Source organism: Jeotgalibacillus sp. 10bf12 (genome assembly GCF_055597105.1).
Genome location: NZ_CP200276.1, coordinates 1,228,567 through 1,343,554 on the forward strand (window position 1 = coordinate 1,228,567; position 114,988 = coordinate 1,343,554).

At 43.6% G+C, this 114,988-nt stretch carries 122 protein-coding genes (2 of these 122 running past the window's edge); 86 read left to right on the forward strand and 36 right to left on the reverse strand.

The features are described 5' to 3' along the window. Both DH10bf12_RS06420 and DH10bf12_RS06425 read left to right on the forward strand, forming a co-directional pair. Positions 1-863, forward strand: partial view of a phosphatidate cytidylyltransferase gene (locus DH10bf12_RS06420; RefSeq protein ID WP_471737692.1) — the 3' portion only. 91 nt of this gene lie to the left of the window's left edge; only the last 863 of its 954 coding nucleotides appear in the window; the start codon falls outside the window, past its left edge; it ends in the stop codon at positions 861-863. A gap of 141 nt (positions 864-1,004) precedes the next feature. Further along, entirely contained in the window at positions 1,005-1,430 is a 426-nt protein-coding gene (locus DH10bf12_RS06425) for a DUF5392 family protein (RefSeq protein WP_471737693.1), read from the forward strand. Between the two features lie 152 nt (positions 1,431-1,582). Here the strand turns inward: DH10bf12_RS06425 and DH10bf12_RS06430 are convergent, their stop codons facing one another. Both DH10bf12_RS06430 and DH10bf12_RS06435 read right to left on the reverse strand, forming a co-directional pair. Then, the gene (locus tag DH10bf12_RS06430) at positions 1,583-2,716 is read right to left on the reverse strand and encodes a M14 family metallopeptidase (RefSeq protein WP_471737694.1); all 1,134 of its coding nucleotides are present in this window, start codon (positions 2,714-2,716) and stop codon (positions 1,583-1,585) included. Positions 2,717-2,798: 82 nt separating this feature from the next. Beyond that, the gene (locus tag DH10bf12_RS06435) at positions 2,799-3,080 is read right to left on the reverse strand and encodes a hypothetical protein (RefSeq protein ID WP_471737695.1); all 282 of its coding nucleotides are present in this window, start codon (positions 3,078-3,080) and stop codon (positions 2,799-2,801) included. 125 nt (positions 3,081-3,205) lie between these two features. Here DH10bf12_RS06435 and DH10bf12_RS06440 point away from each other — a divergent pair, with 125 nt between their 5' ends. Then, positions 3,206-3,415, forward strand: a complete 210-nt coding sequence (locus DH10bf12_RS06440) for a hypothetical protein (RefSeq protein WP_471737696.1) — start codon at positions 3,206-3,208, stop codon at positions 3,413-3,415. Further along, positions 3,412-4,032 carry a pyridoxamine 5'-phosphate oxidase family protein gene (locus DH10bf12_RS06445; RefSeq protein WP_471737697.1) on the forward strand — a complete coding sequence of 207 codons (621 nt, stop codon included), beginning with the start codon at positions 3,412-3,414 and terminating at the stop codon, positions 4,030-4,032. The genes DH10bf12_RS06440 and DH10bf12_RS06445 overlap by 4 nt, the downstream gene beginning before the upstream one ends. 428 nt (positions 4,033-4,460) lie before the next feature. Here the strand turns inward: DH10bf12_RS06445 and DH10bf12_RS06450 are convergent, their stop codons facing one another. Then, positions 4,461-5,321 (reverse strand): LysR family transcriptional regulator, encoded by an 861-nt coding sequence (locus tag DH10bf12_RS06450; protein ID WP_471737698.1) that lies wholly within the window; start codon positions 5,319-5,321, stop codon positions 4,461-4,463. A gap of 101 nt (positions 5,322-5,422) precedes the next feature. Here DH10bf12_RS06450 and DH10bf12_RS06455 point away from each other — a divergent pair, with 101 nt between their 5' ends. The 4 genes from DH10bf12_RS06455 (at position 5,423) to DH10bf12_RS06470 (ending at position 9,392) form a co-directional block, all read left to right on the forward strand. After that, positions 5,423-6,415, forward strand: a complete 993-nt coding sequence (locus tag DH10bf12_RS06455) for a YeiH family protein (RefSeq protein WP_471737699.1) — start codon at positions 5,423-5,425, stop codon at positions 6,413-6,415. 87 nt (positions 6,416-6,502) lie between these two features. After that, positions 6,503-7,288 (forward strand): nucleotidyltransferase domain-containing protein, encoded by a 786-nt coding sequence (locus DH10bf12_RS06460; RefSeq protein ID WP_471737700.1) that lies wholly within the window; start codon positions 6,503-6,505, stop codon positions 7,286-7,288. Beyond that, complete coding sequence (locus tag DH10bf12_RS06465; protein ID WP_471737701.1) at positions 7,285-7,755, forward strand: GNAT family N-acetyltransferase; 471 nt, start codon at positions 7,285-7,287, stop codon at positions 7,753-7,755. Before DH10bf12_RS06460 ends, DH10bf12_RS06465 begins: the two co-directional genes overlap by 4 nt. 89 nt (positions 7,756-7,844) lie before the next feature. Then, positions 7,845-9,392 carry a flotillin family protein gene (locus DH10bf12_RS06470; protein WP_471737702.1) on the forward strand — a complete coding sequence of 516 codons (1,548 nt, stop codon included), beginning with the start codon at positions 7,845-7,847 and terminating at the stop codon, positions 9,390-9,392. Between the two features lie 46 nt (positions 9,393-9,438). Here DH10bf12_RS06470 and DH10bf12_RS06475 read toward each other — a convergent pair whose 3' ends face one another. The 3 genes from DH10bf12_RS06475 to DH10bf12_RS06485 form a co-directional block, all read right to left on the reverse strand. Continuing rightward, positions 9,439-9,726, reverse strand: coding sequence for a hypothetical protein (locus DH10bf12_RS06475; protein WP_471737703.1), 288 nt, complete (start codon positions 9,724-9,726; stop codon positions 9,439-9,441). 105 nt (positions 9,727-9,831) lie between these two features. Next, positions 9,832-10,431, reverse strand: coding sequence for a hypothetical protein (locus DH10bf12_RS06480; protein WP_471737704.1), 600 nt, complete (start codon positions 10,429-10,431; stop codon positions 9,832-9,834). A 105-nt stretch (positions 10,432-10,536) separates the two neighbouring features. Next, positions 10,537-11,277: a glucose 1-dehydrogenase gene (locus DH10bf12_RS06485; protein WP_471737705.1), complete on the reverse strand. Its 741-nt coding sequence runs from the start codon at positions 11,275-11,277 to the stop codon at positions 10,537-10,539. 166 nt (positions 11,278-11,443) lie between these two features. On the opposite strand from DH10bf12_RS06485, the gene DH10bf12_RS06490 reads away from it, so the two are divergent. The 6 genes from DH10bf12_RS06490 (at position 11,444) to DH10bf12_RS06515 (ending at position 17,483) form a co-directional block, all read left to right on the forward strand. After that, complete coding sequence (locus DH10bf12_RS06490) at positions 11,444-12,097, forward strand: TetR/AcrR family transcriptional regulator (RefSeq protein ID WP_471737706.1); 654 nt, start codon at positions 11,444-11,446, stop codon at positions 12,095-12,097. A 148-nt stretch (positions 12,098-12,245) separates the two neighbouring features. Further along, a complete protein-coding gene (locus tag DH10bf12_RS06495) occupies positions 12,246-13,916 on the forward strand; it encodes an SLC13 family permease (RefSeq protein ID WP_471737707.1) in 1,671 nt (556 codons plus the stop codon). Positions 13,917-13,993: 77 nt separating this feature from the next. After that, positions 13,994-14,533: a GNAT family N-acetyltransferase gene (locus DH10bf12_RS06500; protein WP_471737708.1), complete on the forward strand. Its 540-nt coding sequence runs from the start codon at positions 13,994-13,996 to the stop codon at positions 14,531-14,533. A 437-nt stretch (positions 14,534-14,970) separates the two neighbouring features. Beyond that, positions 14,971-15,237 (forward strand): hypothetical protein, encoded by a 267-nt coding sequence (locus DH10bf12_RS06505; protein ID WP_471737709.1) that lies wholly within the window; start codon positions 14,971-14,973, stop codon positions 15,235-15,237. A gap of 3 nt (positions 15,238-15,240) precedes the next feature. Further along, on the forward strand, positions 15,241-16,890 hold the full coding sequence (locus tag DH10bf12_RS06510) for a solute symporter family protein (RefSeq protein ID WP_471737710.1): 1,650 nt from the start codon (positions 15,241-15,243) through the stop codon (positions 16,888-16,890). 56 nt (positions 16,891-16,946) lie between these two features. Beyond that, positions 16,947-17,483, forward strand: coding sequence for a YIP1 family protein (locus DH10bf12_RS06515; protein ID WP_471737711.1), 537 nt, complete (start codon positions 16,947-16,949; stop codon positions 17,481-17,483). 373 nt (positions 17,484-17,856) lie between these two features. Here the strand turns inward: DH10bf12_RS06515 and DH10bf12_RS06520 are convergent, their stop codons facing one another. After that, the gene (locus DH10bf12_RS06520) at positions 17,857-18,615 is read right to left on the reverse strand and encodes an STAS domain-containing protein (RefSeq protein WP_471737712.1); all 759 of its coding nucleotides are present in this window, start codon (positions 18,613-18,615) and stop codon (positions 17,857-17,859) included. 286 nt (positions 18,616-18,901) lie between these two features. On the opposite strand from DH10bf12_RS06520, the gene DH10bf12_RS06525 reads away from it, so the two are divergent. The 4 genes from DH10bf12_RS06525 to DH10bf12_RS06540 all read left to right on the forward strand — a co-directional run bounded on the left by DH10bf12_RS06525 (position 18,902) and on the right by DH10bf12_RS06540 (position 24,153). After that, the gene (locus DH10bf12_RS06525; RefSeq protein WP_471737713.1) at positions 18,902-20,359 is read left to right on the forward strand and encodes a PTS mannitol transporter subunit IIBC; all 1,458 of its coding nucleotides are present in this window, start codon (positions 18,902-18,904) and stop codon (positions 20,357-20,359) included. A gap of 133 nt (positions 20,360-20,492) precedes the next feature. Then, the gene (locus DH10bf12_RS06530; protein ID WP_471738200.1) at positions 20,493-22,586 is read left to right on the forward strand and encodes a BglG family transcription antiterminator; all 2,094 of its coding nucleotides are present in this window, start codon (positions 20,493-20,495) and stop codon (positions 22,584-22,586) included. Beyond that, positions 22,583-23,014: a PTS mannitol transporter subunit IIA gene (locus DH10bf12_RS06535; RefSeq protein WP_471737714.1), complete on the forward strand. Its 432-nt coding sequence runs from the start codon at positions 22,583-22,585 to the stop codon at positions 23,012-23,014. Before DH10bf12_RS06530 ends, DH10bf12_RS06535 begins: the two co-directional genes overlap by 4 nt. Next, on the forward strand, positions 23,014-24,153 hold the full coding sequence (locus tag DH10bf12_RS06540; RefSeq protein ID WP_471737715.1) for a mannitol-1-phosphate 5-dehydrogenase: 1,140 nt from the start codon (positions 23,014-23,016) through the stop codon (positions 24,151-24,153). The genes DH10bf12_RS06535 and DH10bf12_RS06540 overlap by 1 nt, the downstream gene beginning before the upstream one ends. A gap of 252 nt (positions 24,154-24,405) precedes the next feature. Here DH10bf12_RS06540 and DH10bf12_RS06545 read toward each other — a convergent pair whose 3' ends face one another. Further along, positions 24,406-25,056, reverse strand: coding sequence for an SDR family oxidoreductase (locus DH10bf12_RS06545; protein WP_471737716.1), 651 nt, complete (start codon positions 25,054-25,056; stop codon positions 24,406-24,408). 286 nt (positions 25,057-25,342) lie between these two features. Between DH10bf12_RS06545 and DH10bf12_RS06550 the strand changes: the two genes are divergently transcribed. After that, positions 25,343-25,699, forward strand: coding sequence for a DUF4870 domain-containing protein (locus DH10bf12_RS06550; RefSeq protein ID WP_374097726.1), 357 nt, complete (start codon positions 25,343-25,345; stop codon positions 25,697-25,699). Positions 25,700-25,900: 201 nt separating this feature from the next. Next, a complete protein-coding gene (locus DH10bf12_RS06555) occupies positions 25,901-26,947 on the forward strand; it encodes a M14 family zinc carboxypeptidase (protein WP_471737717.1) in 1,047 nt (348 codons plus the stop codon). 73 nt (positions 26,948-27,020) lie between these two features. Here the strand turns inward: DH10bf12_RS06555 and DH10bf12_RS06560 are convergent, their stop codons facing one another. After that, a complete protein-coding gene (locus DH10bf12_RS06560; RefSeq protein WP_471737718.1) occupies positions 27,021-28,424 on the reverse strand; it encodes an LVIVD repeat-containing protein in 1,404 nt (467 codons plus the stop codon). Positions 28,425-28,683: 259 nt separating this feature from the next. Between DH10bf12_RS06560 and DH10bf12_RS06565 the strand changes: the two genes are divergently transcribed. From DH10bf12_RS06565 to DH10bf12_RS06580, 4 genes are all read left to right on the forward strand, one after another. Further along, entirely contained in the window at positions 28,684-29,493 is an 810-nt protein-coding gene (locus tag DH10bf12_RS06565; RefSeq protein ID WP_471737719.1) for an alpha/beta fold hydrolase, read from the forward strand. A 16-nt stretch (positions 29,494-29,509) separates the two neighbouring features. Next, the gene (locus DH10bf12_RS06570) at positions 29,510-30,463 is read left to right on the forward strand and encodes a GGDEF domain-containing protein (RefSeq protein ID WP_471737720.1); all 954 of its coding nucleotides are present in this window, start codon (positions 29,510-29,512) and stop codon (positions 30,461-30,463) included. A 96-nt stretch (positions 30,464-30,559) separates the two neighbouring features. Further along, positions 30,560-31,393, forward strand: coding sequence for a VOC family protein (locus DH10bf12_RS06575; RefSeq protein ID WP_471737721.1), 834 nt, complete (start codon positions 30,560-30,562; stop codon positions 31,391-31,393). 64 nt (positions 31,394-31,457) lie between these two features. Continuing rightward, a complete protein-coding gene (locus DH10bf12_RS06580; RefSeq protein ID WP_471737722.1) occupies positions 31,458-31,970 on the forward strand; it encodes a methylated-DNA--[protein]-cysteine S-methyltransferase in 513 nt (170 codons plus the stop codon). Between the two features lie 27 nt (positions 31,971-31,997). On the opposite strand, the gene DH10bf12_RS06585 is transcribed toward DH10bf12_RS06580, so the two are convergent. Further along, positions 31,998-32,258: a GlsB/YeaQ/YmgE family stress response membrane protein gene (locus DH10bf12_RS06585; protein WP_471737723.1), complete on the reverse strand. Its 261-nt coding sequence runs from the start codon at positions 32,256-32,258 to the stop codon at positions 31,998-32,000. Between the two features lie 188 nt (positions 32,259-32,446). Here DH10bf12_RS06585 and DH10bf12_RS06590 point away from each other — a divergent pair, with 188 nt between their 5' ends. Further along, on the forward strand, positions 32,447-33,292 hold the full coding sequence (locus DH10bf12_RS06590; RefSeq protein ID WP_471737724.1) for a GNAT family N-acetyltransferase: 846 nt from the start codon (positions 32,447-32,449) through the stop codon (positions 33,290-33,292). Positions 33,293-33,334: 42 nt separating this feature from the next. Here the strand turns inward: DH10bf12_RS06590 and DH10bf12_RS06595 are convergent, their stop codons facing one another. Beyond that, a complete protein-coding gene (locus DH10bf12_RS06595; RefSeq protein WP_471737725.1) occupies positions 33,335-33,568 on the reverse strand; it encodes a hypothetical protein in 234 nt (77 codons plus the stop codon). Between the two features lie 109 nt (positions 33,569-33,677). After that, positions 33,678-33,938 (reverse strand): hypothetical protein, encoded by a 261-nt coding sequence (locus DH10bf12_RS06600; RefSeq protein ID WP_471737726.1) that lies wholly within the window; start codon positions 33,936-33,938, stop codon positions 33,678-33,680. 264 nt (positions 33,939-34,202) lie between these two features. Here DH10bf12_RS06600 and DH10bf12_RS06605 point away from each other — a divergent pair, with 264 nt between their 5' ends. Further along, positions 34,203-35,444 (forward strand): Bcr/CflA family multidrug efflux MFS transporter, encoded by a 1,242-nt coding sequence (locus DH10bf12_RS06605; RefSeq protein WP_471737727.1) that lies wholly within the window; start codon positions 34,203-34,205, stop codon positions 35,442-35,444. 14 nt (positions 35,445-35,458) lie between these two features. On the opposite strand, the gene DH10bf12_RS06610 is transcribed toward DH10bf12_RS06605, so the two are convergent. Further along, complete coding sequence (locus tag DH10bf12_RS06610; protein WP_039806938.1) at positions 35,459-35,644, reverse strand: hypothetical protein; 186 nt, start codon at positions 35,642-35,644, stop codon at positions 35,459-35,461. Between the two features lie 155 nt (positions 35,645-35,799). Here DH10bf12_RS06610 and DH10bf12_RS06615 point away from each other — a divergent pair, with 155 nt between their 5' ends. Both DH10bf12_RS06615 and DH10bf12_RS06620 read left to right on the forward strand, forming a co-directional pair. Next, the gene (locus DH10bf12_RS06615) at positions 35,800-36,342 is read left to right on the forward strand and encodes a cysteine hydrolase family protein (protein WP_471737728.1); all 543 of its coding nucleotides are present in this window, start codon (positions 35,800-35,802) and stop codon (positions 36,340-36,342) included. 5 nt (positions 36,343-36,347) lie between these two features. Beyond that, positions 36,348-36,518: a hypothetical protein gene (locus DH10bf12_RS06620; RefSeq protein ID WP_471737729.1), complete on the forward strand. Its 171-nt coding sequence runs from the start codon at positions 36,348-36,350 to the stop codon at positions 36,516-36,518. Positions 36,519-36,566: 48 nt separating this feature from the next. Here the strand turns inward: DH10bf12_RS06620 and DH10bf12_RS06625 are convergent, their stop codons facing one another. Then, positions 36,567-37,226 (reverse strand): haloacid dehalogenase type II, encoded by a 660-nt coding sequence (locus DH10bf12_RS06625; protein WP_471737730.1) that lies wholly within the window; start codon positions 37,224-37,226, stop codon positions 36,567-36,569. 122 nt (positions 37,227-37,348) lie between these two features. Between DH10bf12_RS06625 and DH10bf12_RS06630 the strand changes: the two genes are divergently transcribed. Both DH10bf12_RS06630 and DH10bf12_RS06635 read left to right on the forward strand, forming a co-directional pair. After that, on the forward strand, positions 37,349-37,747 hold the full coding sequence (locus DH10bf12_RS06630; RefSeq protein ID WP_471737731.1) for a hypothetical protein: 399 nt from the start codon (positions 37,349-37,351) through the stop codon (positions 37,745-37,747). Positions 37,748-37,758: 11 nt separating this feature from the next. Next, positions 37,759-38,043, forward strand: a complete 285-nt coding sequence (locus DH10bf12_RS06635; RefSeq protein ID WP_471737732.1) for a hypothetical protein — start codon at positions 37,759-37,761, stop codon at positions 38,041-38,043. Positions 38,044-38,161: 118 nt separating this feature from the next. Here the strand turns inward: DH10bf12_RS06635 and DH10bf12_RS06640 are convergent, their stop codons facing one another. After that, positions 38,162-38,353: a hypothetical protein gene (locus tag DH10bf12_RS06640; protein WP_039806950.1), complete on the reverse strand. Its 192-nt coding sequence runs from the start codon at positions 38,351-38,353 to the stop codon at positions 38,162-38,164. A gap of 304 nt (positions 38,354-38,657) precedes the next feature. Between DH10bf12_RS06640 and DH10bf12_RS06645 the strand changes: the two genes are divergently transcribed. The 16 genes from DH10bf12_RS06645 (at position 38,658) to DH10bf12_RS06720 (ending at position 52,633) form a co-directional block, all read left to right on the forward strand. Next, positions 38,658-39,680: a phosphotransferase enzyme family protein gene (locus DH10bf12_RS06645; RefSeq protein WP_471737733.1), complete on the forward strand. Its 1,023-nt coding sequence runs from the start codon at positions 38,658-38,660 to the stop codon at positions 39,678-39,680. A 78-nt stretch (positions 39,681-39,758) separates the two neighbouring features. Further along, positions 39,759-40,271: a divergent PAP2 family protein gene (locus tag DH10bf12_RS06650; RefSeq protein WP_471737734.1), complete on the forward strand. Its 513-nt coding sequence runs from the start codon at positions 39,759-39,761 to the stop codon at positions 40,269-40,271. A gap of 30 nt (positions 40,272-40,301) precedes the next feature. Continuing rightward, positions 40,302-40,859, forward strand: coding sequence for a MarR family winged helix-turn-helix transcriptional regulator (locus DH10bf12_RS06655; RefSeq protein WP_471737735.1), 558 nt, complete (start codon positions 40,302-40,304; stop codon positions 40,857-40,859). Between the two features lie 153 nt (positions 40,860-41,012). Continuing rightward, positions 41,013-41,966 carry an ABC transporter permease gene (locus tag DH10bf12_RS06660; protein WP_471737736.1) on the forward strand — a complete coding sequence of 318 codons (954 nt, stop codon included), beginning with the start codon at positions 41,013-41,015 and terminating at the stop codon, positions 41,964-41,966. A gap of 1 nt (position 41,967) precedes the next feature. Next, on the forward strand, positions 41,968-42,900 hold the full coding sequence (locus tag DH10bf12_RS06665) for an iron chelate uptake ABC transporter family permease subunit (RefSeq protein ID WP_471738201.1): 933 nt from the start codon (positions 41,968-41,970) through the stop codon (positions 42,898-42,900). Further along, positions 42,901-43,659: an iron ABC transporter ATP-binding protein gene (locus DH10bf12_RS06670; protein WP_471737737.1), complete on the forward strand. Its 759-nt coding sequence runs from the start codon at positions 42,901-42,903 to the stop codon at positions 43,657-43,659. It abuts the gene before it with no gap. Positions 43,660-43,674: 15 nt separating this feature from the next. Further along, positions 43,675-44,616, forward strand: a complete 942-nt coding sequence (locus DH10bf12_RS06675; RefSeq protein WP_471737738.1) for a siderophore ABC transporter substrate-binding protein — start codon at positions 43,675-43,677, stop codon at positions 44,614-44,616. A gap of 114 nt (positions 44,617-44,730) precedes the next feature. Continuing rightward, a complete protein-coding gene (locus DH10bf12_RS06680) occupies positions 44,731-45,564 on the forward strand; it encodes an SDR family oxidoreductase (RefSeq protein ID WP_471737739.1) in 834 nt (277 codons plus the stop codon). 327 nt (positions 45,565-45,891) lie between these two features. After that, positions 45,892-46,743 carry a MurR/RpiR family transcriptional regulator gene (locus DH10bf12_RS06685; protein WP_471737740.1) on the forward strand — a complete coding sequence of 284 codons (852 nt, stop codon included), beginning with the start codon at positions 45,892-45,894 and terminating at the stop codon, positions 46,741-46,743. A 46-nt stretch (positions 46,744-46,789) separates the two neighbouring features. After that, the gene (locus tag DH10bf12_RS06690) at positions 46,790-47,632 is read left to right on the forward strand and encodes a transporter substrate-binding domain-containing protein (RefSeq protein ID WP_471737741.1); all 843 of its coding nucleotides are present in this window, start codon (positions 46,790-46,792) and stop codon (positions 47,630-47,632) included. Positions 47,633-47,658: 26 nt separating this feature from the next. Beyond that, positions 47,659-48,327, forward strand: coding sequence for an amino acid ABC transporter permease (locus tag DH10bf12_RS06695; protein WP_471737742.1), 669 nt, complete (start codon positions 47,659-47,661; stop codon positions 48,325-48,327). 12 nt (positions 48,328-48,339) lie between these two features. Then, the gene (locus DH10bf12_RS06700) at positions 48,340-49,062 is read left to right on the forward strand and encodes an amino acid ABC transporter ATP-binding protein (RefSeq protein ID WP_471737743.1); all 723 of its coding nucleotides are present in this window, start codon (positions 48,340-48,342) and stop codon (positions 49,060-49,062) included. 318 nt (positions 49,063-49,380) lie between these two features. Beyond that, positions 49,381-50,058, forward strand: coding sequence for a response regulator transcription factor (locus tag DH10bf12_RS06705; RefSeq protein ID WP_471737744.1), 678 nt, complete (start codon positions 49,381-49,383; stop codon positions 50,056-50,058). Continuing rightward, a complete protein-coding gene (locus tag DH10bf12_RS06710; RefSeq protein WP_471737745.1) occupies positions 50,055-51,431 on the forward strand; it encodes a sensor histidine kinase in 1,377 nt (458 codons plus the stop codon). Before DH10bf12_RS06705 ends, DH10bf12_RS06710 begins: the two co-directional genes overlap by 4 nt. Further along, the gene (locus DH10bf12_RS06715) at positions 51,428-51,982 is read left to right on the forward strand and encodes an SCO family protein (RefSeq protein ID WP_471737746.1); all 555 of its coding nucleotides are present in this window, start codon (positions 51,428-51,430) and stop codon (positions 51,980-51,982) included. Before DH10bf12_RS06710 ends, DH10bf12_RS06715 begins: the two co-directional genes overlap by 4 nt. Before the next feature lie 96 nt (positions 51,983-52,078). Next, positions 52,079-52,633: a FixH family protein gene (locus tag DH10bf12_RS06720; protein WP_471737747.1), complete on the forward strand. Its 555-nt coding sequence runs from the start codon at positions 52,079-52,081 to the stop codon at positions 52,631-52,633. Positions 52,634-52,678: 45 nt separating this feature from the next. Here the strand turns inward: DH10bf12_RS06720 and mbcS are convergent, their stop codons facing one another. After that, the gene (gene mbcS, locus DH10bf12_RS06725; RefSeq protein ID WP_471737748.1) at positions 52,679-54,262 is read right to left on the reverse strand and encodes an acyl-CoA synthetase MbcS; all 1,584 of its coding nucleotides are present in this window, start codon (positions 54,260-54,262) and stop codon (positions 52,679-52,681) included. Between the two features lie 378 nt (positions 54,263-54,640). Here mbcS and DH10bf12_RS06730 point away from each other — a divergent pair, with 378 nt between their 5' ends. The 5 genes from DH10bf12_RS06730 (at position 54,641) to ftsW (ending at position 60,677) form a co-directional block, all read left to right on the forward strand. Next, on the forward strand, positions 54,641-55,183 hold the full coding sequence (locus DH10bf12_RS06730) for a sigma-70 family RNA polymerase sigma factor (RefSeq protein ID WP_471737749.1): 543 nt from the start codon (positions 54,641-54,643) through the stop codon (positions 55,181-55,183). Continuing rightward, the gene (locus DH10bf12_RS06735; protein WP_471737750.1) at positions 55,176-56,288 is read left to right on the forward strand and encodes a hypothetical protein; all 1,113 of its coding nucleotides are present in this window, start codon (positions 55,176-55,178) and stop codon (positions 56,286-56,288) included. Before DH10bf12_RS06730 ends, DH10bf12_RS06735 begins: the two co-directional genes overlap by 8 nt. Positions 56,289-56,358: 70 nt before the next feature. Next, positions 56,359-56,988 carry a YczE/YyaS/YitT family protein gene (locus DH10bf12_RS06740; protein ID WP_471737751.1) on the forward strand — a complete coding sequence of 210 codons (630 nt, stop codon included), beginning with the start codon at positions 56,359-56,361 and terminating at the stop codon, positions 56,986-56,988. 148 nt (positions 56,989-57,136) lie between these two features. After that, positions 57,137-59,437: a bifunctional diguanylate cyclase/phosphodiesterase gene (locus DH10bf12_RS06745; protein ID WP_471737752.1), complete on the forward strand. Its 2,301-nt coding sequence runs from the start codon at positions 57,137-57,139 to the stop codon at positions 59,435-59,437. Between the two features lie 106 nt (positions 59,438-59,543). Further along, positions 59,544-60,677 carry a putative lipid II flippase FtsW gene (gene ftsW, locus DH10bf12_RS06750; protein WP_471737753.1) on the forward strand — a complete coding sequence of 378 codons (1,134 nt, stop codon included), beginning with the start codon at positions 59,544-59,546 and terminating at the stop codon, positions 60,675-60,677. Between the two features lie 54 nt (positions 60,678-60,731). On the opposite strand, the gene DH10bf12_RS06755 is transcribed toward ftsW, so the two are convergent. The 6 genes from DH10bf12_RS06755 to DH10bf12_RS06780 all read right to left on the reverse strand — a co-directional run bounded on the left by DH10bf12_RS06755 (position 60,732) and on the right by DH10bf12_RS06780 (position 67,334). Continuing rightward, on the reverse strand, positions 60,732-62,066 hold the full coding sequence (locus tag DH10bf12_RS06755) for an ABC transporter permease (protein ID WP_471737754.1): 1,335 nt from the start codon (positions 62,064-62,066) through the stop codon (positions 60,732-60,734). Further along, positions 62,063-62,755, reverse strand: a complete 693-nt coding sequence (locus DH10bf12_RS06760) for an ABC transporter ATP-binding protein (RefSeq protein WP_471737755.1) — start codon at positions 62,753-62,755, stop codon at positions 62,063-62,065. Before DH10bf12_RS06760 ends, DH10bf12_RS06755 begins: the two co-directional genes overlap by 4 nt. Positions 62,756-62,826: 71 nt before the next feature. After that, a complete protein-coding gene (locus tag DH10bf12_RS06765) occupies positions 62,827-64,812 on the reverse strand; it encodes a DUF6449 domain-containing protein (RefSeq protein ID WP_471737756.1) in 1,986 nt (661 codons plus the stop codon). After that, the gene (locus DH10bf12_RS06770; RefSeq protein WP_471737757.1) at positions 64,784-65,689 is read right to left on the reverse strand and encodes an ABC transporter ATP-binding protein; all 906 of its coding nucleotides are present in this window, start codon (positions 65,687-65,689) and stop codon (positions 64,784-64,786) included. Before DH10bf12_RS06770 ends, DH10bf12_RS06765 begins: the two co-directional genes overlap by 29 nt. Then, entirely contained in the window at positions 65,686-66,069 is a 384-nt protein-coding gene (locus tag DH10bf12_RS06775) for a GntR family transcriptional regulator (protein WP_471737758.1), read from the reverse strand. The genes DH10bf12_RS06770 and DH10bf12_RS06775 overlap by 4 nt, the downstream gene beginning before the upstream one ends. Positions 66,070-66,353: 284 nt before the next feature. Continuing rightward, positions 66,354-67,334, reverse strand: a complete 981-nt coding sequence (locus DH10bf12_RS06780) for a nuclease-related domain-containing protein (protein ID WP_471737759.1) — start codon at positions 67,332-67,334, stop codon at positions 66,354-66,356. Between the two features lie 313 nt (positions 67,335-67,647). On the opposite strand from DH10bf12_RS06780, the gene DH10bf12_RS06785 reads away from it, so the two are divergent. The 6 genes from DH10bf12_RS06785 to DH10bf12_RS06810 all read left to right on the forward strand — a co-directional run bounded on the left by DH10bf12_RS06785 (position 67,648) and on the right by DH10bf12_RS06810 (position 73,325). After that, positions 67,648-69,126, forward strand: a complete 1,479-nt coding sequence (locus DH10bf12_RS06785; protein WP_471737760.1) for a glycoside hydrolase family 32 protein — start codon at positions 67,648-67,650, stop codon at positions 69,124-69,126. Next, complete coding sequence (locus DH10bf12_RS06790) at positions 69,127-69,738, forward strand: flavin reductase family protein (protein WP_471737761.1); 612 nt, start codon at positions 69,127-69,129, stop codon at positions 69,736-69,738. It abuts the gene before it with no gap. A 261-nt stretch (positions 69,739-69,999) separates the two neighbouring features. Continuing rightward, positions 70,000-70,200, forward strand: coding sequence for a helix-turn-helix transcriptional regulator (locus DH10bf12_RS06795; protein WP_471738202.1), 201 nt, complete (start codon positions 70,000-70,002; stop codon positions 70,198-70,200). Continuing rightward, a complete protein-coding gene (locus tag DH10bf12_RS06800) occupies positions 70,197-70,793 on the forward strand; it encodes a hypothetical protein (RefSeq protein WP_471737762.1) in 597 nt (198 codons plus the stop codon). The genes DH10bf12_RS06795 and DH10bf12_RS06800 overlap by 4 nt, the downstream gene beginning before the upstream one ends. 88 nt (positions 70,794-70,881) lie before the next feature. Beyond that, positions 70,882-71,850 carry a phosphotransferase enzyme family protein gene (locus DH10bf12_RS06805; RefSeq protein WP_471737763.1) on the forward strand — a complete coding sequence of 323 codons (969 nt, stop codon included), beginning with the start codon at positions 70,882-70,884 and terminating at the stop codon, positions 71,848-71,850. Between the two features lie 431 nt (positions 71,851-72,281). After that, the gene (locus tag DH10bf12_RS06810; RefSeq protein ID WP_471738203.1) at positions 72,282-73,325 is read left to right on the forward strand and encodes an NAD(P)/FAD-dependent oxidoreductase; all 1,044 of its coding nucleotides are present in this window, start codon (positions 72,282-72,284) and stop codon (positions 73,323-73,325) included. Positions 73,326-73,766: 441 nt separating this feature from the next. On the opposite strand, the gene DH10bf12_RS06815 is transcribed toward DH10bf12_RS06810, so the two are convergent. Continuing rightward, positions 73,767-73,958, reverse strand: a complete 192-nt coding sequence (locus tag DH10bf12_RS06815) for a hypothetical protein (protein ID WP_471737764.1) — start codon at positions 73,956-73,958, stop codon at positions 73,767-73,769. A gap of 136 nt (positions 73,959-74,094) precedes the next feature. Between DH10bf12_RS06815 and DH10bf12_RS06820 the strand changes: the two genes are divergently transcribed. The 3 genes from DH10bf12_RS06820 to DH10bf12_RS06830 all read left to right on the forward strand — a co-directional run bounded on the left by DH10bf12_RS06820 (position 74,095) and on the right by DH10bf12_RS06830 (position 75,415). Further along, complete coding sequence (locus DH10bf12_RS06820; protein ID WP_471737765.1) at positions 74,095-74,937, forward strand: putative RNA methyltransferase; 843 nt, start codon at positions 74,095-74,097, stop codon at positions 74,935-74,937. Between the two features lie 104 nt (positions 74,938-75,041). Then, positions 75,042-75,230, forward strand: a complete 189-nt coding sequence (locus DH10bf12_RS06825; RefSeq protein ID WP_471737766.1) for a hypothetical protein — start codon at positions 75,042-75,044, stop codon at positions 75,228-75,230. Next, positions 75,227-75,415 carry a hypothetical protein gene (locus tag DH10bf12_RS06830; protein WP_471737767.1) on the forward strand — a complete coding sequence of 63 codons (189 nt, stop codon included), beginning with the start codon at positions 75,227-75,229 and terminating at the stop codon, positions 75,413-75,415. The genes DH10bf12_RS06825 and DH10bf12_RS06830 overlap by 4 nt, the downstream gene beginning before the upstream one ends. 31 nt (positions 75,416-75,446) lie before the next feature. Here the strand turns inward: DH10bf12_RS06830 and DH10bf12_RS06835 are convergent, their stop codons facing one another. The 4 genes from DH10bf12_RS06835 to hmpA all read right to left on the reverse strand — a co-directional run bounded on the left by DH10bf12_RS06835 (position 75,447) and on the right by hmpA (position 77,522). Next, a complete protein-coding gene (locus tag DH10bf12_RS06835) occupies positions 75,447-75,584 on the reverse strand; it encodes a YvrJ family protein (protein WP_374097783.1) in 138 nt (45 codons plus the stop codon). A 63-nt stretch (positions 75,585-75,647) separates the two neighbouring features. Then, entirely contained in the window at positions 75,648-75,869 is a 222-nt protein-coding gene (locus tag DH10bf12_RS06840) for a DUF2922 domain-containing protein (protein ID WP_471737768.1), read from the reverse strand. 32 nt (positions 75,870-75,901) lie between these two features. Next, entirely contained in the window at positions 75,902-76,120 is a 219-nt protein-coding gene (locus DH10bf12_RS06845; protein ID WP_039807028.1) for a DUF1659 domain-containing protein, read from the reverse strand. Between the two features lie 196 nt (positions 76,121-76,316). After that, positions 76,317-77,522, reverse strand: a complete 1,206-nt coding sequence (hmpA, locus tag DH10bf12_RS06850) for an NO-inducible flavohemoprotein (protein ID WP_471737769.1) — start codon at positions 77,520-77,522, stop codon at positions 76,317-76,319. 178 nt (positions 77,523-77,700) lie between these two features. On the opposite strand from hmpA, the gene DH10bf12_RS06855 reads away from it, so the two are divergent. The 4 genes from DH10bf12_RS06855 (at position 77,701) to DH10bf12_RS06870 (ending at position 81,476) form a co-directional block, all read left to right on the forward strand. Continuing rightward, entirely contained in the window at positions 77,701-78,138 is a 438-nt protein-coding gene (locus tag DH10bf12_RS06855; protein ID WP_039807032.1) for an RrF2 family transcriptional regulator, read from the forward strand. A 221-nt stretch (positions 78,139-78,359) separates the two neighbouring features. Then, positions 78,360-79,655, forward strand: a complete 1,296-nt coding sequence (locus tag DH10bf12_RS06860; RefSeq protein ID WP_471737770.1) for a protoglobin domain-containing protein — start codon at positions 78,360-78,362, stop codon at positions 79,653-79,655. Positions 79,656-79,824: 169 nt separating this feature from the next. Next, positions 79,825-81,267, forward strand: coding sequence for an NAD(P)H-binding protein (locus tag DH10bf12_RS06865; protein WP_471737771.1), 1,443 nt, complete (start codon positions 79,825-79,827; stop codon positions 81,265-81,267). An 11-nt stretch (positions 81,268-81,278) separates the two neighbouring features. Beyond that, a complete protein-coding gene (locus DH10bf12_RS06870; protein ID WP_471737772.1) occupies positions 81,279-81,476 on the forward strand; it encodes a hypothetical protein in 198 nt (65 codons plus the stop codon). On the opposite strand, the gene DH10bf12_RS06875 is transcribed toward DH10bf12_RS06870, so the two are convergent. The 6 genes from DH10bf12_RS06875 to DH10bf12_RS06900 form a co-directional block, all read right to left on the reverse strand. Then, a complete protein-coding gene (locus tag DH10bf12_RS06875; RefSeq protein WP_471737773.1) occupies positions 81,473-82,633 on the reverse strand; it encodes an FAD/NAD(P)-binding protein in 1,161 nt (386 codons plus the stop codon). The genes DH10bf12_RS06870 and DH10bf12_RS06875 overlap by 4 nt on opposite strands. 10 nt (positions 82,634-82,643) lie before the next feature. After that, positions 82,644-82,991 (reverse strand): hypothetical protein, encoded by a 348-nt coding sequence (locus DH10bf12_RS06880; RefSeq protein WP_471737774.1) that lies wholly within the window; start codon positions 82,989-82,991, stop codon positions 82,644-82,646. A gap of 12 nt (positions 82,992-83,003) precedes the next feature. Then, positions 83,004-83,273 carry a 30S ribosomal protein S14 gene (gene rpsN / locus DH10bf12_RS06885; RefSeq protein WP_471737775.1) on the reverse strand — a complete coding sequence of 90 codons (270 nt, stop codon included), beginning with the start codon at positions 83,271-83,273 and terminating at the stop codon, positions 83,004-83,006. Between the two features lie 115 nt (positions 83,274-83,388). After that, positions 83,389-83,754 carry a YidH family protein gene (locus DH10bf12_RS06890; protein ID WP_471737776.1) on the reverse strand — a complete coding sequence of 122 codons (366 nt, stop codon included), beginning with the start codon at positions 83,752-83,754 and terminating at the stop codon, positions 83,389-83,391. Between the two features lie 112 nt (positions 83,755-83,866). After that, positions 83,867-84,997, reverse strand: a complete 1,131-nt coding sequence (locus DH10bf12_RS06895; protein WP_471737777.1) for an NADH-dependent flavin oxidoreductase — start codon at positions 84,995-84,997, stop codon at positions 83,867-83,869. A gap of 98 nt (positions 84,998-85,095) precedes the next feature. Then, positions 85,096-86,040, reverse strand: a complete 945-nt coding sequence (locus DH10bf12_RS06900) for a M23 family metallopeptidase (RefSeq protein ID WP_471737778.1) — start codon at positions 86,038-86,040, stop codon at positions 85,096-85,098. Positions 86,041-86,838: 798 nt separating this feature from the next. On the opposite strand from DH10bf12_RS06900, the gene desA reads away from it, so the two are divergent. The 9 genes from desA to DH10bf12_RS06945 all read left to right on the forward strand — a co-directional run bounded on the left by desA (position 86,839) and on the right by DH10bf12_RS06945 (position 97,007). Beyond that, a complete protein-coding gene (gene desA, locus DH10bf12_RS06905; protein WP_471737779.1) occupies positions 86,839-87,882 on the forward strand; it encodes a Delta(5) desaturase DesA in 1,044 nt (347 codons plus the stop codon). Between the two features lie 121 nt (positions 87,883-88,003). Continuing rightward, the gene (locus DH10bf12_RS06910) at positions 88,004-89,137 is read left to right on the forward strand and encodes a sensor histidine kinase (RefSeq protein ID WP_471737780.1); all 1,134 of its coding nucleotides are present in this window, start codon (positions 88,004-88,006) and stop codon (positions 89,135-89,137) included. After that, a complete protein-coding gene (locus DH10bf12_RS06915; RefSeq protein ID WP_471737781.1) occupies positions 89,134-89,733 on the forward strand; it encodes a response regulator in 600 nt (199 codons plus the stop codon). The genes DH10bf12_RS06910 and DH10bf12_RS06915 overlap by 4 nt, the downstream gene beginning before the upstream one ends. A gap of 381 nt (positions 89,734-90,114) precedes the next feature. Then, positions 90,115-91,842, forward strand: a complete 1,728-nt coding sequence (gene cydD, locus DH10bf12_RS06920) for a thiol reductant ABC exporter subunit CydD (RefSeq protein WP_471737782.1) — start codon at positions 90,115-90,117, stop codon at positions 91,840-91,842. Further along, a complete protein-coding gene (gene cydC, locus DH10bf12_RS06925; RefSeq protein WP_471737783.1) occupies positions 91,829-93,541 on the forward strand; it encodes a thiol reductant ABC exporter subunit CydC in 1,713 nt (570 codons plus the stop codon). The genes cydD and cydC overlap by 14 nt, the downstream gene beginning before the upstream one ends. 272 nt (positions 93,542-93,813) lie before the next feature. After that, positions 93,814-95,967, forward strand: coding sequence for an ATP-dependent helicase (locus DH10bf12_RS06930; protein WP_471737784.1), 2,154 nt, complete (start codon positions 93,814-93,816; stop codon positions 95,965-95,967). Between the two features lie 86 nt (positions 95,968-96,053). After that, a complete protein-coding gene (locus tag DH10bf12_RS06935) occupies positions 96,054-96,191 on the forward strand; it encodes a hypothetical protein (RefSeq protein WP_471737785.1) in 138 nt (45 codons plus the stop codon). Then, a complete protein-coding gene (locus DH10bf12_RS06940) occupies positions 96,175-96,870 on the forward strand; it encodes a hypothetical protein (RefSeq protein WP_471737786.1) in 696 nt (231 codons plus the stop codon). The genes DH10bf12_RS06935 and DH10bf12_RS06940 overlap by 17 nt, the downstream gene beginning before the upstream one ends. After that, a complete protein-coding gene (locus DH10bf12_RS06945; protein ID WP_471737787.1) occupies positions 96,855-97,007 on the forward strand; it encodes an N-acetyltransferase in 153 nt (50 codons plus the stop codon). Before DH10bf12_RS06940 ends, DH10bf12_RS06945 begins: the two co-directional genes overlap by 16 nt. 62 nt (positions 97,008-97,069) lie before the next feature. Here the strand turns inward: DH10bf12_RS06945 and DH10bf12_RS06950 are convergent, their stop codons facing one another. Further along, positions 97,070-98,494 carry an NAD-dependent succinate-semialdehyde dehydrogenase gene (locus DH10bf12_RS06950; RefSeq protein ID WP_471737788.1) on the reverse strand — a complete coding sequence of 475 codons (1,425 nt, stop codon included), beginning with the start codon at positions 98,492-98,494 and terminating at the stop codon, positions 97,070-97,072. Positions 98,495-98,603: 109 nt separating this feature from the next. Between DH10bf12_RS06950 and DH10bf12_RS06955 the strand changes: the two genes are divergently transcribed. From DH10bf12_RS06955 to DH10bf12_RS06975, 5 genes are all read left to right on the forward strand, one after another. After that, complete coding sequence (locus DH10bf12_RS06955) at positions 98,604-99,245, forward strand: MOSC domain-containing protein (RefSeq protein ID WP_471737789.1); 642 nt, start codon at positions 98,604-98,606, stop codon at positions 99,243-99,245. A gap of 18 nt (positions 99,246-99,263) precedes the next feature. Beyond that, complete coding sequence (locus DH10bf12_RS06960; protein ID WP_471737790.1) at positions 99,264-100,172, forward strand: DMT family transporter; 909 nt, start codon at positions 99,264-99,266, stop codon at positions 100,170-100,172. 160 nt (positions 100,173-100,332) lie between these two features. Then, positions 100,333-102,195 carry an LTA synthase family protein gene (locus DH10bf12_RS06965; protein WP_471737791.1) on the forward strand — a complete coding sequence of 621 codons (1,863 nt, stop codon included), beginning with the start codon at positions 100,333-100,335 and terminating at the stop codon, positions 102,193-102,195. 15 nt (positions 102,196-102,210) lie between these two features. Continuing rightward, entirely contained in the window at positions 102,211-103,053 is an 843-nt protein-coding gene (locus DH10bf12_RS06970) for a DUF1206 domain-containing protein (protein WP_471737792.1), read from the forward strand. 362 nt (positions 103,054-103,415) lie between these two features. Then, positions 103,416-104,795, forward strand: coding sequence for a Glu/Leu/Phe/Val family dehydrogenase (locus DH10bf12_RS06975; protein ID WP_471737793.1), 1,380 nt, complete (start codon positions 103,416-103,418; stop codon positions 104,793-104,795). Positions 104,796-104,949: 154 nt separating this feature from the next. Here DH10bf12_RS06975 and DH10bf12_RS06980 read toward each other — a convergent pair whose 3' ends face one another. Then, on the reverse strand, positions 104,950-106,215 hold the full coding sequence (locus DH10bf12_RS06980) for a S8 family peptidase (protein WP_471737794.1): 1,266 nt from the start codon (positions 106,213-106,215) through the stop codon (positions 104,950-104,952). A 386-nt stretch (positions 106,216-106,601) separates the two neighbouring features. Between DH10bf12_RS06980 and DH10bf12_RS06985 the strand changes: the two genes are divergently transcribed. Further along, positions 106,602-107,117 (forward strand): DUF1648 domain-containing protein, encoded by a 516-nt coding sequence (locus DH10bf12_RS06985; protein ID WP_471737795.1) that lies wholly within the window; start codon positions 106,602-106,604, stop codon positions 107,115-107,117. Positions 107,118-107,517: 400 nt separating this feature from the next. Here DH10bf12_RS06985 and DH10bf12_RS06990 read toward each other — a convergent pair whose 3' ends face one another. Continuing rightward, complete coding sequence (locus tag DH10bf12_RS06990; protein ID WP_471737796.1) at positions 107,518-107,952, reverse strand: peptidylprolyl isomerase; 435 nt, start codon at positions 107,950-107,952, stop codon at positions 107,518-107,520. 139 nt (positions 107,953-108,091) lie between these two features. On the opposite strand from DH10bf12_RS06990, the gene DH10bf12_RS06995 reads away from it, so the two are divergent. From DH10bf12_RS06995 to DH10bf12_RS07025, 7 genes are all read left to right on the forward strand, one after another. Beyond that, a complete protein-coding gene (locus DH10bf12_RS06995; protein ID WP_471737797.1) occupies positions 108,092-109,015 on the forward strand; it encodes a proline dehydrogenase family protein in 924 nt (307 codons plus the stop codon). A 55-nt stretch (positions 109,016-109,070) separates the two neighbouring features. After that, positions 109,071-109,619 carry a superoxide dismutase family protein gene (locus tag DH10bf12_RS07000; RefSeq protein WP_471737798.1) on the forward strand — a complete coding sequence of 183 codons (549 nt, stop codon included), beginning with the start codon at positions 109,071-109,073 and terminating at the stop codon, positions 109,617-109,619. A gap of 365 nt (positions 109,620-109,984) precedes the next feature. Next, positions 109,985-110,971, forward strand: coding sequence for a LacI family DNA-binding transcriptional regulator (locus DH10bf12_RS07005; RefSeq protein WP_471737799.1), 987 nt, complete (start codon positions 109,985-109,987; stop codon positions 110,969-110,971). Positions 110,972-111,123: 152 nt separating this feature from the next. Further along, complete coding sequence (locus tag DH10bf12_RS07010; protein ID WP_471737800.1) at positions 111,124-112,557, forward strand: PTS transporter subunit EIIC; 1,434 nt, start codon at positions 111,124-111,126, stop codon at positions 112,555-112,557. Between the two features lie 13 nt (positions 112,558-112,570). Then, on the forward strand, positions 112,571-114,037 hold the full coding sequence (locus DH10bf12_RS07015; protein ID WP_471737801.1) for a glycoside hydrolase family 32 protein: 1,467 nt from the start codon (positions 112,571-112,573) through the stop codon (positions 114,035-114,037). A gap of 235 nt (positions 114,038-114,272) precedes the next feature. Beyond that, complete coding sequence (locus DH10bf12_RS07020; protein ID WP_471737802.1) at positions 114,273-114,719, forward strand: DUF4385 domain-containing protein; 447 nt, start codon at positions 114,273-114,275, stop codon at positions 114,717-114,719. A 122-nt stretch (positions 114,720-114,841) separates the two neighbouring features. Next, positions 114,842-114,988, forward strand: the 5' portion of a protein-coding gene (locus DH10bf12_RS07025; protein WP_471737803.1) for an EAL domain-containing protein. It continues 735 nt past the right edge of the window; 147 of the gene's 882 nt are visible here — the first part of the coding sequence; the start codon lies at positions 114,842-114,844; its stop codon lies off the right edge, out of view.

Genomic DNA, 114,988 nt, shown 5'->3' on the forward strand with positions numbered 1-114,988 from the left:
GGAAAAATAAGGGCAGCGATAAATATGATGAATTAATGATCAGAACAAAGCTCTGGTGGGGCATGGCGATTATCTTTGTGCTCTCTATGGCTTTCCACCCGACAGTCTCGCTGATCTCCCTGATGATCTTATGCTTCCTGGCACTACGTGAGTATTTTTCAATGCTTGAAACGAGGAAGCAGGATAGAAGAATATTCATCTGGGCTTACCTTGCAATTCCATTAAACTTTTTCTGGATCTATATCGGCTGGTACGGCATGTTTATTGTCTTTATTCCAATCTATGTATTCCTGTTCCTGCCACTCGTAAGGATTTTCAGAAATGGCAGCGCCGGCTTTTTAAAGTCTGTCAGCATGACGCAGTGGGGGCTGATGCTGCTGGTGTTTGGGATCAGTCACCTTGCGCTTTTTGCGACGATGCCTGAGATCACAAGACATGACGTGAGGATTGCTGAGCAGTACGGGGCATTAATGGTACTGTATTTAGTTCCGCTGACGCAGGCAAATGACGTCATTCATTTACTCGTATCGAAAAAGTTCGGTAAAAGGAAAGTATTGCCCTCTGCCAATCCTGATCTGACGTGGGAAGGGTTCATCGCAGGGATAGCGGGAACTGTACTGCTATCTGTCGTCATCGCACCTTATATCACACCAATGTCACTCAGCTTCAGTATTTTTTCAGGCCTCCTCATTGGTGTGACAGGCTTTTTTGGAACAGTTGTGATGTCTGTGCTGAAACGTAATTTCTTTTTGAAGGAAACGGTGAATGGACGCGTGATTGAAAGTAAGACAATTAATAAGGTTGATAGTCTGACTTATACAGCACCTGTATTTTTCCATATGGTTTATTTTTATATTTTTTAAAGTAGAGAGAGTATCTTGCTGATTGCAGTAGGATGCTTTTTGCAAATGTATAGCAGTTTTCGCAAGACAGCTGTTTTGACGTAAAACGATGGAAAAAAGTATAATTATATTATGATGTTAGACAAGACAGGAGGGGTAAGCATGATGGATAAAAAGCTTGAGCAATACCCGCCGTATATTCAGCAGGAATTATCCAAGCTGAATGACAAAATCGAGCCGATCACAAAACAGTTTTTAAAATACAGACTTTGGGGCACACCGCTTGTTGTCGTATCTGTACTGAATCTGTTTCTAATCATTCTGCCGTTTGGCGTGTCAAGTGAGATTATACCGGCAGTTCTCCTGTTTGCGGTACTAGGAGCGATTGGAATGTCATTATCAAAAGAGGCGAAATTAAAACGCACAGAAGTCGTTACCCAGACCCAGGATTTTATGCTGAAAAGAATCGCGGAGAGCGATAGTGACTATAAGGATGAATACTTAAAGCGTGTGAGAAATAATGCGCTGCAGGGGGTCGATTTGTTTATTGAGTTTTTACAGAAAGAGCGTAGAGGGAACTGGGGATAGAGATGACTCTTTGACGGGATTGATCATCATGAGACTGGCTGCGACAGGCGACCTGCGTTTCGCTGGATCCGGCGAACCCAATACCTCACACTAGAAATCAACCTCAGACTAAAAAAGGGTTTCCCGGGAAAACACGGGAAACCCTTTTCACATCAGCCTCTAATCGTGAACAGTCCTTCATTCTGAAGCAGGCTCTTCATCGCTTTGCGCCCTTCAGTCAAAACAGCAAGGCGCCATTCCGGATCTTCCGGATAAAACATGGCTTTAAACTCATCCAGAATTGCCTGTCTGTCTTTTTCCTCCACTGCACCGTCATGGTGAAGCCTGTTCTCCAAAATGATCGTCATAAATTCACGCAGCGAAGCGCTCATACTCGTTCCGAATGTACCAAACTCAAATAATGCTGAGAACAGGTACGTATCCGGATAATGGCGGTTTTTCAGCGCATGAAAATGATACGTTGAATCACCTTTTGTCACTTCAGGCGTGAACTGATTAATGTTTTTCATGCCATACGTTTTCTTCAGCTCTTTCAGCGTCCGGCCGTCATCTTCACTCATTACCATCGTCACTTCATTTGTCGGTCCCAGCGCTGTATGCCAGTCCAAGTGTATGACACGCGGATATTCATATAGCAGCTTTTCCTGAATGGCCTGGAGAAACTGGGCGTTTTCCTCTTTTTCCTTACCTCCATAATAGACGCCTGTCGGAAATTCGTATTGACCCATTCCTTTTGCTGTCGTAAGCCCGTTGTAGCCTTCAGACACGAGCCCCTTTGCAAGTTTCGTCTGCAGGTCAATCCTTGCGAGACGGTAATTATCGATAATTCCGTTTGGCAGGAACACTTTCATCGCGTTTTCATAATGTTTATTTACATCCTGCGGCACCTGTTCAGGATCGACAAGGTAGTTGCGGTTCAGGTCAATATTATTCTCAGTCACGCGGCGGAAGTTCCGCATGCCCCATGGGTTCACAGCATGAATCAGGCAGATGCCTGTGCGCTTTGGATCGATCTGATATGCCATTTCCTGTATAAACACATCAAGCATCACAGCGCCGGCATAACCTTCAATTCCGTGCTCGCCGGCAGTCATCATCAATACTCTTTCATTCGTCTCTGTGCCCGGCGAATAAATCATATCAATTGTATTATCCTCTTGCTGACCGATCGGACGCGATGTCAGCTCTGCATCAGGCCAATACAACCTGATTTTATCAAGATTCTTTCGGAAGGTTTCCCTCGATTGTACATATGTATCCGGAAAATACTCATCAATGGTTTTCATGGTCTGCATCCTCTCCTGTAAAAGCTTATTATTTCCTGCTTTCCACTTTTCAGGATTTATAAACCACAGTGTTGATGCAGGCTCAGAAAGTCAGCGCCGGAATGACGAGGAAGTAAATGATCACTAATACATAAAATATAGAAGGTAATACAGTTAAAATCATCCCAATTACTTTCGTTTTATCAGAAAACATCAGCATGGCACCGATCAGCCAGATCACAATCAGCGTCAGAAATCCCGGGACTGGAAATATCTCATTTTCAACATTTTCACCAATGGCACCCGAAGCTAAAAATAAAGTCACCGGAATCGTGATCACACCGGTTAATACAATATGAATCCACTTAAACATTGAATAACTCATAGCCCGCTCCTTTTAAAAGTTTTCTTCTATTATTCATCTGATACCTGTTATTGTAAATGCAGAGGCCTTGCGTTTGATGAAACTTAAGTCTTTCTTGTTCGTAAAATAGCAAAGGGGTGATAAGCGTGAAAAAATATTTACTCTTCATTGGCAGTTTAATCTTTTTGCTTGCTGCTTATCAAATCGGAACAGGCTTTTGGCTAACCTTTACATATGAACCTGGTTCAGGAACCCAGTCAATTGCTGAAAATATGCCTTTTGTGAATAGTCTTATTGTACTCGTTTCAGCCAGTATTGCATTTTTGCTTTCACAAAAAGTTGGGAGAACAGCATGATCGGAGATATTCAAACAGAGGAACAATTGAGAGCATACTTAGGTGAGCCCAGCCAGCTCGTGCAAAACAAAGTCATTGATCATCTTGATGAGCATTGTCGCGCATTTATCAGCAGGTCGCCGTTTCTGACCATTTCTACAGCTGATGAAACTGGCTATTGTGATGCTTCCCCTAGAGGAGACGCACCTGGTTTTGTGGTCGTTGAGGATGAACAGCACCTGCTGATTCCGGAGCGGCCGGGAAATAAGCGTGCGGATTCGCTGTCTAATCTGCTGAAAAACCCACGCATTGGCTTGTTGTTCATGATTCCAGGCCTTGGAGAAACGCTCAGGATCAATGGTGAAGCGGTACTTGTAACAGATCCGGCTGTGCTTGAGAAGATGGCTGTAAATGGAAATAATCCCCTTCTCGCCATTCGGGTACGGGCAGATGAATGTTTTATTCACTGCGCAAAAGCCTTCATCAGATCAGGTCTTTGGAAGCCGGAATCCTGGCTTGAAAAGGACGAACTTCCGAAGCCTGCTAAAATGATTCAGGCGCACGCTAAGCTGCCTGATCTGACTGAAAAAAGTGTGGAAGAGAAACTGAAAAACAGTTATGAGAATAAGCTGTACTAAGAGGTGGGCAGGTGGATACCTGCTTTTTTATGGTGGTGGAGAATAAGCTGGATTTGGAGTCATGGAGGCAAGGGCCAGTCCGGTTATTGCGTCACCTTTTGCGATAAATCTATGGGCTGTTGCGTTTTTTCAATCACCTTTTGCAGTCATTCTGCCTGCGGTTCTGTCAGCATACTGGATTCCTTCATCAATTCAATTAATTCAATCAGCTCCGGACATGATTGCGTCACCTTTTCATTTTTTCAAACCTCACCTATGCCAGCTATAAAAGCACCCATCCACTTCATGCCCTTGGGAAATCAAAAGATTTAAAGCTTATGACCTAAGGACATACAGTGCGGGTGAAACATCTGGACATAGGAAAGATTGATGTTAGATGGCATAGTATTTGTCAGTCCGAGATTTCATTTGCAATGCCAAGTCCCAACCTAATCCCGCTTATACAGTAATCGTAAAAACTCCTGCAGTGCCTTCGTCTGAAAAGCAGAAATACTGACAGTGGAAAACGTGCGCTTATGTGGAAGTCCTTCAACCTCAATCACCTTGAGTGTCCTGTACTCGATTTCTTTTTGAATCGCAAGCTTTGATAATATTGTCAGCCCCAGCCCGGACTCTACTGCCTGCTTGATTGCCTGGGTGCTGCTGAATGTCAGCATGCGGTCCGGCATGATGCCAAGCTGCCTGAAGACGACCTCAGCTGCTTCGCGTGTTCCGGATCCGGGTTCTCTGCAAACCCATAGTTGTTCAGCCAGATCTGTGAAATCAGTCTGACTGTCAGCCGCTCCAACAACCACCATTTCATCCTCAGCAAATGCTTCAATTGTAAGGGCCCTGCTTTCTTTTACATGTCCTTCTACAATCCCGATATCAAGCTGATTGTTTTTCACGAGCTCAACAATATGTGCTGTATTTCCGATTGTGACTTCGGGTTCAATCTCAGGATAAAGCTGATGGAGCCTGGCGATGAGCGGAGGCAGGGCGTATTCGCCAAATGTGTAACTTGCTCCGATCTTAAGCGGACCTGCTGCATGGTTCGTCAGATCATCAACGATCCGCTGCATCCGGCCATATAGATTCGTGATTTCAAGTGCGTGCTGATAGACGACTTCACCAGCCTGATTAAGGCGCACATATTTATTTGTCCGCTCAAGCAGTGTGGCGCCAATGTCTTTTTCAAATGATTTGATATGCTGACTGACTGCTGATTGTGTCATATGAAGCTGTTTTGCTGCCTGTGAAAAGCTCTGGTGCTCTGCAACAGCAATAAATACGGCAAGCTGCTGGTCCATTTCGGCCACATCCTTTTATCAGTAATACTTATAGTTATCATTATTATAATTAATTTTTCTAATCATACAACCAGGCGTATAGTATAGGCTGGGGTGAGATAATGAATGAATTTTCAAAAACAGCCTGGCTAACAGGTGTATTATTTACATTTTTGATTGCAGGTCTCGGATATTTTCTGGCGATGGTGCCAGGGTTTGACCGTGCAGGACAGCTCGCTGCAGCCATTGTCCTCGCAGTATTTTACAGACAGATCTTCGGGTATCCCGATAAATTAAGGAGAGGAATTACCTTTTCTACTAAAAGGCTGCTCCGTGCAGCAATTGTTTTATATGGATTGAAGTTAAATATAGAAATTGTACTGCAGGATGGATTTGGATTGCTGCTAAGGGATGCGGCGGTTATCGTCTTTGCGATTGCAGCAACGGTCTGGCTTGCGAAAGTATTTAAAGCGGATAAAGCGATCTCGATGCTTGTTGCTGTAGGAACCGGCGTATGCGGAGCGGCAGCGATTGCGGCAGTAGCACCGATTTTAAAAGTGAAAGAAAAAGATACGGCGATGAGTGTGGGCATCATTGCACTGCTTGGAACGATATTTGCAATTATTTATACGTTATTACGTCCAATATTACCGCTAACGGATATTGAATATGGTATGTGGGCAGGACTCAGTCTGCATGAGGTCGCACACGTAGCACTTGCAGGAGAGCCGGCAGGGGAAGATGGTCTTGCCATGGCGCTTCTCGCAAAGCTTGGAAGAGTATTCTTACTGATTCCGCTATGTTTTATCCTGATGTACTGGATGAACAGGAAGTCAGCAGAGTCTGCTGAAGCAAAAGTCAGCTTTCCATGGTTTTTGATCGGATTTTTATTGATGAGCATTGCAGGAACTTATGTGATTGGTCCGGTCATTCCGGTTTCAACTGAAGTGCTCGAATTTGTGTCTGGCCTCACAACATGGCTGCTGACAGCGGCAATGGTCGGGCTTGGACTGAATGTAAGCCTGCAGGATATCCGCAGCCGTGCGATGAAGCCATTCCTCATTATTTTGGCTGTCTCTGCTGTCTTGTCAGTGTGGACATTTTTTGTGGTATAAAACTTAAAAAAGGTAGTAGTTGGAAACCCTGTTCGTTACAATATACTGAACAGGGTTTTTTATATTGTTCGAAAGGCAGTGGGGGAAATGAATGTTCAGATGGAAGCAGTTGAAAAAATAACTGAATCTTTAAAAAAGGATCCTTTAGTAAAAGCAGTCGTGCTGAAAGGGTCACTTGGAAGGGATGAAGGGGATGAGTTTTCAGACCTTGATCTATATTGCTTTGTAGATCCGGCGCATGAGGATGAATTTCTATTAAAAAGAGTTGAACACCTGGCTGCTTACAGACCAATGCTTTTCCACGAAAGTCTCTTTATCATTGCGCCGCAGATCATCACGGTTTATGACAACCTTCTACATGTTGATCTTTTTACCGTTACTGAAGAAACGTTTAAAACAACTGATTATTTTACCGTTTTATATGATTCGGAAAATATACTTGAACAGTTTAAAAGTATGCAGCATCTCACTTTATCTGCTGAAGAGGCAGAGTTTCAAGCGTTTGATATTGGCTGGTTCTTATTTCAATACCGTAAAGCCTGGAATAGAGGAAATGACATCTGGGCAGTAGAGGCACTTCATTTAATGACGAAGTCTCTGACACGTGTACTGCTGCACCGGTATGCGCCGAACCGTGCGCAGCTTGGTATGAAAGATGCCATGAGGTCGCTGCCGGCAGAGCCGTTGCACGCACTGATTGACATACTTGAAAACATCACACCGGACAAACATGAGCAGGCAATGAGAAAAACGATTGAGCTTATGAAGGCTGAATCTCTTTGGCTTGAAAAAGCGCTTGGTGAAGAGTCTGAGGCATATCCGTTTATCAGGAAAATGATCGAAGTACTTGATGGGGAGCGTGTCAGCAGTTGACCAGGGTTGCGCTGGAACATTATTCAGACAAGTATCAGGAGGATCTGACAAACTTTCTTTTGCCAAAAGATCAGGAGCAATTTACAACGCACCCCGCAGATCAGCTGGCTCGCCTTACAGTAGACCAGACGCCTGTTGTCATCACGGCAGATCAGAAAACAGTCGGCTTTTTCGTGATGGAGCAGTCAGAGCGATTGAAGCATTATACGGACAATGAATCTGCTTATTTGCTTGCATCATTATCCATTACTAAAAGTCATCAGGGAAAAGGTTATGCAAAGCAGGCGATGGAACTGCTTCCTGAGTGGGTTGGAAAAGAGTTTCCTGCGTGCAATGAAATTGTACTCTCAGTTAATCTGAAGAATCATGCTGCATTCAGGCTTTATGAACGAACAGGGTTTGAAGACACCGGCAGGAGAATGAATGGACCTGTAGGAGAGCAGCGGGTGATGAGTTTGAAAATATAATATGATAAATTCCGCTAAAAATGGAACCTTTCTTCTATTTGCCCGTACATATAGTTAGAACATTCAAATTTTATCAAGGGGGCTACATAATGGAATTATTTGCAGCGTTATCGATCATTATCCCGATTCTGGTTGTGCTTGCGATTGCGGGAGCAGTGGTATTTATTTATTACAAAATCCGCTACCGTACAGCACGTTCAAATCAGGCATTAATTATTACGGGACCTAAGCTTGGGGACGCGGAGAAAGAAACGAACATATTCACAGATAACGAAGGACGTTCGATGAAAATCATCCGTGGTGGCGGACACCTGCTGCGTATGCATCAGACCGCTACACCGGTTGAGTTGACGTCATTCCAGCTGAAGCTGACAACACCACGCGTATATACAAATGGTGGGGTACCGATTGTCGCTGATGCTGTAGCGATGGTAAAGGTCGCTGATACGTTAAAAGGAATTGCAAACTATGCGGAGCAGTTCCTCGGAAAAAAATCTGAAGAGCTTGAAGATGAAATTGCAGAAGTACTCAGTGCCAATCTTCGTGCGATCCTGTCAAAAATGACAGTTGAGCAGATCAATGAAGACCGTGAATCATTTAACAAACAGGTAACTGAGGTTGCACAGAAACAACTTGATGATATGGGATTCCGTATCACATCACTCGGGCTGACTGACCTGCGTGATGCTGACAGTGAGAATGGCTACTTAGAAAACCTTGGACGTCCGCGTATCGCAGAAGTCCGAAAGCTTGCTGAAATTGCTGAAGCCAACTCTGAAAAGGAAACGCGTATTCAGCGTGCCAATTCAGATAAAGAAGCGAAAGAACAGGAGTATATGCGTCAGACTGAGATTGCTGCAGCGCAGAAGAATAAAGACCTGAAAGATGCAGCGATCAAAGAAGAAACAGAACGTGCACGTGCGAAATCAGAGCAATCTTATACGCTTGAAAAAGCAAAGCTTGATAAGGAAGTTCAACAGGAAGAATTAATGCTGATTGCCAAGCGTAAGGAAGAAGAGCTGCGCATCCAGCAGGTTGAACGTTCACGTCAGGTAGATATTGAAGAAGAGGAAAATAAGATCCGTAAAGCAAAAGCGGATGCCGACTACTATTCTGTTACGCGTCAGGCAGAAGCAGATGCAAGAAAAGCGGAAATCGATGGGGAAGCAAAGGCACGCATTCAGCGTGAAGCTGGTCTTGCTGAAGCACAGGTTATTCTTGAACGCGGTAAGGCAGAGGCAGAGTCGAGACGACTGCTGACTGAAGCGATTGCTGAACATGGTGAAGTCATCCTTGCAGAGAAGCTGATTGAAATGCTGCCAATCTTTGCAGAGAAGGTTGCAAAACCGATGGAAAATATCGATTCTGTTAAGATCCTTGATACAGGCGGCGGGAACGGCGTTTCCTCTTACGGCAAGAGTGTGACGCAGACGATGGTTGAGATTCAGGAGCCATTAAAAGAGCTGACTGGTATTGACGTTTCCAAGCTGTTATCTGATATGGTCAACCGCGGAAATACACATACAGTGGTGACCAATCAGGGTGAAAAACAGGTAGCTTCCGAGTCTGCACCGGCTAAAGAAACAAATCGGACAACTGAAAAGTCGTACACAGAAGATTCTTCATCTGAAGAATAAGTATGTTAAGGGCAGTCTCATTACGGGGCTGCTCTTTTTCATGCCTTTAAAGAGGCTCTCCCCTAACCTTTTTAAGATAAGTCATTACCGTAGTTTTCAAAGAAGCGTATGAACCAACTGCTGCATATCCATAAAACCACCCCATAAAAATACCTGCCAGAAGACTCTCCCTATGACTGATAAAAATAGAGATTACCAGTCCGAAAATTAATGCAATATAGGGCACTGCAGGCTTTGAGAGTCTGAATAATCGTTTTGCCAGCTGTGTCAAAATCATAATAACCGGCACTGCAATGACGGCGTCCCAAAGGTTTGTGTGGATCTCAGGAAACATGTACTCACGGCCTTTTTTAGGATTAGTATGGAGTACTTTTATCTAATCTAAACATAAAAAATGCCGCGCTGAATCAGGCAGTCAGGCGGCAAATACCCATACAAACTAATGATCACCCTTCATAAAAAACAACACAAGCACCGGCCCTGCAATCGGAATCCACGCCAGACCTTTATTCTTTGCATCAGGGTAAAACCTGTGAATCGCATATACAGATAACCACCATAAAATAAACCAGTCTACTGTCATCACTGATACCAGACTGGATTCCATAAAGGCTTCACTGTACCCGGTGAGAGACACCCCCTGTAAAAGCGTAAGCAGATTCCCAACAAAGAAAATCAGTAATAGGGTCAGCCAGATTTTTGACCGCAGTATGCGCAGGATCCAGCCCGGCGTTCTTAAACCCCGTTTTTTCGGCCGGTCACCGAATGCGAACCAGGGGAGCAGCGCAAAAGCACCACCGGCAAATGAAGCAAGTGAAAACGGCCACGCAGGCCACTTCTGCCGGTCATTGCGTAATAAAATTGTAAGAAAAACCAGTGGGAAAATACCTAATGAATTAAACACCGTCAGCACAAGCGGATCAATGGCATCCAGGTTTCCTGAGAATACCTGCTCCATCACAGGGTCCGAGCCTTCAGAGCCGGGAGCCAGGAAAACCGCATATGCAAGGAGCAACAACCAGATCACGATAAACTTCATCTCATCACCTCTTTTAATATCATACTTGAAAGAAGTGGAAACAGGCGAACAATAGCCGGTTAATCAGAAAGAAAAATCCGCCCGCAAAAGCGAACGGATTTTTGATCAACCGGCAATCATCCCGCCGTCAATGATGAATTCAGATCCGGAAGAGTAGCTGGATTCATCTGAAGCGAGGTATAGGCACAGGTTTGATACTTCTTCAGGCTCTGCAGTGCGTCCGAGCGGAATACCCTGAAGCATCTGCTCAATGACAGCTTCTAATTCCGGTGTCTGTGTCATTGGCGTCTTAATAATACCTGGGTGAATGGAGTTCACTCTGATCCCGAGCGGTCCAAGCTCAACTGCAGCTGATTTGGTCATCCCGCGCACTGCAAACTTTGAAGCGTTATAAGCAAGCGTCATGGGTTGTCCAACCATTCCTGAAATTGAAGAGATATTTACAATTGAGCATTTTTCTGTTTTCTTCATGGACGGAATGACTGATTTCATTCCTAAAAAGACACCAACCTGGTTGATATCGATCACTTTTTTATAGTTTTCAAGACTCAGACTTTCAAGCGGCTCCTGAATCACAATCCCGGCATTGTTCACGAGAATATTGATTGGTCCGAAGTGTTCCTCAGTTTTACTGACTACATGCTTCCATTCATCTTCGCTTGTGACATCATGCTTGAAAAATACGCAGTGTTCACCAAGCGCTTCTGCCGTTTTTTCACCGTCCTCAGTCAGCACGTCCGTAATCACAACCTTAGCACCTTCTTTGATAAAAAGCTTAGCATGTGAAGCACCCATACCGCGGGCGCCACCTGTGATCAGAGCAACTTTTCCCTCAAGACGACCCAATCGTATCCCTCCCGTATTTTTTTGTGGCAGCCTATCTGCCAAAAGCGTGCAGAGCCGCTGCTTACTTATAGTATAATAAGGGTGTAATGGTGGTTTCCACAGGTCTTGTTATTGTTATTCTACAGTCGCACTGATTATGTCGAATAATTTTTAAGGAGGCTTATCAATGTCAATCATCTACCCTGATCAGCGGGTGATCCGCACCAGATCCAGGTTAAAGTGTTCTTTATTGGAAACGATCTGCGATCCAATGACTGAAAATCTAACAGTTGCCCATGTTTGTAAACTCGCAGGGGTTAACCGGACAACATTCTACCATCACTTTAACAGCATTGAGGACCTGATCAATCAGCTGTTGGAGGAGGTTGTTACTGAAATTATTACAGCGTACAGAAAGCCTTACACTGAAAAGACATCTTTTCATTTGCAGGACCTTCATTTCACAGAAATCACTTTGTTTCATTCCATCATCCATAATCGGGAAACATTAACGAAGATTGTCTGTTCTCCGATCCTTCCGCAATTCCAGCAACGATTAACCGAGTCGATTAAAAATATTATGTTTTCTGACCTGTCGCAGTCAGGGAATGTTGATCATGAATTATTCGTTGTCTATCATTCCACTGCCATAACCGCATTAATCATATATTGGATAGAAAGTGGTTATACCCGCACGCCTGATGAAATGTCTGAGCAGTTACTGAGCATTGTACGTCTGCAGACGGATCAGCGTCTACATGTAAAAACCATTCTAAGTCCCATGCTGATTGAACTGAATCGGAAAGCCACTGCTGAGTCAAACCTCGCAGTAAAAAACTGAAAATGGATGAAAGACAAGTTGTATGTCAGGTTAAAACATACTAGTTAAAAAGTCTATTTTTAGGATTAACAGGCATATTCCCTTTAATCTCCTAAGAACATGCTATAATGCATGGAATGAAAGCGTTTTAATTTTAGGGGTGATAAGGGTGGAAAATGTAAAACGATTGTGGCAGCGGTCATGGCAGAGTCATGACCGGATAAAAGAATTAATGCTTTTTAAGCCTGATACGGGACAGGGTGGTCCGGCAAGTGATGATCCTGACAGAATGTCAAAGGCTTCAGGAAAATTAACAGGTACGTATAGACAGCCGTCACCGGAGAAAAGGGATTTTTCTGCAAAACAGAAGATCGGTCTGTTTCTTGGACCGCTGCTGTTTATCATGCTGATGGTGTTTTTTAATCCGGAGGGTCTCTCGCCTGAAGCAAAAGGGGTGCTTGCAGGTACGGTCTGGATTGCAACCTGGTGGATTACAGAAGCGATTCCGATTCCGGCGACTTCTTTGCTGCCAATTATTCTGTTCCCGCTTGCTGCAGGAGTGGGAGTGGGAGAAGTCACGCCGAATTATGGGGATCCACTTGTATTTTTATTTCTTGGCGGATTTATCATTTCACTGGCACTGGAGAGGTGGAATCTTCATAAAAGGATTGCGCTTGGTATTATTTCCTTCGTTGGTACGAGTACAAGCGGCATCATGCTAGGCTTTATGGCAGCGACCGGCTTTCTTTCTATGTGGATATCAAATACAGCAACGGCCATGATGATGGTACCAATTGGAACAGCGATTATTTTTCAGATGTCATCTTTAATTAAAGAAGGCTCTGTGAAAAATGCTAAAGATGAAAAGAATAAGTTCTCCAAAGGATTAATGATTGCAATTGCTTTTTCAGCATCGCTTGGCGGGATCGCAACGATTATCGGAACGCCGCCTAATACGATTCTTGCCGCTCAGCTGAGAGCCATATACGGGATCGATCTGTCATTTGCACAGTGGATGCTGTTTGGTGTGCCATTTGCGATTGTCATGATTTTGGTTGCATGGGTGTACCTGATTAAATTTGCTTTTCCAATGGAACTTAAAAAGATTCCTGGAGGCAAAGAAGTGATTAAGAATGAACGTGCTGCCCTTGGAAAAATGAGTGCAGATGAAAAGATGGTGGCCGTCATTTTTGGGGCGACTGCACTGGCATGGATTTTACGCTCGTTCGTTTTACAGGAATATGTGAGTCCGGCCATTGATGATACAATGATTGCGATTACCGGCGCACTTGTTTTATTCCTGATTCCGTCTTTTCAGTATCAGGGTGTAAAGCTGATGAACTGGGAAACAGCAAAGAATGTGCCGTGGGGTATTCTGCTGCTTTTTGGAGGAGGTCTTGCGATCGCAGGAGGCTTCGGGGCGACCGGTCTTGATGTATGGATTGGTGAACAGCTCACAGTACTGCAGGGTGTTCAGTTTATCGTCATTATTGCTGTCGTATCACTTGTAGTCGTGTTCCTGACTGAAATTACATCTAATACAGCATCAGCTACTATGCTGATGCCGGTCATGGCGGCATTGTCGGCTGCAGTGGATGTTCATCCGTTTGCTGTCATGGTTCCGGCTGCTGTGGCTGCTTCATGTGCATTCATGCTGCCGGTTGCAACACCGCCAAATGCTGTTGTATTCGGATCAGGATACTTAAAAATGATTGATATGGTTCGTGCCGGTATATGGATGAACATTGCAGCGACAATTGCACTTGTTGCATTTGTCATTCTGTTGCTGCCACTTGTTTTTGGTATTGACCTGACTTCATTCCCGGCTGCGCTGAGATAAAAGTAAAAGCTGTCCTGAGCCACTCTCAGGCAGCTTTTTTGTATAATAGTATTAACATAAAAAAGCAGGGTGAGAAAATGAATATCAGACCACTACAGGAAAACGATCTTCCGTCACTTGATGAGATGATCTTAAAATGTCAGACAGCGTTGATTACAAACGAGAATGTCACAGATAAAGAATGGCTGATTGAAAAAGAAACGGAGCGTTTATGTAAAGTTGCAAGAAGGATTCTTATATCTGACAAAGAAACCATGTTTGTAGCAGTAAAAGATAATCGGGTGATTGGCACAATCGCTTGTATGATTCCGGGAGAGTTAATCACGTGTGGACTGGAACCTGAAGATGGCGTATTTGAAGTTGGCAGTATATACATACATCCCGATTATCAGCGCAAAGGAATCGGCCATGCATTGCTGCAGCACACGCAGGGATGGCTGCTTGTAGGGGGTCATTCGAAATTTTATCTGGATGCCGGATTTGTCAGCTCTCAGACCTATTGGAAAAAGCGGCTTGGTAAACCTGATATTTTGCTTAAGGATTACTGGGGTGGCGGTTTTGATCACATGATCTGGATCGGAAAATTAAAAAAATCTGTCACTCGTATAGACAAATGATTGCAAAATTTTCAGAAACATTATAGAATCATAGAAATGGCTGTTGCTCTGTTATGGAGCAGTGGTCATTTTTTTATTTTCCTCTAAAAATCCCCTCATATTAAAGATTTCTAAGATAACAGTTAGGTTATCAATTATAGGACAATGACTTTTTAAAATCGTTGGTCCAGTGATCTTTTCTGGTAGCTGAAAAGCAGTGCTTGTATACATTCAAACTCCCTTTGTTTTAGCAATATAACATCCAAAATTAAGTTTTCTAAAAATTAAAAATAATGATTGACGGTGTTATATGACAGCGCTTACAATCAACTTGTTACAAAAATATGAAGGGGGTATCTGATTTTAAAAGTGAGCGAACGCTCAGTCGCGTGAAATGAACGAACGCTCAATCGGATCAAAAGAACAAAGTGGGAGACATTTTAAAACGGAGGGATGACATGAAAGCTTACAAAAAAGAAGTCCGGTTTACGATTTGGATGACTGCTGCATTTGTACTCGCGGGGAATGTAGGACTAATCTTTTCGATTTTTCCTACAGAGGCAATGATGTTTGGTTTTCCAGTGAAGTATATCGTACCGATCCTGATGGGGTGGTTCGGTGTATTCTTCCTGACAATTGTTGCAGGAAAGATCGGCAATAGCATTGATGAGGAAATTGAGCGTGAAAACGAGGCAACATCATCTGAAGAAGCAAAGGGGGCGTAACAGATGAACGGAGAGGGATGGCAGATATCCAACCCTATTATGGGGATAGCTATGGTTGGAGTAACGTTTTTACTATTTTATGTAGTCGGTTATGTTTCTAATCGCAGAAGTGCATCCGCACAGGAATTATACGTTGGAAAGTCAAACGTTGGTCCGATTACAAACGGGCTTGCAATGGCTTCTACCTATATGAGTCTTGCAACTTTTCTTGGAATTACAGCACTTATACTTAATTTACAGGCACCATTTATTCTTTTATGGATTCAGCTGATTCTGGCAATTCCCTTGATTACAATTATTTATGGAACGAGCCTTAGACGGATGGGTGCTTTTTCACCAACCCACTTTATCCGAAACCGCTATGGTGTGAAAGCTTCAATTATTGCTGCTTTATTTATGATTCTTGTTTCAATTATGTATGCACTCGGCCAAATGATCGGGATCGCCGTTACATTTGAAACGCTACTTGGGATTCCTTATATGACGGGTCTGATTGTTGGCGGTCTGATCATTGTAGGATATGTGACCATTGGTGGTATGGCTGGCGCAACGAATAATGCTGCGATTCAGATGGTGATTATCGCACTGATGTTTATCGTGCCACTGGCAGCAATCATGAAGGCTGTAGGGGGCAGCGGGTGGTACTTCCCACCACTGTTTTATGCTGATATGGTTCCTGCGATGATGGAAGCTGTACCAACATTCTTTGACTATCAATTTTCACCCAAATGGTATTTTGCAATTATTCCGGCTCTGACAATTGGAGCACTTGGACTGCCTCACCTGGCCATGCGTGTGTATACAGCATCAAGCTTAAAGAGTGCGCGTTCAGCGATGGTATGGTTCGCCTTTATCCTTGGGCTGGTTTTCTCAGCTACTTATGCAATGGGCTTTGTTGGGGTTTTCGCAACAGCAACACAGGGACTTGAGATCTCAGCTGCTGATGCAGATAAGCTTACGATTATTTTAAATCTTGTTTATAATCCTGAATGGGTGACTGCACTTGTTATCGCGGGTGCAATCTCTGCTGGTCTTTCAACATTGAGTGGAAACCTGCTGGCGATTGGTGCCTTGTTATCACAGGATATCGTCGCAACGCTAAAGCCGAACATTTCGCAAAAAGCAAGTCTGCGTTTAGGCTATGGTGCGATCTTTATCGGTGGGGTAATCAGTATCCTGCTTGCAATCGAACCACCTGCTTTTCTCGTTGTAAGTATCCTGTGGGCATTTGGACTTGCAGGCGTAACCAATGCACCGCTGATCATTGTAGGTGTCTGGTGGAAGGAAGCAAATAAATACGGCGCCATGGCAGCAGCTGTCGTAGGAGGAGCGATCTATATTATCGTTTCACCATTTGTCTTCCCAAATATCGTACTCACAGGCCATGCAGTAACAGACGGTATGGGAATCTCAGGTGCACTTCTTGCTGTACCAATCAGTTTTGCTTTACTAATTGTCGTATCTTATATCACAAATCGTATTCCTTCATTGGATAATCGTCTGACGAAGAAAGAGGATAGCGAGCTGATTGAACAGATTCATGGCTGGAAGGATGTGCAGCCGTATCGTTATAACAGTACAATCGGAGCTGCAATTACAGTTGTGATTTCAGTAGCCGTGGCAATCTGGGCATTGATGCCTTGGGGAATGTAAAAAAAGAAAAGCTGAGTGCGATGCGCTCAGCTGATCGTTTTATTGGAGTGGGTTAAATGGTCGGAAGAATGATGATGTTAGATGGGGCTGCATTTCATGATTATCTGCAGTCTCCAAAAATAGATAAAATCAGCCGTCTTCTGCTGATCGCTGTTGGGGTCCTGTACGGTGTAATCTCAATGATGTCAAATTGGGCTTATGTCTCAAGCTTTGAATCACAGGTGCTGAAATTTTTTGTTGTGCCTGCTATTTTTATCATATTCGGGCTGTTGACTGCGCTCATCACCAGGCTCGGATTATCTCTTTTACTGTGGGCATCGTCCAAAGGATTTGGCGGGAAAGGGATGCTGAGTCAGGTAAATAAGGCAGCTTCTGTTTCGTTAGTGCCTGGTATTTTAAGTGTGCCATTTCTGGCCGGAAATATAAACGCAGCTGTAATTGCACTACTTGCAGCAGGCCTGATCTGGATGTATCTGATCAGCGTGCAGATTGTAAAAGTAACGCAGGGATTTGATGCGAAAAAAGCTTATCTTGCAAGTCTGCTATCTTTTGTATTTCTGGCAAGTATCTACTATATTATCGTTCCGGCTTAAATGTGAAGCATCTCATTGTGAGGTGCTTTTTACTTATTTCCGAAAGCGGTTTTCCTCTTCAATCGTGATGAAGGCAAAGGCTAACGGTGAGGGATCGCTGTGTATGTCACAGACGCATGATGGGTTGAAACGCTGACCCTTGCAGCGGCTGCAGTGATGATGGGTGTCAGTTATGGACTCATACGTCAGTAAATGATATCAGGCTTTCTTGCGGTTGCTGTGATACCTGCCAGACTGTTGGGCTGAGCGTATGATTCATTGGTATGGCCGTCGTATTTGTTTTATTGCTGATTGTGCATAGAAGATCACGACGAAAATGAACATGTAAAAAAGCTGTCAAAGCAATCGTAATTGCGCTGGCAGCTTATCTTAATTAACGGTCTTTAGAGATAATATATTTCAGTCCGTCATATACGTTTTTATAAATTTTAACGTTTCGCCCAAGTTGCGTCATTTGCACTGCAAGTGACGGGGGAACTCCTACAATCATACATTCTGTTCCGATCAGCCGCAGGCAGTCAATCAGCTTTTGAAACTGGAATCCAGTAGAGTTTTTTTCATCAAAATGAATTTTGTTCACATTGATCAATGCATAATCAATCTGCTGGTGCGAGCATTCATTCAGCACCTCACTGACCAGGGTATCAAAGCGTTCCTGATCAAATGTTCCGATTAAAGGAAGTGCAATCGCATTATGCCAGACTTTCATAATCGGAGTTGATAAGTCTTTGATCAGTTTCTCTTTGCTTGCGTCTTCTTCGGCTTTGGTTGTGACGTCCATTAACATAATGACATAGCCTTGTAGAGTATCATTAAGACGAAGTGGGGTAATAACGATATCTGTTACAACGATTCCTTTAATCGTAATTCTTGCACGGTGAGTGCTTGCGATTTTCGGGATGATCCGCTGCTGATATCCAGGCTGTGTATGAAAAAGGTCCATGTTTTTCCCAATCATCTCATGACTTCCTGAAAGTCCGTATAGCCTGGCAATATCATCTAATAAATGAGCAGCTTTTTGATTCATCCATTGTATGTAATAATCAGGATCAGCCAGCAGAATGGTTTCGCCGATACTGTCCAGTGCATGTATTGGTGATATGTTTTCCGGTATCGTACCATATACATTCATCTTCATCTCTCCATCCTTTTCATATCGGACTTATTATACGCTATCACGCTGAAATCTCCTAGACTAATCATATAAGCGCGCAGGTTAAAAATGCTGATTATACTACATAAATATTCCACAAGACGTTAAAAACTCCTTTATTATTTTGAAATGAGTGTTAATTAAAAAATGTCCACTTCACTTATGACAAAGTTGAATTTTCTATTCATTGTTTTGTATAAGTAAGCGCTTTATTATTAAATTAACAACATTACTCAAGCCGAAAAATAATTGAGGGGGAAAGAAAATGGCGGAAAATAAGTCAGGTGTAAAAGCAAAGATTCAGAAATTCGGGTCCTATTTAAGTGGCATGATTATGCCGAATATCGGTGCCTTCATCGCGTGGGGGTTAATTACGGCATTATTTATTCCGACTGGATGGGCGCCAAATGAAGATCTGGCAACTGTCGTTGGTCCGATGATTACTTATCTGCTTCCATTACTAATCGGTTTTACCGGTGGTCACATGGTCTATGGAATGCGGGGCGGGGTGCTTGGTGCAACAGCAACAATCGGTGCGATCGTCGGAACAGATATTCCAATGTTCCTTGGCGCAATGATTCTTGGACCACTGGGTGGTTACTTAATCAAACAGGTGGATAAATTGTTTGAAGGAAAAGTGAGACAAGGCTTTGAAATGCTGATTAACAACTTCACAGCAGGAATTCTTGGAGGAGCATTGACACTTGTTGCTTACACGGGAATCGGGCCTGTTGTGCAGGGGCTGAACCAGGTCATGGCTGCCGGTGTTCAGGCAATCGTGAATGCAAATCTGCTGCCGCTTGCGAGTGTATTCGTAGAGCCGGCAAAGGTTTTATTCCTGAACAATGCAATTAACCACGGAATTCTTGGACCGCTTGCGCTTGACCAGGCAGCGGAAGCGGGTAAATCAATCCTGTTTATGGTTGAATCAAACCCTGGACCAGGTCTTGGTATTCTTCTTGCTTATATGATTTTCGGTAAGGGGATGGCGAAATTATCTGCATCAGGTGCAAGTGTGATCCACTTCCTTGGAGGTATTCACGAAATTTACTTCCCGTATATTTTGATGAAGCCAATCCTGATCATTGCAGCAATCCTTGGTGGTGCAACGGGTATCATGACATTCTCACTATTTGATGTAGGTCTTGTCGCTACACCATCACCAGGCAGTATCTTTGCTTACCTGGCAATGACGCCTCGTGGTGACTATCTTGGCATGTTAGCTGGTGTATTCGCTTCTACAGCCGTATCGTTTGCATCAGCAGGGTTCCTGTTGAAATTCACGAAGTCCAGTGAAGAAGACGATGCACTGACAGAAGCAACTGAACGCATGCAGGATATGAAAGGTAAGAAGAGCCAGGCTGCTTCTCACTTAACAGGTGGAGAAAAGCAGAAGCCTGTTGCTGCTGATACAGCTTCTCTTGCAGGCCTTGGTCAGGTACAGAAAGTCATTTTCGCCTGTGATGCCGGAATGGGCTCAAGTGCAATGGGCGCATCATTGCTTAGAAACAAATTCAAAAAAGCGGAGATTGATATTCCTGTATCAAATACAGCAATTAATCAGATCCCGGATGACGCAGATATCATTATTACACACAGAGATTTAACAGAACGTGCAATGGCAAAACGTCCTGATGCAAGACACATTTCAGTAGATAATTTTCTTGGCAGTCCAAAGTACGATGAACTGGTAAACGAACTGAAGAAGAATGAATCAGCTTAATTAATAAATTGTCTTAAAAGTGCTGTAGTTCTTCCTGCACAGCTGATGATTGTAGCGTAAAGTGTCCCACTGAAGCGGATATTAGCAGCCGATTTAAGAAAGCCTATTGAAAAGGAGGTGCCTGGGCGTGTACATGACAGGAAGAGAACGCAAAATGCTTCATATACTGCTGACCGCTCAGCACCAGTATACGACGCTTGCAGAGCTGGCTGATCATCTTCAGGTGAGTCAGCGGACTATTCAGCGCGAGCTGCAGAAGCTTGAAGATATTTGTACGCAATTCAACCTGATAATAGATAAACAGGCGGGAAGAGGAATGAGGCTCACTGGTGACAGCGCAGATTTCGAGAAACTGGAATCTGCGCTGCTCCAGGTTCCTTCATCAGAGCTTGACCCCGGAGAAAGAAAAATTCTGCTGCTTCATTATTTAATGAAAGAAAACTCAGTCGTCAAGCAGTCTGGTCTTGCAGGTGAATTCCAGATGACAAATGCTGCTCTCAGCCAGCTGCTTGATGAACTGGAAGAGTTTTTGAATCCCTACGGAGTGACAATTATCCGGAGAAGAGGCTATGGCATTGAGCTGTCGGGGGACGAAAAGGCGAAGCGGCGATCACTTGCAAATTTAATGATGGAGGAGCTTGAAAGCTCGTCCATTTATTCAATTCATGAAGGGCAGCTGTTCAACCAGCGGACGCTTGATCACAGGGTGTTTTCTATTGTATCGAGAGAAGAGTTTGATCAGGTGGACAGACTGATTAAATCAGAGATCAGTGGACTCCCGTATCCTTTAACCGACAGTGCCTATGTATCATTACTTCTGCATATCTGTTTATCACTTGAAAGGATTCGTGCTGGTGCGACAGTTGAACATCATGAAAAGCTGCTGGATGAGTTGAAGCAGCTGCAGGAATATGCGATTGCAAAAAGAATTACACATGTGATTTCAGACGCATTCAGCCTTGAAATAGAAGAACAGGAAGTCGGCTATATCACCATTCACCTGAAAACGGCCAAACGGCGCTTTCAGGAACAGTTCGTTGATCAGCTGACAGACCCGGAGCTCGCCGTGACTGTCCATCAGCTCGTCCGTGCAATTTCTGACCGGATGAATGTGAATCTGATTGATGATCCCGACCTGATAGAAGGGTTGATCGCCCATATTGAACCAGGCATTCAGCGAGCGAAGGAAAAGAATTATACTTACAATCCTCTTACAAAAAGAATCAAGAAAGAATATCCCGAGCTATTTGAAGCAGTGAGAGCAGGACTGACAGAGGTGCTGCCTGCCTATGAATTCCCGGATGGTGAAATTGCCTTTCTGGCACTTCATTTCGGCTCAGCGCTTGAAGGCGTCACAGGACCTGATTCACTAAATGTACTGGTCGTCTGCGCAAGTGGAATCGGCACATCCAAGATGATTGGCAGCAGGCTGAATAAAGAGTTTGATGAGTTCAAGTCTATTACGCTCTCAAGTATCAGTGAAGTAGAAAAACATCTTGAAGACGCGCATTACGATCTGATTGTCTCAACGGTTGGTCTGAGTGGTCTTGCTGAAGATTACCTGCTCGTTAATCCACTGCTTCCCCAGCAGGATGCAGACCGGATCAGGACAGCGATCCAGACGATTAAGCCAATGAAAAAACCTTCAGCCATGAAACAAAAGCCGGATGATCCCGTCCCGTTTTTGCACAGGCTGAAGCTGATGAATCAATACGCAACCTCTGTCGAGCAGATTCTTAGACAGTTCAGGATTGAAACAGTTGATCATCATAAAAAATTCGAAAAAGTATTAAGTAAAATAGATGCCTCTCTTTATGAGGAGGAACTGATTCTTAAAAAGGGTGCAGTCTCCAAAAGTCTCACTGAGCGGGAATCACTCGGAGGAATGGCAATACCTGATACAGGCCTTGCCCTTTACCATGCCAAAGACGAGTCAGTACGCCAGCCGGTGTTCAGGCTGTATGACCTGTCATCCCCTTATCTGTTAAAAGGGATGGACGGCGAACCAACTGAAGTCAGCAGATTGATTCTGATGATCTCTCCGGCTGATTCTGACCATAAAGGCGCTGAAGTATTGAGCTCAATCTCAGGAAGCCTCGTGGAAGAGGAATATACGATGCACCTGATCAGAAACGGCAACCAGCAGGAAGTTTTTCAATTCCTGCAAAAGACACTGAACCAATTTTACACAACAAAATCACAACAACTAATGGAGGGGTCATCATGAGTGAGATTTTTAAAAAGGAAAACATTTATCTAAATGAACGTGCATCATCTAAAACGGAAGCGATTGAAAAAGCGGGTAACGTTCTCGCTGAAAAAGGCTATGTGGATGCTGATTATATCGCAAGTATGCTTGAGCGCGAACAGATCTCAACTACGTATATCGGTAATAAAATCGCCATTCCACACGGTACTGAAGACTCTAAGAAGCTTGTAAAGCAATCCGGTATTTCTGTGCTTCAGCTTCCTGAAGGTGTGATGTTTGCTGATAATGAAGTGAATATCGTGGTAGGCATTGCAGGTAAAGACGGCGAGCACCTTGAGATTCTCTCTAAAATCGCAATTACGTGTTCTGAAGAAGAAAACGTGGAACGTCTGATCAATGCTAAATCAGAAGAGGAGATCATCGCCATATTCGAGGAGGCTGAATAATGAAGGCTGTACATTTTGGAGCGGGTAATATCGGCCGCGGCTTCATTGGCGCTATTCTTCAGCAATCCGGCTATGAAGTTACATTTATCGATGTAAATGCTGAACTCATTGACCGTCTGAATCAGGATAACGCTTATGACGTGGTGCTTGCAGACGAGACGAAGGAATCATTTACTGTTATCGGCGTAAGCGGTATTAATAGCAAAGAACACCCGGAGAAGGCGGCAGCTGCAGTAGCTGAAGCAGACCTTGTCACAGCCTCAGTCGGACCGCACGTACTCCCGTTTATCGCGCCTGTCATCGCAAAAGGGCTAAGCGCGAGGGAACCAGGATCTGAAGTAAATGTGATTGCATGCGAAAACATGATTTGCGGAAGCGACCAGTTGAAAAGTGAAGTGGAAAAGCATCTCTCAGAAGATGAAGCAGTAAGAGTATTCGCTGCATCCGGTTTTCCGAATTCAGCAGTTGACCGGATCGTGCCAATTCAGCAGCATGATAATCCATTAACAATTGAAGTAGAACGTTATTTTGAATGGGTCATTGAAACAGCTAACCTGAAAGGCAGTCAGCCGGACTTAATAGGCGCTCTTTTTGTAGAAGACCTTGTGCCTTTTATTGAAAGAAAGCTGCTGACAGTGAATACAGGTCACGCTTCAATTGCTTATAATGGCTTACTAAAAGATTATAAAACAGTGAAAGAAGCGATGGATGACCAGGAGATTATAGATGTGCTTGAAGGTGTACTTAGTGAAACAAGTACCTTTCTAACTAGTAAATTCGAGCTCAATAAAGAACAGCATCAGGTGTACGTCAGAAAAATCATCGAACGCTACAAAAACCCATATATTTCAGACGGTCTTGACCGTGTAGGACGTGCTCCTTTGAGAAAGCTTTCAGCAGGAGACCGCCTTACCTATCCGGCAGTCGGACTCGATCAGGAGCATATTGAGCCTGTACATCTTGAAAAAACAATTGCAGCAGCGCTCACATTTAATATTGAAGAAGACCCTGAAGCCGTTCAGCTGCAGGAGTGGATCTCACAGGATGGTCCGGCAGCAGCGCTTGAAAAAGCCTCTGGGATTAAGGCAGGCAGCAGCATGAGTGAACGCATTATTCAATATTATGAGCAGGTGAAATAAGTGAGAAGACAGCATTGAAGTGGTGCAGTCGTTTATTGTCCAGCTCCAGCACATCCAAATTCGATCAAGCCAAAATCATGTGCGGACGTGACTGGAGACAATGACACATTATAAGCAGAGCGGGATTATGCAGTCGATCAGCAAAGACTGCATGGGAATGATGCGGTACAGATATTGCAGCATAGTTAAAAAACTGATTGTATAGATATAGAAAAGCCGGCCACTGGGCCGGCTTTTCTTCTACTAACAAGTCTATTCTCTGTCAAATGTCCATTCACCCTGATCCCGTTTTTGCGTCATTTCAACCAGCTTTTCAGCAATATTGTCAGGTGAAAAATGCGTACCTTCTTTAACAAATCCATTAATAGTTAAAGTGCCGGCATAGATGTTCTTTCCTTTCAATTCCTGATGAATTGATAGCGCCAGTGCTCTGAGTGCGGCTTTACCAACTGACACGGAAGTGAATTTTTTCATTGGTTTTACGCCTAGGCCGCCACCTGTGAAAAGAATAGAACTTCCTTCGTTTAAAAAAGGTAGAACTGATTTATAAGCAGCCAGTGCACCTATCACATCTACCTGCAGGTCGCTGGCAAATTCAATTGGATCCATTTCTGAAGGGAGTTCATTTCTAAAAGTAAAGGCGTTATAAAGTAGTGCATCGATGCGGCCGAATGTATCATAGGTGAACTGAATTGCTCTTCTGATGCTTTCATTTGCAAGGACATTTCCCTGAACAGCGATGGCTTCAATGCCTTCCTGACTCAGTTCTTCAGTAAAAATGTTAAGCTTTTCTTCATTGCGCGCGATCAACGCGACTGCATATCCATTTTGACCGAATTTCCTTGCTGCACTCAGACCGATACCGGGACCGGCACCAATGATACAAATAACTTTATCCGCCATGGTGTTCATCTCCTTCAGGTGTCAAAAAAAAACAAATATTTCCTCTTAATCTGACTTTAGCATCCGCAGGGTAGGAGGGCAATTTTGGGTGTGTCGTCAAGGGTATAATCCAGGTAAGAAATACTCAGCGGACTAAGAATAAAGTCATTCAATGATTTATACATTCGACACGGTTTGATCGGGTTCGCATTGACGAACGATACAACCTGTTTTATAATTAAAGACAGAATATTTAGTTAATTATTGCGACGCTCATTCTAAGCCCAAATCGAAAGGAGAGGGAATTGTGGTACAGGGCACGCCGGGCATGAAAAAATCATCAACTGGCCTTCAGGAAAATGTGGGTGGCTTACTGGCCTATCTGGTAGGATTTATCAGTGGAATTGTGTTGCTGTTAGTGGAAAAAGAAAATGAAACAATCAGGTTTCATGCGATGCAGTCAATCATCGTGTTTGGTGCAATTTTCATTTTAAGCATCGTACTCAATTTTATTCCGGTGATCGGATTCATTATCAGTCTGCTGATTGGACCTGTAGCGCTGGTGTTATGGCTTTTACTGATGTTCAAAGCGTATCAGGGTGAGCGTTATCATTTGCCAATGGCAGGGAAGATGGCAGAGGATCAGTTACGTAAAATGCATTAAAATTTCCCATTTATAGTACCTTCTGAGGAAGGTACTATTTTTTGTCCGTATTTTTAAAAAAAGGATCTTCATATTCATCTATATCCATTATATACCATAAACGAAGGCTTATATTTAACTGATATCCTTCCTTTGTTTGATGGAAGCGCTCTCTAATATTTTGATACACTAAATATGATCAAAATATTAGGAGGGTATAAGATGAAAAAACAAGTCATTGCATTATCAGTAGCAGGAGCTCTTACTTTCAGCGGAGCATCATTTGCACTGCCTTCAGCCCAGGCGGTCGGGGAAGGTCCGGGCTATGGTGGAACTGAAACAATCAATACCTCGATTTTGACTACTTATTCTGAAATGGCCCAGTTCCTTGAAGAACAGGATGCCAAACAACAGCACCTTGAAGTTGAAAAGATCGGCGAATCCGTAAAAGGCAGAGATCTTTTTGTTGCTAAGTACATACAAAACCCTGATAACCCAACAATTTTATTCCTGACGCAGCAGCACGGAAACGAGCAATTAACGACTGAAGGTGCACTTGAATTTATCAAACATATGGGCACTGGAAAGATGAAAGGCGTCCTTGACGGCGTCAACATCTTAATCGTACCAATGCTGAATCCGGACGGGGCAATGGGAGATGTTGATTTCTCACTTGATGACTATATTGCAGATGGCGACCGTAACCTGACGCGCTATAATGCACTTGAAGTCGATTTGAACCGTGACCATATCGATAAGATTCAGCCTGAAACAAAAGCGCTTCATGAAAATGTGATGCAGAAATATGACATTGACTATATGATTGACCTTCATCATCAGGGTGCTCAGAGCGAACGGGATGGTAAGCTTGTCTCTGGATCTATCCTATATCCGACTACACCAAACGCTGATCCTGCAGTTGTAGAAAAATCGAAGCAGCTCGGTGCTGTTGTCTTTAATGCGGTTGATTCCACAGGGTGGGGACACCTCGGGAAGTATAATGGCGGCTCAGCAGAAACAATCAGCCGTAACGGAATCGCTGTAGAATATAGGATCTCTACACTGCTATTTGAAATGCGCGGAATGTCTGATCATTTCTATGAGTCTTATGTACTCGGTCAAAAGAGCAATGGATACCTGATCAAGCAGACGGTTACCACACTTGATGCAGCCGTGCGTGCGATTTCAGACGGATCAATCAATCATACAGATATTTCTTTCTGGGATACACTCGCAACGCAGCAGACACGTCCTTATGAAAGTGAATAAGTGAAAAAGAAAAAGAGTAGGCGCCTTTCAATGGCGTCTACTCTTTTTAAAATATTGATTAATTGTTATTCAATTAATTCGATTTTGAAGGTGCTTTACCATTTCCGCGTGTTAATACTTTCAGTCCCTGTCCCATATCTGAAGCAAGCACATAGTTACGGTCTACAAAAACGCCCCATACATCAGCCTGATCAGAACGGTACTGACCAATCTGTTCAGGAGAAGCAGGATCAGAGATATCAACCATATAAATGCCGCCAGCATAATGGCTCAGATATAAAGTGTTGCCATGAACTTTTGGATCGTGAACTGTATTTGCGAATGTTACACCATCTTCAACCTGTTCAGTCAAATCTGTTTTGAACTCACTGAGCAGCTTTGGATTCGTCTTATCTTTAATGTCAAAAATTCGGGTATAACCATAAGATTCTTCGTACCCAGGCTTAACAGGATTATATACTTCGCGTGTTTCAATCAGGATATTACCGCCTTTTGCAAGTGTCGCAGAGTGGGCTGAACCCTGCTGATCAGATGCGAAATCAGTGCGTCCAAGGTATACAGGATTTGCAGGATCTTTTACATCAAAAATGACTGTTCCAAGATCCCACATTGATACGTATGCATAGTCTCCTTTATCGTCTGTAATCACACTGTGATTGAAGACAGGACGAGTTTTACCATCAGGTGCATTCCAGTTGTAGCCATCAAAATCTTCATCCACTTCTTCTAGCATACGCGGATCAAACTGCCAGATTGTCTCCGGATTTCTCGGGTTCGTTACATCAACAATCTGGAAATCACGCTGTTCACCGTGACTGTAATAGTCAGCATATGGATTTGCAGTATAGACATAGGCTTTTCCATTTTTCGTTGAAAGGAACAATTCATGTGTCCCGCTTGTACGATCATACACTTCCCAATATCCAAGCTTTTCAGGGTTTTCAGGATTCGTTACATCATATAAAAGGAATCCGCCTGAAGTATCTTCACGATTGCGATTCCGCTGTTGCACACTGACTACGGCAAGGTCGCCTTTAAAGTCAGGTGTGTTAACACTTTTCACAATCACTTTTTCCTGCCACGAACCAGGCACATCTTCATTAGCGAAGACGGCTACTTCCTCAGGGTTTGATGGGTCCTGAAGGTCGAACACTCTGACCCCGCCATTCCCGCCGTTTGCTGTGTGCGTGCCAAGGTAAGCGTATCCCTTATGTGCATATACGTCGGCTGTGTTATTTTGTACACCATTGACTTCCTTGATCTGCTGTGCTGCTGCTTCGGTGAGACTTGATACTTTTCCGGATGTCTCCAGATAAGAATCACTCAGATTCTGGATTTCTTCCATTGTCATAGCACCGCGTTCCCCTTTGTGCGCGCTACTGCCATCTAGTGAGTCGTGTCCGAGAACAGGTGAGACTGCACTGAAAACAAGTGCACCTGTAATCGTTGTTGTAAATAAAGCTTTTTTGAACTTCATCTAATCCCTCCAGAAATATGTAATAACAAATCTCTTATATGATCTGTCATTATAAGTTTCGGCAAGCGAAAAAGTTATATGGGGGTTAATTAGTATTTTTTTCTATTCATTCAAAATTGAGAGATAAATCAGGAAATTTATTGATGAAATCAGTCAGGAATAATGGTTTACATATATTTAAAATTAAGCGGGTATAGTAAAATAGTATTAAAGAATACTGAGCTTTATATCAGATTAGCGATAAAAGGAGTGGTTCGTGATGAATAAGGATATTTTGAATAGAAATCATGTCACTGTAACCGGAAAAGGCGCACAGCCCATCATGTTTGCCCATGGATTTGGCAGCAGCCAGTCGGCATGGGATCAGGTAATACAGTCATTTAAAGAAGACTATAAGGTCATTTTATTTGATTATGTCGGCTCAGGAAATGCTGATAAAAATGCCTATTCATCTGAACGGTATCGCTCACTCCATGGCTATGCGGAAGATATGGTTGAGGTTTGCAAGGCACTTGATCTGAGAGACGTGATTCTCGTTGGTCATTCAGTCAGCGGGATGATCAGTATGCTGGCAGCCCAGAAGGAGCCGGGTCTGTTCAAACAATTAATGATGCTCGCAGCCTCACCTAGATACCTGAATGATGAGGGGTATTACGGGGGTTTTGATCAGGAAAATATTAATGGAATGCTGGATATGATGGAGAAAAACTTTAATGAATGGGCTAAATATCTTGCGCCTGTTGCGTCAAAAAATGAAGAACGCCCGGAACTTGCAGCAGGTTTTGAAAAACAGCTCTTATCAAATGACCAGAAGATCGCAAGAGAGTTTGCGGAAGCTACATTCCTGGTGGACCTGCGTAAGGAGCTGAGACGAACAGAGGTGCCGGTTGTCGTGATGCAGCCAAGTGACGATACAATTGTGCCGCACGAAGCTGCTCTTTATCTTGCGGAGGAGTTTCCTGAAAGCGAACTGATTATACTAAAAGCAACCGGACATAACCCTCATATCAGTCATCCTGAAGAAGTGGTAAAATATATTAAGAAATATATGGCAGTAGAGACGGTATAGCGCAGGAGGGATGAGCATGGATATGCATCTTTATTACGCACCATGCGGTTACATCATAACAGAGCTCGATGGCAGAATCCTCGAAGCGAATGAAATGTTTAGTAATCTTGTTAAAGAAAGCAGCAGAGATTTGAAGCAGCGTCATGTCACATCTTTATTTACGTTGCCTTCAAGAATGTACTTTCAGACTTATTTTTCACCAATCATGTCAACACATAAAAAAGTGGAAGAAATGTACCTGACACTTCAAACAGCTGACGGACAGGTGCCTGTTCTGATGAATGCGCAGGAAAGAGACGATCAGTTTGAATACGTCTTTATGAAAATGCAGACGCGGGACGATTTCGAAAATGAATTAATCTCGGCAAAAAGACAGGTAGAAAAAATTCTGGAAGACACAGATTATGCAAATGGAGAGTTACAAAAACTCCTTGCTGAGCTTGAATGCAAAAGAGAAGAAATTACTGAAGCAAATTCAAGACTTAAAAATCTTGCGATGGTTGATCCGCTCACAAGTCTTAAAAACAGACGTTATTACGAAGACGTACTGACAGAATTCTTAATCAGATCTAAAAGTGACGATTTCACATTTTCATATTTAATTTTAGACATTGATCACTTTAAAAGCGTGAATGATCAGTATGGACATGCTGCAGGGGATCAGGTACTTCAGGAGCTTGCCATGAGACTTGAGCAGGAAACTAGAATAGAAGATGTGCTTGTCCGATTTGGTGGAGAGGAATTTGTCATTCTGCTTACGGATATCGATGAAAGGCTTGCATTGAAAATTGCAGACAGAATCCGTGTCAATATTGAGAATAGCGAGTGGCCGCACTGTCAGATCACGGTTTCAATTGGTGTATCAGGTGTAAAATCGTCAGATACGAAGGATACAATTTTTAAGCGTGCAGATGAAGCGCTCTACTTTTCAAAGAAAAATGGACGGAATCGTGCCACATTAAGTGAATGATGTTATGTAGAAGAAAGCGGGATAATCATCTTGCTTTCTTTTAGTTTCTAAAATATAATTAGTTACATAAAGTAACTGATAGGGAGGAGCATAATCATGACATTTCATTCACCACCGGCAACCTTCGTGGAAGAGGTAGCAATTAATGTAACGGACCTTGGACGATCAGTTCAATTTTATACAGGTGTGATCGGGTTTAGGGTGCTGTCAAAGAAGCAATATGAAGTCCAACTGACAGCAGATGGCCATACGTCTCTTGTGAAGCTGATCCAGCCTGAAGGCGCACGCTCAAAAGAACCCCGGACAACAGGGCTGTATCATTTTGCGATTCTCTTACCGACACGTGGTGATCTTGCAGCAATCATTGAACATTTAACTGCTCATCACATTCAGCTTGGTGCATCAGATCATCTTGTCAGTGAGGCACTGTATTTATCAGATCCTGATGGCAATGGGATTGAAATATACAGGGACCGCAGGGAGGAAGAATGGGAGTGGAGTCAGGATGAAGTCAAAATGACTGTGGATCCACTTGATTTTGAAGCGGTACTTGCATCAGAACACGGCCGCTTCCACCAGCTTCCTGAAGACACGAAAATGGGACATATCCACCTTCACGTTGCGTCTTTAGCTGAAGCGGAAGCATTTTACCGTCAGCTTGGATTTGAACCGGTATGCCGCTATGGTCAGCAGGCACTGTTTATTTCAACGGAAAAGTACCATCACCATATCGGCTTAAATATCTGGAACGGGGCAGGAGCACCGCCGCCATCTGAACATTCTGCAGGGCTGGTGCACTATACACTGGTCTATCCGGATGAAACATCCCTAAAAGCGGCAATAGAAAATACTGGCGCAAAGCGAGTGGATGAAGGGTGGTTCGTACAGGATCCTTCAAAGAATGGTATCCTGCTAAAAACACCTTCTTAATGAGGCTGTTTTTTCATTTGGCACGACAATGTATAATGATATAAAAAGCGCAGGTGAATAGATCATGAAGATGATTTACTGGTCAGAGTTTAACAGGGGGAAAGATACTTATCAGCTTGCAGCGGCTGAAGGGAAAGTCTGTTATATCGGAGGACCTGAAGAAGGTTATGCAGCTCTTGAGAAGTGGGTATCAAAACAGTACAAGGGTGCAGTGTTAATTGAAAACCCTGAAGAGATGCAGCCTTTTATTCAGGAATTTGAAGCTTATTTTACAGGAGAAAAAAGAGCGTTTGAGATGCCGATCGAACCTAAGGGAACCCCTTTTCAGCAGGAGGTCTGGGAAGCACTGCTTGAAATCCCTTATGGGGAAACGAGAACTTATGCGGATATTGCGGCACGTGTAGGCAGACCAAAGGCTTTTCGTGCAGTCGGTACCGCAATTGGAGCAAATCCACTGTTAGTCGTTGTGCCATGTCACCGCGTGATTGCAAAAAATGGCGGGATCGGCGGGTTTAGTGCAGGTCTTGATGTGAAAAGAGTGCTTCATCAGGTGGAAGGCATTCAGATCAATGCATAATAAAAAAGCTGGCCGCAGCCAGCTTTTTTATTTTTTCTTTGAAGCTTTTAAAATCAGGCTTAGTAAGAATACAAAAATAATTGCGCCAATCAATGCCGGAATAATATGAATGCCTGCAAGCTCCGGTCCAAAATTACTGAATCCGCCAAGCAGTTCGCCTGCGATCCATGAACCGATAATACCTGCAATAATATTACCAATGCAGCCCATTGGTACATCCTTACCAAGAATCAGCCCGGCCAGCCAGCCGATTAATCCACCTACGATTAAGTAAAGTATAAATCCCATTGTCATTCTCCTTCCCTGCACATCATCTTTTTTATACATACCCATTTAAAGAAATGAATATGTATAAGGGGGAGAAAAAATGGTCGATTTTATTTCTCTGCAAGCGGATGAAAAGTGTCTGCATATACGTTTTGAAATCGTCTATGTTAGGATAGATGCAATCATATCTTTAAAAGAGGAGTATTAGGATGAAAGAATTAACTGCTGATCAGTTTTATATAGTTGAGCCTCTTTTGTCAGATGAAGGTTCTGTTGAAGTCAGAGCGGTGATAGAAGGTGTGAACGAAGGAAGAGTGTTTGTGGATCAGGTACAGGAACCGGCTTCTGCTGTTGTGTGGCTTGGAAATCTGGATGGCATTTTTGTGCTAGGTGAAGAAAGAAATCCGCTCTTCATCTCAAAGCTCAGAGAATGCATTGATCTGGTGATTGGCCCTGCTTCAATCGCTGCCGGTGTGCATGAGGCTGAAGTATTGTCCTATCATCCAAACTGGGATTTAGTACTTGATGATGTCTTTGGTGACCGGACGAATGAAAAGTGGGAGCAGTTTATTTACCGGTATCCTGCAAAAACCTGTAAAGCGCCTGAATGTCCGGAAGGCTTCCGGGTCGTTCCGATTGAAAAAGCGCTGACACAGGCAAGCAGCTTCAGCCAGTCATTAATTCAGGAGAAGATTCTTACTTTCTGGTCTTCAGAAGAAGACTTCTATAAAAATGGTCTTGGGGTTTGTGTGATGAAAGGCCGTGAACTTGCCTCAATCTGTTTGACAGGATTTCGCGCCGGGAGTGTGCATGCGATTGACATTGAGACGTACAAGGCTTTTAAGAAAAGAGGGCTTGGTACGATCGCCGCCAAAGCTTTTGTAAAAGAGTGCCTGGCGCATGATGCAGTACCTTATTGGGACTGCGCAGCTGATAACGTCCCATCAGTCAGAACAGCTGAAAAAGCAGGCTTTCTGCTGCAGGGTATCTACAGAGGAATTGCATTTGAATTCGATCCTAAGCGGGTATTTCAAGTCAATACAAGACAACAGTAAAAAGAACTGCTTTTGAGAAGCAGTTCTTTTTTATGAATTAAATCACCACTGCTGATAATAGAATGGGTACCCTCCATAATAGCCGCCATACTGTGGAAAGAGTGTGCTTGCGAGCAGGCCGCCGGCTAAGCCGCCGAGAAATGGTGCACCCCAGTAAGGTCGTGGACGCGGCCGGTAGTAATTCGGTCTTCCATACGGACGGGGTCTGCCATAGTAATTTCTTTCCTCATGAGCCATACGTTCAAAATCTGCAGGATGAATAAAATGCGGGTTCATGATCTTCCTCCTTAAGTCGAATTCTCTATATCATACGCGGAGGAAAGCAGGTGGCATAGGTAATCATCATGTATCCATCAAAAAAAACCGTGCATGGGCACGGTTTGGGTTATGATGCTAAATAAATAATGCTAAGACCAATTGCTGTCGTGATTAAAAAGCTGACATTTCCAAGCATAAGCATGCTTTTATTAGCGCCGGCTTTTTTTATATATGCTTTCACATAATCTGTTATGACCCAAAAGTAAAAAAGGAATGAAATCGCAAAAATTTTCGGTTTCGGCGTTTCATTTAAAATCAGATAATAGCCAAGGACGCCAGCAAGAATAAGTCCGACATTGATCATCATAAAGTGTTTTGTATTTTTCACGGCGTGTATCCTTTCCTTTGACTGTCATTCAAAAAGAATAACTGATACATCATTATACGCCTGATTTTTATGAGGGACAAGGTACTGAAGTAACTAAAGAGCTGTTTTGAGGGAATTCTGCTGAAATGTTCAATTTTGCTTTTTTAACATCCTGGCTTGTTATAGGATAAATCTCTTAATGTAAATTTGTAAAAGTTAATTCTCTTGTATAGGTAAGTTCATGGAAGAGGTGTATAATAGGCATCATGTTTCGGAGATCGAATAATGAAAGGTCTGATCATGATGAATACACTATCCGGTTCAAAACGGACGCGTCTCGCATTGATGCTTGGTGCACTTGGTGCGATGGGTCCTTTAACGATTGATATGTATCTGCCCGCCTTCCCAACGATTGCGGCAGATTTAATGACAAGTGCATCTTCTGTACAGCTCAGTTTGACCGCCTGTCTGCTGGGACTTGGTCTCGGACAGTTAATTAATGGCCCGTTAAGTGACGTACACGGAAGAAAGAAACCCCTTGTGATTGCACTGATGGCTTATGCGATAGCCTCATTTGCTATTGCATTTTCACCAAATATATATGTGCTGGTCGCACTGCGGTTTCTGCAGGGATTCTCTGCTTCAGCGGGGATTGTTATATCCCGTGCGATCGTAAGAGATTCATATAGCGGCAGGGAGCTGACCAAGTTTTTTGCGCTCTTAATGCTGATCAGTAATCTGGCGCCGATCTTAGCACCGATTGTCGGCAGTACCATTTTGCTGTTTACTGAATGGAATGGTATTTTTATTGTCTTAAGTGTAGTGGGATTATTGTTGTTTGCACTCATTACAATGCGTATGGAAGAAACACTGCCTGAAACATCAAGAGTACCGAGCAATATTGGTACAACAGTTAAAAACTTTAAATCACTGATTACAAATCAGCAGTTCCTTGGCTACTCACTTGCACAGGGCTTTATGATCGCAGGTGTATTTGCTTATGTATCGGGGACACCATTTGTCTATCAGAATATTTATGGATTTTCAGAGCAGGAATTCAGTTATTTATTTGGCCTTAACGGAATCGGACTGATTATCGGTACACAATCTGTCGGCCGGATGTCTCATAGGATTTCAGAAAGACAATTCCTGCTTTATGGACTGTCACAGGCTGTTACAGCAGGAGTCGTTCTGACAATTACGGTTCTGCTGGATGGACCATTCTTCTTTGTGGCACTCCCATTATTCTTCTTCGTGATGTCAATCGGGATGGTTGCAACAGCTTCCTTTTCACTGGCTATGCAGACGCAGGGGCATATTGCAGGAAGCGCATCTGCATTTCTCGGCATGCTGCCGCTTGTCCTTGGCTCACTGACTGCACCACTGGTTGGCGTTGCAGGTGAATATTCTGCAGTTCCGATGGGCTTGATTATTTTAAGTGCAAGCCTGCTCGCATTGACTGCCTATTTTGGACTGGCGCGCCGTGCTGAGAATAAGGCGGATGAATTGTTCAGAGATCAATCATAAGAAAAAGCAGCCAATTAAACTGGCTGCTTTTTTCTTTCTTGATTTTTAACGGTCGCAAACGTAATCATGGCTCCTAAAAATAAAATCGTATTGATTGTCATGACAATGCCATCATATGCACCGTCAAATACAGAAAGATTGATCAGAAAAGAAAAATGCATGAATGTGATGAGCACAATCAGTATGTTCAATGGGTTCATTCTTTCAAATCCTTTCCAGGCTTAATAAATACAGTGTAGCATGACCCTTAAATCATTTGTCACTACGTATTTAACTGATGAATGAAAATAGATTCATATTCTGTGTTTATCAAAATTGATTAAGTGAAATATTGGTAATAAGGAGTGACGGTAAAATGAAAAAAACCGCTTTATTACTGATAGATATGATGAATCATATGGAATTTGAAGGAGGGGAGGACCTGTTGAAGAATACGCTGCCAATGGTTGACCGCATGGTTGCACTAAAAAAGCGCATGAAGGAAAAAAATATTCCGGTCATCTATGTGAATGACAACTTTAATCACTGGCAGGACAATACGGATGCGGTGGTTGAAGAATGTATGAATTCAAGAGGAAAGCCTGTCGTGGAAAAAATCAGGCCTGAGGATGATGATTATTTTATCATTAAGCCTAAGCATTCCGGCTTTTTTGGAACACAGCTCGATATTCTGTTAAAACAGCTTGGAGTTGAGCGGGTGATTATTGCCGGTGTTGCAACTGATATATGCGTTCTTTTTACAGCGAATGATGCTCATATGCGGGAATATGAAATCTGTGTGCCGGAGGATTGCTCAGCCGCAGAAACGCAGAAAGCCCATAACAGCGCAATGAGAATCATTGAACAATCACTTGATGCGGATATACGTGCAGGTGAAAAAATCCCGATTGGAGAGTGAACAGAATGGAGAATGAAACAGCGAAAGAAAAACGCGAACGGCTTCAGCGTGAAGAGCTGAACCCTGAAGCAAAAACAACAACAGAGGCGCCATCTGAAAAGCCCGGCAGAACTGGAATCGATCTGATCATGCTGGCAGTTGTGATTGTTGCAGCCGTCATCTATATGCTGGTGTGAAATGTCAGATGAAAGACCCGCGTGAAGACTGGCTTCACGCGGGTTCTTTTACCATTTTAATATGCCGCTTAAATCCTCATAAACTGAATCAGGTGCTAACTGTAATTCCTCTACAGGAAGTCCGCTCCGGTTAATCCACGCAGTGTGAAAGCCAAAGCTCTTAGCTCCTGAAATGTCCCATCCGTTTGACGACATAAATAAGACCTCTTCGCGCTTTACCCCTGCTTTTTCAAGCGCATATGCATAAGCAGCAGGCGATGGTTTGTACTGCTTAATCTCATCAGCACTGATCGCATCAGTAAATAAAGATTTCAGTCCTGAAAACTTCATCAGCGGTTGCAGCATATTTTCAGATCCGTTTGAAAACACAATCAGTTCTTTCCCCTGTAATTGCTGCAATACTTCTTCAACCTCATCATAATGCTTTAGCTGACGGTATTGCTCGAGCATATGCTCCACCTGACTATCATCAATGGACTGGCTGCTTTCTTTCACTGCATAAACCAATGAATCACGCGTAACCTGATCAAATGGCTTGTAGCGACCCATTACCTGTCTGAGGAAAAAATACTCAACCTGTTTTTTCCGCCATGTCTGACTGATTGCTTCGCCGTGATCCGGGAAAAGTTCTTCTAATTCCTTCATGACTGAGTGAACGTCAAACAATGTTCCATAAGCATCAAATATGTAAGCTTTTATCTGTGGCATCTTTAATCATCTCCTTCTTGTTTAGTTTCCCGTTGTTTGAAAAAATAACCTGAAAGTCCTGCAACTTTTTGTAACTTCATTCGTCTGTTAATTGAAGAAAAATTTTCAAGGAGAACACCATCATGAGAAAACCCGTCATCATCGCACTCGTCTTGTTTTTTGGTCTTGCAGGTATGATTTTCGCATCTAATCAGTTTGAAAAAAGCCGTGTTGCTACTGTTCAGTTTTGGGACGAAGACTTGAAGGTATACGAGGAAGTATCAATGGTGCTGAATGATCAACAGCAAAAAGATCTCAGAGTTGTGTTAAATAGCTCTGATTATAAAGCCCGCCAATCCGAGATGGCCGTTTTTGCGGATGTGAAAATTACTTTTACATACGAGGATCAGCGCAATGAAAGCATTTATCTCTGGAAAGAAAGCGGGCAGTTTACAAGGTTCACAAGTTCAGAAAAAGAAGGAACATTCATTTTAAAAGATTCTGAAGCGAAAAGGACAGTTGAAGAAATCCTTACACGCTAGGAGTGGAAGAAATGACAGCAGCTCAAAAAGGCATGATCGCGATCGGTCTGACGGTTCTGTCAGGTGTCCTGGCCATTCATGGCTATAACCTGATGGAAACACTTGAAGTCAGAGACGGAGCCGGCACAGGCGTATACTTTTTGTTTTTTGAAATCAATGACCGGGTTCCGTGGTCTGATGTGGCAGGGTATGCTAATGGTTTTTGGACAGCAAGTCTGATTGTGTTTGTGACAGCAGTGTTGTTAGTGAAGGGTGTGAAAGTTAATAATTTGTTTTTAGGCGAAAAAAAATCCTGAATCATTCCGATTCAGGATTTTTTTCTTGATCTTTTTCGGCCATAAATTTCATGGCAATAGCTGCGAATACATCACCTAAGATGGTGAACAATGCGGCCACATCAAAACCTCCAATATGTCAGACTGTATTTTCTTCATCATCACCGGACTGCTTTTCAGCATACTGCCAGAGGAAGTAGATAATCCATGCTGCAATGACTGGTGACATGGCCAGCAGGCTTCTGCTTTCAGGCAATATGTAGAGCAGTACGATACTAAGAATAAACGTCGGGAGTACGAGCATCAGATATTTCACTTTAGGATCCATCATCATGTTTCCTCCTCTTGAATAAAATTATTATAACATTTTGACAATGGAATTGCGAATGGAGGATTTTTCCTCTCAGGTGTGCGTGTGCCGGTTCGGGGTGTTTATTCGGAGAAAAATAGTGTGTGTTCGTGGAAAAGCAGGTGATGTTCTTAGAAAAACAGGTCATGCTCGAAGGTAATTCGATGATGTTCGTGGAATAGTGTAATTTGACCTATGTATAAATTCTGTTATTCACTCCCCGTCCCGGTACGGAGGCAGCTTAAAAAGAGATTCTGTACACTTTGATTAAAAAATGGAGGCCATTATGGAACAGTCAGTTGAACGATTATTTTCACAGGAATTATTATCGGAAGCAGCATCACGTTTTCATGCAGATGCCGCACAAGCGAAGAATCTGAACGGTTTTGAAAACTATGTCTATGAGGTTTACAAAAGCGGAAAGCCCTATGTACTGAGACTGACCCATTCTTCACACAGAACGAAATCAGAGGTTGAAAGTGAACTCATCTGGATCAATGACCTTCACAGCAGAGGGATCAATGTGTCACTTGTGAATCAATCAGTGAACGGAAATCTGGTGGAAGCAATTGAAGCAGAGGATACATACTTTTATGCGTGTCTATTTAACAAAGCGCCCGGCGCATCAGTCAAAATGGATGATCCGTTTTTTGACGTTCCTCTTTTTGAAAAGTGGGGAGAGATCACTGGGGAATTACATACAGCTGCAAAGGATTTTGACACGGCACGAATGGATCGTCCTCACTGGTATGAGGATGATCTGATTGAGCTTAAAAAATATCTTCCTGAAGAAGACCAGCAGATTATAGAAGGAAATCGTGAACTGGTTAATCAAATCAGGCAGCTTCCTGATCAGAATGATGTCTACGGATTAATTCACTCTGATATTCATATGGGTAATTTCTTTGTGCATGGCGGTGAGATTCACTTGTTTGATTTTGATGACACAATGTATTTCCACTACATTAGTGATATCGCGATCCCGCTTTATTACACGGCGCTATGGAAGTACAACGAGCTGCCGCTTGAAGGACGGTCGGCGCAGGGAGAAGTATTCCTGAAAGCTTTTCTGAAAGGGTATACGCGAAAAAGTGAGATCGAACAGGAGTGGATTGAAAGGCTGCCGTTGTTTTTGAAGATGAGAGATTATACACTGTATGGGGTTTTTCATAAGCAGGTGGATCTTGAAAAGGCGAGTGAGCGGGAGCGGGCACTTGTGAAAAGTCTGCGTGAGCGTTTACTGAGCGGAGAGCCGATTGTTGAGTTGGATTATACAAAAATTTTTAACGGGGTCAGCCAGGAAGTCTGACTGCAGATAGCATATTTTTCTTCAATAAGGGTATGGTTACTAACAGAATCCATACATACCTGACAGGAGGAGAAATTTATGAATAGAGGCGTTGTGACTTCATTATCAGCGATTGGGATTGCCCAGGCGCTGAAAATTGTTACGCATAAGAAGATAACAGGAAAATGGGAATTGAAGCCGCTTGTACAGACCGGTGGCATGCCAAGCTCTCACTCAGCGGGGGTTGCTTCTCTGGCGGCATATGTGGCTGCAAATAGAGGGACGAGACATATCGAAACTGCACTTGCAATTGTCTTTGGAACCATTGTGATGTATGACGCACAGGGCGTGCGGAGACACACAGGTGAAATTGCGAGACTGGTGAATGACCTTGAGGATCATTTTGAAATTATTTCAGACGATTACCCGAGTCTTCAGTTTGAAAAACGTGAAAAAGAATTAAAAGAACTGCTTGGTCATCAGCCGCTGGAGGTCCTTGCCGGAGGAATTTTTGGTATTCTTTATGGTGTAGCATCAGCTAAGCTTGAAGACCGTAAGCTGAACAATGAAGAACCGAAGCCAATGATTGCACGCGATTTTAAAAACGAATAAGTCCAGCTCCGCAGCGTCTATGTGTGCAAAATGGAAGACATATACGCTGCGGCTTTTATATTTTTACAAATGTTTTTTAAAAACCTGCTTGCACTGAGAACGATTTTCATTTACTATCAGATGTGGGAAGACAAAAGGGTGGATTTTATGAATGATCAACAATATTTCCTTAACGATTCCCTGGGCTATAAGCTGTTTCATGCTTCAAGACTTATGAACAGCCGGTTGAACCGTAATTTTAAAGAAAATGGTTTTAATCTTACATATGAGCAATGGCAGATTCTTACGCGGCTTTATGAGCGGGACGGTCAGACACAAAATGACCTTGCGGCTCAAAACGAAAGAGATCAGGCGAGTGTATCGAGGCTGATTGATAACCTGATTAAGCGTGGATATGTGAAAAGAGAGGTTCATCCGTCGGACCGGCGTGTGAATAGGATCTCTTTAACAGCAGAGGCGCAGCGCATACAAAAAGAACTTGAGACATTAGCACAGAAAACCATCGCCCAGGCATCAGACGGACTTTCTGAAAAAGAACTCTCACAGATTTTATCAGCGCTTGATAAAATCAGATCAAATTTAGCATAAGCTTTTTTGCGTCAAACACTTGTTGGAACAAGCATTATTTTTTATAACATTAGTTGTCTAAACAAGTATTTGACGGAGAGAAGGTTCTCTCTTTTTTTAGAATACAGTGAGAATAGTTATCATTTTCACTTTAAGGAAAGTCGGGTTCCAATCATGAAAAAACGATATCTGGCCAGTGCACTCGTTCTTTTCGCTGTAGGATCTCTGTTTGTCGGGGTTTCATCTATTTCCCCAATGGATTTATTTGATTTGTCAGAGGAACAGCTGCACGTTTTGTGGAACAGCCGGCTGCCGCGTTTAATGAGTATTTTGCTTGCGGGAGCGGGGATGAGTGTGTGCGGGCTGATTATGCAGCAGCTCTCACGTAATAAATTTGTATCACCAACAACTGCGGGGACGATGGACTCTGCAAGACTCGGTGTACTGGTATCACTTATGTTATTTACCAGTGCATCACCGCTTTTAAAAATGAGTATCGCATTCGTGTTTGCTTTACTCGGCACATTTGTTTTTATGAAAATTTTAGACCGGATACAGTTCAAGGATGTCATTTTCGTGCCGCTTGTCGGTTTGATGTTCGGGAATATTATCAGCTCGATTACAACGTTTTTCGCTTACGAGCGGGATCTTATTCAGAATATGTCTGCCTGGATGCAGGGTGACTTTTCATTGATCGTGACCGGCCGTTATGAGCTGATGTTTCTAAGTATTCCGTTCATGATTGCAGCATACATATTTGCAAACAAATTCACGATTGCAGGAATGGGTGAGGACTTTGCAGTCAGTCTCGGATTGAAATACAGAACAGTTGTGAATACAGGGCTTGTGCTAGTTGCCTTTGTCACTTCATCTGTTTTGCTGACAGTCGGAGTGATTCCTTTTCTTGGTCTGGTTGTACCGAATATTGTCAGTCTATATCAGGGGGATAATCTGAAAAAGAATCTGCCTCATACCGCCATGCTGGGAGCGTTATTCGTTCTTGTGTGTGATATTCTCGGACGGATTGTGATTTATCCGTATGAGCTGCCGATTAACTTAACCGTTGGTGTACTTGGAAGCGGAATTTTTGCGTGGCTGCTGATCAGGAGGCGATCACGTGAAGCATAAAATGATTTTAGCGATACTGGGCGTTATTGCTGTCACGATGATTGTGATCTATATGACGATCGCATCCGGAGGGAACTGGGATTATATCCTGCCGCGCCGCGGTATGAAGGTGCTTGCGATGGTCATAACTGCGAGCACAATCGGAATTTCAACCGTTATGTTCCAGACGATGACCAATAACCGGATTCTGACCCCAAGCATTATGGGGATGGATTCCCTTTATATGCTGCTTCAGACAGCACTTGTTTTTATCGTCGGTTCAGGCAGTGCGCTTATCATGAACCGCAACCTGAACTTTGTCGTATCGGTCCTGCTCATGATGGGTTTTGCCATGCTGCTCTATAAGCTATTGTTTAAAAATGAAGGATCAAACCTGTTTTTCCTTCTGCTACTCGGACTGATCTTTGGAACATTTTTCTCAAGCATCTCAACCTTCATGCAGGTACTGATCGACCCAAATGAGTTTCTGATGATTCAGGACCGAATGTTTGCAAGCTTTAACAATGTCAGTGCTGACCTTGTATGGGTGGCGCTCGGCTGTATTGCAGTGACTGTGATTTGGATGTGGAAGGACTTAAAATATCTCGATGTCCTGTCACTTGGAAGGGATCAGGCGCTGAATCTGGGCGTGGATTATGAGCGCGTCGTCAGAAAGCTGTTCTTGGTGACAGCTGTGTTTGTTGCAATTTCAACTGCGCTTGTCGGTCCGATTCTATTTCTCGGGCTGCTCGTTGCCAACGTCACATATGAAGTCATGAAAACCTATCGTCATTCTTACCTGATGGCTGCCTCTGCTTTAATCGGTATGATCGCAGTCATTGGTGGTCAGCTGCTAGTGGAACGAGTATTCAGCTTTACAACGACACTCAGCGTCATCGTGAACTTCATCGGTGGTGTGTACTTTTTATACTTACTATTAAGGGAGCGATCATAAATGGTTTCAGCCAGTAACGTAGTGAAATTTTTCGGTAAAAAGAAAGTCGTACAGGACGTCTCAATTCAGGTCGAAAAAGGAAAAATCACTTCGCTGATCGGTCCCAATGGTGCCGGTAAAAGTACACTGCTATCGATCGTCAGCAGACTGATGACGTCTGACGCAGGTGAAGTCAGAATCGATGAACTCGATGTAGCAAAATGCCGCGGCAGTGAGCTTGCTAAAAAAGTGTCAATTCTAAAACAGGCTAATCATATGACGCTGAAGTTAACTGTCAGAGAGCTTGTCTCCTTTGGGCGTTTTCCTTACTCACAGGGAAAGCTGACAGCTGAAGATGAACGTTTTGTTGATGAAGCGATTGCTTATATGCAGCTTGAAGACATGCAGCATTCCTTCCTGGATGAGCTGAGCGGAGGACAGAAACAGCGTGCATTTCTCGCAATGGTCATTGCACAGGATACAGAATATATCCTGCTTGACGAACCACTCAACAACCTTGATATGAAGCATGCCGTTCAAATGATGAAAGTACTGCGCCGTCTGGTGGATGAACTGGGGAAAACAGTGGTCATCGTGATTCATGATATCAACTTTGCCTCCTGCTATTCAGACAATATTATTGCGATGAAAAACGGATGCGTCGTGAGAGAAGGTACAGTTAATGACATCATTAAACCGTGCGTGCTGAAAGAAATTTACGATATGGATATCGATATAGAAAATGTAAATGAAAATAAAATCTGCGTCTATTACGCATAAAAGGACGGATCAGATATGAAAAAATTATTATTCCCAGTCATTGCAGGTGCACTTGTATTAGGAGCCTGTGGATCAGAAGAAAATGCAGAAACAACAGCAGGCTCAGCCGCTGAAAAAGAAGAAATGACGATCACACACCTGTTAGGTGAAACAACAGTTGAAAAGAGTCCGGAATCAGTCGTAGTGTTTGATTTTGGTACGCTTGATACACTCGATGCACTCGGTGTTGAAGTAGCAGGTGTCCCACAGACCAACATTCCTTCCTACCTTTCAAAATATAAGGGGGATGACTTTGAAAACGCAGGCGGACTGAAAGAGCCTGACTTCGAAGCGATCAACGCAATGGATCCTGACCTGATCATTATCTCAGGACGCCAGGCAGAACTGTATGAAGAATTCGAAGCGATCGCACCGACAATTTATATGGGTGTAGATACTGAAAAATATATGGAATCATTCGAGGAAAACGTCAACACACTGGCGGAGCTATTCGAAAAAGAGGAAGCAGCCACTGAAAAGCTTGAAGAAATTAATGCATCAATTGATGAATTAAATGAGCAGGTCACTTCTAAAGAGCTTGAAGCATTAGTGACACTTGCAAATGACGGGAAGATCAGTGCATATGGTGCAGGATCACGCTTTGGCATCATCCATGACGTGTTCGGCTTTACCCCTGCAGACGAAACGATCGAAGTATCTACACACGGACAAAGTATTTCCTATGAATACATTGTCGAAGAGGATCCGCAGTATATCTTTGTTGTAGACCGCGGCGCAGCAGTTGAGGGAGAATCTTCATCAGCAAAACAGGTCGTTGAAAATGAATTCATCGAAGGCACGCAGGCCTACGAGAACGGCAATATCATCTACCTTGATCCGAACTACTGGTACCTGTCAGGCGGCGGATTAGTATCCGTTCAGGAAATGGTAAATGAAATTCAGGCAGGTATTGAATAAATCAGTAAGCTCCTCTGCAGTGCAGGGGAGCTTTGTTATGGCTTCAAAAAAGATTCCACCTGGGATCTCTGTTATACTGTACAAAACTTTCAACGCTAAAAGGAGTGTCTACATATGAAAACAGCATTAGTTACAGGCGCCAACTCAGGAATGGGACTTACTACAACCATCGAACTTGTGAAACAGGGCTATCACGTCGTCATGATGTGCCGCAACACACGTCGCGGTAAAGTGGCCTGGATCTCAGCTAAAGAACAGACACGTTCAGAGGAACTGACATTAATGCAATGTGACCTAGGCAATCTTGAAAGCATCAGAAACTTTGCAGCGGAATTTAAAAAGAAATTCTCAAAGCTCGACGTACTCGTGAATAACGCAGGCGTTGTCTCTTTAAAACGCAGACTGACAGATGACGGCTTTGAATCGCATCTGGGCGTCAATCACCTCGGTCACTTCCTTCTGACCAACCTGTTGCTGGATGAACTAAAAGCCGCGGAGCAGGGCAGAGTTGTTACAATCAGCTCAGGCGCGCATAAATGGGGCAAAATCGACTTTGACGACCCTCATTTCGAAAAAGGGTACAACGTCGCAAAAGCATACGGCCGCTCAAAGCTTGCTAACGTTCTTTTTACAAAAGCACTGGCAAAGCGTCTTGAAGGCACTGCAGTCACGTCCAATGCCGTGCACCCGGGCGCAGTTTCAACGAATATCGGCATTGATCGAAAAACTGAGTTCGGCAAAAGTGTGCATAAAGTATTGAAGCCGTTTTTCCAGACTGCTGAAGAAGGCGCTGCAACAGCCGTATACCTTGCTACAGCACCGGAACTTGCAGGTGTCAGTGGTAAATATTTTTATCAGATGGAAGAGATTGATGTGTCAGAGGATGCGTCTAATGAATGGCTGGCAGAAGAATTATGGGGCTGGAGTGAGGAACGTGTTGGATTATAAATAAGTTTTAGTGACCCCGTCTGTGTGGTGCAGGCGGGGTTTTCTTGTGTGCAGGCGGCGACATTGGAATGAGTAAAAAGTCCCGAAGTGTCGAACAAACGGCGTTCTGTGTCGAAGAAGACTATTTAAAACGCGAACAATAGGGAGTGAACGTTGAACATTTATTATTTCCCATCGAACATTAACTATTTCCCGTCGAACCTCATATACGATTAGATAATAACACGATAAATTCAGAAAATTCCCCCAATACTATTGCAGGAATTCCTGCAAAAAGATACAATATAACTAGTTTATTGTTGCAAATCATTTTTTGGAGGCTATGAAATGCAGGATATACTGCAAAAATTAGAAAATTCTTATCCGAAACTCAGTGCCGGGCAAAAGAAAGTGGCTCAATTATTTTTCGACAACCCGAGCGTCATTGCTTTTTCATCTGCACTTGAAGTAGGCAAAATGGTCAATGTGAGTGAATCTACTGTCATTCGTTTGACTCAGAAGATTGGTTATAAAGGTTATCCGGAAGCACAGCATCAGATTCAGCGGAAGCTTGCTGAAGAGCGTTTTTATGCCGATCAGAATGATCAGACCGAGAACCGGAGTGAGGATCAGGCATTTTTACACAGCCTGCTTGATGCGGACATTGCAAATATTGAAAAGCTCAAGCAATCACTGAAGGAAGAGGACCTGCTGCGGGTTGTTGATATCATCAGTCATGCGAGAAAAGTGTACGTGACGAGTAATCTGTTCAGCTATGGGCTTGGACATTTATTTACCCAATGGATGAGTATGGTGCTTGATAACACTGAGATGCTGATGCAGGGTGATGTGCAGTATTATCAGCAGCTGTCGAAAATGGATGAGTCGAATGTGGTCATTGTCCTCGCATACCCCCGCTACACAAAAAATATTATTGAGACCGTCAAAACCGCTAAGGCCCAGGGTGCTACAGTGATTTCGATTACTGATTCAAAGGATTCCCCGGTTGCGGCTCATTCTGATATTTTACTCGAAGCGGCGATGAATGCGAACTTGAGAATTGATTCATTTACAGCAGTAGTGGCGTTGTTAACCTCCATTATGAGATTTGTCTCAGTAAAAGAGCATGAGAAAGTCAGTGCGAACTTAGAACGTGTTGAAAAAATGTACGAGGAAAAAGAAATTTTTTACCGTGACTAAAGGTTTTTACCTTTAAAAATAAAACACAAAAAGGGGAGCATTACTTATGAAAAAGAAGGTATTGTTTGGTTTATCATTATCAGCAGCAATGGTATTAGCAGCATGCGGAGGCGATGATTCAGCCGATGATTCAGGAAACGCGGAAGGCGGATCATCTGAAGCGGACAGTGAATTCAACCTGCTTGAAGAGGGGCAGCTAACATGGGCATCAAGTGGTCTTTACAAGCCATTTAACTATGAAGAAGGCGGAGAGCTGAAGGGCTTTGACGTTGAAATCGGTTATGCAATCGCTGAGAAAATGGGACTTGAGCCAAACCCGATTACAACACCATGGGAAACGATTCTGCAGGGACTGACAAGTAACCGTTTTGACGCAATTATTGGAAGTATGGCGATTACCAATGAGCGTGCAGAACAGGTTAATTTCTCAGATCCATACTATTACTCAGGCGGGATGATCTTTGTTAATGAAAACAATAGTGACATCACGTCGCCAGAAGACCTTGAAGGCAAGACAATCGGTGTAGTTGCACAAAGTACGTATGACGAAGCTGCACAGGAATACACAGATAACATTCAATACTATAACAGTGACGTTGTAGCACTGAATGATTTAACGATTGAAGGGCGACTTGATGCCGTTATTACAGCTGACGTAGTTGGTTATGAAGCACAGGCACAGGGACTTGAGATTAAAGAAGTTGGTGACCCGCTATGGATCGAACAAGCAGCGATTGCTGTAAACAAAGATGATGAGGCACTCCTTGAAGCCATAAACGAAGCTCTAGCTGAGATTGTTGAAGATGGTACGTATGATCAGATTTCAAATGATCTATTCGGACGTAACCTGTTAGAAACAGAAACTGAAGGCATTGAAATTTTAGAATAAGTCCACGAGAGTAGGAAGGTGTTAGTATGCCAGAGTTATTTGGAACACTCATTGATGTGTTTACGAGAACGCTTTCCGGCTTTTTGGACGCCACTGTCATTACCCTTCAATTAACAGCAGTCGGGGTTGTCCTCGGTTGTCTGTTAGGGTTATTCTTTGCGCTTCTGAAATTGTCGAAAGCAAAACCGCTTCAAATGATTGCAAACTTTTATATTACTGTAATCCGCGGCACGCCGCTGATCGTACAGATTATGTTTTTATACTTTGGAATCACTGAAATTATTACACTGTCCAACTTCTGGGCAGGTGCAATCGCACTTGGCGTGCATAATGGTGCCTATATCGCGGAGATTTTCCGTGGCGCGATTCAGGGTGTGGATAAAGGACAGACTGAAGCCAGCTTCTCACTTGGTATGACGAAGTCCCAGACGATGAAAAGAATCGTTTTCCCACAGGCTCTGCGCCGCTCAATTCCGCCGCTTGGCAACCAGTTCATCATTGCGCTGAAGGACTCTTCCCTAGTGTATGTCATTGGGGTAGCTGAATTATTCTCTCTCGCAAACAGAGAAGCTGCCCAGTCCTTCCAGCCTTTTGAAACCTATTTAATCGTCGGACTGTATTACTTAGTCCTCGTAATGATCTTCACATACCTGCTCAGATGGTATGAAAATAAACTCGATTTTGATAAAGATTAAGGAGGTTCGCATATGATTAAAGCAAAAAATATTCATAAATCATTTGGTGACCTCGAAGTATTAAAAGGCATTGATCTTGAAGTACAGCCATCAGAAGTGGTTGTGCTCGTCGGCGTCAGCGGATCCGGTAAAAGTACGTTGCTGCGCTGCTTCAACTTTCTTGAAATGATCAATGACGGAGAAATTACGATTGATGGCACCACGGTGAATCATAAAAAGGATAACCTTTCAAAAGTCCGTGCAGAGGTCGGCATGGTGTTCCAGCACTTCAATCTGTTTCCGCATAAGACAGTGCTGGAAAATGTCATTGAGGCACCAATGCAGGTGAAGAAAAAGAAGAAGGATGCTGCAATCAAGCATGCCAAAGAGCTTTTAGAGAAAGTCGGGCTTTCTGACAAAGCCGATGTCTATCCAAACAAGCTGTCAGGCGGTCAAAAGCAGCGTGTAGCAATAGCGCGCTCACTTGCGATGGAACCGAAAGTCATGCTGTTTGACGAACCGACGTCAGCACTTGACCCTGAACTTGTCACTGAAGTACTGCAGGTTATGAAAAACCTTGCTGAAGAAGGCATGACAATGGTTGTTGTCACCCACGAAATGCGCTTTGCGCGTGAGGTTGCAGATCGCATTATCATGCTTGATCAGGGTGTGATCATCGAGTCGGCTGATCCGAAGACGTTCTTTGAGAATCCGACTAATGAGCGTACGAGACAGTTTATTCAGCTGGTTGAATAGCATAGAGTAGGATGGGGACCGCCGCGCGGAGTCAGGATTTCTGACTTGGTGTGGCGGTTTTTTGTGAAAGTTGGGCGGGTGAAAAGTCCCGAAGTGTCGAACGTTAGACTTTTTACGCCGAACAATTCGCATGAGCGTCGAACATGACGATACGAAAAGCGAACAGGCATTATTCCCCATCGAACCCAAAGTATTTCCCGCCGAACCCACAGATTCTGTAATCCTTAACCCATCCCCAAAAACCACAACTTCACTCAAACTTCACACAAAACTGATACAATAGCGGTATCATTTTAATTAAAGCAGGTGAATCAACAGATGTCCGGCTATAAAGTATTAATCGTGGAAGATGAACAGCCGATGAGAGAGCTGATCGCTTCTTTTTTAATAGAAGAACATTATGATGTGATCCAGGCGGCAAACGGTTCAGAAGCGTTGCAGCTTTTTAAGCGTGAGCAGCCGGATGTGATGGTTGTGGACATTATGATGCCGTTTATGGACGGCTTTGAGCTGCTTGAAGAGGTCAGGAAGGTATCTGATCTTCCGTTTATTTTTCTGTCTGCAAGAGGGGAAGAGCTTGATAAGGTGAAGGGACTCAGGCTTGGAGCAGATGATTATATGGTTAAGCCGTTTCATTCAGGTGAGCTGATCGCCCGGATTGAAACAGTCATCAGACGGGCAGGCGGAAAGCAGTCCTCACAAAAGATCACTTCAGGCTCTTTAACGCTTGATCTTGATTATATGGAAGCAAAAAGCACGGGCAGACTTGTCACGCTGACCCGAAAAGAGTTTCGCCTGCTCGAGCTTTTAATAAAACACGAGAACCATACGGTGACCAGATCAAGAATGATGGAGCTGATCTGGGGGCCTGATTATCCGGGGTCTGAGCGGACAGTAGATACACATATGAAAACGCTCAGGATGAAGCTGCCTGAAGAGAGCGAACGGATTAAGACCGTCCGCGGAGTCGGATACCGTTTGGAGGCGCCAAAGTGACATTCAGCAGAAAGATTCTACTATTACTAATAGGAAGCATTGGAATTACGTTGCTGGCAGCCTTCATTTTCCTGCATTTCACTTATCGTGATCTTTACTTATCAACAGTGAGAGAATCTGTTGAATCGCAGGGACAGCGCACGGCCGCTCACTATCATTCAGGTGAGCTGACTGAAGAGATTATCGAAAAGATCCATTGGTACAATGTGGTGTCAGAATATGAAGTGGTTGTCGCAGATGATCTGGATGAGCTGAATCGTCTGTTTCCATATGAAATAGATGGGATGAAGTTGATAGAGGAGTCTGATCGGGACAGGTTACTCACAGGTCAGTCGATGATAAAAGAAGGCTATGTTGATCATTATGGGCGCCAGGTCATTGGTGGTGTATATCCGATCACAGACGGCGTTTCAACAGCTGGATATGTGTATATTTTCGTGCCGCTTGAAGGACTTGCGCAGGTGTTTGGGAGCAGTATTCCTTTGTTAATTGGCGTTGGAATATTATTTTTCGTTATTCTCAGCCTGCTTGTCGGCCGGATCCGTCAGTCTCTTTTCAGGCCGCTTGCTTCAATTGAATCTTTTTCGAAAAAGGTGTCAGCGGGGGAGTATGAGAACCGGCTTGAAGTCAGACAGATGGATGAGATCGGTCAGGTATCTGCTGCGCTCAATCAGATGAGTGAAGCACTGCAGCATCAGGAGGAGCGTCAGAAGGAGTTTCTCGCTGATATCATGCATGAAGTCAGAACCCCGCTCACCTATATCCAGGGATACACTGAGCAGCTGAAGAAATCTGATCAGGATAAAGACGTCATCCTTGCGACGATTGAAAGCGAAGTGCAGCGGATGAACGGCCTGCTGTCAGATCTGGTTGAGCTGAACCGGCTGCAGGATGGGTATGCAGAGTTTGACAGACAGCCGATTGCAGCATCAGATCTCCTATATGAGACTGTTCAGATTTTCTCATTGCAGGCGAAAGAGCGCTCACTCCATTTTGAAATAGAAGCGGATGAAGAACTTGTGATGATCCAGGATGTGAAGAGGCTGCAGCAGATTTTTTATAACCTGATTGAAAATGCGGTGAAGTATGCACCGGCAGATTCAGCGATCGCGCTTATGTTAAAAGAAGAAAATCAGCGGGTGAAGTTGTCTGTAATGAACGATTCAACCCTTTCAACTAAAGAAAAAGAGCGGATCGGAGAACGTTTTTACAGAGCGAACCGGGACCGCAACCGTCAAACTGGCGGTACAGGGCTTGGACTGGCGATTGTAAAAGAGCTCGTCAGGCTGATGGACGGGGAGTTTCATATAGACTCAAAAACTAATACATTTAAAGTTGATATTAAAATGCCGAAAGAAGGACAGACAACATGAAAAAATGGATGTTATTAATCGCAGTTACTTTTCTGCTCGCAGCGTGCGGCAGTGAGCCGGATGGACCGCCTGTGAGCGGGTTTAATTATACAGACCAGCATGGGGAGGAATTCAGCAGCAGTGAGCTTGAGGGAAAGGTATGGATTGCGGACTTCATCTTCACAAATTGTGATACTGTCTGCCCGCCGATGACTTATAAAATGGCTGATATTCAGTCTACACTGGAAGAACAGGGACTTGAGGCTGAAATTGTATCATTCAGCGTGGATCCGGAAGTCGATACACCTGAAAAGCTGACTGAGTTTTTAGCCCAGTTTACAGAGGATGACAGCAACTGGCATATGTTAACCGGCTACGGGCAGGAGGAGATTGAAACATTTGCGCGTGAGGAATTTCAATCACTTGTAAATAAGCCTGAAGACGCTGATCAGGTGCTGCATGGTGTTACGTTTTACGTGATGGATCAGGAAGGCAGGATCTTCAGCGAGTATAACTTCACTGAAGAAGGCGTCGTCGATAAAATTACAGATGATGTAGAAGCATTACAGTAAGGCTGTGAATAAAATGTGAAGGTTAGTACGACTTCACGTTTATTTCACATAAGGCGTATATACTAAAGCCATTGTTGATATAAAGGAGAAACTGAAATGAAAAAATGGATTGCCGGGTTAGCGGCTGTGATGATGCTTGCTGCCTGTTCATCAGAGGAAGAACAAGCGTCAAATGAATTGCCACAGATGGTTGAGGTGGACATATCAGTGCCTGAAGATGCAGTTCCTGGCGAAGAAACAGTCGTGCAGGCTGAAGTGACTCAGGGCGGGGAAGCAGTTGAGGATGCACAGGAAGTGTTGTTTGAGATCTGGAATGACGCTGCCGGTACAAAGAGTGAGCGTGTAGAAGGCACCTTTACTGAAAACGGGATCTACGAGGCCGCTTATACATTTGAAGAAAGCGTGTATACGGTTCAGGCACATACAACTGCGCGTGATATGCATGTCATGCCAAAAACGCAGTTCCACGTAGGTGAACCGACTGACGAACAGGTTGCAGCTGTTGAGGAAAATGCTGAGAATAAGAAGAGCAGTCATATGGATGATCATGGTGATGAGAATCATGACCATTCAGAAGAAGACCACAGTCATGATGAAGAGGATCATGAAGACCATAGCCACGATGATGAAGAAGGTCACGAAGGCCATTAAGAAAAATGCCGGGTACGCAGCAATCGCTGTATACCCGGCATTTTTTTATGATTGCTGCTGTTCCTTCTGTCTCAATTCAATCCGGCGAATCTTACCTGAAGTTGTTTTTGGCAACTCAGTAATGAACTCGATTTGTCTCGGATATTTGTAAGGTGCAGTCATTTCTTTTGTATGATTCTGCAGCTCTTTTACAAGGGCTTCGTCACCAGTTGCATTGTCATCCCGCAGCACAACGTATGCTTTTACAATGCTGCCGCGGATCTCATCCGGTGCTGCAACGACTGCACATTCACGGACGGCAGGGTGCTTCAGGAGGGCATCCTCCACTTCAAATGGCCCGATCGTGTAGCCTGAGCTGATGATAATGTCATCACTGCGGCCTTCAAACCAGAAGTAGCCATCTTCATCACGTGATGCCTGATCACCTGTTAAATACCAGTCACCTCTGTAAGCAGCCTGTGTGCGCTCATGGTCATTATAGTATTCAGTGAAAAGGGCAGGGCAGTCTTTATGAACCGCAATATCCCCGACTTCTCCAGTCTTTGTCGGCTGGCCGTGTTCATCAATGATTTCAACATTATTACCAGGTGTTGGTTTACCCATTGAACCAGGCTTTACTTCCATCCCCTGAAGCGTTCCGACAAGCAGTGTGTTTTCTGTCTGGCCGTAGCCGTCACGTACAATCACGTTAAAAGCGTTTTTAAATGCTTCAATGACAGGACGGTTTAGCGGTTCGCCAGCTGATACTGCGCTGCGCAGCTCAGGCAGGTTATAAGAGCTTAAGTTTTCAAGCTTCGCCATCAGGCGGTACTCAGTCGGTGTACAGCAAAGTACGTTAATATTTTCTTTTTCAAGATACTCCATATAGGTTTCAGCGTTAAAGCCTCCGTGGTAGACGAATGCTGTAGCCCCCAGTGTAATCGTAGAGAGGAATGGACTCCAGATCCACTTCTGCCAGCCCGGTGCCGCAGTGGCCCACACAAGGTCACCCTCCTGTACGCCAAGCCATTCTTTTGCAGCGGTCCGCACGTGCGCATAACCCCATGCATGTGTATGAATAACCCCTTTTGGATTACCCGTTGTTCCTGATGTATAAGGAAGAAACGCTGTATCGTGACGTGAAGTCGGCTCACCGTCATAGTCAGTTGCCATTTCACCCGCAAGTGATTCAAGTGACTCCCAGCCGCTCTCTGTCCCACCAACAATGAATTTATTATGTAGTGCCTGAAGATCTTCATCGATTGCATTTACCTCTGAAGTTGTCTCATGGAACGCAATAACCCCTTTTGCATCTGAATGCTTCATGCGGTAAGCAAGATCCTTTTTACGCAGCATCTCAGAGCATGGAATCGCAACAATACCGGCTTTCAAACACGCAAGATAGCTCATATAAGCTTCTGGAATACGCGGTAAAATGATCAGTACTTTATCCCCTTTAGCAATCCCTTTGCTTTTCAGCGCAAGTGCGAACTGGTTTGTGCGTTCAACGAGTTCCTTGTAGGAAACGTCACGTCTGTTCTGTTTGTCATCAAGCCATTTGATTGCGATTCTGTGATCATCTGATGCAAACTGATCCAGTTCTTTTGCGATGTTATACTGCTCCGGTGCGATTAAATTTTCAGCATTCATACCCATTCCCCCGTTCGATATTCTCTGTTAGGCGATTGAACGCTCGCTCAGCGTACGTTCTTACTCTGATTATTGTAAACGTTTACAAAAACATTCGTCAAGATCGTTTTGGGAATTTTCAAACAAATAAAATCTGTAAAATAAATGAATCAGTGTTAAAATAACGATCGTCTAACTTGTACCAACTTAGATGAGAAAAGTCTATTTTGTTTTTTGTACAGCTGGTAATTCTCGCTGCAGGGGCTGCGGCAGGAAGGGACGTGTGAGGCCATGGCGAAGCCTGCGGGCTCACCGCCCGGCCACGGAAAGCGTCCCCCTGAAGCGGAGATCATCAGCCAATATAAACAAAGTAAACAATTTAAAAGAGGAAGTGAGTGAATGGATCATTCTTCTGTCAGAAAACGCGATGGCTTAGAAGCCGTGATGAACGAGTACGGCACAGCAGTTAAGCGGTTTATCTATACATATGTGAAGAATTGGGAGACAGCAGGCGACCTCTCCCAGGACGTATTTGTCACTGTCTATGAAAAGTGGGAAACGTTCGAAGGAAGATCGTCCATGAAAACGTGGATATTTAAAATTGCAGCAAATAAAGCAAAGGATCATCTGAAAAGCTGGAATCATAGAAAAGTCAGCCTGTTCGAGCATTCATTTGAAAACGAAAAAGCGGATCGGCTGACACTTGAAGAGGAAGCCGTACTGAAGGAAGAGAAGCAGCACCTCTTATCCATGATGATGGCGATGCCTGTGAAGTACCGTGAACTCTTACTTCTGCACTTTGAACATGAACTGTCCTATCAGGAAATCTCGGACATTTGCAGTCTGCCGGTTCCGACAGTCAAAACGCGGATCAGACGCGGCAGTGAAAAGTTGAGAAAGTCCTATGTATATCAGGAGAGGAGGGGAACTGGTCATGAGTAAACATAAGTTTCCGGATCGACTGAACTGGCCTGATCAATCAGCGTTTTCAAGTGAAGACAGAAATGCAGTGTGGAATAAGATTAAGCGTGGTGAGAAAAAACGGGCAGCAAAATGGCTTCCGTACAGTCTGTCTGCTGTTGCAGCGGCTGCAGCGATTTTTCTGATTGTGCATATCACGGGTGTGGAAGAGCAGGCGCCTGTGGATCAGCCGGAGGAAGAGGTTGAAGGGATTGAAGAGGCGGTTGAACCTGTTGAAGATAGTGAATCAGAGAGCGGTATAGATCTTCGTCAGCTGAATGAGGGTGATGAGATTAATGGCTGGATTGTATCAGAAGTTTATAGTGATAGAGTTTCGTCTGGTGTAGTTTTTAAAAAGAGTGTAGAAATAACGGGAGCTTTATATAACAAAACAATTGATGGTGAAAATAATGTTTTATTAAGACCAGAGGAGATTGCAGAGGATATTTTTCCTTTCGACCTTAGTGAGCAGGATATTATGCTCGCCGGATCAGGTCCATTTTCTCAGTCATTATACGGACTAAAAGGACAAACTAGCGCTCAAATGACCTTTTCTTCAGAATCACTCATGATCAGCTTTAACCCGGATGAAAGATTTTCTATCATGAGTGTAACGCTCTTCCCGGAATTCGGTCCTCCGCTCACAAGCATAGATCCAAACGCGATTGATGAAAATATTTATTTCAGCACACTATCAGAGTATGACGGCTTTGATCAGGAGGATGTTGAAATGAGCAGAAGGAATATGGAGAGGCACCAGAGTGATGATGAACTTGAAGGACTTTCGCCGGTAAACATCATCCGTATTATGAATGGCATGGCTGAAAAAGATCATCATTTGTTCTTTAGGGACCTATCAGACTTCGAGTCAGAAGCGGAATACGAGGAACTAATAGAAACGACTAATATCCTTTTAGAAGAGTTTGGACAGGATGAACTAATTGAAGTAATCTATTCAGAAAACATTGCTTATATTACTGGAACTTTAAATGATGGAGGACCTCTCCGCAGAATTAGTTTTACGCGTGAAGATCATAACTGGAAGATTACGCCTATGTCGTTTATCAGAGATAACTATCTTGAGTAACTTTTAGTGGTACGGACCTCTTCTCCATGTTAAGATATTCTGGTAGATCTTAAGAAGAAGAGGTGCAATCTTGAAAAAAGGTTTTATTATAGGGATGTTTTATCTGCTTGGATTACTGCTGCTGTCATTTGGAATCAGTACGATGATCGTTGCGGATCTTGGCGTTGGACCATGGGATGCATTGTATGTTGGATTATCAGAGACAATCGGTTTTACGGTTGGGACCTGGGTGTTTATACTTGGAATCATTTTGATTCTGTTAAATGGATATTTGATGAAGAAAATGCCGGACTTTCTGGCGATTATTACGATTTTCCTGATCGGCGTGTTTATGGACTTCTGGCTGCTCGTTGCATTTGCCGGAGTGGATGCACTATCAATGCCGGTTAGAGCAATGATGCTGGTTGCGGGTGTCTTAATTATTGCGCTTGGCATCACATTCTATCTTCAGGCGAATTTTGCGAGAAACCCGATTGACAGCCTGATGATGGCAATCAAGATGCGGACAGGTAAGAGTCTCGCATTCTCAAAAACGATTATGGAAGTCAGCGTATTAGTCATCGCATTTTTATTCGGCGGACCAATCGGACTTGGTACAGTGATTGTGGCATTTGGAATCGGGACATTGATCCAGCTGTTCATCACGCCGGTTACCAATACACGTAAACGCCTGACAAACGAAACAGAAGTTGTGCTATAGAGAATTAAGACCTGTTCTTAGAGAACAGGTCTTTTTTTATTAAGTTTATACTGTCAAATTTACATTTAATTGTTATTGACTAAATATTCACATCACGTAAAATAAATAAAAAGTACTATTTTTAGGTCTAGAGATTGGGGGTGGGGGTATGAAGATTCAAACACAGACATTTGTCGTGATCGCCGGCAGTATGTTTTTATTTTTGATTTTACTGACCACTTTTATCAGACCGATGCTCTTGTCGGATGCATTGGCCATGGATGAAGAAAGCATGCACAGGGATATGGAACGGATTGATAATGCGATCCGGATGGAGCAGGACCTCCTCACCCGCTTGAATCAGGACTGGGCGCAATGGGACGATATGTATGAGTTTGCTTCTGGAGAACGGTCGGGTTTTGTCGCTTCAAATGTAGATGAAAATACATTTATGAATAATCGGATCTGGCGAATGGTGGTTGTCAGTGATGAAGATGAAGTGCTGCTGGATCGGAGCTACGGCTTGAGAGAGGAAGCGGAGCAGCTCAGTAATCTGTTAACTGCACTGACGCCCTCGCTGAATAATTATTTAATTAGTACTGAGGATTCATTTTTTATTGTGTCAGTACAGCGGATCCTTCCGACATCAGGAATTGGTGATGATGAAGGAAAGGTCATTCTTGTAAGAGATATCAGTGGGGATTATATCAAACGGCTGGGGTATGATCTGTCTCTTGATTTAAATGCAAACACCGGAGCCGGTACCGAACAAAAACGGTTTGTCAGAACGGTCAGCGAAGAGCGGATGGAGGGTCAGCTGACCATTCAGAGTACAAATGGAGACAGTCATCTGATACTTACCATCGATAAACCCCGCAACTATTATCTTTCAAAAAGAGATGTGATTACAAATTTTGTTTTATATTTACTTGTACTGTTAGCAGTCATTGCAATTATTTTATATCTCATGCTAGATAGATTAATGATTTCAAGAGTAACGAGCCTTTCGAATCAATTAAATCAGATCCGTCAGACCAGAGAGATCAGCTCCAGGGTGAAGTGGAAGATGCATAACGGTGATGAAATTCACCACCTTGGCAAATCAATCAATGGGATGCTTGACTCAGCTGAAGAAACTCATAAAGAAATCACTGAGATGGCGCTTCATGATCAGTTAACCGGATTGCTGAACCGGTATGGTGTAATAGAAGCTTTTCACAGGTTAACGGATCATAAGGAAACTCATATTGCCTTTATGTTTTTTGATCTGGATGGATTCAAGCGGATTAATGATTCACTTGGACATAAAATGGGGGACACGCTGTTAAGAAAAGTGGCGAACCGTCTGACCGATTTTGTTGATCATGAAAATGAAGTGATTGCAAGAATGGGCGGGGACGAATTCCTGCTGCTTGTTCACAGTCCGGATCCTGACCACCTGCAGCAGCGCGCAGCATATATGGTGCGTGAACTGAAGCAGAATTATGAACTGAGTGATATTAAGACATTTGTTACCTCAAGTGTAGGTGTGGCAGTCTATCCGGATGACGGAGAATCGTTTGATGAAGTGCTGCAGGCTGCAGATATCGCGATGTACGAAGCAAAACGTAAGGGGAAGAACCAGGTCGTCTACTATCACAGTCTCGCAGAGGATCTCGAATACAAAAATACCCTGACGCTTGAAAATGATCTGAAATTTGCGCTGCAAAATGGTGAGCTTTATTTGGACTATCAGCCGATCTATACAGGTTTTAAAGAAAGTATGACAGGTGTTGAAGCATTAATCAGATGGAATCATCCGGTAAAAGGAAGAATTCCGCCAAACGTGTTTATCCCGATCGCTGAAAATGGGAGCTTTATCAGTGATATCGGTGAATGGGTGCTTGAAGAAAGCATCAAGCAGGCAGTGAGCTGGCGTGAGAGTGGGCTTGGTCAGATCGGTGTCGCTGTAAATGTCTCCAAGATGCAGATGAGAAACAAGAACCGCTTCCTGAAGAAAATGGATCTGTTACTTGAACAATACCAATTTCCACCTGAGCAGCTGCAGATTGAGATTACGGAAAGTGATATTTTCTTTTTTGATGGTGAGATTATTGAGTTCGCTAAAGAGCTGCGGGAAAAGGGGGTCAGAGTTGCACTTGATGACTTTGGTGTTGGGACCTCGACCTTATTTAACCTGAAAAACATGCCTGTGAACGTTGTTAAAATTGACCGTTCATTTATTCATCAAGTCCCTTCAGAAGCGTTTGATTGCAAGCTGTTAAAAGGACTTTATCAGGTGCTTGAAGGCATCGGCATGTACGTGATCACTGAAGGGGTTGAAACAGCGGAACAGGCTGAATTCATCAGACATCACAGCAATTCGAAAATTCAGGGCTATTACTTTGGCAGACCAATGAAGTCTGAGCAGATTGCACTTTTACTACAGCAGGAATTAGCTTATCATGAGACCGCTTCTGATCTGAAATGATCAGAAGCTTTTTTATATCTAATTGCCTGAATCCGGCGTATCATGTAACTTTTCTAAGTTTCATACGAACTAATGGCTTTACGACACTGTGCTTAAGGAGAAGAAGATGAAGAAGCTGTTACATTCGTTTCATTTACCATTATTGATTTTCACGATCGGGCTTGGTTCGTTCGGGCTTGTGATGGTCTATAGCGCAAGTTATTTTATTGCACTGGAAGCAACCGGTGATGCAGCCTCCTTTGTAAAAAGACAGGGGTTATGGTTTGTGCTGGGGCTTGGCGTGTTTTTCTTTGTCTCTATGTTCAAATTCACTGCTTATAAAAAGCTGATGCCGCTCATTTTGGCCATCACTATTTTTGCATTGCTGCTGATTTTTATTCCGGGCGTCGGAACTGAACGGAATCAGGCACTGCGCTGGATCTCAATCGGACCGCTTGTCATCCAGCCATCTGAGCTCGCAAAGATTGCAATTCCTTTGTACGTCAGCTTTTTACTGGTACATAAAAGAGATCAATTACATGATTTTAAGAAAAGCATTTTACCTTCAATGATTGTCGTACTGGTGATTGCCTTTTTAATTATGCTACAGCCGGATCTTGGAACGGTCATTTCACTTGCGGCAGGGTACCTTGCGTTATTGATCGCGGCCCAGGTGCCGATTAGGTATCTGCTGTTATTTGGAGCGGGGGGTGTGTTGTCAGTCACCATTCTGGCTATTACAAGCCCATACAGACTCGAACGGTTAACAAGCTTCAGGGCGCCATTTGATGATCCGGACGGAGCGGGTTATCAGCTGATTCAATCATGGACAGCAATGGCAAACGGCGGCTTTACAGGAGCAGGCTTTGGGGAGAGTGTGATGAAGCTTGGCTATCTGCCTGAATCACATACAGATTTTATTATTGCGATTATTGCTGAGGAGTTCGGTTTTATCGGGACAGGCGGTGTTATTATCGCATTTGCAGCGTTCCTTGTGATCGGATTTTCTATTGCGATGAAATCTGTACATCCTGTCGGACGGATTCTCGGTATCGGGATTACGATCCAGATTGCCACTCAGGCGATTATGAATCTTGCCGCAGCAGGCGGTGTCATGCCGATTACGGGCATTCCGCTGCCGCTTGTCAGCTATGGCGGCAGCTCGTTATTGATTACCATGACGCTGCTCGGTATTTTGATGAACATTCACAGAATGACCTATAATCAGCAGGTAAGGGAAGAGATTCAGGAAGCTGCATAGGTTGACTGAAAAACGAGGCTGACGTTCCTGGGGACGTCAGCCTCGTTTCATGATTTACACTTCGCGCCTCATTGCTTTTAACACGTCAATTTCAGTCGCACGCTTCGCCGGTCTTAAGCCGGAAAGCATTGTCACCGCGAGACAGATCACGACCGCAATCAGCACAAGGCTGAATGGAATCGATGAAAACTGCAGTCCTGCAGGCAGTTCTTCTCCAAAAGCAGCTTCAAGAATCATTGGCAGCACCAGGTTGACCCCGATACTGATGACATAAGAGACTGCAATCCCGATCAGCGCACCAACAAGCCCGATATACGTGCTCTCAAGCAGAAAGATCCGCTTAATGACTTTAGGGCTCGCACCAATTGCTTTCATAATACCAATGTCAGGCGCTCTTTCAGTTACAGCCATCGTCATCGTATTGAAAATCCCTATTGATGCGATCAGTATCGCAATTGTACCGATAAAAATCAGACCGGCTTTTGCAATATTAAACAGCGTATTGATCTGACCCATTTCACTGACAATCGAATACACAAAGTATCCTTCCTCTTCAAGAGAAGTCATCACACTTTTAACAGCTTCAAGATCATCTGCATAGACAGTGGCATTGTCATAGCCGGTATCTTCCTCAGCCTCAGCAGGATCAGTCAGCATCGCTTTTGACGTACCGGTAATCCCTTCAAGCTCGGCAAGCTTTTCATCAGTAATGTACACGCTCTGGTCCCATGCCCACTCACGTCCAGGCTTTTCAAGCACACCGGTCACTGTGACAGGAACCGTTTCAGTGATTTCCTCACCGTCTTCTATACTTTTAAACTCAAGATCAAATGTCTGTCCGATGATATCACCTGAAAAACGATGCTCAGGGATCAGGTGACCGTCTTCTCCGTATTCCGCTTCTTCAGGGTTAATATTATCCTTCATCAGGTTCAAAGCAAAATGATAGCCGACCGCTACCTCATCTTTTGATGCAGGAATAACACCTTCACCCAGCTCAATCCCGGCGTTTTGCATAGAAGGGAAGTGGCTCTGAATCGTCTGTGTATTGATTTCATACCCCTCTGTCACGTAACGTGTTTCCTGTCTGATCTGCTTATGGCGGGTGACCGCATTCACACCTTCAAGCGTTTCAATTTCAGCGATGTTTTCATTGGTGAGATTCTCGACATTTCCATTTCCAGTGTCTTTACCTGCAACTTCAATCTGCGTAACATCAGGAGATTCAATCGTATCTTTTATGACTGTGTCGTGCAGCCCAAACGCAACAGAGGCAAGCACGATCAGGAACGCTACGCTCATTGCAGAAGCAAGGATCGTCATAAATACACGCATTCTGTTTTTCTTCATATTCTGCCTGATAAAGCGGAACTGGTCTTTCAGCTTCATACGAACACCCCGCTTCGAATCAGTTCGCCGTCAGCAATTTCAATCGTGCGATCACCGATCTTTGCCACTTCATCATCGTGAGTAATAATCACAAACGTGATGCCGCGTTCTTTATTCAGCTTTTTAATAAATACCAAGAGGTCAGCTTCCGTTTCACTATCAAGACTTCCGGTCGGTTCATCCGCTAAAATCAGCGGCGGCTCAAGAATCAGGGCTCGCGCAATACTGACACGCTGCTGCTGACCGCCTGAGAGCTCACTTGGATAATGGTCCTTGAAGTTCTCAAGCCCGACTGTCTTCAGCATATCAAGCGTCATCTGCTTTCTTGCCTGCTCAGACATTCCTTTTAAAATCAGCGGCAGCTCCACATTTTCATACGCCGTCATACTCGGAATCAGCTGAAAGCTTTGAAAGATAAAGCCCATGTTTTTCAATCTGAAATCAGCAAACTCTGCCTCTGTAAATTCGCTGACCTTTTCATCTAAAATGACAATTTCACCTTCAGAAGGACGGATAAATCCACTGATCAGATTTAATAATGTAGATTTACCTGATCCACTCCGTCCGATAATGGAGACAATTTCTCCTTCAGCAACATGAAAAGAAATATCTTTAAGTACATCCAGGCGGGACTGCTGACCCTTTTTACCCAGCGTGAAATGATGACTGATCTGGTTAATTTCGATCATAATAACACTCCTTTTTCTCATTTTTGGCATAAATAAAGAAGGGACCCTGAAAACAGATCCCTTTCATTCAATTAGTCGAACTGGCTTGTGATAAATTCCGGTGCTTCAGACTCATCTATGCTGAGGAAACTGTAGCCATCATTTACACGGTAGAAAATCACATAGTCTCCGTAGCTCTGAGTAGAACCGAGGTCAAACAGCTCTTCAATCTGTGCTGAATCAGTGATTGTAAACGTCTGCATACTCAATTCATCCGGTGAGAGCTGATTCTCATATACCACTGAATCCACTTCCCGCATGAACTCATCTCCGTTCGATTTTGCTACCGTCACTTCTTCCAGGTTCTCAGGGAGAAATAGTGCATCACCGTAGCCATTTTCATTCATCCATTCGATTGTATTCTCGTGGTCTTTTGTAATCCCGGCATAATAATCATACGGCAGATTCATTGAAAACTGGATTTCGCCGGCAGACTTTGGACTCCAGTCAAGTGCCAATTCCTCAGAAGGAAGGACCTCAAGATCAGCCTTCATTGCAGCGATCAGTTCCTCCATTTCTTCCTCATCGGCAATTCTGATTGGCTCACCGTTACCTGCTGAGTAAAACATGATGTAGTTCAAATTATCTCTCTTAGTAGCTAAATAAACTGGATCATACGCTTCTTTAAAAGCCTGTGTACTTCTTAATTCCAGCGTCACTTCTTTCAAAAAGTCATGATTCACATTGTATTCTCTTGATAGCGTACTGCCATCTTCAAGGGTATAATCAATCGTTACCGAGCTCCAGTCACCTGACAGTCTGTTATATGCGTGATCAATCAGCTGATCGTGAACAGCAGTGACCATTTCAATCGATTCAGTATCAGTTAATGAAGGAGTTTGCATACCTTCAACGTACATATAGTTATTTCGTGAATTCGGACTTGTGATCTCAACCGATTCCACTGCACCTGCTTCAGGAACCTTATTTTCATAAAATCCTGCTACAAGGTTTACCGGGATAATCAGCAGCGTAATCACTACGGCGTAGACAACAAAGCCTTTCCATGGCCACGATAGGCGCAGCGTTTTCTGAAGGATCATCTGCAAAATGGTGTAGGCAATAAACGCACCAAGCACGTAACCGACAATCGTCCACATAAAGCTGCCCTGCTGGATTTCGGTAAAGTAAAACCCTGAGATCAGCATGACGAACAGCGTCAGACTATACAGGAACACATAGCGGAAAAACGGAAACACAATCGTCTGATCGGTTGATTCAGAAGGACGCTTCGCATAGGACAGATACGAGAAAGCGACAAGTGCAGCCGCAATCAGCGTATAGATGAGATATTCAAGCAGGCTAAACGGCGTCTGCGTTAATTCAATCAGCCGGCCGAAGAAAATCCCATTTGTCAGCAGGGTTTCCGTGTAAGTCGTCAGCGCAAGACCTTTTACGTAGTACTGCAGATTCGTCAGTGCCAAAAGAATAATCAGTGCCGGTACTACAATTACTGTGTAAGTCAGCGCCCCGTGAATCAGCGCATTTCCTACAAAAATGCCAATCGCAACTGTCACAATAAACATAAACAGCATAATCAGATAAGACAGCCCGATCCAGCTGAAAATATCAGAAATTGCATAGAACTGATCCGTCAGGAAAGGGTACAGTATAGCTGTCAGGATGCCTGTAATCACAAGCGGTACAAAAAGCGTAATCGCCCCTGTAATATACACATTCGTCAAGATTGTTCCTCTCTTAAAAGGAAGGCTGTGGAAGAAATCCGTTGCTGATTTATTCGTCATAAAATTCAGCAGGATGATGCCGATCAGCACTGGAAATGAGCAGAATGCCATCAGCTGGAAAGGAATAGAGAATTCAAACAGTGGATTCAGGATTCCTTCATAATCAGCGTACCCGCCGAAAAACTGATCATTTCTGAGTGTCATTTCACGGATAAACATACTGAGCGGCAGCATAATCACAAGCGCAAGTGATAAGAATACGCCGATCCATGTCACAGCTCTCAGCTGCTGTCTGAATAGCCCTTTATTCCACAATAAGATTCCGGATTTCATAGCCAACACCTCCCAGCTCATAAATAAAGATTTCTTCAAGCGTCAACGGCAGTAAATCAAAAATCGCCGGATTGAAGCTTTCAACATACGGAAGAATTTCTTCCTCGCGTCCCTTTACAATAATCAGCAGCACACTGCCGCGCTTCTCGTAATGAAGCACATCAAGCCCGCTCAGGAAAGCCTCTTTTTCAGGCAGCTTCTTAAACGCGATCTGAAGCTTATGAATATCTGTTTTCAATTCATCCAGATCCCGCTCAAATAACAGTCCGCCATTATGCATAATCCCGACGTAATCACAGAAATCCTCCATCTCACGCAGGTTATGTGAAGACACAATCAGCGTCAGCCCACGGTCCGCCACATCCTGCAAAATCGCATTCTTCATCTGCTGGCGCACAACCGGATCGAGTCCATCAAACGGCTCATCCAAAATCAGCACATCCGGCATCGCAGAGAGGGTAAGGATAAACGAAGCCTGTCGCTGCATGCCCTTAGACATCCGTGTCAGCTTCTTATCAGGATTCATTCTGAAATGCTTCGTCAGCTGCTGAAACCGCTTTTCATTCCAGCGCGCGTACACTTCTTTATAAAAACCCGCCATATCATTCAGGGAAGTCTGGTGCAAAAAGTGCGGCTGGTCAGGAATAAACAGTACATGCTGCTTTGTTTCAGGTGTTTCAAAAACCGCCTTGTCAGCAATTTTCACTTCACCGCTGTCATATTTATAAATGCCGGCAAGTATTTTAAGGAGGGTCGTTTTCCCGGCGCCGTTTGATCCAAGCAGTCCATAAATCGATCCCTTTTTCACATGGAGTGTGAGATTCTCAACAGCCTGCAGATCATCAAAACGTTTATTTACTGCGGTTGCCTGAATCATTTGTCACCCTCCCTTTCTTTTACATCAATTTTCTGAATCAGATGAATGAGATCTTCCTTCGATCCGCCCAAAAATAAAAACTCACTCACAATTTTTTCTAAGTCCTGTCTCAGCATCTCCAATCTCTCCTCATTCCCATCATTCTGTAACGGCGCCACAAAACTTCCTTTTCCAGGAACGGAATAAATAAATCCCTCGCGCTCAAGCTCACGGTAGGCTTTCTGAATCGTATTCGGATTAATCGTCAATTCCTGTGCCAGACTTCTGACAGACGGCAACTGCTCATCCTGCTGCAGCAAATCCCGGATCATCAGTGTCTTCAGCTGATCCATCAGCTGCTCATAAATCGGCACCCGGCTGCGCGTATCCAACGTAAACATCCGCACCCTCCTCCAAATATTAGTGTATTACCTGTACTACTTATTGTAATACGGTTGATACGGGTGGTCAATACTATTTTTTGTAATTATTTTTTGCCCTTGATGCAGTTGGGAAACTGGTGGGGTTGGGTTTGTGGTTCGACGTTCAACAAAGTGTGTTCGAGAGTAAACTTCAATTGTTCGACGTTTAATGCCGCAGGTTCGACACTAAATTCCAATGGTTCAACACTAAATGGTGAACGTTCGCCACTTCGGGTATTTAGACTCATACAAAAAAGCGCCAATTAATTGGCGCGAAAGGGTTTTTTCATACGATAGAATCTCTTGCTGGTCTTATAGAACGGTTCTAATCCGGCATTAAGCATCAGAATTCTTGCTGTTCCGGGACGAGATAATTTCAATATCATGCGTGTGTGCTTATTCGCAATAGAATCAGATACAAAAGTGAGGTAAACAAATAGAGTATCCAGGTAAGTTTCATCGTCTGGCTCTCTGCATATTAGACAACGAAATCGCCGTCCTGTCCAGGTGCAGGACAACTCAGAACAATGCTTACACCACACGCCCGATATAAGCTGACTTTGATGTATGTTGAATCTATTAAAGGTGTGATAGATTTTTTCATTCACAGTATATGTTTTTAAAGATTCAGCAAGTTGAAGTAACTTATCAGGAGTAATTTTCGGGTCAAAATTCGCTTCGCAAAGTTCTCTCAATTTCATTGTAAACCTCTCAACCCGGCAAATTTCTTTGGGCAGAAGTGTACTGGAACCTACAGCTTCTAAATGGACACTGGAATGTGTAAATGGAATTAAAGAATAAATGGGGAGGTCAATGTTCATTTTTTTAAAAATCTGAGATAAACCTTTTTGATGTCGTGCAGTTTGAAGTGAAGGATGAGTGGAAGTAAAAATAGAGCCATCGGGTTCATGACGATACATCTGTTCGTTTTCCAGATCTAACTTCACGTGACCTTTTAAATGCTTTGTTTCGATTGTTAATGCAAAAGAGGGTGTTAACACTAAATGGTCGATTTGAATTGTTTCACCGTCATAAGGAAAGATGAGGTTTAAACCAATCAGAAATTCATCAGATCCAAAAGGGAGAAGTAGCTGGTCAACACGCTTTTCGCCAAACTCACCAGCTTTGATGATAGAGGCTTCTTTTAAAAGTGCAGTTTTAGCGGGGTGGTCATCCGGCAAATGTCTTGAGAGAAGTTCATATGCATGCGCACGGATTGAAGGTTTTCTTTCATAAAAAATCAATAGTATTTCCTCCAATTCTATTTAGTTTCACTTATCATATATGATTCTTGTGTGAATTACACGAGTTATTTCAAGGTGTCATTGAATGTACTATGCTAGGTAAATATACCCGAAGTGTTGAAGTTTGATTATAAGCGTCGAACATTCAGCAATGAGTGGCGAAGATAGGATGGTGAACGTCGAACATTATGTGTTAAGTGGCGAACACCCAATGTTAAAGAGCGAACACACACAACCCCCAAAACCCCCAGTTACCCAACACCATCCAACTAAGTGCTAAAATAAACCCAACAACTCGAAAGCAGGTGACGTTATGGAGAAGGAGATTCAAATTGCAGAGGCGTCGATTCAGGAGAAGGAACGGGAGGCGCAGGCGCATCACTGGTATTCAAGGTTTCATGTGGCGCCGCGGGCTTATTGGATGAATGATCCGAATGGTTTTTCTTATTTTAATGGAGAGTATCATTTATTTTATCAGCATCACCCTTTTTCGCCGGAGTGGGGGCCGATGCATTGGGGACATGCGGTGAGCCGTGATTTAGTTAACTGGGAGCATCTTCCTGTTGCGCTTGCGCCGAGTCTGCCGGAGGATGCAGATGGATGTTTTTCAGGCAGTGCAATTGAGATAGACGGAAAGCTGGTTGCGATGTACACAGGGAATGTGTGGACTGGTCCTGACCATGACACGGATCTGAAGCAGGTGCAGATGATTGCGGAAAGCAGTGATGGCATTCATTTTACAAAGTGGGAAAAACCGGTGATCACTGAGGCGCCTGAAGGTGATATTCATCCGTTCCATTTCAGGGATCCGAAGGTATGGCAGCATGATGGTACATATTACTGTGTGCTTGGGTCGAGGACGAAGGATCATACGGGACAGGTGCTCCTTTACAAGTCAAATGATCTTCAGAAATGGGATTTCGTTGCCGTTTCAGCGAAAAAAGAGGAGAATGGCGGATTTATGTGGGAGTGTCCGGATTTCTTTCATTTAGGGGAGAAGGACGTACTCGTGATGTCGCCGCAGGGCGTGAAGCCTGAGGAGAACAACTTTCATAACCTTCACCAGGCTGTATATGTCTTTGGGGAGCTTGATTATGAGACCGGGAAATTTACACATGGAGATTTTTATATGCTGGATGCAGGTTTTGACTTTTATGCGCCACAGACACTTGAGGATCCTGAAGGCAGGCGCGTGATGATCGGCTGGATGGATATGTGGGAGAGTGAGATGCCGACTCAGGCGCATGGATTTTGCGGTGCAATGACGATTCCACGCGTGCTTGTACCTGATGGAGATCGTCTGCTTGTTCAGCCGCTGCCGGAGCTTGCTGAGCTGAGAAAAGAAGAGATTTACACTGAAAATGAATCCATTTCAGCTAAACGAACGTTTGATTCAGTTAGCGGCACATGCATTGAAATGAAGCTGGAAGTAGATGTGAAGGATACCGATGCTTTTCGTGTAAACTTCCGCTGCGGCAATGATGAAAAAACGGTTCTTGAATGGTCCAGACAGGAATCTATAGTCACGCTTGATCGTACAGCATCCGGGGTGGGTGTCAGTGGGACGAGAACAGTGGAAGTGAAGGATCAGGATCGCTTAATATTGCACTTTTTCCTTGATCAATCATCAGCTGAGATCTTTATCAATAATGGTGAAGCAGTTATGACGGCACGTATTTATCCGGAAGAAACGTCAGACGGAATTGAGTTTGAGGCTGAGGGAAAGGCTGTCATTGAGCGGCTTTGGAAGTGGGATTTGAATTCAGCTTTTTCGTCAAAAGGAGGAGTTTAATTGCTAACCATCAATCCCGAAAACCAATCAGAACGCGATAATTATAAGCTGCTGACAGGCGGAATCATTCCCCGCCCGATCGCATTTGTGACCACTGAATCTGAGACAGGTGTATTGAATGCAGCGCCATTTAGTTATTTTAATATTGTATCTGCTGACCCGCCGATGATTTCGGTCTCTGTTCAGCGGAAAGCAGGTGAACAGAAGGATACGGCACGCAACGCTGAGTTTAAGAAAGAGTTTGTCGTTCATATTGTGGATGAGTCCAATGTTGAAAAAGTGAATCAGACTTCTGCCAATCTGCCGGCTGATGAGAGCGAAGTAGAGCTGGCTGGACTGACAACGGTAGAGAGCGTAGCAGTGAGCGTACCAGGCTTGAAGGAATCCAGATTCAGAATGGAGTGCGTGCTTGAGCAGAACGTTCAGCTGGGCGGACATAATGATAAGCCAGCTGCAGACTTATTGATCGGCCGTATTGTGCGGTTTCATATTGATGAAGCAATTTATGTAAAGGGGCGTATTCATGCCGATGAACTGAAGGCTGTGAGCAGGCTCGCCGGCAGTAATTATGCGAAGCTCGGTGAAGTATTTTCGCTCGAGCGGCCGAAATAGTGTTGATGATGACCGGGGAGCGGGGATGCTTCCCGGTTTTTTGTTTTGGAGAAGTCATGTATAGGTCTTTTTATATGATACGTCGAACATGACTGTTTGAACGTTGAAGTGGACTCACTGAGTGTCGAAACTATCTGTTTTAGTGTCGAACCACCCTCACTTGTAAATTAACTAAAACGATCTAAAAGTAAAACCAACTTTACAAAATGACAAGTCTACTTTACAATCTAACTAACAAATATTGGAGGAGATCAAATGGCGATCAGGAATAGGGTGAAGGAACTCCGGGCGAGAGACGGTCTGACGCAGGGGGACCTGGCCAAAAGGATCGGTGTGACGAGACAGACCATTGTGTCGCTTGAAAAAGGCAGCTACACACCGTCACTTTTGCTGGCGTTAAATATTGCAGAAGTGTTTGGAGAACCGGTAGAAGCGATTTTTACAAAGGAGGAAGGGCAGTGAAACGGGTATTAATTGAGACGATATGCAGTGTGATTTTTTATGTGCTACTCGCGGTCGCAGTTAGCAGCACGATTCATATGATGAAGGAAATTGATGAAGGGTATAAGGCGATTGCAATTGACGAGGTACTTGGAAAGTCTGTAGGAGCATCATCAGAGATGACCATTGGTTCTTCTGGGATCAACTTTGAAGCTGTGCAGGAAGTAACGGATATGGAAAGTGGGGAGACAGAAGTTGAAACAGTAAACATTTCAATGAGTCCAGTTCCATGGCTGCTCCTGTTTATATTCACAATTCCCTGGATGATCTACAGTTATAAAACGCGTGACCGTTCCAAATCGTTTAACGTATTTGCGATGAATATGACAGAGTTTCAGGAAGCGGATGAGCGGGAGGTTCAGATTACACGAAGTGCAACGAAGGCTGCGTACAAATCTGTTGGAATAGCTGTTCCGTTGTTGATTGCAACAATGGTAATTCAGCCGTTTCTGTGGGATGCGCTGCCGGGTTATCCTGTCTATCTGCTCGCCGTAGCCATTATCATTCCAACTCTTGTATATGGCATTGTGTGGATAAGAGAATATAAAAGATAAAAAGTTGATCGCGATTTCTGTGGAAGAAGGAGTTTTGATGAAAACCACGAATGTATAGAGTAATAACGTCTGAAAGGACTGAGTCAATATGATCCACATCAAACATTCACTGATCGGAGAACAAACGATACAAGATCTGGCTCATGATTATGATCTGCCAAACGTCACAGAATGTCTGTTTTTAGCCCGCGGTCTGAACGATACGTATGTGCTGAAGACGAATGAAGACAATTATATTTTCCGCGTGTACCGTAAAGGGTGGCGGGAAGAAGATGCGATTTTATTCGAGCTTGAAGCGATCGAGTTTGCTCAGCACGAAGGCATTCATTCATCCGTTCCGATTAAGCGGAAGGACGGGCAGTATTTAACGAAAATTGAAGCGCCTGAAGGAACGCGTTTTGGCGTCATGTTTACTTATTCAAAGGGAGAACGCCCTGAGATCACAGAAGAAAATAGCGGCAGAATCGGCCGTGCGCTGGCAAACCTTCACAATGCAACTGATAAATTCAACCCTTCTTATAGCAGAGGGTATGAGCTGAACGTAAACCATTTATTAAAAGCACCTGTGGCGATTATTATGAAACGGCTCGGTCATGCGCTCACTGAAGAGCAGGAAACGCTGTTGCATGAAGCGGTCAGTAAGGTAAAAGAAGTGGCTGAAAATAAAGAGCTCTCCTATGGGTTCTGTCATGGGGATTTCCATAATTTTAACTTCCATTTACACGATGGGACGCTCGAAGCATTCGATTATGACTGCTGTGGTAAAGGGTACCGGGCTTATGACATGGCTGTCTTCTGGTGGAACCTGAAAAATAATTATCCGCAGCAGGAAAAGACGTGCTGGCGCTCATTTTTAAATGGGTATGAAAGTGTGAAGATGATAGAAGAAGTGGACAAAAACGCACTTCCATACTTTGTAGCAGCCCGCCGGATCTGGTTTATGGGCGTACTTGCGGCAAATGAAGATGTCTGGGGCCGTGCCTGGATTAACGATCAGAATATGAATCACTTTTTCGGTCAGCTTGCATCGGATGTAAGAGGCTTTAAGAGTGAATAGATGAAAACCCGCTGGATGGACCAGCGGGTTTTCATTTTTGGATATGGCGGCTATTGAAGTGGGTTTATTTACACTATTCTATGAAACAACATGTTTTTCTAAGTATACAGCCCGCATCTCTAAGAACGTCACTACTTTTTCCACTAATCACTGAGCTCTTTCCAGTGTGGAATCTGTATGCTTAATTCTTTTACAATCGTTTTCTCGCCGCATCCAATCGATAAATTCTCAGTATATAGACGCATATAAGGGTGCCGTATGACTCTAACTGTTAGTCATTCCAACTATTCTTGTGATCTGCTACAAAATTCTCAATGTCATTTCTGTGAAGCATATGCTACAATAGTCAGAGAATTATAAATGAGAATGAGAATCATTTGCTTATAAATTAACGTTCACGGTAGATTTTAACTTAAAAATCAGGAGTGAAGATCATGGAAAAGAAAATATTTGATGTGACAATTATCGGTGGGGGTCCTGCAGGCTTATACTCGGCCTTTTACAGCGGTCTGCGCGGAATGACAGCGAAAATTCTTGAATATCAGCCGCATTTAGGCGGGAAAGTAAATGTATATCCGGAAAAAATGATCTGGGATGCAGGGGGTATGCCGCCTGTCACAGGAGCAAAAATGGTTGAACAGATGGTTGAGCAGGGACTTACGTTTAATCCGGAAGTACACTTAAATGAAAAGGTTGAATCCATCAGTAAAAATGAAAATGGTCATTTTGAGGTGAAAGCTGCGAGTGGAAATGTACATATTTCTAAAACGGTGATCGTAGCAGTTGGAAGTGGCATTTTAAACCCTCAGAAGCTGCAGATTGAAGGGGCAGAGCGCTTTGAAGTATCCAATCTTCATTACACAGTGCAATCGCTGAAGAAATTTAAAGGTAAGACTGTCCTGATCTCAGGCGGTGGAAATACAGCAATTGACTGGGCCAATGAGCTTGAGCCGGTTGCGAAAAAAGTGTATATCACTCACAGGAGCTGTAACTTTAAAGGTCATGAATCTCAAATCGGTCAGCTGATGAACAGCACTGCTGAATGTCTCCTGAATACACAGATCACAAAGCTGCATGCAAATGAGGCACATGATGCGATTGACCGGGTAGAACTGACGCACAGCATCACCAATGAGTCGAGCTCACTTGAAGTGGACGATGTGATTATTAATCACGGCTATGAAATTGATGCTTCCCTTATTAAAAATAGTGAACTGCCAATCCAGATGGTCGATGAATATTTTATTAAAACGGAATCTGATGGAGGTTCGAGTGTGCCGGGTCTTTATGCTGCAGGGGATATTTCAAAACATGATGGCAAGCTGAATCTGCTGATGGGTGCATTCCATGATGCAGCGGGTGCTGTTAATCAGGCGAAGCGTTATATTACACCTGATGCAGGAGCGGCTGCGATGGTTTCTTCACATAATGATGTGTTTAAGGAAAAGAACCGTGAACTGGTGAAAAATATATAAGAAGTTTATGAAGAGGCCGGGACATATTATTGTCTCGGTTTTTTAATCGTTTCGCTGCGCTTCAGGCGGACGCTTTCCGGACGGCGGTCGCTGAGCCCCTTCGGCTTCGCCAATAGGGTCTCAGCTATCCCGCTAATCGTCCCGGAGTCGCCGCCTTACGCTCCGCTACACTGAAATATTAATAAGCGAAAAACTAATTTCTCAGTATTATTCAAGTTAAGTAATTATCCACAGCCAGTGGTTCTGAAAACCGAATATTAAAGTCATCCACATGTGGATAAAGTAAAGCGTTTCCACCTTATTCTTCAGTACATTTTGGTGGATATGTGTATAAATGATGTGAATAACTATTTGATCTGTGCATAATAATATTCGTCTGATCCCAGAATTTATCTTTCATATATACAAAAATGCCTGAAGATTGCTCTTCAGGCATTTTTATTAAATACTGTTATTTTTGCTGATCCCGGAATCGTCCCGTACAAGACCTTTCGTTTTTGCTTCATGTAGCTGATTTTTCAATAGCGGATCATCGTGTTCATGATGATTGTAGTTATCTTTTTCGTCTTTGCCTGTCATCTTATTCAGCACGTCTTTTACTTTTTCGCCGAAATCCTGATGCTTGTTATCCATTGTGAAACACTCCTTAGGATTTTGCTTTTCATTTACCCGCTGGGCGGTTCGACAAACATTTGTCACATTTAAAATCAATGAAAACATTTCTGTCACGTTTTGTTATGATAAAGAAAAATTGATCGGAGCGTTTTGTATGAAATTAAAGAAGAGGGAAGCAGCTGCAGTCACGATCAAAGAGAAATTTCCGCATCTGCTGTGTCCTGTATGCGGTAAACAGCTTGGTGTGGAAGAATTGACACTAGTCTGCGAAAACAATCATCAGTTTGATATTGCCAGGAATGGCTCGCTTCATCTGTTAATGAAAAATATCAAAACGAAATATACGAAGGATCTGTTTGAGGCGCGGCATGATTTAATGTATGAAGCGGCGTTTTTTAAGCCTGCAATTGATCAGGTTATTACCTATTTGAAAATGAAAAAGCCGGGCGTTATCCTTGATGCGGGCTGTGGTGAAGGGACTCATCTAGCTCAAATAGTTGAGTCGCTTGACGGTTTTACAGGTGTTGGGGTTGACCTTGCAAAAGACGGAATCCAGACTGCAGCGCGTTTTTATGAACGGGTGCTTTGGGTCACAGCTGACCTTGCAAACGCGCCGGTAGCAAACGGGTCAGTGGATTATTTGCTGAATATATTATCACCGGCAAATTATCGCGAATTCACCAGACTGCTGAAAGAGGATGGGGAAGTCATTAAGATTGTTCCGCGCTCCGGCTATTTACAGGAGCTGCGTCATCATTATTTTGGGAGCGGATATGAAAAGGATGATACTGTTTCAGCATTTTACGAGCAGTTCGATGTGACAGAAAAGGTAACTGTGACAGTCGTTCAGTCACTTGGTCAACAGGCGATCGAAGCGCTGGTTGATATGACACCGCTGAGCTGGCATGCTGATCCTGAAAAAGTAGCTTCTTTTAAAGCTTTGACACATACAGATATGACGCTCGATGTAGACATATTAATTGGACGAAAAAAATGAAATAAATCAAAACCTTGAACAATTGCAGGTGGGGGCACTTTTTCGTGCAAATATGTGTCATACTGTACCTATCTGAAAAAAGCTGATTAAAAGGAGCGTCAACATTGTCATTTGTGATCCGTTTTGTTATTTATACCGTCATTTATTTTGTTTTCTCTGCGCTATGGGATCTTGCACTTGCTGATCAGATTAACTGGGGACCAAACGCAGTCCAGTCTGTGATGTTTGGATTCTTCTTTACAATGTTAATGTGGTATTTCGAAGTGAAAAGACGTAAAAAAGAGCAGCAATGAAAAAGCGCGCAATAGGCGTCTTCATTATGGTTTTTGGTCTGCTGGGCATTTTTGATCTGATTCAAAATGGAGAAGTGTTATTTCCTGTGAATATTGTTGCGGCAGCCGTTTTCGCATTTGCTTATTATTTGCTGTGGAAGAAAATGGGCTGGTATCAAGCGCCCGGGGAAAATAAAAGAACCTGAAACGGTTATCCGTTTCAGGTTCTTTTTGTATTTAGCTATTTCCCGCTTCAGTTAATCCATGAATGGACTGGATGACTGCTTCAAGCTTGGCTTCAATCCGGTGAAGTAAATACAACGTCACAATGATTGGAAAACCAACGTCACTGATAAAAGAAATCCACTGCTCCATTCCTTCAGCTCCTTTCGTGAAATTGTAAAGACGGTCAGCCCTTAAGCCGACCGCCTTTTCTAATTAAACGCCTAATTCAACTGCTTCAATACCTCTTGATACAACGCGTGCGCTTTTAATGCCGATAAGTGCACCTGATGGAGAAATAAATAGATTCTCATCAATCACTTCCTGCATCGCAGCCTGAACCGCTGCCGGATCAACCGGCTCAAGTGGGTTATCTACTGTCAAAGAAGCATTTTTGCCTTCTTCAGTGATAAAAACAAGCTCTAATGTTTTATTCATGTGGATTCCCCCTTTCTAAATTTTTTTTGTGATTAGATTGTTACGGCGCCTGTTTCGATGTGGCCGATCTCAATAAGCGGGTAGCCTGAAAGAGAAGCCAGTGCGACTGAAGTGTTATACATCTGCTCTGCTGATGCATTCAGGCGGACTCTGCTGTAAGTCTTACGCTTTGTAAATGGTTTGCCTGCTTCGTTCAGTCCTGCATCAAACAGCAGGCTGATTCTGACGTTGTCTGTAGTTACGCTTGGCATGCTGATCACCTCCTTTCACTCACTAGATCGTAAGTGGAGGGGAGAAGGGATACCCTTTATGAGAAAAAGTTGTGGAGTTGTGGGAGAGCAGTGGGACTTTGTCGGATCGGGGGAATTTCGGGTCACATCCCCGCATGCAATAAAGCCATAGAAAAAAGCCTCCGCAAAACGAAGGCTTTCACACTCACTATCTACATTACACAGTCTGCTCAGTTTTAATCGCCATCGCAGGACCGAAAAATTCGAAGTTAATCTTTTCAGCAGGAACCCCGATTGAAGTCAACGATTGAATCACTGCTTCCATAAATGGAACCGGACCGCACACGAAGAATTCACCTTCAAGGTTTGCTGCCTGCTTTAATACTTCAGCATTGATATACCCTGTGAAGTCTCCATCAAGACCTTCCTGTTCATAGACAATATAGCTTTTACCATTCACAAGCTTTGCGACAGTGTCCTGAACATCTTCTCCAAAGGCGCGAACGTCCTGATTACGCGCAGCATGGATAAAGGTAACTGGACGGTCTGCGTTTTTTGCAGCAATTGACTTCAGCATCGTATACATCGGTGTGATTCCAACACCGCCGCTGATCAGCGTAAGCGGATGCTCTTCATGGATGTTACAGAAGAAATCTCCTGCAGGTACGCTCAGCTCAAGCGTATCTCCTTCTTTTAATTCATCATGAAGGAATGTTGATACACGCCCATTCGGATCCATCTCAGCTTCTTTTTTAACAGAAATTCTGTAGTAGTCCGGTGTATACGCAGTAGACAGGCTGTATTGACGGTTCAGAAGATATTCATCCCTTGGAATTCTCGTACGGATCGTTATATATTGCCCCGGTTTGAAAGCGGGCAGGTTTTCTCCATCAGCAGGCTTCAGATAAAAGGATGTAATCAAAGAACTTTCCTGCTCTTTCTTAGCAACGACGAAGTCTTTAAACCCTTTCCATCCGCCATCAGCTGAAGCCGCTTCATCATACATGTCCTTTTCAATTGAGATGAATGCATCTGCGATCACGCCGTATGCCTCACCCCATGCCTGAAGGATCTCATCTGTAGCAGCATCGCCAAGTACGTCTTTTATTGCCTTCAGCAGGTATTCCCCTACAATCGGATAGTGCTCCGGCAATACGCCGAGACTGCGGTGTTTATGAGCAATTTTTTTTACTGCAGGAATAATCGCTTCAAGCTGGTCGATATGAACGGCAGCTGCATAGACTGTATTGGCAAGCGCTGTCTGCTGGCGTCCCTGCTTTTGATTTGCATGGTTAAAAATATTGAGTAATTCAGGATGCGCTTCAAACAGCATTGAATAAAAACGGGTTGTGATTTCAGTTCCTTTTACTTCGAGTACAGGGACAGTGGCTTTTACCGTATCGATTGTCTGTTGAGATAGCATGTAATCAATCACTCCATTAAAGATGTATTTTTTATATATCTTAATAATAAGGCATCTGGTTTTAAAAGCAATATATGGAATACATCTTTAATAAAATAGACACAACTAAACTTTCGTTTTGGCAGTAAGATGTCTTTACATGTATAATTAAGGCTCAATCATAGATAGGGTGAGGTTAATGAAATTAACTTTATACACAGATTACTCTCTGCGCGTGCTGATTTATCTCGGTGCAAAAGAAGAGGGGGAGCTTTCTAACATTCAGGAAATTGCTGACGCGTATCAGATATCGAAAAACCATCTGATGAAAGTCACGCACGAGCTCGGCAAGCTTGGCCTCATTGAAACCATTAGAGGCAGAAAAGGCGGGATCCGTCTTGCAAAAAAACCTGAAGAGATTAATGTGGGAAAAGTGGTCAGAAAAACGGAGGATCATTTTGAACTGGTTGAATGCTTTCAGCCAGGCGGAGGAAACTGTGTTATTTCGCCGGTATGCGGACTGAAGCATGCACTTGCAAAAGCACTCCAGGCCTATCTAAAGGTACTGGACGAATACACACTCGCTGATCTCGTGCACAATCCACTCGAGCTTCGCAGCCTTTTTCAGAATGATTAATAATAAACTGGTAATAGGTGTATAAGTAACTTGATATGACCTTTCATTGAGTTGGAATGCAGCGAAATGATTTTAAAACCGGGACAGAGTTGTCCCGGTTTTTTTTGTGCACATTTAAAAAAGACACAACCGGAAAGTTTTTTATGATAAATAGGGTATAGGAATAAAGAATTAGTATATAATAAGAGGACTATTATCATAATATAAGTGAGGGTATATGAATGCTGACATTTAAAAGAAAAGAAATCTCCTACTACAATGCGCCAATGACCTATCCTGCAAAAGCAGAGATTGCCAATACAAAACGAGAGCTCGCAGACAGATTATTTTATATGGGATTCAAACAGGAGCATATTAAAAAGCTGCAGGAACTTAGTCCGGTTATTACCTCTATACTGGATGATATTCTGGAAACTGTACTCGATCATTTAATGAAAAGTCCTGAAATGGCAAAGGTTGCTTCAGAATCATCAACACGTGAAAGACTCAAGAAAGTATTTGCTGATTACTTCAGGAGCTTACTCAGTGGGAAACTGGATGATGAGTATTTTGCAATGCGTAAGAGAATGGGAGAAACACATAACAGATTCGGAGTACCGGTTACCTGGTTTCTTGCAACCTATGCATCTTTTCAGACCCTGCTCATTCCTAAAGTAGTAGAGCAGCTTCATAAGGACCCTGATGAGCTGCAAAAGTCAATTTTAGCAATTACGCATGTGATGAACCTCGATTCACAGCTTGTAACAGACCATTATATGACGATCAGAATGAATGCGCTTGAAGAAGCCAATCAGCGCAATGAACAGCTGCAAATGGAGATTGCTTCTGTCAGCCAGGAGGTTGCAGCTTCAGTCACACAGGCCGAGCATACGGTTATCAGAACAAGTGAAAGTGCTGCACAGATTTTAGAAGAGACGGGGCAGACAGAAAAGTCCAGCAAAAATCTTGTAGGACTTGCCAAAGAAAATGAAAAGCTGATGAATGAAATGGAAAGACAATTTGTTCAGTCTGCTGAAAAGGTTGGATTGTCAGTAGAAGGGATGAATAATTTAAAAAATACATCTGAAGAAATCATTAAAATGACACAGGGCATTGAAGCCATTGCTGATCAGACGAACCTGCTTGCATTAAATGCCTCAATTGAAGCGGCGAGAGCTGGTGAGCATGGAAAAGGCTTTGCAGTTGTAGCAAGCGAGGTCAGAAAACTTGCTGAGAACGCAAAGGCACTGAGCGGGCAGATTAATGGACTGATTGATCAGAACAACAAAGGCATCCAGTCGCTTGTTGTACAGATGAAGGAACTCAATGAGGAAAACCATGCTTCACAGGATAATGTGAAACGGGTCAAAACCGGATTAACAACCTTCCAGATGGAGATGGAAAACTATCTTGAGATGTTCGGCCGCAACAAAAGAGACCTTGAAACAATCGTAAGCTCTATTCAGGAGATCAATGAAACAACGAGCGGACTATCACTGGCGACAGAACAGCTTGTGAAGAAGGCAGAACTTAGTTGAAAATAATGCTACTCTATGTGAAAACATAGTGCAGCGCAGCGAAACGATCAAAAGACCGGGACTTGTCCAGGTCTTTTTTCTATGCTCAAAAGCATCTGCTCTCAATTGTTAGTACCTGGATTTTTCCGGGTATATACATTAGATAAGACAAATTAAAGGAGACGATTTTATGGGAAACAACAGACCGGTCGTTGCGTTGACAGGGGCTACAGGGTACATAGGCGGAAATCTGCTTGAACAGATTCAGGAAAAAGCAGATGTGATCGCACTTTCAAGAAGCGGTGACGATAAAGAAAATACAGAACGCGTCACTTGGCGTTCTGCTGACTTCTTTTCGATGAAAGATGCAGAAAAAGCGCTTGAAGGAGTAGATTATGCGATTTATCTGATCCATTCTATGAAGCCCGCAGCAAAATTAACACAGGCAAAATTTGAGGATATGGATCTGATCTTAGCAGATAACTTTGCCCGGGCAGCTAAAAAGCAGGGTGTAAAGCAGATTATTTATCTGAGCGGGATTGTACCGCAGAATGAAGAGCGCAATAAATTGAGTCGTCATTTACGCAGCCGTCTTGAAGTGGAAAAGGTGCTCCGGGCATATGGAACGCCTGTTACAACCATTCGTGCGGGACTGATTGTTGGACCAAAAGGATCTTCATTCCCGATTTTGTCCAAACTCGCAAAAAGACTGCCATTTATGCTGCTGCCTAAGTGGACACGTACCAAAACCCATCCAATTGCACTGAAAGATGTTGTGGGATCCTTAAATAAAAGTGTAGGCAATGAGGAAGTGGAGGACCGGTCTATTGATGTAGGTGGACCTGAAGTTATGACATATAAAGATATGATGATTCAGACTGCTGAAGTCATGGGGAAAAAACCGAGGGTCATAGACGTTCCACTTATGACAGTCAACTTGTCGCGTTTGTGGGTCATGCTGGTTACAGGTGCTTCAAAGGAAATGGTTTATCCGCTGGTGGAAAGTCTACAGCATCCAATGGTCGCTAAAAACAAAGTTGAAGGCATCAGTGATGGACAGATCTCTTTTAAGGAAGCTGCTAAAACGGCTTTGGAAGAGGAAGAGGAATCGTCAGGTGCACCTGATTATCTGAAACCGAATCCAACGGGGAATGATGTCCGGTCTGTTCAGCGCGTGCTGCTGCCGGAAGGTAAAAATGGAGAGTGGGCAGGGGAGGAATATATGGACTGGCTTGCCACACTTGCGAAGCCGCTACTGTGGACCGAGGTCGATTCACACAAAAAGGGTCAGGTGTTTCTGCTGAACAAAAATAAGCCTTTACTTGAGCTGTCATATGCCCCTGATGAAAGTGATCAGTACAGGGCACTCTATAAAATAACAGGCGGCCGGTTTGCTTCGATCAAAGAAAACAGCCGTGGAAGAATTGAGTTCAGACAGATTCCGGATACGCAGGAATGTATCATTGCAATTCACGAATATGAACCTGCGATGCCATGGTTTATCTATAAATATACACAGGCCAATGTTCATCTGATTGTGATGTATCTATTTAAAAAGCATCTGGAAAGACTGATGAAGAGTGCACGTCACCATGAAGATTCAGGTGTTGAAAAAGAAGTGGTGGAAGTATAGGAGGGATTTACATGTTCAAGCAGGGGTGGAAGCTGATTCTACTCGTTATCTCAATCTTCTTCTTTTTCCTGGCAGCCGTCAGCCTGTTATTCACATATGCTGGAGAGAGCGCATGGATCTTCGGAGGTTTCTCAACGAACATCCTGCTGAGTTTAGCGCTGCTTTTTATGGTTTTATATATTGCTGCCAGGTTCAGAAGAAAGGATTAGTAGGAGAAAGCTGCAGTGATTCGATCAGCAGCTTTCATTGCCCCAATCACATTTCTTGAAGAAGGACCAAGCTCAAGCTCAGCAAGCGGTCCGGAAACAAATAAATGGTCGCACCACTCAAGCTTGTGATTAACAAGAGGGAATCCGCAGTGTGCGCACTGCAGGTTCTCTTTTTTAATGAGATCAGCCAGAAAGTCAGCGGACATGACGTCAGGAGCAAACCCTGTTGCAAAATAAATCGTTCTGACCTTCAGCTCTTTTCCGGACTGAGTGATCAGGATAAACTGATTATGTTTATACTCAATATTAACGATTTCATCAATCAGAAGATGATAGGCATCTTTTTTTCTGAAGTGATGAAGCTTTTGATTCAGCTCAGCCGTGATTGACCCTTTATGTCTTGCCTGCTGGATCGTACGCCGCTTTTCCTGTGCGTTCATTTTACTAAAGCCATCCATATATTTCGGCCCGAGCCAACCAGGGTCACTGTCAAAATCGTGCACCCTGTAGGCGTGTCTCGTAACCTGGGTGACCTGGCCTGCTAATTGTTTAGCGAGGCTGATTGTCAAATGGGCAGCGCTGATTCCACCGCCAATCACAGCAATCGGACCTTCTGGTGAGGCTTTTCTGTCATCAAATACATGTGAGACACGGGAAGGAGCCAGTCTTTTAGCTTTGTAGCCCCATTCAGGTAAAAACAGACGCCGGTTTATACCGGTTGCGATCACGAGGTTTTTGGTATGAAAGTGCTGGCCCGCTTCTGTCTGAACAAGCCAATGCCCGCTTTCTCTGACAATCCTGCTAATGAAACCAGTATGCCAGCTCTCCCGTAATGCAGTCTCCTCAATTATGTGATCACAATGTTCATTAAACAGGTGCAGTGATGGCCGGCTGTATGGTCCGTAAAAATCTGTTTCAGTGCCGGATCGTTTCCCGTATTGCTTAAGGCTGAATGGATTGATGTCCAGATGATGGACGCCGGGTGAGCGCAGATAGGGCATGTCGATGAATGCTGTACGCTCTTTCCATTCAGCAAGCGGCTCAGGGTTGGGATCAATAATTTTTAGTTGGTCCGGCTTTATGGTGTTTTGTTTTATTAGTTGTGCAGCGATTGTACAGCCGTGTATACCGCCCCCGGCAATCAGCCATTCAAACATGTTCTCACCTCTAGACAGTCAGCAGAAAGTACTGGGAAGTGACTGCACCCGGGTGTCGCTTGACAGGTGTTTTCTCTTCCCACTTCAGACGTTTCAATTTCTGGTTGATCTGGTCATCAATATAAATTTCAATTTTTTTCATCCTCATCATCACTTGTTCAAAAGTCAGATTAAACTGCTGTGCTGCAAGTGTATGTGGAGAATGCTCTACAAGTTTTTGAAGAAACTCTTCTTTGGTATCGCATTGAGCAGCAATCTTTTCTTCAGCTTCAGTAACAAATGTATATAACGATTGATCGAGAGGAGCGAGTGATCTTACGCAATCTCTCTCCAGTATCTCCAGTAAATAAGGGTTCATCAGACATACTCCTTACCAGCTTGATTTTTTAACACCGGGCACCTGACCTTTATGTGCATACTCACGAAAAGCAATTCTCGACATTTTGAACTTTCGCATAAATCCACGTGGACGGCCAGTTACTTCACAGCGATTCTTCAATCTAGAAGGAGCTGAATCTCTCGGAAGTTTTGCTAATGCCGCGTAGTCACCGGCTTCTTTTAATTCTTTTCTTCTCTCTGCATACTTCTCAACAAGCGCCTGACGCTTTTTTTCTTTTACCACTTTTGATTTTTTAGCCATTTATAAAATCTCCTTTTCAAATCGTAACGATTACGTTTTATAAATGTAAGTTAATCATATCCCAAAAATGAATGCAAGTATAAAAAATACCCTTTATTAAAAAGGGTAGAAGAAGCTAGAGGCTGAACGCAAAATAAATGGCAAACAACATCGCAACAATCAGTACGAACACACCAAGAAGAATCACCGTATATCTTGAAGAATGAAACGATTGATTATTAATAGATTTGGCATTTTTAAAGTAAGAAATCATGGCAAGAATAATCGTTAAGATACCGAGAAATACTGAAAAGAAGCCGATAAAGTTAATGAAGGAATCTGTGTTATAAGCGCCGGATGTTTCAATTGTGTAGTGAAGGTTCGTGACCAGAAATCCGATTCCGATCAGGGCGATAGCGGTTCTGATCCAGGCAAGCATCGTTCGTTCATTGGCGAGATGCTGCTGAATAAGCGTTTTTTCTATATCTGGATCTTTATTCATAGAGGCACCTCCTTAAGGGAACTTAATGATTAATATTCCCTCTTGTGTGAGCTTATTAACAACAACCGGGAATTTAAAAATCCCCACTCCAGGTGTGAGTGGGGATTTTTCATTATGCTTCCTGGTGTTCCTTTACAGGGAACCAGCCTTTAGTATTTACAATTGCCTGCCATAGTGGTTCAGGGACAGTGAGTGTTTCACGGTCATCAACTGACAGTGATGTTCTGATATCACTTTCGCGTCCTGCTTCAACTTTTTGAATCCATTCCGGCTCAACAATAATTTCGCGGCCGAGCGCCATAAGCGGTACGCCACCGTCCATTGCTTTTTCCACATCATCTGGCGTATGAAGTGATCCAACGCCAATGATTGGCAGTTTGTCGCCGATACGGTCCTGGATCAGCTGAACACGTGATGCTGTATCAGACTCATCGCGCATGGAGCCCTGATGGAAGTCCATAACAGATACATGCAGGTAGTGAAGGTCTTCCTGTGCAAGACGATCTGTAAATGTCAGCGTGTCTTCCATTGTGATACCAGGCTCTTCGCGTTCTTCAGGTGATAGACGGTATCCAACGATAAATGATTCATCACCGAACTCTTTTACCGTTTGATTGACTTCATTAATGATTGCAAGCGGGAACATCATACGTTTTTCAACAGATCCGCCCCATTTATCATTACGTCTGTTTGAGTGAGGTGAGAAGAACTGCTGAATCAGGTACGTATTTGCGCCGTGAATTTCCACGCCATCAAATCCTGCTTCAATTGCACGGCGTGTTGCATCACCGAATGCCTTAATGATTGTTTCAATTTCATCATTTGTCAGCTCGCGAGGTGTCATTGCCCCTTCACGTACAGGTGCTACAGCACTTGCACTCACTGTCTGTTTATCAGGAAGCAGTTCAGGCGGTGACATTCTGCCAGCGTGAAAGATTTGTAAAATCGCTTTTGCGCCTTCACCTTTAATCGTGTCAGCAAGCTTTTTAAGACTTGGGACAAGATCATCACGGTGCGCGCCGATCTCACCATTGAAGCCTTTACCGTCATCCGTTACATTGGCAACTGCAGTCAGGACTGCACCAACGCCGCCAGAACGGACGCGGTAATATTCAAGTTCTGCCTCTGTTACTTCACCGTTATCCTGTGAAGAAAAATTCGTCATTGGTGCCATCAGCACTCTATTTTTAAGCGTAATTCCATTTTTAAAAGTAAATGATTCTAAGAATTTTCTAGTCATCATGTTACTCCTCCTTCTTCAATCGAAAATGTTATGTCACAAAATCTATTATAATCGGTCTTTCGGGTAACTAAAAGAAACCTGCTCAGCGAATGTGCAGGTCAGCTTGATTCCCATTTTCTAAGAGAAGGGGTTGGGTCGTATGCCCATTGGTTTTTACCGTTATCGATATACAGGCCATAATGCAGGTGTGGAGGAAATTTGCCACTCGTTCCTTCTTTTCCATAACCGGAGCTTCCAACATAGCCAATCAGGTCACCGGCTTTTACAATATCGCCCTGCTTCAGTCCTTCTTTAAAACTGGAGAGGTGGGCGTAATAATGGTAGACGTTATGGATGTCTCTGAGACCAATTCGCCATCCGCCATAGTCGTTCCACCCGAGGGCTTCGATTTTCCCGTATGTCGTAGCAAGAACAGGGGTACCATAGCCTGCAAAAAGGTCAGTCCCTTCATGCATTCTGCGTCCGCCCCAGCCCCGTTTGCCACCCCATGTAGACCTGTAGCTGTATAAATAATCTTTTTGCAGTGGAAACACGTGGGTGTACAGGTCAAGCGTGTTGAATTGCTGATATAACTCAGCAATCGTCATGATCTGACTGACGGATTCTTTTCTTTCATAGTAAGCATGTAAAGCATCCTTAAAAGAACCATAGCTGTTAATGTAATCTGCCATTGATCCAAAAATATCCTCCGGGTCATTCGGGTCAGCCTTTCCGTCTCCATTTGCATCCTGTCCAATGCCTCCAAAAAATTCAATAAAATACGGCGATAGATTTGACTGATCCGGATGAAGCGGACCGAACCAGCGATCAACAGGGATGGTCAGGGCAAGCGGACCGTCTGTTTTCTCAATATCCTGCCTGAGCGGCTGAATATTCCGCTCAAACTGATCAATCGCTGCAAGATAATACCACGGCACGCTTTGGTGATGATAGGCAGTGTAATAAGTCAAACGTTCGTTTAAAAGTGTCTGCCGATTTTCCTCAGCCATTGCTGTTGAATAAACTAGCAGAAAGCTGAATGCAGCAGCTAAAAAAGTCCTCATATGGCTCACCTCGGAAGTAGTATGTGCAGGTTGAGTGAATTCAAGCGTGTTTTTTGTGATGGGTTTTCTCGGGCAAATGTCGGTGTTTTGGCCGGGGAAGTATCTATTTGGCTTGAGGTTGTCGGGATACGCCAGGGGAGTTGTTGCAATTTACAGTCAGGGTGTCACTATTCCCGCCCAACATGTCACCTTCCAATATAAACTTGTTGCACCACATTCTCTTAATGCTCTTGAGACACAAAAGTCTGTTACCTAAGTGCATGAAGGACAGATGTCGGTGTTATGGATGGAGATGTATCAATCTGGCTCCAAGATGTCTCGATCCACCCGGGAGGTTGTCGCAATCACCCGCCGGGATGTTGCAATTAGCTTTAGACTTGACTGTATTTATCCAGAACCGTGTCTTCTTATGCCTGTCAGAGCTGACCAAGCGCCTTCCGCTTTTCTTGGTGTCCAGCTCCAGCAGGCAGGTCCTCGAGTCATAAGTCACCTTGAGAAAATGGGAAAGGTCGCCCATTTCTCTCAAGGCGCCTTATGCTTGTCGGACCTGAACGCCTGCTTCCGCTTTTCTCGGTGTCCAGCTCCAGGCGCTAGCTCTTCGGGTCATAAGCCACGCATCGGTAAATGGGGAGGTCACCCATTTTCCGCTCCGCGTCTTATGCCTGTCAGAGCTGACCAAGCGCCTTCCGCTTTTCTATATATGACAAGTGTCATATCTTATTCCTTACACTCATGACTTATTTTGTTTTGGGGAAAGCTTTATGATGAGGTCATAAGAGTTACAAAAGGAGGAAAAACATGAGTAAACAGAAAACAGCAGAGCTGCGCAAAAGTGTCTCTCCTTATGAAAAAGCAGATATGAAAGCAAGTATCAGGCAAATGATAAATACAATACCGCCATTCTTTATTTTATGGTTTCTGGCGTACCAGAGTCTTGAGATTTCTTACTTTTTAACACTAGGTCTTGGCATTGCGGCGGCAGGGTTTGTCGTACGGATCTTTATTATTTTCCATGATTGCTGCCACGGATCATTTTTCAAAAATAAAAAGCTGAATAATATTGTTGGTACATTAACAGGGATTGTCACGATGTTTCCGTATGAAAAGTGGAAGCGTGAGCATTCAATTCACCATGCGACAAGTGGTAATCTTGATAAGCGCGGAACAGGTGATATCTGGATTATGACAGTGGAAGAGTATAAAAAAGCTTCTTGGAAAGAGCGTCTTTCTTACAGAATGTACCGTAATCCGCTTGTGATGTTCGGGCTTGGGCCGATTTATTTGTTCCTTGTAACAAATCGTATGAACAGAAAAGATGCCCGTCCTAAAGAGCGTAAGAACACATACATCACAAATGCATCAATTGTTGTTTTATATACAGGTATGATTTTATGGCTCGGCTGGGAAGCGTTCCTGCTTGTACATGGTCCAATCATGTTTATCTCAGGGTTCCTGGGGATCTGGCTGTTTTATGTACAGCATCAGTTCGAGGATTCTTATTTCGAGGATGAATCTGAGTGGGATTATGTAAAAGCTGCTGTAGATGGAAGCTCATTCTACAAGCTTCCAAAAGTGCTTCAGTGGGTGACTGGTAACATCGGTTATCATCACGTACACCATTTAAGCCCGAGAGTACCGAACTATCATCTTGAAAAAGCGCATGAATCAACACCGCCGCTTCACCAGGCGACGACGATCACAATGCGTTCAAGTCTGGAATCAATCAGATTCCGTCTATACGATGAGTCGCGTAAAACATTTGTTACCTTCAGTGAAGTGAAGAAGCAGATTAAAAAAGAAAAAATGTCGCTTGAAATACGTCGTATGCAGACGAGATCATAAATGGAATCGCCTGAAGGGTTTATAACCTTTCAGGCGTTTTTCAATTCAGGCGGAGTAGACGTTTGTTCTGATCCAGCTCTGATCCATGCTATACTGAATTCGAGAGAAAGGCGGAATGCTTGTGCAAAAATGGTATAATATTTTCCCACAAAATACAGGCTTGAATATATATATTTGGATTATCTTTTGTATGCTGCCGTTTTATTTTATTTTCAGGTCATCCGGCTGGGTTGAGATTTCAGTCGGCGTGGCGATGATTCTGGTGTTTTTTGCAGCTTACCGCCTCACTTATTTAACTAAAGGCTGGGTGAACTACGTCTGGGTGGGGATTGCGATTGCGATCAGTATTGCAATGACGATTCTGTTCGGATTTGTGTACTTTGCGATTTTTCTATCGTTTATGATCGCAAGCGTCCAGCATAAAGTAGGTTTTTTCACACTGTATGGAATTCTAGTCGGTTCTACAGTAATCACCGTCAACATTGCCTTTTTTACACAGGATCAGTTGTTTTTCACGCAGTTTCCATTCGTGCTGATCAGTGTGATCGGTGTGATTTTGCTGCCGCTTAATTCATACAACAGAATGAAGCGAGAGAAGCTTGAAGGGCAGCTTGAATATGCACAAAAGCGGATTTCAGATCTAATGGTTATGGAAGAGCGTCAGCGGATTGCCAGAGACCTTCATGACACGCTTGGCCAGAAGCTTTCATTGATCGGACTGAAAAGTGACCTTGCTGCAAAGTTGATTGCAGCAAATCCTGAAAGTGCTAAAAGTGAACTGAATGACATTAATCAGACAGCAAGAACTGCCCTGAAAGAAGTGCGGGAGCTGGTATCAGATATGCGCGGAACGAAGCTGGATGAAGAAATTACCCATATTCGTGAACTGCTGCACGTGGCACAGATTAAACCTGAGGTTAAGGGGAATCCGGTGCTTGAGAATGTACCGCTTTTAGTGGAAAATGTGGTGAGTATGTGTCTGAAAGAAGCTGTAACAAACGTTGTAAAGCACAGCAGTGCCACAAGTTGTAAAGTCATGATCGAACAGCTGCCTAAAGAATTAAAAGTGACTGTTGAAGATAATGGGAAAGGCTTCATGCTCGACCGTTCAATAGAAGGAAACGGATTACGAGGCATGAGAGAGCGCCTGGAGTTTGTTAATGGAACACTTGATGTAGAAAGCGGACTCGGCACAAACATTACGATTTGTGTGCCGACTATTCTGAAGCAGGTGTCTAAGGAGGAAGCGCTATGATCAAAATCGTGTTAGCTGAAGATCAGACAATGCTGCTAGGAGCGCTTGGCTCCCTGCTTGATCTTGAAGAAGATATTGAAGTGATCGGAAAAGCAAAAAATGGTGAAGAAGCCGTTGAAGTGGTCAAGTCACTGAAGCCGGACATTTGTATTATGGATATTGAAATGCCGCTGAAAACAGGTCTTGATGCAGCTGAGGAATTAAAAGATGAACCCTGTAAAATCATTATCCTGACCACCTTTGCAAGACCGGGCTATTTTGAAAGAGCCAGGAATGCAGGCGTCAGCGGCTACTTGCTGAAAGACAGTCCGAGCGAGGAACTGGCGCGTTCGATCCGTACCATTATGGAGGGGCGCAGAATCTACGCTCCTGAACTTGTTGATATGGCACTCACAGAAGCAAACCCGCTGACAGAGCGCGAACGTGAAGTTATGGAGCTCATCGCAGAAGGAAAAACAACCAAGGAAATCGCTGGTACACTTTATATCACAAATGGCACCGTCCGGAACTATATCTCAGTCATACTCGACAAGCTCGAAGTCACAAACCGGATCGAAGCCATCTCCCGCTTCCGAGAGAAGGGTTGGTTTAAGTAACTTTCAATCCGGATTTTATGTTTAATAAAGAATGATGTTCAACGAAAGCTGGCTCATAGTTATATTTCTTTTCGCTACTCTCTTTGTATGCGATAGTAATTCAGGTTCATTGGAGTGGAAGGCGGGGACATCGGAGCGATTAGTGGAACAGCTGAGACCCCGCAGGCGAAGCCGAGGAGGCTCAGCGACCACCGCTCGGAAAGCCTCCGCCTGAAACGGAAATGAACCGGTTCTTGTGCAATCATCAATTCCTACATACAAATGTGCTCAAACAATCCTATCACATGAAAAATCACGTATAATCATATATAATAAAAATAATACTATATGTGAAATCATTCACAATATCGTCAATAATTAATGATCGGAGAGATTTGATCTATGAATCAACTTTCGCAATATGCGAAGCAATATAAAGGCACTCAATTGCTAATGGTCCTGATCGCTTTTTTGACCGGAGTAAGTATCATTGCACAGGCCTACTTTATCGTCCGTATTGTAGACGAAGTATTTTTAAAAGGGGCAGCCTTATCTGATGTTGTACCACTCTTTGGCTGGCTGGCTGCGGCACTGATCGCACGTGCCATGCTGACCTATGCAAGCGGTCGGACTGGTTCCTGGCTTGCAGCAAAGGTCAAGCAGACAATCCGTGAAAAACTGCTTGAAAAATACGCAGGAAATCCTGTACAGGCTTCGCTTCAGGGGCAGTCGGGACGCAAGGTTAGTGTACTGATGGACGCAGTCGATGAAGTCGACAGTTATTTCAGTAAGTATATTCCACAGCTCACGTTAACGGCTTTTATCCCGCTGATGATTATCATTACAGCGTTCTGGCAGGACTGGATTACCGGAACGGTTTTACTTGTTTCAGCACCATTTATTCCATTGTTTTTTATCATTATTGGGATTAAAACGCAAAAGAAGTCTGAGGAACAGCTTGAGCAGCTGTCAGCTTTTTCAGGGACGTTTCTTGATACACTTCAGGGTCTGACTACGCTGAAACTGTTCGGTCAGGCAAAAAAACAGCGGGATACAATTGAAGACAGCAGTCTGAAGTTCAGGGATGCAACGCTTGAAGTACTGAAGATTGCCTTCATCTCCTCGCTCGCTCTTGAATATATTTCAATGCTTGGTGTTGGACTTGTCGCACTCGAGCTTGGACTGAGACTGATCTACTTTGAGAGCGTCACATTTTTCACAGCGTTTTTCATGCTCGTGCTTGCACCTGAATTTTATGTGGCAATCAGAGAGCTTGGCAATGCATTTCACACAGGGCGCGGCAGTATCGGTGCTGCTAAGTTGATTGATGAAGAGCTGTCAAAGGAAGAAGACCGTGTAAGCTGGGGCAGCGAAAAGCTCTCAACCACCCAGCCGCCGCATATTCAATTTGCCCAGACTGTTTTTCAATACAGCAAGGAAGGGTTCGGTCTCGGACCATTACAGGCAGATATAAAACCTTATGAAAATATTGCACTGATCGGTAAAAGCGGGTCAGGAAAGTCGACTGCACTGAATCTGCTCAGCGGGCTGATTGCACCTACATCAGGAGCCGTCAAAGTGAATGGCAATGATCTTTCCGATTATGAGGAAGAAAGCTGGTTTGATCAGCTCAGCTATATTTCACAGCAGCCGTTTATTTTCTCAGGGACGCTGGCTGATAATATTGCGATCGGCAGTAAAAAAGAAGCGACGCGTACAGAAATTGAAGCAGCAGCTGAAAAAGCCGGGCTGACTCCGCTGATCGAAGCGCTTCAAAAAGGACTTGATACACCGGTTGGAGAAGGCGGAAGAGGACTTTCTGGCGGAGAGAAACAGCGTCTTGCACTTGCGAGAGCATTTCTTAAAAAGCCTTCAGTCATTCTCTTTGATGAGCCGACAACAGGTCTTGATTTGAAAACAGAGCAGATTCTGACAGCTTCAATGAAAGAACTGTCAAAGGATGCAACAGTGATTACTGTTGCACACAGACTGTATACGATTAGAAATGCTGACCAGATTCTCATGCTTGAAGATGGACATCTTATAGTGAAGGGACAGCATCGCGATTTATTATCAGAGCCCGCCTATCAGGAAATGGTGCAGGGAGGTGGCGCAAATGCGAGATCTTAGTATTGTTTTAAGACAAATTGCAGCTGAAAAGAAAAATGTCTGGTACTCTGTCCTGTTTGGTTATGTCGGCGGTGTGACAGCAGCAGGTCTATTTGCAGCCAGTGGTTATCTGATTTCCAAGGCTGCGCTGATTCCGCCTGTTTATACACTGACACTGCTGATTGCGTTTATTAAAGTATTCGGTCTGGTGAAAGCCGGATCTAAATACGGTGAGCGGATGGTGTCTCACCGCGCGACCTTTAATATTCTTGCAGGAATCCGCGTCCGCTTTTTTGAAAAGCTTGAACCGCTGGCGCCAGGTATTTTTCAGAAATTCAGAAGCGGTGATTTACTTGCGCGGATAACAGGTGACGTTGAAAGTCTTCAGAATTTCTTTCTACGCGTCTACTATCCGCCGATTGTTTTAGTTTTTGTATTTATAAGTGCCATGCTTTTCACCACGTTTTATTCATTCTGGTTCCCGCTGATCTTTGCAGCAGGCCTTCTGTTAACCGGACTTGTCATTCCGGCGTTATTTGCACTGCGCAGACAGAAGATTGAAGAAAAAGTGAGAGAATCACGTGCAGCACTTTCAACAGATACAGCTGAAGTGCTGTATGGATTCAGAGACTTGAAAATTTATCAGCAGCTGGACGAAAAGGGCGCGTCCCTTCGCCAGTCATCAGCTGCCTATATTGCAAATCAGGAAAAAAGCAGCAGTCAGAGTATGTTTAACCAGTCAGTCAACCAGTCAGCAGGACTGTTGATTTCCTGGATTATACTCGCAGCAGGCGTTTATCTCGTTCAGCAGGGGCAGCTTGACGGATTATTCCTTGCAATGCTTGTCATGCTGTCGTTGAATATTTTTGAAAATGCAGCGCCAATGGCTGTGCTGCCACCGCATTTAGAAGATAGTAGAAAAGCTTCTTCACGCTTAAATGAAGTAACAGACATGGAGCCTGTCACTGCATCAGAGCCGTATGAAATACTTACGGATGAAGCGCCGGCGATTTCCTTCGACTCTGTTTCTTATACACATGAAGGGGAAGAAAGACCGGCTGTTGATCACATTTCCTTTGAAATCAAAGCAGGTTCAAAAACAGCAATTGTCGGCGCGAGCGGCTCTGGTAAGTCAACGATCTTTCAGCTGCTGCTCGGCGTGCTCAGAACGAATGACGGCGACATTACGCTGCAGGACCGTCCAATCCGTCATATCAAATCTGAGGACATCTGGGAAAAAGCAAATGTTGTTATGCAGGAAAATCACTTTTTCTTCGGAACGATCAGAGATAACCTTCACATCGCAAGAGAAGGACTGGCGGATGAAGAAATGCTGTGGGTGCTTGAAAAGGTTAAACTTTCAAGATTCACACTTGATGACCCTGTGCTTGAAAAAGGGGAGAACCTGTCAGGTGGAGAGCGTCAGCGTCTGGCGATTGCACGGGCGCTGCTCAGAAAACGCAGCTTATGGCTGTTTGATGAGCCACTTAGCTCCATTGATAATGTGACGTCTTCTGAGATCATGCGCTACCTTGAAGAGCGCACAGAAGACGCGACAGTCTGCCTGATCAGCCATCAGCTGAATGGTCTTGAGAAAATGGATCAGATTATTGTCATGGACGGCGGGCGGATTGCTGAACAAGGTTCATACGAGGAGTTAATGGCTGCAAGAGGCATGTTTTATGAAATGAAGAAGATTGAGCAGGAAATATTAGTGTAGAAAAACCGCCGCTCAGGCGGTTTTTCTTTTTGGATGTTGGGGGGTTGAGCAGGGCAGATGTCGGTATTTTGGCTGGAGATCTATCTATCTGGTCCGAGGTTGCCGCGATCCACCCGGGAAGTTATCACAATCCGCAGCCAGGATGTCGCATTTCCCACCAAACTTGCAGCAATCCGTTACACTTCCCGTCATCATATGACCATCTTCCCCTGCTCAAAAACCAGAATCAATGGTACGATAACCGTAGAATACTGTACAGGAGACGAACGGATATGGCAGATTATTTTACTAGAAAAAAGCGTGAAATTGGCGTCAACCTGAATGAAGTGCAAAAGCAGGCTGTTCTCCATGGAGATGGCCCGCTTCTTTTGCTTGCCTCACCGGGGTCGGGTAAGACCACAACCATTATGATGCGGATCGGTCACCTGATTGAAGAGCGTGGTACAGATCCTGCGCGCATTAAAGGCGTCACTTTCAGTAAAGCAGCTGCCGATGATATGAAGCAGCGCTACAAAAGAATGTTTCCCACGTTGCCGGAAGTGGATTTTTCAACGATTCACAGCCTTGCCTTTGCAGTGGTGCGTGATTATCTGAGAAAAGAGCATAAAGCCTGGCAGCTGATAGAGGGTCCGGTTGAAGACCCGTCAGATTATACGGCGAATAAAAAACTGCTGCTCCGCACACTGTTCCAACGTTTCAACAAGGAAGCAATGACAGATGATCAGCTTGAGGAAATGTCCAATTATATCAGCCTGATAAAAAATAAGCTGCTACCGAGAAAAAAGTGGGGGTCTATTGTTTGTGAAGTAACCAATGCAGAGCAGATTGCAGCTGAGTATGAAGCGATCAAACGAAAAGATCCTGAGAAACTGCTTCTTGATTATGATGATATGCTTACACTAGCGCTTGAAGCTTTTGAATCAGATCAGAAGCTTTTAAAGAGGTATCAGCAGCGCTATGATCACCTGCTGACAGATGAAAGTCAGGATACGTCACTCGTGCAGCATGCCATTGTTGAACAACTGGTTGAACCGCATCAGAACCTGTGTGTCGTAGCCGATGATGACCAGTCAATCTATACATGGCGGGCAGCTGAGCCGCAGTATTTGCTTGATTTTAAAAAGGTGTATCCTGAAGCGAAAGTTTTAATGATGGAGCAAAATTACCGTTCCACGCCTGAAATCGTCAATGCAGCGAATGAATTTATTAAACGGAATAAAAACCGCTATGAAAAGAATATGTTTACTGAAAATGAAGAAGGTGAACCTGTCAGTATTAAGGTATTCCCTGATTATGAGGATCAGGCAGCATACTTAGCGCAGGAGCTTTCAAAGCTTCATGATTACAGAGATGCCGCTGTGTTATACCGGACGAACAGCTCTTCTATTCTGATTATGAATGAGCTTGAGCGTGCGCGGATTCCATTTTATATGAAGGATTCAGACGTGCGGTTTTTCAGCCACTGGATTGTAGAGGATATCCTCAATTTTATGCGGCTCACCTTTAACAACAGCCGTACTGACCTGTTTGAAAAGATCTCAATGAAGTGCCTGGGCTATGTGACGCGTCAGCAGCTGTTTGAATTGAGAAAGCAGTCTGAAGAAGGCAGTGTATTTGACCGTTTACTCAAGTTGACTTCACTTAAGGATTACCAGCGCAAACAGATCAATGGACTGAAGCGGGCTTTTGAAAGAATGGAAGGCGGAGAGCCTTACCGCGTCATCCGTATCATCAGAGAGCAGGCGGGCTATGACCGTGCGCTTGAAAAAATGAGTGAAAACCTTGGCTTTTCAATCGAGTATTTACATGATGTGCTTTCAACACTAGAGCAGATTGCACAGAAAGAAACAGGCATGGTTGCTTTTGCGAATCGACTGAAGCAGCTGGAATCACTGTTGAAAACCTCAAAGTTTAATAAGCAGGAAAATGCCGTTACGCTGTCAACGCTTCATAGCTCGAAAGGACTGGAGTTTAAAAAGGTATATATGCTGGACCTGATTGCTGATGTGATTCCATCTAAAAGTGATGTAAAGGAACAGGATAAGGGGAATAAGGATCCGATGGAAGAGGCTGCACGTCTGTTCTATGTGGGAATGACACGGGCTGAAAAGGAGCTTGAGCTGCTTTCCTACAGAAACAGAGCAGGCAGTAAAACGAATCCGTCTCCGTTTCTGCTCAGAGTCAATAAAATTATCAATCCGCCAGAAAAGCAGCAGGTAGATGAAAGCAGAATCCCGCAAAACCCTCATGCTCTAAGAAGGGTTTCTGACCTGGAAGTCGGACGGAAGGTGAAGCACCGCGTATTCGGCACAGGGCGGATCGAAGGCTTCTCCGAAGATGGACTCGAAATTAAATTTTCCAAAGGGTCAAAACGTCTGGCGCTGGATCTGTGCCTGACGATGGGGCTGCTCGAGCCGGCTGAATAAAAGGACTGTCGAACGCGGACAGTCCTTTTTTAATATTTGCAGGAAATCAAAACAGGTGAATGGAAAATATAAGGGGGGGTGAGATCATGCGTGAAGTAGTAGGGGAATGTATCAGATGTGGGGAAACAGTGTATTGTGCAGATGGGTTTCTGGATGGCGTATATGATGAAAAGGACCTTTACTGTCATCCGTGCTGGGAGGAAACGAATGATGAAGACAGCTGAACAGGCGGCAAAACGAATTGCTGCTGCGAATAAAGAAGTTTCGCAGTACGTCGGGTATTGTGGAATCGAAGTAGATGAGATCTTGAAAACCTTGAACGAAGAAATAGCAGAAGAGCATATTTACTGGTCAGGAGAAGATCTTCTAATACTTGATTATGAGGATGGAGCGGGAGAAATGTGGGGGCCGTTTATTGATAGCAGCGCGCCAGACTGGTCACAAAGAGCAAGCCGTCTGATTGAGATGGTTCCTGAAAAAACAGTACTTTATGGTTTTTACGGTCACGAGAACATCCGTGCAATCGAATGGATGAGAAGTCTCGGTGCTGAGCAAAAAGGAGAAGAAGTCATCTTAAAAGCCGACCGGTTTACATATGAAAAAACAGAAGCAAAGATTGAAGTTAAAACATTATCAGGTCAGGAATTCCATGAGTTTGAGAGACTGCACAATCAGACGTTCCCAGAGACTTACTACGGGGCAGAAACCATCCTGAAAAGAACAAATTCAAATCGCCCATTACTCGCTGCGATCGATGCCGGGCAGTTAATCGGCTATATTTACGCGGAGTCAGATCCTGAATTTGGCGAAGCGTCAGTAGAATATCTGGGGCAGTCAATGAAGCTGCGAGAGGGAGAGGAGCGGGCTATGCACTGCTCAGAACTGTTATGCAAAACCTGTTAGATGAACAGCAAATAAAAGAAATCAGCCTATGCGTCAGCAAATCCAACCAAACCGCCATTAGACTTTATCAGCGGTCTGGGTTTTATATTGAAAAAGAACTTTTATATTTTAAAAAACATTCGTCCGGTGCGCAGTGAGCAGATCTTCATTTATACGTAAAAAAAGGTGAGACGAACATTCGTCCCACCTTTAAAATATTTTATTCATCCATCCCAACCGAAATGAATTTCGTCTCAAGAAACTCCTCGATTCCCTGATGACCACCTTCGCGGCCAAGACCACTCTGCTTGAATCCGCCAAACGGAGCTTCCGGAGCTGATGGAAGACCGTCATTCAATCCAACAATTCCATATTCAAGCTGCTCACTAATACGAATTCCTTTTGAAATATTCTCAGTAAATACATAAGCTGCAAGCCCGTAAATGGAATCATTCGCGCGCTCAATCGCTTCTTCTTCTGTTTTAAAGGTAGTGATTGGTGCAACCGGGCCAAACGTTTCCTCTTTCATGCACAGCATGTCATCGGTTACGCCAGAGAGTACGGTCTGCTTAAAGAACAGACCATCACGGAGTTCGCCACCGGTTTCAATTGTTGCCCCTTTTTCTTTTGCGTCCTCAATATGCTGCTGCACCTTTTCAACCGCACCTTCATTAATCAGCGGTCCAAGATCAACGCCTTCTTCAAGACCATCTCCCAGTCTTAATTCTTCTACTTTTTCAGTAAAACGTTTTGTGAAGGCTTCAGCAATATCTGCATGAACATATATACGATTGGCACTTACGCATGTCTGACCTGCGTTTCTGAATTTTGTCCCGATGACGCCATCGACTGCTTTTTCAAGGTTTGCATCATCCATGACAATGGCAGGCGCATGGCCGCCGAGCTCCAGCGAGATTTTCTTCATTGTATCTGCTGCGCCTTTCATCAGTGATTTGCCGACTTCAGTTGAACCTGTAAATGTCAGCTTTCTGACGCGTGTATCTTCAAGCCAGGCTTCGCTGATATCTGATGATTTTCCTGTCACGACATTCAGTACGCCATCCGGGATCCCTGCTTCTTTCGCCAGTTGCACAAGGCGGAATGCGGTCAGCGGTGTGGCAGTTGCCGGCTTGATGACAGCCGTACAGCCGGTAGCAAGAGCTGGTGCGACTTTTCGTGTGATCATCGCTGCCGGGAAATTCCATGGTGTGATGACAGCTGTAACCCCGACTGGCTGCTTATGAACAAACAATCGTCTGTCTCCTTTTGAAGAAGGAATCGTTTCTCCGTACACGCGTTTTCCTTCTTCTGCAAACCATTTAATAAAGCCGTTTGCATATGTGATTTCACCGGCAGCCTCCTTTAGCGGTTTGCCCTGTTCAATTGTCATTAAGCGCGCAAGTTCGTCTGTATGTTCATCAATTAAATCCGCCCACTTCATCAATAATGTGCTGCGCTCATACGTGTTTCGTGTAGACCAGTCTTTAAAAGCGTGATGAGCTGCATCAACTGCTTTTTTTGCTTCTTCTGTTCCGCCTTTTGGTACGGTTGCAATGGCTTCAGTTGTAGCCGGATTGATCACATCAATTGTTTCAAGGTCCTGTCCGGTTTCTTCACCATTGATAATGAGATTGTATGTATCCAAATTGATCACTCCTGTATTTTTGATTTACTCTCTCTCTACCCTGTTCATTTTCAGTTCAATCTCAAAGTAAGGTATACTATATTTATTTGGTGAGAATGGGGAGGAAGCGATGGCTACTTTTAAAGTACGTGCGATACATACTGCTAAAATTACTGAACTGACATTTGGACGAAAAACATTTCCAAGTGCGCTGTTAAAACAGCCAATCCAGAAAGAAATGTTTTTAACTTATACAGGTCTTGCTGAAGATGAGCAGACCCCTGAGCATCATGGTGGAACTGAAAAGGCACTCTGCTTATATCCATATGACCATTATTCATTTTGGGATGGTTGGATGGAGATGCATGATGGGGCCGCACTTTTTGGGGAGAATATCACGACAGAAGGCATAGATGAGCGCAACACGCATATCGGTGACAGATTTGAATTTGGTGAAGCGGTAATCGAGGTCACAGAGCCGAGACAGCCCTGCTTCAAAATCGCTGCCAAATATAACAAGCCTGAGCTGATTGTCCGGATGAGGGAATCCGGATATACAGGCTTTTACTTCCGTGTGATAAAAGAGGGGTCAGTCAAACCGGGTGATAGCTTAGTATTGCTTGAACGTGATCCTGCAGGGATAACGGTACAGGAAGTGAACGAGCTGTTGTTTTCATCCGCACCGACTCCCGAGCAGTATGACCATGTGCTTGAAGCCGCAGCACTTTCCAAAACATTAAGACAGACATTAATGCAAAAACGACATCAATGATAGAAATCAGGTGAAATTGTGACACAATCCAATGCGTATATATGGCTCGTGTCCATTATGGTGGCATGGGGACTGAATGTAGTTGCCCTGAAGGTATTAGTGGACGAATTTTCTCCGGTGGCAATGACTTCCCTCCGGATTTTAACTGCAGGTATCGTTGTACTTTCAGTGATTACACTGCAAAAGAAGCCTATCATGCCAGGTGTCAAAAACATTGGCGTGATTGTGCTGATCAGTTTATTTAACATTGTCGGACATCATTATTTTTTATCAGTCGGACTAAAAGGAACGACTGCTGTCAATACAGGACTGATACTTGGACTGATTCCAATCTTAACTGCAATTGCTGCAGTGATTTTCCTGAGAGCGAGGCTCACGCTGCTTAAGTTCTTTGGAATTATTGTTGGGTTTGCCGGCGTATTTCTCGTGATGGCAGCTGGTAGTAGTGGTGAGATACAGGTAGCAGCTGGAGACTGGTTCATTTTAATGGCTGCAGTGACACAGGCAATCAGCTTTGTGTTGATTAAAAAGATTTCAACGGATCTCAATGTGTTTGTACTGACTGGCTGGATGATGGTGTTTGGTGCTGTGATGCTTGCTGTGATCAGTCTTCTGACAGAGCCGGGCGGTTACCAGACGCTGATGCAGGGTGAAGCGTATCATTACATGATCTTTTTCAGCTCAGCTTTTATTGCAACAGGTATAGGACATATGATTTATAACAACGCCATCCGTTTAATCGGACCGAGTGAATCAGCAGTTTTTACAAACTTGAATTTACTTTTTTCAATAACAGGTGCAGCGCTGCTTTTAGGGGAACCGGTTTACCTTGGTCAGATTGCCGGGTTTGCACTCATTGTTGCAGGTGTACTTGGAGGCAGCGGCTTTATAGACCACTGGCTACAGAGGAGAAAATCGACGGCCTAGATAATAAGGTCAGTATTGGCACATTCTTTTACATTTCAGGTCATATTTAGAGATTAAGATATTTGTCTTACTCTCTTTTTTTTATGTAAAATTCCATATTTCATGCAGGTTACAACTGCTTTACATAGGGTAAAGGATAACACAGAAGGGAGGTCGAACTTTGAAAAAATTATGGCTGATGTATGGAGACTATCTGGTTTTTATACTCGTATTATTAGTAAAAATGATCTTCGTCGGGCCTGCTACAGGTACTTTTTTTGGTGTGAATTTGTTTTTTGTCAGTATCGGAGCTATTATACTTATTTCATTTTGGTCTCTGTGGATTTCACCACGCATCAGAAGATGGATTTTATTTTATCTGAGTATTTTACTGACGGTATTAATTGCGTCTAATATATGGTATTACCGTTATTTCACTGACCTTTTATCAGTCGCATTAATCATTCAGATCCCGCAGATGGGTGCAGTTGGCGGTGGACTTGAAGACCTGATTTATCCCGCTGATTTTCTGCTGTTTGCAGATATTTTTATATGGGCGGCTTTGTTATTGAAGGACAGAAAAAGAACTTTTGCTGACTATCCGGCGAAAAGAAGATCAAAGGCAGCTTTAATCGCTGCTGTGTCCGGAGCTGTACTGTTTTTTACACCGCTTGCAGTGAATGCGGCTGACCGGGATGAATGGCTCGTGCAGGATTCGCTGGCTAATATGCGTAATTACTTTAAGCTCGGAATGATCGGTCACCACATATTTGATATAGGAAGGGAACTTGATGATCAATTTATTGAAGAAAAAACGCTGAATACTTCACAGTTAAGCGAAATGCAGCGCTTCTTTGACAGCAATCGTGGATCAGCAGGTGAGACTACTGTTGAAGGCAAGCCTAATGTCATTGTCATTCAGCTGGAATCATTTCAAAATTCAGTGCTTGATCAGGAAATTGATGGCCAGGAAATCACTCCGTTTTTAAATGGCTTTAAAGATGAAGTGATGTACTTTCCTAATTTTTATCACCAGACTCATCAGGGAAGGACCTCAGATGCTGAATTTATCCTGAACACATCATTTTATCCAATGAAGGCGGGGTCAGTTTATACAAGATATCCTGATCACTCATATGATTCACTGCCCGAAAAAATGGAATCAGCGGGTTATGAAACTGCGGCTTTCCATGCATTTGAGAGAACATTCTGGAACCGCGACGAGGTATATGAAAACTTCGGCTTTGACCATTTTTACAGTATAAATGATTTCCCTGAAGGAGATGTGATCGGTCTGACCTTAAATGATGAAGATTTCTTTTTATCATCAGTGGACCGTATGATGGAAATGCAGGATCCTTTTTATGCATTTATGGTGGCATTAACCAGCCATACACCATATGACTTTCCGGAAGATAAGAAAGAGCTTGAACTGGATAGCCTGGAAGAAGAAATTATTCAGAATTACTATCACAATATCCATTTTGTTGATCAGGCATTTGGTTCGATGGTTAAAAAGCTGAAAGATGAAGGAATTTGGGAAGACGCACTAGTTGTTGCATATGGTGATCATGACAGCGGCTTACAGGAGCCGGACAGGGATATGGCTGAGATGGCTCAAGCGGAGACAACAGTTGACTATTTAAACCTTGGCAGGGAGGTTCCTTTATTTATGAAGCTGCCTGGAATGAATGAAGGCAGCGTGATGGAACAGACCGGTGGACAGATCGATATTGCACCTACAATTTTATCGTTAATAGGATTGGATAAGGGCTATATGATTGGAAACTCTCTCCTGAGTGAAGAGCCAAGGCTGACAGTATTCAGAGAAGGGTCATTTATCTATGACGGATACTATTACAAGGCAGATCTCACAAGTGAGCGGGAAAACGGAGACTGCTATAATCTTGAAACGGAAGAGATGTCAGATATATCCAATTGTTCTCAAATGCTGTATGAAGCAGCTTCCCATTTAAGAATGTCAGATACCATTATTAAGAAAAATGGTGTTGGTCAGCTTCAGGGACAAAATATAGAAGAGTAAAGGAGAGACAGGATTATGAGTCAGTTAGCAAAGAAATCAAATGACACAACTGAAGAAGTAAAACCATGGGTACGCCGCATGGGCAGATTTGGCTATATGTCGAAAGGGGCAATATACGGCATAGTCGGCGTCCTTGCATTACTTGCGGCACTTGGTGTTGGGGGTGGCGAGACAACTGATACCTCCGGAGCCATGCAGCAGGTGGCAACACTTCCATTCGGAGAAGTATTGCTCTGGATCGTTGGAATCGGGCTGTTTTTCTATGTGTTATGGGAGCTTATACGTGCTATTTTTGATCCTCAGCATAAAGGCCGGGATGCAAAGGGCATTGCAACGAGAGTCGCTTATGCAGTCAGTGGAGTGATCTATGGCGCGCTCGCACTATCTGCCATTCAGATTGCGATGAATGCTGGAAGCGGTGGAGGGAATTCGGAACAGACAATCTCTGCAACCCTTCTTGGCCAGCCGTTTGGACAGTGGCTGGTTGGCATTTTAGGTGCAGGTATCATTATCTACGGTCTTTATAATATATATACTGGTTATAAAGAGAAGTTTATGAACAAGCTGATTATTAATGATATGAGTGAAAGTGAAAAGAAGCTGGCGCGTAAATCAGGAAAAATCGGATTAATTGCCCGTGGTATTGTACTTTCAATGGTTGGCTCTTTCTTCATTCAGACGGCCATTACTGCAAACCCTGACGAAACAAAAGGGCTCGATGGCGCACTGGGAGAAATTGCTTCACAGCCTTTCGGGCAGGTACTGCTCGGTCTGGCAGCAGTCGGGTTGATTCTTTATGCAGTATATGAAATTATCCGCGGACGCTACGCAAGAATGAACTTTGGTAAAGATGAATAGAAAAGCTCAGGCAGGCGTTTAAGGGCGTACATGTTGGACTGAGGCGCCGGAGATAAAGGAAACACGGAACGTAGTGAACCGATGTTGACTTATCGGACAGAGCCCGAGGGAAACGTGCTAGCCCCTGCCGTCTGAAGTTGGCCAAAAAGAAAAGCGTAAGGTGCTTGATCAGCTCCGACAGGCATAAGACGCGTAGCGGAGAACGGGTGATTTTCCGGATTACCGCTACGTGGCTTATGATCCGAGGAGCTAGCGCCTGAAGCTGGCCAATATCAACCGCTTCTCTTTCACATCCCTTTACATCACCAGGCTAATTACGGTACCGTCATAATAGAGTCATAACATTTCAAGGGGGAATGGATATGCAATACCAGACAAGAGCAATCGTACAGGAATCACTGGATGCACTAATGGATGACAAGATGTTTTTACCTGATCTTCAAAATGGACCAAGAAAGAAAGCGTTCTCATCTCTCGGAGCAGTTTTATCTACTCCAAATAAAATACATAAATCTTTTCTCAGAATCGTATTAGAAAAGGGTGAGATTGTCCGTATTCCGGCCTTCAGAGTTCAGCATAATAATGCGATGGGACCCTACAAGGGTGGTATCAGGTTCCATGAATCAGTGAATGAAGAAGAAGTAATCAACCTTGCTTTTCTGATGACATTAAAAAATTCACTTCACGATGTTCCATTCGGTGGAGGCAAAGGTGGAGTGGTTGTAAATCCTCGTGAATACACCCCTAAGGAACTGAACCTGATTTCCAAAAAATATGTGCAGTATTTTGCCGATGTGATCGGTCCGGATAAAGATATTCCGGCACCTGATATGGGAAGCGGCGAGCGTGAAATGGACTGGATGATGGGTGAATATAAAAATATAAAACCAGGTCAGCCATATAGAGGGAGCTTTACCGGCAAGAGCGTCATTAACGGTGGATCCCTTGGCAGGCGTGAAGCCACAGGTAAAGGGGTTTACTTTACGTTCCGCTACATGATGTCTGATTTTATAAAAAAACAGCAGTCATGGCTTGAAAAAACCGGAAGTCCTTATGCAAAAACGGCGTTAGACCTTTATGGGAAACCTTTAAAAATAGCAGTACAGGGTTTCGGTAATGTAGGTTCCGTTACTGCACTTGAGGCTTATCAGTGCCAGCAACTGCAAAATAAAGTGATTGCAGTAAGCGACCGGAACTGCACGCTCTATAATGAAGACGGGCTGGATATTCCGACGCTTGTTTCCTATACTGCTTCCAATCAGAATGACCTTCCTCATACAGAAGAGCAGCTGATCGACAGCGGTGTAAAGGCAGAAATTCTTCACCGGGACGATGTATTAACAATGGATATTGACGTACTGATGCTAGCAGCGCTTGAGGAACAGATCCATAACGGGAATAAGGATAAAATAAACGCAAAAGTGATCGTAGAAGGTGCAAATGCCCCAGTGACAGCTGAAGCGGATGATTATCTAAATAAAAATGGGGTCATTATCATTCCGGATATTCTCGCGAATGCCGGCGGTGTCATCGTATCTTATTTTGAATGGCTTCAGGGAAGGGAGACACAATTTTATTCAGAAGAGCAGATCTACAAAAAGCTTTACGATAAAATGCAGGGAACGATGGAAACGATTCTTCCTAAGTATTTTGGAGATCCGCATTCACTGCGTGAGAACTGCTATATTCATTCAGTTATGAAGCTTTCAACAATTCTTTATAAGCAGGGTAAACTATTTTAATCATAAAAAAAGGGCTGTCCCGGGAAGCAATTCTGCTTCTCCCGGACAGCCTTTAAAGTATGTGTAAAGGGGGTAAAATAGAGTTCCTATGCTGAATTTGGCAAACGCGAGGGGCAACCCGCTACATGCCTGACCTGACTAGTGTACAGGTCAATTAGTTTACTTTTGCAAAACCGAATCCTGAAGCGTAGTCATCGCCGTAAGCAGCGCCGAATCCGCCAAGAATATCATTAGCTTTTGCACGGTTTTGAAGAACAGTGCGCAGCTGTGTATGAGAGTAACCAGGGTTAGCAGCCCACACCTTTGCAGCAAGACCTGCTACGTGCGGTGTTGCCATTGATGTACCACTGATTGTGTTGTAACCGCCACCAGGCCATGTTGAATAGATTGAAGCTCCTGGAGATGAAATTTCAACGTCGCCCTGCTGGATCACATAGTCACCATCAGTTGCAGCGTATCCGCGAGATGAGAAGTCTGCTACGCGGTATGTACCGTTTTGCTGACGATTTTCAAGAGCAGCTACTGCAATTGCGTTTGTCAGTGCCCCAGGATATCCGATAGAGCCCTGGTTTGGACCTGAGTTACCAGCAGCGGCAACAACAAGTACACCTTTGCTGTAAGCGTAATTCACTGCATTGGTAATCAGTGAGTCCTGACCTGCAGAACCAAGAGACATGTTAATGACTGTCTTTGTTCTAGTAGTTGAAGCCTGATCAGCTGCGTGACGAATCGCTGCTGCGATATCATCTGAATAACCTGATCCGTTATCACCTAATACTTTATAAGCCCAAAGGTCAGAATCTGGTGCGACACCGTAAATTCCTGCACCATCACTACCGCCATCTGCAAGAGCAGAACCGGCTACGTGTGTACCATGACCATTTGCATCATTACAAGCGCCATTTACAAGCGGTGTTGACTGCGTGAAGTCTTTACATTGTTCTACCGTATTTACAAGATCATAGTGACTTGTGAATACGCCAGTATCAAGAACTGCGATATTTACACCTGCACCACCTGATGTTGTAGTCTGGTTAGGATTATTGTAGATCGCTTTGATTCCCCATGGTGTTTGCTGTGTTGGATATTCCCCAGCCATTGTTTCGTATTCGCTTGCACGGACATCCGTTTCAAGCTGAACTTCCTGAACTTTTGTTACCTTAATATTTTTATTCTTCTGGAGTGCGTTGAACTGCTTTTCGTTCATTTCAGTAGAAAAGCCGTTTTCACTTAATTCCCAGCGTGGTTCATACTGATTTTTCAGAGATTGTTTAGCGCTCTTTGCAGAAGCACCAGTTGTTTCAACATATACTCTGAATGTTTCCTGACCACGTTCCTGATCAGGTGCAGCACCTGCAATTGAAGGAACTGACAAGCTTGCTGCTAATAATAGACTCATAAGCATACTTCTTTTCTTCATTCTCCCGACTCCTTTTTTCTTAATATTTTGTGAACAATTTCATCCTATCAGAGTAATCCGGGTTTGTTTATCGGGAAAATTTTCTCGCATTCTCATACATTGAAAGAATATTTAAAATAGATTCAATAACCAAATTGCATAATTTTTATGTAATTTAAACCATTATTTAAAAAATCTAATGTCTATATAGAACAGAATTTACATAAAATAACCTTTGTTTTTTGGGAAAATGTCGAAAAAAGAGGTGAAATTGATGAATAATCATTCATAAAAATATCGAGAATCGAAGGATTTGAGTTTGAAATCTGTCATTTTGAAGTAATTGGGAACGTTCTGTAAGCATCATCGTATAATAGAGTAAGAGGGTTAAAGGAGGAGGGGTCAACTTGTTTCACACTAACAGGCCTGTGGTGGAGATCGCAAAGCCGCTTTGGGCAAAAGCTTTCAGTCTCATTTCATTGATTTTATTAGTTGCGGCTTCTATCTATCTGGTTTTATCCTGGAATGACCTGTCTGATGTAATACCGATCCATTTTAATGCTGCGGGTGAAGCAGATGGGTTTGGCGGTAAATGGAGTGCAATCATGCTGCCGGTGATCGGTTTTTTCATGTGGGGTGGCATGACTGCGCTTGAAAGGGTTCCTCACACATATAACTACCTGGGTAAGATCACAGAAGAGAATGCAGAAAAGCAATATTTGAATGGTGTGCTGATGATGAATGTCATAAAGAATCTCTGCGTGTTATTATTTGCTTATATTACATATGAACTGACATTGATCGGCACCGGAGGAAATGCAAATCTGACAACAGGTGTGATGCCTGTTTTCATGACGCTGATGTTCGGTTCAATGGGATGGTTTGTTTACAGGTCGATTAAGTTATCCAGCTTCAGGCGCTAGCTGCTCGAGTCATAAGTCACTGAACGATAAAGGGAAAGATCACCCTTTTTCGTTCCGCGCCTTATGCTTGTCGCAGCTGAGCAAGCGCCTTACGCTTTTACTTTATCCAGCTTCAGGCGCTAGCTGCTCGAGTCATAAGTCACTGAACGATAAAGGGAAAGATCACCCTTTTTCGTTCCGCGCCTTATGCTTGTCGCAGCTGAGCAAGCGCCTTACGCTTTTACTTAAGGAGGGGATCATTTGTTATTCAGCTTTTTTGGTGGTAGTTATGTACCTGACTGGTTTTATATCGTCGCAGGTGTTTTAATGATTTTCTTCATGATATTAGTTTATTGGTGGACAGATACAGATTAAAAAACCGCTTCAGGGAACTCTCCCGGAAGCGGTTTTATTTGATCAATTAGCCGTTTACACGGATTTCATTAATGCCAGCGCCCTGTTCCATGCCTTGTGCATGCTCAAGACCTTCAGTTACTTTACCAAACACTGTGTGCACGCCATCTAAGTGAGGCTGTGACTCATGTACGACGAAGAACTGGCTGCCACCAGTATCTTTACCAGCGTGCGCCATTGATAGTGAACCTGGCTGGTGACGGTGCGGATTGCCTTCTGTTTCACATTTGATTGTGTAACCAGGACCGCCAGTACCGTTTTTATTCGGGCATCCGCCCTGACTTACGAAACCGGGAATCACGCGGTGGAAGTTAAGACCATCGTAAAAGCCTTCATTTGCAAGCTTTTCAAAGTTTTCAACTGTGCCCGGTGCTTCTTCCGGATAAAGTTCAAAAGTTAGTTTATGTCCATTCGTTAAATCAATATAACCTGTCTTTGCCATAGTTAAGCACTCCTTTATTGTTTAGTCCAATCACTATTTTATCACGCAGCGCTTTCAAAGGAAAATTTCACACCTGATAGTTTTTATAGAAAAAATTAGGGAATTAATAAAGGACTTACTGATTAAAGGAGGTTTTCTCATGATCATTGCATCTGCATTGAATCAATTTTTTACAACACTTGCATACAATCAGCTATTCATAGATATTGCTAGAAAAGTCGGGATGGACCTCGGCGGCTCACATTTTGTAGGCGGTGAAAAGACCGCTGACATGGTCAAACAGGTCAAAAAACTTAACAGTAACGGAATTGGTGCGACGATTGACTGTCTTGGTGAATTCGTAAAGACGGAAGAAGATACAGTGAAATATGTGGACAACTGCTTTAAGGCCATTCATGCGATCAGAGATGAGCAGCTGAATGCACAGATTTCACTGAAGCTTTTCAGTGTAGGGCTTGAAGTGAGTAAAGACACAGCAATTCAGAATATGAATGAAATTTTAACAGAGGCAAAAAAATATGATGTGTTTGTCACGATTAATATGGAAGAATACAAAAACTGTGAAGACATTATCTCTGTTTTTGAAACGCTGAAGGAAACACACGATAACATTGGTATTGCGCTCCAGGCAAACCTTTTCAGAACAGAAACGGATGTTGAAAGACTGGACCGCTTCTCACCGGCCATCCGTTTTGTCAAAGGCGCTTATATCGAATCACGCGATGTGGATATTAATAATAAATCACATGTGGATGAAAACTATAAGAAGCTGGTTAAAAAGCATCTGCTCAAAGGAAGCTATACGCAGGTGGCAACGCATGATAACGATATGATTGATTTCGTGAAGGGTCTCGTAAAAGAGTATGATATTCCGAAAGATCAATTTGAATTCCAGATGCTACAGGGCATGAGGGAAGAAAAGCAAAAAGAGATTGCTGAAGATGGATGGAACGTGGTTGTGTATGTGCCATATGGAAAAGACTGGTACACGTACTTTATGAAGCGACTGGCGGAACGTCCGGCTAATATTGGCTTTACATTAATGTCGATGGCAAGAAGATAGTTTAATTATGGTGAAATTGGGACAGCCTATCATTAAGAATAGGAGGTCCTTTTTTATGAAAATTTATACGATTGGTCTGATTATCAGTCTCTTTGCAGCTGCACTCGGCGGATGTCAAATGCTTCAGGAAAGCACAGTCCCTGCCACTGCAGTGCCGGCAATTGAAACAAGCATGACGAACAGTGAAGGGGAACAGATCGGAACTGCGTTGCTGAAAGAAAATGAAGACGGCGTACTCATTCAGATATCTGTCAAAGGGCTTGAACCGGGAGAAAAAGCAGTGCATATTCACGAAACCGGGAAGTGTACGCTGCCTGACTTCGAATCTGCAGGCGGCCACTTCAATCCTGAAGGAAAGCAGCATGGGTTTGAAAATCCAAAAGGCTATCATGCCGGTGATCTGCCCAATCTGATGGTTAACGAGGATGGAAGCATTGATCTGGAGTTAACGGTGAAGGAACTGACGCTAGAAAAGGATCAGGAATTTTCATTGCTTGATGAAGATGGCAGTGCGATTGTGATTCATGAAGGGCCAGATGATTATCAGACGGATCCTGCCGGAAATTCAGGGGCAAGGATTGCATGCGGAGAGATTAATGGGTAACAGCGTAAATGGAAGATGGCACTTTGTGTCGTCTTTTTTTGGTTGATTAGGATTTCCTGGATAGATTTTGAGCTGAGACCGCGCGTTCGAATACGTGTAAAGGTGCAGCGATTAATCCGATTGCTGATCAATTCATTCGTAAAGGTAATGTGAAAAAACCAGGGTTATTCCATGGTGATAGAATAGATCTAAAAGGTCATAAAATGAAGGCGGGAGGTGTCGGAATGATACGTAAAGATGATTTAATCACTAAAGCCGACCGCTCCAGTATGCCAGAAAGACACCCCGGCTGATTACACTCCCTCTTACCTAAACCATCATTTTCCGTTATGCTTAATTCAAAGAAATGATACGGAGAGAATGCTATGAAAATCACGATTAATGAAATTGCAAAAGAGGCAGGCGTTGCAAAAAGCACGGTTTCCCGTTATTTGAACGGTGGCCGGATCAGTCAGAAAACGAGCGATAAAATCAAACGTATTATAGAGGAACATAACTATGAGCCGAATTCATTTGCCAGAAGTCTGAAATCCAAAAAAACCGGATTTGTAGGAGTAGTCGCACCGGCATTGGATTCATTTGTTACGTCTAAAATTCTGATCAGGATGGATGAGGAGCTGCGGGACCTTGGGTATACAACGTTGATCAGTAATACAAGCCACAGCATTGAAAGAGAAATTGAAAGTCTGCAGAACCTTCAGCGTCAAAAGGTAGACGGAATGATCCTGTTTGCAACTGAGCTGACATCTGCACATTTTGAGCTGATCGAAACGCTGACTGTACCCCTTCTTATTATCGGTCAGGAAACAGACCGTACACACTGCATTGTTTTTGATGATTATCTGGCGGGTTATAAAATGGGTGAGTATATTGCTACAGCCGGACATAAAAACATCTCATATATTGGCGTAGATGAAATGGATATTGCTGTCGGTCAGCGCAGAAGAAAAGGAATTGAAAATGGCTGCACGGAACACGGTGCAGCGCAAATCCAGTTCTTTAAAAGCGGCTTTGATTTTGACAGTGCCATGATTGCAACGGAAAAATGTCTGCAGCATTCACAGGCGTCTGCCATTATTTGCGCGACAGACACAATTGCTTTAGGTGCAATGAGAGTCGTCAGGGAAAAAGGGTATCGCATTCCTGAAGATGTATCAATCAGCGGATTCGGTGGATATACAGTATCGAAAATGATCCACCCATCTCTTGTGACCGTGGAATTTGATTACCAGGAAACCGGCCGTATTGCAGCTGCAACGATTGCTAAGCTTATGCAGTCAGAGGAAGTCGATCAGCTTCAAAGACCGCATTTTACAATTCGTGACGGGGAAAGTGTAAAAGGTAAAAAATAGCGCTTACAAAAAGTCTTGCATTTTTAGATATTCTGTTTTAAAATCAATTTGTAGAACCGGTTCCACAACAATCGGTTCTTATAAAAAGACTGAAAATGGAACCGGTTCCATATATATTACATAAAACCGGCTCTGTCGAAAGGAGAAACTTCATGAGTGGAAAACTTCAGAAATATGAACCAACCGTTAAAGAAGTCATTCGTCTCATAGGCGGCAAAGAAAATATCCAGGGAGCTGCACACTGTGCGACGCGACTGCGGATTGTTACAGATGATCAGGACAAAATTTCAATCAAAGATATAGAACAGCTTGAATTTGTTAAAGGTGCATTCATTGCCGGAGACCAGCTTCAGATTATTTTTGGGGCAGGCACAGTAAATGATGTCTATAAAGTATTCCAGCAGCAGGCTGGAATGGATGATATGTCACTCAGCGATGTGAAAGGCACATCAGCTAAAAAGCAAAATGCCTTTCAGCGCGGAATTAAAGCGTTATCAGATGTATTTGTGCAGATTATTCCCGGGCTGCTGGCAGCTGCGTTATTAATGGGAATTACAGGGCTGCTCAGCCAGCCGGGTGTGTTTGGTGAACAGTCTGTCGTTGACATGTATCCTTCAATTACTGGACTCAACAGATTTATTCAGGTGATGTCGACGGGTATCTTTACGATTCTGCCGTTACTCGTTGTATGGTCTGCTACAAAAAGATTCGGGGGTAACCCGGTTTTAGGACTTGTAATTGGAGCAATCATGCTTCACCCTGACCTTGGAAATGCCTTTGATGTGGCAAGTGGTGCTGTTGATGCCGAAATGATCAACATTTTAGGGTTAGATATAGAACTTGTTGGATTCCAGGGTGGAATTATTGTTGCCCTGCTGATGGGACTTGTCGTAGCAAAGCTTGATAACTTTTTCACTCGTGTCGTTCCGGATATGATTAAGTTATTTCTTGTACCGTTTTTAACCGTTACACTAGCAGGTTTACTATTGTTTATTATTGTTGGACCGATTGGCCGTTTACTCGCAGAAGGATTAACATCAAGTCTGCTTTGGGGAACTGAAAACCTTGGTGTTGTAGGATTTGTTGTCTTTGCAGGTATTCAGCAGGTTGTCGTGATTACTGGTCTTCACCACGTCATTGGCGCAGTTGAAGCACAGCTGATCGCAGATACCGGCTTGAACTTTATTATGCCACTGATGTCTGTTGCACTTATGGGACAGGGTGGTGCAGTGCTTGGTTACCTTTACCTGCGCTGGCACGATAAGAAAGCACGTCAGATTGGTATTTCATCATTTGGATCGATTTTATTCGGAATTTCAGAACCCGCACTGTTCGGGATTAACGTACGCTATAAATTCCCGCTGATTGCAGGTTGTCTGGCGAGTGCCATTGCAGGTGCCTATGTATTCTTCCTGAATATTAACGCACTTGGATTCGGTGCAACGGCAGTACCGGGGATTGCCATCATTTCAACGACTGGTGGCGGACATCTTCATTATGTAATTGCCAATGTAGCAGCACTCGCATTAGGTGCAGTATTTACAGCTGCTTATGGAAAGGTGAAAAACCCAAGCTTTGATGTTTAAGAGGAGGACCAGTATGACCCGCTATTTTGAACCGAAATACAGAACAATTTTAGAGGCGGAAGATGGAGAGCTTGAAGCGTTAAAAGCGCAATCAGCTCACGATGAATGGAAACCGTCCTTTCACATTCACCCTCAATATGGATTATTAAATGATCCAAATGGACTTGCCTGGTTTAAAGGGGAATATCACGTATTTTATCAGTGGTATCCTTACGGGGCGTATCATGGGATGAAGCACTGGGCGCACGTTTCTTCTAAAGACCTTGCCCATTTCAAAAGGCATGACACTGCCATTACACCTGTTGAGGATTATGAGTCTCACGGCGCTTATTCCGGCGCCTCTCTGCAGGTCGGGGATGAGCTGTATTTATATTACACAGGTAACGTGAAGTATGATGCAGAAGCGAGAGATGCTCATCAGTGTCTGGCGATTATGAATGAGAGCGGTGAAATCCGCAAGTATGAGCACAACCCGTTAATTGAGAGTGTGCCTGATGGTTATACAGGTCATGTGAGAGACCCTAAAGTATTTGAAAAAGATGGACAGTATTACATGCTGCTGGGTGCACAGCGGGTGGATCAGACCGGCGCGATTATTACCTATCGTTCCCCTGATGCACTGAGCTGGACGTTCATTGGAGAGCTTTCGGTGGACATTGATCTTGAAGGTTATATGTGGGAATGCCCGGATTATTTCGAGATCGATGGCAAAGACTTTTTGATCTTTTCACCTCAAGGCATTGAGCCTGAAGGGGAGAACTATCATAATGTGTTCAACACAATCTATGTGGCAGGCACGCTGCACCTGGAAAGCTTATCATTTGAAGTGGATGAGTATCATGAGCTTGATAAGGGATTTGACTTCTATGCGCCTCAAAGCTTTGATGCAGATGGCAAGCGTCTGTTATATGGCTGGGCAGGTGTAGGAGAAGTTGAATTTCCAACTGATGAAAATAAATGGGCGCACTGTCTGACATTACCGCGTCAACTGTTGCGAAAAGGCAACCGTCTGCTGCAGAAGCCGGCTGCGTCGCTGGAGCTTTTAAAAGGCTCGCCTGTTGCTGAAGGAAAGATGTCACAAGGTTCAGCTGACATTGCACTTGGCAGCGTAAAAGCCTGGAGAGCAAAGTTTGAAGTGAAGCAGGCAGCGGACTTAAAGCTTGAATTGTTCAGCTCTGAGAATGAAGCATTTACTGTCACTTATGATCAAAGTTCCAAAAAGATGGTCACTGACCGTTCCGGAATGGCACATGTGACAGAACCACAGTACGGGACAACGAGAGAAGTAACGCTGACAGAAAGCCTGTTTCATCTCGATATCATTGTGGACCATAGTATTGCTGAGATCTTTATCAACAATGGAGAAGCTGCTTTTACATGCAGAGTGTTCCCATTATCGGAGGATAAACAGCTGAAAGTGATATCAGATACAGACACTGCTTATGAAGTATATGAAATGAATCGCGGCATCGACCAATAAGTGTAAGGCGGAAAATCCAATCGGGTTTTCCGTCTTTTTTATCGGATCAGGAGGCACGCTGAATATGGAGAGAGCAATCGCGTGTCATTTATCTGTATTCAGACGTAAGACCACAGAAACCGCCCGCTAATATTTTACACGTCAGGAAGCGCTGTTCAGGTGCTTCTTTTTCTTATGTGAATTTCCGTTATCAGACGCGTCAGTCGGGTATGGTGTACAAAGGAGGCTGGTAAACATGGCGTTTGATTATGACCTGGATTTTGACAACATTAACTTTAGGAAGAAGCCTGAATTATACAGAGTAGGCAGGGGTGAGCAGGGCGTTCTCCTTGTAGAACCATATAAAGGTGAGATTCTGCCTCACTGGCGCTTCAAAACACCTGACATTGCTAAGGAATCCTCTGAAAAAATATATGGAATGTACTTAGAATATAAAGAAAAAGATGACTTTGTCGGAATGGATATGGCCCGTAAATTTCTGCAGATGGGCTATACCCGTGCAAGACGGTATGCGAATTATAAGGGTGGGAAAAAGTATAACAAAAGCGGTGATATCAATGATCGGGACATTGATGATGAGAAAGCCGAATCCGCTTCGATTTTTGAAAAAAAGTGGATTCAGGTGCGGGAAGATAAAGAATACCTGGCAATGAAGAAAGAACACCAGAAGAAATATGGCTGATTGGATTATAGTGAATAAAGTACTATTTAATATTGTTTAAAAATTCAGACAAAATAGTATAAAATATTTAAATCATGCGTTATAATGAATGTAATAAACCGGTAATTAAAGGAGTGCTTGCATTGACTGTAGCAAATTTCACACCCCGAACTCTATCAGCTAAGACATCTAAAAAAATGCCTTATTCACAGGATCGTGGAACATATGTGAATTCATCTGCATCAATTCATTCCATAAAAAAAGCATTCAGTGATGAAGTCAAACGGGCA

Coding starts and splice junctions, on each gene's coding strand:
- DH10bf12_RS07005 (WP_471737799.1), top strand. CDS start 109,985: ATGAAAATCACGATTAATGAAATTGCAAAAGAGGCAGGCGTTGCAAAA.
- DH10bf12_RS06510 (WP_471737710.1), top strand. CDS start 15,241: ATGAACGGAGAGGGATGGCAGATATCCAACCCTATTATGGGGATAGCT.
- DH10bf12_RS06665 (WP_471738201.1), top strand. CDS start 41,968: ATGATTTTAGCGATACTGGGCGTTATTGCTGTCACGATGATTGTGATC.
- rpsN (WP_471737775.1), bottom strand. CDS start 83,273: ATGGCTAAAAAATCAAAAGTGGTAAAAGAAAAAAAGCGTCAGGCGCTT.
- DH10bf12_RS06455 (WP_471737699.1), top strand. CDS start 5,423: ATGAATGAATTTTCAAAAACAGCCTGGCTAACAGGTGTATTATTTACA.
- DH10bf12_RS06560 (WP_471737718.1), bottom strand. CDS start 28,424: ATGAAGTTCAAAAAAGCTTTATTTACAACAACGATTACAGGTGCACTT.
- DH10bf12_RS06865 (WP_471737771.1), top strand. CDS start 79,825: ATGGGAAACAACAGACCGGTCGTTGCGTTGACAGGGGCTACAGGGTAC.
- ftsW (WP_471737753.1), top strand. CDS start 59,544: ATGAAGAAGCTGTTACATTCGTTTCATTTACCATTATTGATTTTCACG.
- DH10bf12_RS06565 (WP_471737719.1), top strand. CDS start 28,684: ATGAATAAGGATATTTTGAATAGAAATCATGTCACTGTAACCGGAAAA.
- DH10bf12_RS06860 (WP_471737770.1), top strand. CDS start 78,360: ATGCTGACATTTAAAAGAAAAGAAATCTCCTACTACAATGCGCCAATG.
- DH10bf12_RS06580 (WP_471737722.1), top strand. CDS start 31,458: ATGAAGATGATTTACTGGTCAGAGTTTAACAGGGGGAAAGATACTTAT.
- DH10bf12_RS06970 (WP_471737792.1), top strand. CDS start 102,211: ATGAGTCAGTTAGCAAAGAAATCAAATGACACAACTGAAGAAGTAAAA.
- DH10bf12_RS06840 (WP_471737768.1), bottom strand. CDS start 75,869: ATGAATAAAACATTAGAGCTTGTTTTTATCACTGAAGAAGGCAAAAAT.
- DH10bf12_RS06515 (WP_471737711.1), top strand. CDS start 16,947: ATGGTCGGAAGAATGATGATGTTAGATGGGGCTGCATTTCATGATTAT.
- DH10bf12_RS06675 (WP_471737738.1), top strand. CDS start 43,675: ATGAAAAAATTATTATTCCCAGTCATTGCAGGTGCACTTGTATTAGGA.
- DH10bf12_RS06500 (WP_471737708.1), top strand. CDS start 13,994: ATGAATATCAGACCACTACAGGAAAACGATCTTCCGTCACTTGATGAG.
- DH10bf12_RS06450 (WP_471737698.1), bottom strand. CDS start 5,321: ATGGACCAGCAGCTTGCCGTATTTATTGCTGTTGCAGAGCACCAGAGC.
- DH10bf12_RS06930 (WP_471737784.1), top strand. CDS start 93,814: ATGGCAGATTATTTTACTAGAAAAAAGCGTGAAATTGGCGTCAACCTG.
- DH10bf12_RS06705 (WP_471737744.1), top strand. CDS start 49,381: ATGTCCGGCTATAAAGTATTAATCGTGGAAGATGAACAGCCGATGAGA.
- DH10bf12_RS06590 (WP_471737724.1), top strand. CDS start 32,447: ATGAAAGAATTAACTGCTGATCAGTTTTATATAGTTGAGCCTCTTTTG.
- DH10bf12_RS06425 (WP_471737693.1), top strand. CDS start 1,005: ATGATGGATAAAAAGCTTGAGCAATACCCGCCGTATATTCAGCAGGAA.
- DH10bf12_RS06695 (WP_471737742.1), top strand. CDS start 47,659: ATGCCAGAGTTATTTGGAACACTCATTGATGTGTTTACGAGAACGCTT.
- DH10bf12_RS06460 (WP_471737700.1), top strand. CDS start 6,503: ATGAATGTTCAGATGGAAGCAGTTGAAAAAATAACTGAATCTTTAAAA.
- DH10bf12_RS06770 (WP_471737757.1), bottom strand. CDS start 65,689: ATGATTCAGGCAACCGCAGTAAATAAACGTTTTGATGATCTGCAGGCT.
- DH10bf12_RS06585 (WP_471737723.1), bottom strand. CDS start 32,258: ATGGGATTTATACTTTACTTAATCGTAGGTGGATTAATCGGCTGGCTG.
- DH10bf12_RS06490 (WP_471737706.1), top strand. CDS start 11,444: ATGTCAATCATCTACCCTGATCAGCGGGTGATCCGCACCAGATCCAGG.
- DH10bf12_RS06870 (WP_471737772.1), top strand. CDS start 81,279: ATGTTCAAGCAGGGGTGGAAGCTGATTCTACTCGTTATCTCAATCTTC.
- DH10bf12_RS06685 (WP_471737740.1), top strand. CDS start 45,892: ATGCAGGATATACTGCAAAAATTAGAAAATTCTTATCCGAAACTCAGT.
- DH10bf12_RS06815 (WP_471737764.1), bottom strand. CDS start 73,958: ATGGATAACAAGCATCAGGATTTCGGCGAAAAAGTAAAAGACGTGCTG.
- DH10bf12_RS06445 (WP_471737697.1), top strand. CDS start 3,412: ATGATCGGAGATATTCAAACAGAGGAACAATTGAGAGCATACTTAGGT.
- DH10bf12_RS06470 (WP_471737702.1), top strand. CDS start 7,845: ATGGAATTATTTGCAGCGTTATCGATCATTATCCCGATTCTGGTTGTG.
- DH10bf12_RS06730 (WP_471737749.1), top strand. CDS start 54,641: ATGGATCATTCTTCTGTCAGAAAACGCGATGGCTTAGAAGCCGTGATG.
- DH10bf12_RS06935 (WP_471737785.1), top strand. CDS start 96,054: ATGCGTGAAGTAGTAGGGGAATGTATCAGATGTGGGGAAACAGTGTAT.
- desA (WP_471737779.1), top strand. CDS start 86,839: ATGAGTAAACAGAAAACAGCAGAGCTGCGCAAAAGTGTCTCTCCTTAT.
- DH10bf12_RS06545 (WP_471737716.1), bottom strand. CDS start 25,056: ATGGCGGATAAAGTTATTTGTATCATTGGTGCCGGTCCCGGTATCGGT.
- DH10bf12_RS07015 (WP_471737801.1), top strand. CDS start 112,571: ATGACCCGCTATTTTGAACCGAAATACAGAACAATTTTAGAGGCGGAA.
- DH10bf12_RS06820 (WP_471737765.1), top strand. CDS start 74,095: ATGAAATTAAAGAAGAGGGAAGCAGCTGCAGTCACGATCAAAGAGAAA.
- DH10bf12_RS06645 (WP_471737733.1), top strand. CDS start 38,658: ATGGAACAGTCAGTTGAACGATTATTTTCACAGGAATTATTATCGGAA.
- DH10bf12_RS06435 (WP_471737695.1), bottom strand. CDS start 3,080: ATGAGTTATTCAATGTTTAAGTGGATTCATATTGTATTAACCGGTGTG.
- DH10bf12_RS06765 (WP_471737756.1), bottom strand. CDS start 64,812: ATGAAATCCGGAATCTTATTGTGGAATAAAGGGCTATTCAGACAGCAG.
- DH10bf12_RS06595 (WP_471737725.1), bottom strand. CDS start 33,568: ATGAACCCGCATTTTATTCATCCTGCAGATTTTGAACGTATGGCTCAT.
- DH10bf12_RS06680 (WP_471737739.1), top strand. CDS start 44,731: ATGAAAACAGCATTAGTTACAGGCGCCAACTCAGGAATGGGACTTACT.
- DH10bf12_RS06980 (WP_471737794.1), bottom strand. CDS start 106,215: ATGAAGAAAAGAAGTATGCTTATGAGTCTATTATTAGCAGCAAGCTTG.
- DH10bf12_RS06635 (WP_471737732.1), top strand. CDS start 37,759: ATGACAGCAGCTCAAAAAGGCATGATCGCGATCGGTCTGACGGTTCTG.
- DH10bf12_RS06715 (WP_471737746.1), top strand. CDS start 51,428: ATGAAAAAATGGATGTTATTAATCGCAGTTACTTTTCTGCTCGCAGCG.
- DH10bf12_RS06610 (WP_039806938.1), bottom strand. CDS start 35,644: ATGAACCCATTGAACATACTGATTGTGCTCATCACATTCATGCATTTT.
- DH10bf12_RS06605 (WP_471737727.1), top strand. CDS start 34,203: ATGAAAGGTCTGATCATGATGAATACACTATCCGGTTCAAAACGGACG.
- DH10bf12_RS06755 (WP_471737754.1), bottom strand. CDS start 62,066: ATGAAGCTGAAAGACCAGTTCCGCTTTATCAGGCAGAATATGAAGAAA.
- DH10bf12_RS06805 (WP_471737763.1), top strand. CDS start 70,882: ATGATCCACATCAAACATTCACTGATCGGAGAACAAACGATACAAGAT.
- DH10bf12_RS06525 (WP_471737713.1), top strand. CDS start 18,902: ATGGCGGAAAATAAGTCAGGTGTAAAAGCAAAGATTCAGAAATTCGGG.
- DH10bf12_RS06620 (WP_471737729.1), top strand. CDS start 36,348: ATGGAGAATGAAACAGCGAAAGAAAAACGCGAACGGCTTCAGCGTGAA.
- DH10bf12_RS06630 (WP_471737731.1), top strand. CDS start 37,349: ATGAGAAAACCCGTCATCATCGCACTCGTCTTGTTTTTTGGTCTTGCA.
- DH10bf12_RS06835 (WP_374097783.1), bottom strand. CDS start 75,584: ATGGAGCAGTGGATTTCTTTTATCAGTGACGTTGGTTTTCCAATCATT.
- DH10bf12_RS06995 (WP_471737797.1), top strand. CDS start 108,092: ATGATCATTGCATCTGCATTGAATCAATTTTTTACAACACTTGCATAC.
- DH10bf12_RS06660 (WP_471737736.1), top strand. CDS start 41,013: ATGAAAAAACGATATCTGGCCAGTGCACTCGTTCTTTTCGCTGTAGGA.
- DH10bf12_RS06650 (WP_471737734.1), top strand. CDS start 39,759: ATGAATAGAGGCGTTGTGACTTCATTATCAGCGATTGGGATTGCCCAG.
- DH10bf12_RS06855 (WP_039807032.1), top strand. CDS start 77,701: ATGAAATTAACTTTATACACAGATTACTCTCTGCGCGTGCTGATTTAT.
- DH10bf12_RS07010 (WP_471737800.1), top strand. CDS start 111,124: ATGAGTGGAAAACTTCAGAAATATGAACCAACCGTTAAAGAAGTCATT.
- DH10bf12_RS06845 (WP_039807028.1), bottom strand. CDS start 76,120: ATGCCAAGCGTAACTACAGACAACGTCAGAATCAGCCTGCTGTTTGAT.
- DH10bf12_RS06945 (WP_471737787.1), top strand. CDS start 96,855: ATGCAAAACCTGTTAGATGAACAGCAAATAAAAGAAATCAGCCTATGC.
- DH10bf12_RS06775 (WP_471737758.1), bottom strand. CDS start 66,069: ATGTTTACGTTGGATACGCGCAGCCGGGTGCCGATTTATGAGCAGCTG.
- DH10bf12_RS07020 (WP_471737802.1), top strand. CDS start 114,273: ATGGCGTTTGATTATGACCTGGATTTTGACAACATTAACTTTAGGAAG.
- DH10bf12_RS07000 (WP_471737798.1), top strand. CDS start 109,071: ATGAAAATTTATACGATTGGTCTGATTATCAGTCTCTTTGCAGCTGCA.
- DH10bf12_RS06990 (WP_471737796.1), bottom strand. CDS start 107,952: ATGGCAAAGACAGGTTATATTGATTTAACGAATGGACATAAACTAACT.
- DH10bf12_RS06570 (WP_471737720.1), top strand. CDS start 29,510: ATGGATATGCATCTTTATTACGCACCATGCGGTTACATCATAACAGAG.
- DH10bf12_RS06830 (WP_471737767.1), top strand. CDS start 75,227: ATGAAAAAGCGCGCAATAGGCGTCTTCATTATGGTTTTTGGTCTGCTG.
- DH10bf12_RS06745 (WP_471737752.1), top strand. CDS start 57,137: ATGAAGATTCAAACACAGACATTTGTCGTGATCGCCGGCAGTATGTTT.
- DH10bf12_RS06785 (WP_471737760.1), top strand. CDS start 67,648: ATGGAGAAGGAGATTCAAATTGCAGAGGCGTCGATTCAGGAGAAGGAA.
- DH10bf12_RS06575 (WP_471737721.1), top strand. CDS start 30,560: ATGACATTTCATTCACCACCGGCAACCTTCGTGGAAGAGGTAGCAATT.
- DH10bf12_RS06735 (WP_471737750.1), top strand. CDS start 55,176: ATGAGTAAACATAAGTTTCCGGATCGACTGAACTGGCCTGATCAATCA.
- DH10bf12_RS06535 (WP_471737714.1), top strand. CDS start 22,583: ATGAGTGAGATTTTTAAAAAGGAAAACATTTATCTAAATGAACGTGCA.
- cydC (WP_471737783.1), top strand. CDS start 91,829: ATGCGAGATCTTAGTATTGTTTTAAGACAAATTGCAGCTGAAAAGAAA.
- DH10bf12_RS06940 (WP_471737786.1), top strand. CDS start 96,175: ATGATGAAGACAGCTGAACAGGCGGCAAAACGAATTGCTGCTGCGAAT.
- DH10bf12_RS06880 (WP_471737774.1), bottom strand. CDS start 82,991: ATGAACCCTTATTTACTGGAGATACTGGAGAGAGATTGCGTAAGATCA.
- DH10bf12_RS06530 (WP_471738200.1), top strand. CDS start 20,493: ATGACAGGAAGAGAACGCAAAATGCTTCATATACTGCTGACCGCTCAG.
- DH10bf12_RS06640 (WP_039806950.1), bottom strand. CDS start 38,353: ATGATGGATCCTAAAGTGAAATATCTGATGCTCGTACTCCCGACGTTT.
- DH10bf12_RS06540 (WP_471737715.1), top strand. CDS start 23,014: ATGAAGGCTGTACATTTTGGAGCGGGTAATATCGGCCGCGGCTTCATT.
- DH10bf12_RS06915 (WP_471737781.1), top strand. CDS start 89,134: ATGATCAAAATCGTGTTAGCTGAAGATCAGACAATGCTGCTAGGAGCG.
- DH10bf12_RS06975 (WP_471737793.1), top strand. CDS start 103,416: ATGCAATACCAGACAAGAGCAATCGTACAGGAATCACTGGATGCACTA.
- DH10bf12_RS06520 (WP_471737712.1), bottom strand. CDS start 18,615: ATGAATGTATATGGTACGATACCGGAAAACATATCACCAATACATGCA.
- DH10bf12_RS06655 (WP_471737735.1), top strand. CDS start 40,302: ATGGAAGACATATACGCTGCGGCTTTTATATTTTTACAAATGTTTTTT.
- DH10bf12_RS06900 (WP_471737778.1), bottom strand. CDS start 86,040: ATGAGGACTTTTTTAGCTGCTGCATTCAGCTTTCTGCTAGTTTATTCA.
- cydD (WP_471737782.1), top strand. CDS start 90,115: ATGAATCAACTTTCGCAATATGCGAAGCAATATAAAGGCACTCAATTG.
- hmpA (WP_471737769.1), bottom strand. CDS start 77,522: ATGCTATCTCAACAGACAATCGATACGGTAAAAGCCACTGTCCCTGTA.
- DH10bf12_RS06505 (WP_471737709.1), top strand. CDS start 14,971: ATGAAAGCTTACAAAAAAGAAGTCCGGTTTACGATTTGGATGACTGCT.
- DH10bf12_RS06890 (WP_471737776.1), bottom strand. CDS start 83,754: ATGAATAAAGATCCAGATATAGAAAAAACGCTTATTCAGCAGCATCTC.
- DH10bf12_RS06475 (WP_471737703.1), bottom strand. CDS start 9,726: ATGTTTCCTGAGATCCACACAAACCTTTGGGACGCCGTCATTGCAGTG.
- DH10bf12_RS06430 (WP_471737694.1), bottom strand. CDS start 2,716: ATGAAAACCATTGATGAGTATTTTCCGGATACATATGTACAATCGAGG.
- DH10bf12_RS06625 (WP_471737730.1), bottom strand. CDS start 37,226: ATGCCACAGATAAAAGCTTACATATTTGATGCTTATGGAACATTGTTT.
- DH10bf12_RS06700 (WP_471737743.1), top strand. CDS start 48,340: ATGATTAAAGCAAAAAATATTCATAAATCATTTGGTGACCTCGAAGTA.
- DH10bf12_RS06615 (WP_471737728.1), top strand. CDS start 35,800: ATGAAAAAAACCGCTTTATTACTGATAGATATGATGAATCATATGGAA.
- DH10bf12_RS06720 (WP_471737747.1), top strand. CDS start 52,079: ATGAAAAAATGGATTGCCGGGTTAGCGGCTGTGATGATGCTTGCTGCC.
- DH10bf12_RS06875 (WP_471737773.1), bottom strand. CDS start 82,633: ATGTTTGAATGGCTGATTGCCGGGGGCGGTATACACGGCTGTACAATC.
- mbcS (WP_471737748.1), bottom strand. CDS start 54,262: ATGAATGCTGAAAATTTAATCGCACCGGAGCAGTATAACATCGCAAAA.
- DH10bf12_RS06955 (WP_471737789.1), top strand. CDS start 98,604: ATGGCTACTTTTAAAGTACGTGCGATACATACTGCTAAAATTACTGAA.
- DH10bf12_RS06555 (WP_471737717.1), top strand. CDS start 25,901: ATGAAAAAACAAGTCATTGCATTATCAGTAGCAGGAGCTCTTACTTTC.
- DH10bf12_RS06670 (WP_471737737.1), top strand. CDS start 42,901: ATGGTTTCAGCCAGTAACGTAGTGAAATTTTTCGGTAAAAAGAAAGTC.
- DH10bf12_RS06895 (WP_471737777.1), bottom strand. CDS start 84,997: ATGATGACTAGAAAATTCTTAGAATCATTTACTTTTAAAAATGGAATT.
- DH10bf12_RS06760 (WP_471737755.1), bottom strand. CDS start 62,755: ATGATCGAAATTAACCAGATCAGTCATCATTTCACGCTGGGTAAAAAG.
- DH10bf12_RS06690 (WP_471737741.1), top strand. CDS start 46,790: ATGAAAAAGAAGGTATTGTTTGGTTTATCATTATCAGCAGCAATGGTA.
- DH10bf12_RS06480 (WP_471737704.1), bottom strand. CDS start 10,431: ATGAAGTTTATCGTGATCTGGTTGTTGCTCCTTGCATATGCGGTTTTC.